The organism is Megasphaera micronuciformis F0359 (genome assembly GCF_000165735.1).
GTDB classification, from domain to species: Bacteria; Bacillota; Negativicutes; order Veillonellales; family Megasphaeraceae; genus Megasphaera; species Megasphaera micronuciformis.
Genome location: NZ_GL538208.1, coordinates 70,835 through 172,671, shown reverse-complemented (window position 1 = coordinate 172,671; position 101,837 = coordinate 70,835). Strand labels below are relative to the sequence as shown.

Here is a 101,837-nt window from a genome sequence, read left to right as displayed (position 1 = left end):
AGAAAGACGAAAACGGATAAAGTCGATGCCCGCTCCATTGCTGAAATGCTTGTGACTGATAAGACACTCAAGCCCTATACAGGTACATCCTACCACAGCGAGGAGCTGAAGTCATTAACTCGTTATCGTTTTGAGCTTGTTAAAGAACGTGCGAAACTGAAAACTTCAGTATCTAGGCTTGTAAACATCCTGTTCCCGGAACTTGAGTCTCTTGTTCCGACTCTGCACATGAACTCGGTATACCGTCTTCTTCAGGAACTGCCGGGAGCATATTTTATCGCAAGTTCCAATCTCACCCACCTGAAAGCTCTACTTGCTGATGCTTCAAAAGGGCACTATGGTCGTGAAAAGGCCATCGAAATCAGAGAGACTGCAAAATCTTCTATCGGATCACTTATGCCGGCTAAATCAATGGAACTCAGGCAGACAATCCGCCGAATTGACACACTGACTTCCGATATTAAAGAAGTCGAGCAGTCCATTCAGAAAATCATGGATGAGTGTGGTTCTCCAATTACAACTATTCCCGGCATCAAGTATCGTATGGGTGCAATGATTCTAGCAGAGATTGGAGACTTTGCACGCTTTAGCAATGCAGATCAAGTTCTTGCTTATGCAGGACTATCTCCGTCTACGTACCAGTCCGGACAGCTAATATCTTCTTATGTTCGCATGGAAAAACGTGGCTCTAAGTATCTGCGTTACGCACTTTTCAATGCTGCTATATATGCTTCTGTGTGGGACGAGCGATTCAGGCTCTATCTGTCAAAAAAGCGGGCAGAGGGCAAGCACTACTATGTCGCAATAAGCCATGTGGTTAAAAAGCTTGTCAGAACCATCTTTCGGATGGAAATAACCCATACGTCATATCAGCCTTTATAAGTTAAATTAGCTCATAATCTTTTCTGAGAGCATCATCGCTGATGCTCTATTCGTCATACAGTTTTCAATGTACTAATCTATCTAAAATACGTTTCCGTATTTTATTCTGAAAATCTAAATTTTATGCTTGACCATTAATAGTTAGTCTAAGATATTCGCTATCAATTGATAGCGTATATCCTTTTAAATTGCATGTCAAGAAGACTATCCCTATTGCAACGGGCGGTGATAACAGGGGCGCTGTTTTCAAGAGCATTTATGGCTCTTTGAATGTTCTCCGTTACTGTGATAACACGAAGCACTCCCATCTCTTTAGTTGTGATGTAAGATATGTATTGTAATCCTACAATGTCCATGAAAAAAACCGGCAAACCTCTTAAAAAATTTGCCGGCTCGTATATTCATTATATAAAGTTACAAAGCAGTAAGAAAGGTTAATCCCCCTAAAATCACTCCCGCTGAATTAGGAATAATGAGAATCCAGTCCTTTTTCGGTTCTTTAGTCCATCCATAAATAACCCAAATCAGGCAGGAAATTGCAGCAAATAATGGTTGAAACGGTTGCGCTTTGCTTCCTTGTAAATTGGCGTAAATTTGAGGGATATAGGCAATAAAGACAAAAATTCCAATAAATGCTCCAATAGACCCTACCAAAAGATTAAGTTTTTGTTTGGTCATCTGCTTCTCCTTTCCATTGATACGATTTCTATAAATCATTAAATAATATCGTAAATATCTATTTTTAAGAAAGTTACAATAATAATTATAATATTTTTTTTATTTTCGTCAAATAATTTTTTATGATTTTTCTTCATAAAATGTAAGTTCAGATGCAAAAATGGAAATCGAATTTAACAAATCTAAGATTAAGTAAAATTGACAGTATTAAATGCCAATCCGGCTATCAAAGCTTCCTCATATGCCGGTAGAAAGTCTTATGAAGATATAGCATTTCCTGCTCCGCATAATGTGCATGAGGATAAATATAGATTTCTCCAATCTTTGAACAAAACAATTTTGTAAGAGCGAAAGTACAAATCGAGTCCGGAAGATAAGATAAGCACTTTAACTTTTGCGGGATGATTCTCACTCCCTTTTTCTGTAAAAGGTATAGATTTCTTTTTATTCGACGTGTAGTTTTTTTCATCAACTGCTGATTCCCTGCCGCATCCAAATGATTTCCTTTACCTTCTCGTATGGCATCCCCCAAAGGCACCACCAAAGCAAGATGGCAGAGTTGCCACTCTTCCATGGAAGGACATATTTCATAGGGAACTTTCGCTTTCCGAAACAAGCTCTCCAATTGTTTTACTCTCTTCGTCCTCTTTCCGGAAATTTCCCCAAAGCTTGTCTTTTGAATCAGCGCCGGTGTCAACGATGCCTTTACCACTTTTCCCTTCATTTCTCCCCCCGCTCCCGGAAATGCAGGAATCAAACGTCCTTTTCCCAGTATTTTTTCCCACTTTTCGTAGCTTTCCGCTGTATTTACCATGGTGACAATATTCTTACAGGGACAATCCTTTAAGGTCTGTAATGCCTCCTCTACCTGTTCTCTTCTGACCGTAACAAAAATGAAGTCGTAATTTTTCTTTAAATTGTTAACAACAGGCAATGTAAACTGACATATTTTATTCTTCCTCGTATTATATAGTCATACCCATTCTTTACCTGTTCTAAGGTATAGGGTATGCTGTTGAAGATGCTGTGGATTGGTCTTTGCCTCCTACCGCATAGACGGTTACAGAAAGGCTCCAACCACAGCCTCTTTGTCAAAGTGTTAATCAGTTAGATACCGCATGACGGTTTATGTAGAACGAGGTTACATCGGCAGAGAGCCCTGTGGATCCAATACAGCGTCAAATACTTTTAAGGAGGATCATGTGGATGATCTATGTTGGTATCGATGTTGCAAAGGATAAACACGATTGCTGCATCTTGGGATCAGAAGCCGATAAGCTCTTTCCGGTATTTACTATTCCGAATAACAAGGCGGGCTTTGATGAGCTGTATGAGAAGATGTTCTCTGTGACTGATGATAAGACCAAAATAAAAGTAGGTCTTGAAGCTACCGGTCACTACTCACTCAATCTTCTCGGATCGCTCATTGATAAAGGTCTACCCACCTGTGTTATCAACCCGTTACATACCAATCTTTACAGAAAAGGTCTAAGCCTTAGAAAGACGAAAACGGATAAAGTCGATGCCCGTTCGATTGCTATGATGTTAATGACTAATAAGACTCTCAAGCCCTACTCAGACATATCATATCATAACGAAGAACTTAAGTCATTAACTCGTTATCGTTTCGACAAGGTTCAGGAGCGGGCAAAACTCAAATCTTCCGTAGCTCGTCTTGTAAACATCCTTTTTCCGGAGCTGGAAAAACTCGTCCCCAGCCTTCATATGGCTTCGGTGTATTCCTTGCTGTCCAAACTTCCCGGAGCCTCTTACATTACCGAATGTCATCTTACCCATCTCAAAAATCTCCTAGAAACAGCCTCTAAAGGCCATTACGGACGAGATATGGCGATTACTTTAAGAAACACCGCCAGGGACTCTATCGGCTCTGTGATACCGGCAAAATCAATGGAACTAAAGCACACCATCCATTTGATTAAGGTGATGACGGAAGAGATTGATGAAATTGAAGATTCCATCAAATCCATCATGGACACTTGTAACTCTCCGATTATGACAATCCCTGGGATTAGCTATCGTATGGGAGCTATGATCCTTGCAGAGATTGGTGACTTCACTCGATTCAACTATGCTGATCAGATACTGGCATTTGCAGGGTTGTCACCTTCTACCTACCAATCAGGTCAACTGGATTCTAGCTATTCTCATATGGAGAAACGAGGTTCTCGTTATCTAAGATATGCTTTGTTCAATGCCGCGAAATTTGTCTGCAAGTGGGATGAGAATTTCGGAGCTTACCTCTCAAAGAAGATAGGCGAAGGCAAGCACTATAATGTTGCTATCGGTCATGCAACGAAAAAACTGGTACGCACCATATACCGAATGGAACTTACAGGCGAAGCCTACCGAAGATAATTCATTAACTTCACATCCTTTTCTGAGAGCACCTGTTTAGATGTTCTATTTGTCATGCGATTTTCAAGGTACTGATTGAGGCTTAAGCCTGCCTCCGGGCTATCTAAAACATCTGGTGATGTCTTATTCAAAAAATCTTATTTTCCAATTGACTTTTAATAGTTAGTCTAATTATACCGGTTTTAAGGCTCTATCACTTTGCCGGGATTCATAATCCAGTTGGGGTCCACGGCCTGCTTTATAGTTTTCATAAATTCCAGTTCTACCGGGTCCGTGTATTTTTCCATATACTTCAAGCGTTTCAGCCCGATGCCGTGTTCTCCCGATAGCCTGCCGCCTAAAGAGTATACATACGGATAGGCAACAGCGCGAAATTGTTCCAACTGTTTTTCCCAATCCTCATCGCTCATGTCACATTTCAGGATTTGAAAGTGAATATTTCCGTCTCCGGCATGAGCCAGACAAAAAGGCCGAAAATCATATTTCCTGCTTTCTTCCATCAGTGTTTTTATGCAATCTGCAATTTTCGTAACAGGAACGACCAGGTCTTCCGATGTGCCCACTTTCGAATAGGTTCGCGTACTTTCCAGGCAGTTACGGCGTACGCTCCAAACGCGATCGTCAGCCTCTACAACGTCTGTAGCATGACATTCTTCGCAAATCTTCATCAATTTTTCCGTTTTTTCATCCAGCTCCGCTTCGTTAAAAGCTTCTATAGTAATGATGTCATAATAGCCGTCTTCCTTGTGCGGCAAATCCAGTTTGCAGTACTCACAAGCACTGCGCACGAAGGATACGTCCATAAATTCAACGGACGTCGGATTAATACCGGCTTTAACGATTTTGGGTACCGCTTCGGCAGCGTCGCTTAATTTTGTAAAAACTGCGAGAACGTCTACATGAAAAGGGCTTAAAGGCACGAGTTTCAACGTGGCCTTTGTAATAATCCCCAGTGTCCCCTCACTCCCTATAATCAGTTGATCTAAACAAAATCCGGTAGAGCATTTTTTCAAAGTGCTGCCGAAAGTCGCGATTTTTCCGTTAGGCAATACGACTTCAACGGAATATACCTGATTTCTCGTCGTGCCATAACGAACCGCTTTGTTACCGCCCGCATTGGTTGCCAAGTTTCCGCCTATAAGACAGCTGTCGGCACTACACGGGTCGCCGGCATACATAAGTCCCTTCGACTTGGCCAAAGCCTGAATATCCGCTGTTCTTACGCCGGCTTCGACGACCATATACATTCCCTCTTCACTGCATTCAAGAATGCGGTTCATCCGCTCCGTAAGAACTACGATACCGCCTTGTGCCGGTACGGCTCCGCAACTGACACTTGTTCCGGCACCGCGAGGCGTTAAGGGCACTTTATACCGATTGGCAAGTTTTACAATTTCCGCCGTTTCCCGTGCATCCGCCGGCAACACCACCACTTCGGGCATAACCCAATAAGACGGAGCCAAGCTTTCATCGGCCTTATATATATCCAAGACGGACGGATCCGTCTTTACGTATTTTTCTCCCACAACCTGTCGCAATTCTTGCAACAATTCTTCAGTAACCGCATTATATTTCATCTATACCACCCTTTAACGAGAAATAAAAAGAGAAGCGTTTCGTTTTTGTACATACATACAAAAACGACCTTCGCTTCCCTTTCGCATGACAGCCTCTTGTACTCTTATTATAAGATTATAAGGTACCCATAGCCCAGGCAATAATCAGTCGGCCGAACATGAGTACGAAGGCTCCCTTAGCCAAGTATCCTAAGAATGCTTCAAATGAATCTTCATGCTCGTGGTATTTATCTACCTTCATATTTGCTTCCATGTATTACTCCTTTTCTTAGTGCGGAAATAATTCTTGTACCAATCGGGCTGAATCCTTATCCCGCTTAATACCCATTATAAGGGTTTTTTCCGAATTTTCCATATGTTTTTTTGCTATTTTTCGAGCTTGAACACTGTTATGGTTAGCAATGCTTTCCACCAACTGTCTGTGTTCTTCCCACGTTGCGGCTAAACGACCGGGATAATGCATCGATATGGAACGAAAACGAAGCATTTGTTCCCGTAAATTATGTAAAATATCGACCAGTCTGTTATTACGACTGGCACGATAGAGAACGCCGTGAAAACGAATATCCGTATCGACGATTTTATCAAATTCGTCACGGTCTATATATTCGTTAATCTCTACTAAAATACGTTCCAGTTCTTCCAATTCGTCGGGGGTGATGCGTTCTGCCGCAAGGCCGGCGGCCAACTCTTCCAAAGCACTGCGAATTTCAAATACCTGAACTACATCTTTTAAAGAAATATCGGCTACATACGTCCCGCGACGCGGTATCATGACGACAAAGCCTTCCAATTCAAGCTTGCGAATAGCTTCCCGAATAGGCGTACGGCTTACGCCCAACTCATCGGCCAGTTGAATTTCCATCAAGCGTTCTCCGGGTTTTAATATGCCCTCTTTAATAGCTTGTCTTAGAGCTTCACTGACAACGTCACGCAGGGGCTTATACGTGTCCAAGCGTATGGGTTCCAATTTATGTTCTTTGTTCACTTTAATCCCTTCCTATATTAAGGACGTTAACATTACATCCGTATTTTTCATTTCTTCTTCCAACCGTTTCGCAAAAAAAGCGCCGTCTCCCTCAGGCGGTACAAGGGCAAAAACGGTAGGCCCGCTTCCCGACATAAGAGGATTGAGCCCGAAACGACTTAAAGCCGCTTTACACTCACTGACTTCGGGAACGAGCGGCACTATGAAGGACTCAAAGGTATTTCCCATGGCCCTGCAAATACCTTCAAAAGACGCACTACGCACGGAGTCAACCATTTCACCTACATCGACAAAAGATACCGACTCGGCCTTATCAAAGAGATCATAAGCCTTACGCGTCTCGACGCATACATGGGGATGCAGTATAAGAACTTCCCATGCCGGCAATGACGGCAAAGGGGTGAGAATATCACCGATACCGCTACCGCGGACCGTGCCGCCGGTCACACAAAAGGGAACATCCGCCCCCAAGGCCGCCCCGATGCGTTCCAAATCGGAAGCTTTCAGATTAAGGTCCCAAAAGCGATTCAAGCCGCGCAAAACAGCGGCACAGTCGGCACTGCCACCGGCCAGCCCCGCTGCCACGGGAAGCCGTTTTTCCAGACGGATATGCACAGGGCGCAGCACTTCACAAAAAGGCGCCAAAGCCTTATAGGCCTTATAGGCAAGGTTGGTCTCATCGCATACTAAATCGCTCCGATCCGCCGTCAGTCTAAAGACGGAGCTTTCTTCTATTGTGACCGTGTCATGCAAAGCTACAGATTGATAGACCGTATCCACTTCGTGATATCCGTCGGGCCGGCGACCGACAATTCGCATAGCTAAATTAATTTTACCGTAGGCAGACTCTGAAATCATGCCGTCTCTCCCCAGATTTATATAGTTATAAAATCTTTTTATGGTTTCTATTTAACTTCCCAATCCCAACATGCTATAATACGCATGTAATATATACGCAAAATACATGGTAAGATAAGGCTCTTGTAATCTGTTTATTACGTTGTATTATAACGGTTTCTCCCTGCTTTTACAATTCTGATTAAAGGACGGTGCATGCGGACATGCGTCAACAAGAAAAGCTGACGACCAGGCAGATGCTTATTCCGTATATAGCGAACTTCATCGGCAGCGTCATTGCGGCTATAGGTATTAACGGATTTTTCATTCCTCAACACTTATTGAGTAGCGGCATCGGCGGTGTTGCCATCATGGTTTATTACGCTACGGGTCTTCCCGTCGGTACGGGCAACTTTATTATGAACATTCCTGTTCTTATTGCCTGTTACAGGTTTATGGGACGGCGCTATACCATCCTTGCCATTATCGGTACCATTATGTATTCCGCACTCATTGACGCCACGTCTTTCTTTGCCGACTTCAACCTCATCCACGATCCCATGACGGCTGCCATCATGGGCGGTATCTTAAACGGTATCGGCATGGGTATTATTTATCGTTACAACGGCAACACGGGAGGCCTCGATGTTATCGGTGCCATTGCCAAGAAGTTCTACAACCTGGAGATGGGTAATGTCGTCATGGGGCTTAACACCTTCGTCCTTATGGGGGCCGCTTATATGTTTAACCTCGAATTGGCCGTACTGACCTTTATTTCTTCATACGTAAGTGCCTTCGTAACAAATAAGGTCGTCGTCGGTCTCAATCAGCGCAAAGCCATTACCATCGTAACGGTTCGTCCCGAGCAGATGGCCGGAGTCATTATGCGCTACATAGGACACGGTGTTACCTTCCTAAACGGTAAGGGTGCCTATACGCTTCAAGACAAGCAGATTATTTACACCGTCATTAAATTAACGGAAGTATCTAAAATAAAAGAAATCGTCAACAAGGTCGATCCTTATGCCTTCATGACCATCAATGACGTTTCCGACGTCTTGGGTTCGGGGTTCAGTAAGCCGTCTCCTAAACTTTATGTGCCGCCCGGCGGGGCTCCGAACATGCCGAGAACAAAAAGAACAATTCCCCCCGATTATTAAAAATATTCCCCTCAAAGCTTTTACTGTGAATAACACGGTAAAAGCTTTTTATTTTATCGCTAACTATCCGCTCATATGAATCGTCACAAAAACAAATGATAATGACTATTTTTTCCTGTTGACAGTCTTCTTTTACTTCTATATACTGATGGAATGAAATGAATGCTATTATCATATGATATAGGTTATCGTTTTTTCATGTGATTTTATCATTTAATCGATTTCAGGAGGTGTAGTGTTTTGAGTATCAAAAAGTTGGCAGACATGGAAGTGGGGACTTCCGGCACTGTCGAATCGTTGGAAGGACACGGTAATGTCCAACATCGCCTGGTTGATATGGGCGTCGTTAAAGGCTCTCATATTACAGTCGTCAAAACAGCTCCCTTAGGGGATCCTGTAGAAGTAAAAGTAAAAGGATGCGCTTTGGCGCTTCGTAAAAGTGAAGCGGCCATGATTAGCGTAATCGTCGACTAGGGGGATATGACTATGAGTTCTGACAATACGATTCGCATTGCCTTGGCCGGTAATCCGAACTGCGGTAAGACCACGATTTTCAATAACATTACCGGAGCCAAGCAACACGTAGGTAACTATCCGGGTGTTACGGTTGAAAAAAAGGAAGGCCACTGTATCTATGACGGTAAAGACCTTCTCTTTATCGATTTGCCCGGCACGTACAGTTTGACGGCTCGGTCTTTGGATGAAGTCGTCGCACGTAACGTTATTATCAATGAAAAACCGGACCTTATCGTCAATATTCTTGACGGGTCCAACTTGGAACGTAATTTATACTTGGCATCGCAGCTCGCCGAATTGGAACGGCCTATGGTTGTGGGGCTGAACATGATGGATATTGCCGACCGTATGAACGTTAAAATCGATTTGGATAAGTTAGGTGAACGCCTCGGAGCCGTTGTCGTTCCCCTCGTAGGCAGTAAGGGCGTCGGCATAGATAAACTTTTGGAAACCGTTTCGGATACGGAAAAGCTGAAAAACTTGAAGAACCCGAAGGTAGATTACGGTCCCGTGGTCGAACCGGCTATTGAAGAGTTGCAGAAACTTATTGAAGCGGCTTCTTCCATTACCTATCCGTACCGTTGGGTTGCCGTTAAGCTTTTGGAAAACGACATCGACGTAGTTAAGAAAATAAAAGCTCTCCCCGATACGGAAAATATTTTATCCAAGGCTACGGTTTTGCGCGATTCACTGAAGGACAAGGTGGATCTTGACTTCCACTTTGCACAGCTTCGTCACGAATTCGCTGTCCAAGCCTATAATGCTTCCGTTGTCTCGGCAGGTACGAGCGATACTCTCTCCGATAAGATTGACCGCGTTCTTACACATAAAATCTTAGGACTTCCTATCTTCCTCTTTTTTATGTGGCTCATGTTTACAGTGGTTATCGATATCGGTGCTTATCCGCAGGATTGGCTGGAAAAAGGGTTCGGTATGTTGGGCGACTGGCTTAATAACGTCATTGTCGACGAACAGCTTCGCTCTCTTGTCGTAGACGGTGCTATCGGCGGTGTAGGGGCGGTCTTGAGTTTCGTTCCCCTTATCGTCCTCTTATATCTCTTTATCAGTATTATTGAAGACTCGGGCTATATGGCACGTGCAGCCTTTCTTATTGACCGTCTCATGCGTTCTTTCGGCCTTCACGGGAAGTCCTTTATTCCCCTGATTTTAGGCTTCGGCTGTAATGTTCCGGGGGTTATGGCGGCACGTACACTCGATAACGAACGGGATAGAATGGTTACTATCTTGGCACTTCCTTTCATGACTTGCGGGGCTCGTCTTCCCGTCTATACCTTGCTGATTGCGGCCTTCTTCGGTGCAAGCGGCTATGGCGGTACGGTTCTTTTCGGTATCTACCTCCTCGGTATTATTGTATCTATCGTTCTTGCGCTTACCTTGCGTCGCACGAAATTTAAGGGGGACCAGGAACCGTTTGTTATGGAACTGCCTCCCTATCACATTCCGACCTTAAAAGGCGTGCTCATGCACATGTGGGAACGTACGATACTTTATTTGAAGAAAGCCGGCACGATTATTCTCGGTGCGTCCATTCTCGTTTGGTTCTTGACGGCATATCCGATGGATGTCGATTATTCCCAGGATTATGACGCTGCCAAGGATGCGGTAACAGCTACGGCTGAACAGCAACAATCTCAGATTCTCGCCTCTTACGGCTTGAGCAGCATGGAAGACAACGAAGAACTGAACAACATGTATAACGACATGATTCAGGCTCAAAAAGATGCTGACGATGCGGCTGCCGCCGAAGATCAGGATGTCAGTGACGTTCAACAGGCTGCAGAAGCCCAAGCCAAACCGGAATACCCCGATGCATTTGCAGACTTACAGCAAGAAAATCCGACGGTATACGCTCAAGCTTTACCGCTCTTCGATGTACAAAAAGCAGCTGACGATGCAACGGCAGATCTCGACTCTCAACAAAATGCCGAAAAAATCGGCCAGAGCTATGCTGCTCGTCTCGGTCGCGTAGTTGAACCGGCTATTCGTCCGCTCGGTTTCGACTGGAAAATCGGCGTAGGTATTGTTGCCTGCACGGCGGCTAAAGAAGTTATGGTTTCCACCTTGGCTACTATTTACAGCGTTCAAGCCGATGACAAGCACGAAGCGGGCCTTGTTACTTACTTGGCTAACGACCCCGACTTCAATCAGGCCGTAGCACTCTCGCTTATGGTCTTCACCCTCTTGTACATGCCTTGTGTTGCTACCTTGGCAGTTATTAAAAGAGAAACAAACTCTTGGAAATGTATGGGCTTTTCGGCAGGACTCGGTCTTGTCTTAGCTTATGTATTTGCTTTTGCAACATATCATTTAGCATTGCTCGCCGGATTGGGTGCGTAAGCATTACTTTTTCGGACGATGTCGTGCCTCTTAGAAAGAAGGCGATTTTATGAGTCCGGCAACTATTATTGTAGGAATTGTAATCCTTATTGCCGTCATCTACATGGTAAGACATGTACGCGGCATGTTTAACGGGTCTTCCGGTTGCTCCTGCTGTGACGGCGGCGGCAGCTGCTGCTCGACCAGAAAATCAAAATCTGATTCGACAAAAAAATAAAGAAAAGAGGGTTCCTTTACGGGAATCCTCTTTTCTTATAAAATCCGCTCCTTATGAAGGAGCGGATTTTATTAACTCTTATTTATCTGCTAAAGTCTGATAAATATCGTATTTTTCTTTAGCAAAGTTTTCTGCCTGTGTAAACAGTTCATCGGCAATATCCGGGAAAGTTCTTGTCAAAGCGGCATAGCGCGTTTCTCCCATAAGATAATCGCGGAACGATGCTTGCGGTTCCTTAGAATCGAGAATGAAGGGGTTCTTTCCTTCCTTCTTCAAATCCGGATTATACCGATACAAGTGCCAGTACCCGCAGTCAACGGCACGTTTCATTTCTTCCTGAGCCCGTCCCATACCGCAGCTTAGACCGTGGTTGATACACGGCGAGTAGGCGATAATAATAGACGGTCCGTCATAGGCTTCTGCTTCTTTAATAGCCTTCATTAATTGATTGGAATCGGCCCCTAAAGCAACCTGTGCAATATAAATGTGACCGTATGTCATGAGGAGTCGTCCCAGGTCCTTCTTATTCGAACGACGGCCGGCTGAAGCGAATTGTGCTACAGCACCTACCGGCGTAGCCTTGGAGGACTGGCCACCCGTGTTGGAGTATACTTCCGTGTCGACGAGCATAATGTTGACATTGTAGTTCATGGACAGAACGTGATCAAGGCCGCCATATCCGATGTCATAAGCCCAACCGTCACCACCGTACATCCAGATAGTTTTCTTAACAATGTGTTCTTTATGAGCCAACAGATACGTCCGCAATTCAGCAGCACGACCGTTCACTTGAGCCTTAGCCAAGGCTGCAATATAGGCCTTACTCGTTGCTTCCGTCACTTCGCCTTCATTACTGCACCCAAAGGATTCAAGCCACTTATTGGCTGCATCGCGAAGCTCACCGTCTACTAAAGTAACGAGTTCTTCCGTTTTGAGGCGAATGTCGTCACGTTGTTGTTCCATAGATAAGGACATACCGAGAGCAAATTCGGCATTGTCTTCAAATACGGAGTTGGACCAAGCCGGGCCGAAGCCGTCTTTATTTACCGTATAGGATAAGCTGGGCATTGCCGAGCCCCAGGCCTGAGTACAACCGGTTGCATTGGCAACCAACATACGCTGTCCGAAAAGCTGTGTTAATACTTTCATATAAGCCGTTTCGGCACAACCTGCACAAGCGCCGGAGAATTCAAGTAAGGGTTGGTTGAACTGACTGCCCTTAACGGTGTATTTATCCAGGCCCGTTTCCTTTTGAGTAAGGCTTACGGCATATTCCCAGTTTTCATGTTCTTTAACCTGTGTATCTAAAGGTTCCATAACCAGAGCCTTTTCCTTAGCCGGGCATACATTGACACAGGTGTAACAGCTGTAGCAGTCAAGGGGAGATACTTGAATACGGAAACCGTATTTATCCATATCTTTGCCTACGGCCTTTTTGGTTACAAAACCTTCGGGAGCCTTCGCCTGCTCTTCTTCAGATGCCAGGAAGGGACGAATAGCCGCATGGGGGCAAACAAAGGAGCAACGATTACATTGAATACAATTGTCGGCAATCCAACGAGGCACAACAGACGCAATGCCGCGTTTTTCATACTGAGTAGAACCCATGGGATAAGAGCCGTCGGCATAAGGAACAAATTCGCTGACGGGAATGTCATCACCCTTTTGCAAGTTCGAAGGTTCAACAATCTTTTTAATGAATTCCGGAAGATTTCTCGTATCTTCCTGCGCTTTTTCTTCCGGTAACTCAGCCCATGCTGCCGGCACCTGTACTTCTACGACATCGCTGATACCGCGATCGACAGCCGCCTGATTCATGGCAACTACCTTGTCACCCTTGGCCATGTAAGTTTTTTGAATAGCTTTTTTCATATATTCTACGGCATCTTCAATAGGCAGTATATTGGCCAGTTTAAAGAAGGCTGCCTGCAATACCGTATTGGTACGGTTCGTCCCCAGACCGAGTTCACCGGCAATCTTAGCAGCATCAATGATATAGAAGCGGAGCTTCTTACGAGCGATATCCCGCTTAACCTTAGCGGAAAGATGTGTTTCCAATTCTTCTTGTGACCAGCCGCAGTTCAAGAGGAATACACCGCCGTCTTTAACTTCGCCGACAATGTCATAAGTACTCATATAAACGGGTTTATGGCAAGCCAGGAAATCAGCCGATTTGATGTAATAAGTAGAGCGAATAGGGTTCTTACCGAAGCGCAAGTGAGACTTCGTAACGCCGCCCGATTTTTTCGTATCATATTCAAAATAAGCCTGTACGAACATGTCCGTATTATCACCGATAATTTTTACGGAGTTCTTATTAGCCCCTACCGTTCCGTCGGAACCGAAACCCCAGAACTTGCAGTTAACGATACCGTCATGATCGACGACTAAAGGTACGTCGGGAATGGAAAGGTTCGTTACATCATCATTTATACCGACTGTAAAGTGAACTTTCGGCTTTGCCGCTTCCATGTTACAGAATACGGCATGGATGGATGCAGGAGATACGTCTTTCGAAGAAAGACCATACCGACAGGCAAAAATTTCAGGTGACAAGTCCGTGTGGCGAATAGCTGCGCACACATCTTCATACAAGGGTTCGCCTAAGGCACCCGGTTCCTTCGTGCGGTCCAATACGGTAATGCGTTTAACTGTCTTCGGCAAGGCCTGTGTAAAGTGCGGTAAGGAGAAGGGACGGTATAAATGAACCTGAATATAACCGGTCTTCTTGCCTTGTTTATTCAATGTATCTACCGTTTCCTGAACGGCACCCGTAACGGAACCCATGCCGATTAAGATATCTTCGGCATCTTCTGCACCGTAGTAGTTAAAGAGTTTATAGTTGCGACCTGTGAGCGTATTGATTTGTTGCATGTATTCATCTACGATCTGAGGCAAACGGTCGTACCAGATATTGCTGGCTTCCTTCGATTGGAAGTACATGTCCGGATTCGTTACGGTACTGCGCATAACCGGATGTTCTGGATTCAGTCCTTTATGTTTAAATTCATACAAAGCGTCTTCATCAATGAGTTTTTTCAGCTCTTCTTCAGGCACCGTATGAATCTTCTGGATTTCGTGAGACGTACGGAACCCGTCAAAGAAATGCATAAACGGTACATGCCCTTTGATGGTCGACAAATGAGCTACTGCCGCTAAGTCGGCACATTCCTGTACACCGGCACTGCAAAGCATAGCAAAGCCCGTATTACGACAGCCCATAACGTCTGAATGGTCGCCGAATATGGACATGGTATGTGTACCTACCGTACGTGCCGCAATGTGAAGTACTACCGGCTTTAACTGACCGGACAAACGATGTAATACGGGAATCATAAGCATCAAGCCTTGTGACGCCGTAAAGGTGGAACAGAGACTGCCTGCTTCGGAGGCACCGTGAACAGCCCCGATAGCTCCGGCTTCAGACTGCATTTCAACCAGCTTAACAGGTTGTCCGAAAAGATTTTTCCGCCCGTGTGCCGACCAAGCATCGACATGTTCAGCCATGGGCGATGACGGCGTAATAGGATAAATCGTAGCCACTTCCGTAAATGCATAAGCTACGTCTGCTGCCGCTTGGTTACCGTCCATAGTTTTTGTAATCAATTTTACCATGAAATTCACTCCTTATCGCAGTTTAGTATAACGTTTAACTATATGTTTATTATATATATACTTATCTATGCGTGTCAAGAATAATTATATTGCCGTTTTAGCATTATGAATCAAATAGCTATGGTGTGCTTGCATTAGAGTTATTTTTTCTCAAAAAAAAGAGTCTTGCCCCAAGACAAGACTCTTTTACATTTCTTATTATGTAATTATTCTACCGTGACGGATTTAGCCAGGTTTCTCGGCTTATCTACATCGGCACCGCGAGTAATAGCGGCATAATAAGCCAAAAGCTGCAAAGGAATAACAGCCAATATGGGCGTCAAAAGTTCATCCGTTTCGGGAACCTTAATGACATGATCCGCATACTTTTCAAGTTCCGTATCATTTTCCGTAGCGATCCCGATAACGACGGCATCACGAGCTTTTACTTCTTTAATATTACTGAGAGTTTTTTCATACACATGCTTCTGCGTTGCCAAGGCAATGACAGGCACCCCTTCTACAATAAGTGCCAGTGTGCCGTGCTTTAATTCACCGGCGGCATAGGCTTCCGCATGGATGTAAGAAATTTCTTTAAGCTTCAACGAGCCTTCCATCGCCACATTATAGTCCAAAGAACGGCCGATAAAGAAGGCGTCCTCATTGAACCCGTATTGACGAGCAAAGGTCTTAACAGGCTCTACATCTTCAAAGGTGCGTCCCACATTATCGGGCAATTTACGCAGGGCCTCAATTAATTCGCTCACCCGTTCATGCGACTGAGTCCCCTTAATTTCCGCCATGTACAGAGCTAACATGAAAAAGGCTACAAGTTGCGTCGTATAAGCCTTGGTCGAAGCTACTGCAATTTCCGGACCGGCCCAGGTATAGATGACCTGGTCTGCTTCACGGGCAATGGATGAACCCACTACGTTGGTAACGGCCAAGGTCTTGGCACCGAGTCGTTTCGATTCTTTCAAGGCCGCCAAGGTATCGCTCGTTTCCCCGGACTGACTGACGACGATGACCAAAGTCTTGTCGTCAATAATCGGCTCTTTATAACGAAATTCGGAGGCTACATCGATTTCCACAGACAGTCGGACAAGTTTTTCAATGTAGGACTTGCCTACCAAACCCGCATGATAAGCCGTACCGCAGGCAACAATGGCGATTTTGTTAATGGAATCAAGAAAATCTTTATCCCACTTCAATTCGTCAAAGACGACAGATTTTCCATCTTTTGAAATACGTTGAGACATGGTATCGCGAATAGCCTTGGGCTGTTCATGAATTTCCTTCAACATGAAATGTTCGTAGCCGCCCTTTTCAGCTGCTTCGGCATTCCAGTTGACTTCAAAAATCTTCTTATCAATCCGTTCGCCTGCCAAATTCATGACTTCTACATTATCGGCACGAACGACAGCCATTTCACCGTCATTCAAAATATAGGTCTTTCTCGTCTTGTTAATAATGGCCGGAATGTCGGAGGCAATAAAGTTTTCCCCCTGCCCAAGACCGATAACCAAAGGGTTATCCTTCTTAGCGCAAATCAGACAATCAGGATGAGCCTTGGACAAAAACACGAGGGAGTACGATCCTTCGACCGTATTCAGCACCGTACGAACAGCGGCAACGAAATCACCGTCATATACGTCTGCTAAAAGATGTGCTACCACTTCCGTATCCGTTTCCGACTTGAATTCATGCCCTTTTTTCAAAAGAGCCTCTTTCAAGGGCAGATAATTTTCAATAATCCCGTTGTGAACAATAGCAAATTGCCCCTTCCCGTCTGTATGAGGATGGGCATTATTATCTGCCGGACGACCGTGTGTCGCCCAACGCGTATGGCCGATACCGATATGACCTTGGGGAATATGACCGGCAATCTTTTCTTCTAAAGCTGCCAGCCTACCTACGCATTTTTCTACGACAAGCTTTGTACCGTCAAAGGTAGCGATTCCTGACGAATCGTACCCTCTATACTCCAACTTGGATAAGCCGTCCAATAAAAAGGGAGCTGCCTGCTCCTTACCTACATAACCTACTATACCGCACATATAGTCAGAACCTCCTTGCAATTACGCGCGCAGTTCTGTCGATAGCCTTATATACCGCTTTGTCCCCGTCGTCACCGTCGGGTTTTTACGACCTTTATCGACCGGCTGAGCCGAGAGGCATCCGCTGAATGCTCGACAACCTCTTCCTCGTCCTCTCCGTTATGAGAGCCAGCGCTAAGAATATATCTTTTTCGTAAATATCGACAAACCGGGGCAACTGCCCAAAATAAAATAAAACAGCAAGGCACAATACCCCACCATTTCACTTATCATAATAGATTGCCGACCGTTAGTCAAGGCGGTTATCAAATTCGTTGATAAATACTTTCAAAAAAAATCTGCACGAAATACTTCGTGCAGATTTTTTCTTTATTCGTCAATACTCGTATGCAAAACATCACCGTTTACAGCATTAATAACAAATTTATACTCTACATTTCCAACTTGGCATTTTACTTTATATACGGGAATAAAGTCGGCAACATGAGGTTGCGCCGGAAGGACCGCCGGATTCGTGTCGGTTTGCTGCGGCTGCGGCATCGGCTGTACGGACGCCTGCGGATTCATGTTGGGTTGTTGCGGTTCCTGCATCGGTTGCGCAAACGACTGCGGGTTCATTTCTCCCCTCCCCATACCTTCTCGAGGCATATCTTGCCGGTCATCTCCATTTCTCTTCTTTTCCTTATGATTCTTATTTTGCTTATCTTTCTTGTCCTTCTTATCTTTATGAGCTTCTCCTTCACCCGTTTTTTTATGCTTTGTCCCATCTTTAAGTGCAATCTTATTAAAGGTAATACTGTTTACATCCGTACCGATACGAGCTGCCGCAATCTCTTTGACCTTATCTTCACCGATAAGATTTATGCCCCTTTCTTGTGCCTCTTGGGCAACCATCTGCGATTTAGCGGCTTCCACCTCAACTTTTACCGCGGCCTTTTGTTGATGCTGATACCAAGCACCGCCGCTTAAAGGGATGACACAAACGACGAGAGCCGCCGCTAATCGCTTTGCATTTTTAACCGTAATTATTTTTTGTACGTTTTCCTTTACAGATTGTATGTTTTTTTCAGTGTTCATAGTAAAACCTCCTCTGACCTTCGGTCATAATATCTTTGTCCATGGTCAAAGTATATCGAGAACTTCTAAACAAACTATAAATAGCTTATAAAAGAATTCATAACCTTTCAGCTTTACCCTGTTCGACTCCGTATAAACATAGTATTATAGAAAAAACATAAACCGATATTACCGTGAAAGGACACTTATGTTAAGATTTCGTGATTTATCCTTAAGAAAAAGACTATTATTAGCTAATTTCATGATGGTTGCCGTACCCGTATTGCTTCTTAGTCTTGTCGGAGGCATTTTGTTATCGGCCTTCCGCTACTCGGGAACCACTCAAAAAGATATTCTTACGGCCCTATGGCCCGAAAAAGGGTCGGCACTTACCGTGCAATACGCAGTAAGTTCCCTGCGAGTCCGTGCTGAACGCAAAGGCAAGCCAAGAGTAAAGGACTACCTGGAGCCGGCACATTTATTAGAAGCTCAGGGCATTGCCGTCATCGTGTCAGATCGCAACGGTTCCGTGTACTATACTTCACCCGGAGCAGACAGACAGGCTATTGCAGCCCGTATTCTTTCAAAATACGGCCCCAACCCTTCCGTCATGAATTGGGATCATGACGGCTTTGATTTTTCCTATGTATCACCGCGTAGCGGTACTATCGTCATGGCCGCCGGCGACACTCCCTTCCTGGCAAAAAATACAATTCCCGGAAATGATTGGAAGGATCGAGCCGAAGAATTCCTGTACATATCATTGATTATGGCGGTTACCTTAATTGCTTTTTTCGGCTTATACCTGTCTCGACTCTTGTCCCGACAAATCTTGACTCCCTTGGACCAATTACGAAAAGCCGCTGCCGATATTCGTGCCGGCAACTTGGATACACCGGTCTCCATAGACGGTGTCGATGAATTCGGCAGTGCCTGTCGTGATTTTGAACTGATGAGACAAGAACTGCGCCGTGTTCGCTTGGAACGAGAACGCTACGAAGAAAATCGCAAGGAGCTTATTGCCGGAATTTCTCACGATTTATCAACACCGCTCACATCAATCAAAGGCTATGCAGGCGGTATCTTAGACGGGATTGCCGATACGGACGAAAAAAAATTACACTATATCAAACAAATTCAAAAAAGCACGGATACCTTGGAATCTCTGGTGGACAATCTCTTTCTCCTTTCTAAGCTCGACTTGGGTCGTCTTCCTTTTCATTTTGAAAAAGTCGACCTAATCGCTTATTTTAAAGATTTTACGACAGAGCAATCACCCTTGTATAAAGACCGCGGTTTAGATCTTTCCATTGACTATACGGATAAGGAACCGGCCTTCACTTTCATTGATCGCATGCACTTTGAACGAGTCGTCCGCAACATTTTGAATAATGCCCTGAAATACAATGATAAGGACCGCTGCGAAGTCATGATACAAATCAAGGTACAAAAAAACTCGGTATGTGTTACCTTTACAGACAACGGACCGGGCGTATCTTCCGGTGAATTAACTAAACTTTTTAACACTTTCTACCGTACAGATAAAGCACGTACGGATGTTACTAAAGGTAGCGGCCTGGGCCTTGCCATAACGGCTCAAATCATAAAGACACTGGGCGGTACCGTCAGAGCTGCCCAAGCCTCGCAAAGCGGCGGCCTGATGATAGTCATTACCCTACCTGTTGCCAAAGGAGATACTTATGAAACATATCCTACTTATTGAAGATGATTTGGCCATTGCCGAATTAGAACGAGATTATTTAGAAGCCGACGGCTTTGAAATCACAATAGAAACAGATGGACAAAAGGGATTGGAAAGTGCCCTGACAGAAAATTACGACTTACTTCTCGTCGATGTCATGCTGCCCGGTAAAGACGGCTTTCAAATTGTTCGTGAAGTCCGTAAGAAAAAGGATATTCCTATTCTCATGATTTCAGCCAAACGTGAAGACATAGACAAGATTAGAGGGCTCGGCTTAGGAGCTGACGACTATATCAGCAAGCCTTTCAGCCCGAGTGAACTGGTTGCCAGAGTCAAGGCTCATTCGGCCCGCTATGAAAGACTGATCGCCAAGGCGGATAAGTCGCTTGCATCTTTCATCGAAGTCGGCAGTTTGGAAATTCAGCCCGAAGGACATCGTGTATTTATAAGGGGAAAAGAGATTTCCCTGACACATAAAGAATTTGAGCTACTTCTCTTTTTAGCACGAAATCGCGGTATCGTTTTCAGTAAGGACGCTCTTTTTGAGCGAGTTTGGGGACTGGATGCTGTCGGCGATACGGCTACGGTCATGGTTCATGTCAATCGCTTACGGGAAAAATTGGAAAAGGATCCGTCAAAGCCTGAATTCATTGAGACCGTCTGGGGTGTCGGCTATCGCTTGAAATAACTCATATTGCAAAAAGGCCCTGCACTTTAAAAGTGCAGGGCCTTTTTTATTCTTCAATTAGAATTCAGCCTTCCACAAGCCGTGGAGGTTGCAGTATTCATAAACCGTACCGGATGCGGCATCGCAGAAGTCGGCAACCGGTTTGTCACCGGGCTTTAAGTATTTAAATACGAGGCGACCTTCCGATTCAAGAGCAATCCATTCAATATGATGTTCTTCCAACATGGGATGTTCAACCGAACCGATTTGAACATGAACCTTGCCGTTTTCTCTCGTTACGGCAGGAACGTGTTTTTCCTGAGCTGCATCTGTCGTATTGGCTACGAGTTCTTTCATTCCCGGACAGGCTTCTCCGTGCAAAGCCACTACAACAGCCTTAGTTTCTTCGTTACGATAAAACTTAATCATGTAAATCCCCTCCTGTAAGTAATCAATAATTGTTATTTGTTATATCTTTATTATACCTTTTTTCTCCCGTTTTTCAAGAGGAATATAAAAAATTCCCTTCTGATTAAGTATGGATTCGTTTAAAGAAGGTAAATCTTCCTTGCCTTCCTACTTCTTTCCATTTTCCCGGTAGCTCACCGGACTTTACGGCATCACCCGTCTCATCGGAAATAATCAATATATCCCTATTATCGGGAATGTCTTCAATAGCTCTAAAAGGCATAACATTCGTATCCTTCCAGGTCATTTCCTGAGGTCTTTCAGTTTCTACAGTTTCTCTTGTTTCCAATCGCTCAACCCTATGTCCTGAATAATAGACAATAGAGGCGGGATATCTCATACCGTACGAAAGAATCAGGGTATCTTCCGTAGTCAGCGACTGCAACAAGGGAACTTGGTCTTCTGCCGAATAACGATGTGTCAGAGGGGCAATACAGATGAATAGTCCCGTTATGAAGAGAAGGGATATGAGAATTACCGTATTACGCACAACTCTTTCCCGCTTTATCGCGTAAGGGGCCAACAGAAGAGCCGACGGCATGAGCATGGGAAATGTATAGGTCAGATACTTAGAGGCCATGCCTTGATAGAAAACAAAAACTACTGCCAGCCATACCCACAAAAACCGCTCTCTGCTTTGACGAGGTAAATGTAACCCCTTATGCTTTACCGACTTTATCATTTCATAAAGAGCCCATAATGACCAAGGGAAAAATCCGCCGATCCAGACAACAGCATAGTAATAGATAACATTATTTTGCGGATGTTCCGGAACCGTAGCCCGCAAGAGATTATGAGTGCCCAAGAAAGTTTCCGTAAAGGCCGTTCCGTGCAAGTTATACATAGGTACATACCATAACAGCACTAAGATAATACACAAAAGCAGCCCGCTCCACAGGTGCCATCGAATAAAATACGACGGCTTTCTTTCCCATAAAAGGAAAATCAGGATAATAAGCCCCGGTAATACGAATCCGACAGGTCCCTTTGTCAGAACTCCTATGGCAGCCGACACAAAAGCCCCATACAGGTATAAAGGTTTATCTTCCTCATAATAGATGTAAAAGAAGAACAGGCACACGGACGTACTTACGAATAAGGTCATATCCGTTACTATGGCATGCCCTAAATACCAGTATTCAAGAGATGTGGCCAATATGAATGCCCCGACGAGACCGGTTTTGATATCATGTAAGTAGCAGCCGAACTTATAGGCTACAAAAACACCTGTCAGGGCCGTCAGAGCCGGGAAAATCCGAGCACTAAAATCATGTATCCCAAAAAGTTTAAAAGCCGCCAATAACTGCCAGTAAAAGAAGGCCGGCTTATCATACCAATAGTTCCCGTATATACGAGGAGAAACCCAATCTCCCGACAAAAGCATTTCCTTAGCCGTTTCGGCATAATTTACTTCAACAGGATCCGTAACGGCCAGCAGCCAAATCCCTGTAAAATACAAAAGAAAACACCATATTCCCGAAACAAGAAGAATATGGTGTTGGAATATCCTATGAATCTGTTGCTTCATATTATTCATTTAGAGCCCCTCACAATACTCTGACGTTTTTTCACCTCTGCAGTATGACAAAAAGTCGTAAAAGGGGCTTAAACAAAATATAAATAGATTCTAAACTTTCCCGCTCTCTCAGAATTATTCACGAATACCGTAAGCCGTGTTTTCCAATATCATCGTCGATACGAGGGCTCCGATGCCGCCGGGAACAGGAGTATAGGCAGCAGCCTTAGTCGTCGCTTCCGTACAAATATCGCCGACAGTCTTGCCGTCTACACGGTTAATTCCTACGTCGATGAGAACGGCTCCGTCTTTAACCATATCAGCACTGACAAAACCGGCCTTTCCTACGGCAGCGACGAGTATGTCCGCCTGCCGCGTAATCCCGGAAAGGTCTGTCGTCTTACTGTGGCAAACCGTAACGGTTGCATTTTTTTGAAGAAATAAATGAATAAGAGGCTTACCTACTACATCGCTGCGTCCTACAATGACAACGTGCTTACCTTGAACGGGAATATCGTAATCGACCAGCATTGTCACGACAGCCTGAGCCGTGCAGGGAGCAAAGGAAGGTTCGCCTGCAAAGAGGCGGCCCTTACTGACCGTTGTCTGCCCGTCTACATCCTTACAAGGTGACAAAGCATTGATGATTTCAGCCGTATTATAAGCCTCGGGCAGAGGCAGTAGGGGTAAGATTCCGGTTATATCGACTCTTCTATTCAAATCACCTACAGCCGCCACTATTTCAGCCTGAGGCGTACCGTCGGCAAAGCGGCACAGTAGCGCTTCCATACCGATTGATGCGGCCACTCTCTGTACTGACTGTGCATATAACTCGGAAGGGGCGGAGTCACCTACAAGAAGAATGGCCAGTTTCTTCTCTCGCCCCGCTTCTTTTTCCGATTGTATATATGCCGTTAATCGTGCTTTCCTCAGGGTTGCCATCTGTTTTCCGTCTAAAATCATGTTCATTTGTTCCTCTTTCTTCCTATCATCGTGAGAATGAAACAGTTACATTACTGCCTGCATCCACATACGTACCTGCTGCGGGAACCTGGTATGTAGCAAGCCCCGTCCCGTTGGGAATAAAACCCAATCCGGCAGCATTAAGCCATTCATTTACTTCTCTCGAGTCATAGCCGATAAACGACGGCAACAACACGGTATCTCCTGTCACATCAACAGGTGGCAAAGGGGCTCTTGACGCCGCTGCGGGAAGACTTTTCAAAACTGTCGCATTGGCAGCTGCTGCCGATGCGGGACGAATGCCCTTAATGCGAACGATATCGGTCATCATCATCTTAAATATAGGCGCCGCTACTTGGGCCCCGTAATATACACCCGACGGGTTATCGACAACAATGAGGACGACATATTCCGGATCTTCCAAAGGACCGAAGCCTACGAAAGAACCGATGTATTGACCTTCGGCATAGCCCGTTCCTTCCGAGTTCAGCCGTTGGGCCGTACCTGTCTTACCACAAAAATTATAGCCGTCAATCTTAGCATTTAAGCCGCCGCCGGAGTTTATTTCATCAGCCATAATAGTGCTGATAATCCTGCTTACTTCCGCACTGATGGGCTGCCCCACTTCTTGAGGTTCCGTCTTTTTAAAAACAGAACCGTCGGGATTATCTATTTCCTTAATAACAAAAGGTTTCATCATCGTTCCGTGATTGGCAACGGCACCGAAGGCCTGTACCATTTGTAGCGGTGTCACGGCTATACCCTGGCCGATAGCCATAGTCGCCGTGTTGATATTCGACATCTCATCAGGATTAAAGAGGATCCCTTCTCCTTCTCCGGGTAGTTCAATACCCGTCTGCTTACCGAATCCGTATTTTTCGGCATAAGAGGTCAGAATTTTTCCGCCCGTATTCAATCCGATGGCTACCATACCCGTGTTAATGGAAAATTTCAGAATCTCTTTCAGCGTAACGGTCCCCATACCGCTGTCATCCCAGTTGGAAATCACACGATCATCAACTTGGACATAACCAACGTCCTTATAAGTCTTACTTTCCGTCCAGGTCCCCGCATCAAGAGCAGCCGAAGCCATTAAGGGCTTAAAGGTAGACCCTGGCTCATATAAGTTGACAACAGCTCGATTCTTATAGGCTTCTTTATTAGCCTTTCCATAATCGTTAGGGTCAAAATTCGGCCGACTCGCCATGGCCAGGATTTCTCCCGTCTTGGGATTCATAATGATAATAGCGGCCCCTTCGGGCTTGTTGTTTTTCATTATGTCATCCAAGCCTTTTTCGGCTATATACTGAATCGTACTGTCAATGGTAAGGCGAACGGATTTTTCCTTATCAGGCAATACCTTTTCCAAGGCCGAGTCAAAAATAGGCACGTTGTTACTATCCGTCGTAAGACGCAACTTTTGCGTGTCACCGCGAATATCGTCATCCAAAACCATTTCGATTCCGTCCAGGCCGTGGTCGTTGTCGCCGACAAAACCGATAAGTTGTGCCGCTAAGGTACCGTTAGGATAATAACGACGATTTTCATCAACAAATCGTAGGCCTTTAATATGTTTATCCGCAATAACGCTCTTCAAAGCTTGATATTTATCGTCATCCATAGTGCGATCCAGCCATACAAAGGACGTATCCCGACTGAGCCGCTCTTCTATCTCATCTTGTTTAATACGCAAATAAGGGGCCAAGAGTTCGGCCGCTTCAGCCGGCGTTTTACCCTTTCCGTCCGTATCGGACTGCATCATCGTCGGGTCGGCATATAAGGACTTGGCCACTTCACTGATAGCCAATACCTTTCCGTCTCTGTCAAGGATCATGCCGCGCGGCGATTGAATCTTCCGATCCGCTTCACTTTGTGCATCGGCCCGTTCCGTCAAGTCTGCGCTTTGTACGGTTTGCAAACACACAAGCCTAACCGTAAGAACCAGACCGAAAATAAGAAGCCCTGTAAAACACTTCAAAATGCGTTTGCGCATTTTCATGTCTTTTTTTTGTTCCTTCTTTTGTTGTAACTGTTCCTTATCCATGCTCTTCTTCCCTTATTTGCAATTGCCGCTTTAACCATCGTCGTGACGCCTCATAGAGTACGGCTGAATCGTTTTCCAAAGCACCGTCCTGAACCCGTTTGAGCAAAACTCGAAGACAGTCTCCTGTATAAGATCCGCACAGTTTCGGCAATTCAGGCGGATAGTTCAGATCTTTCGTTGTAATAGGCAAGGTTTGTACTAATAGCTGTACATACTCTCCGAATGATTCTATTCCTGTCGTATCGCTGTCGGGACGACACCCCTTTGCGTCGGCGACCGACAAGACAGTGGCTTGCCGTACGGCTTCCGCCAAGTCGGTATTTCGTGAAAAATCTCCCCTCGTGCCTTCACGTCGCAACCAACGGCGAACATTGGCCTCAGGAGATGCTGACAGTGCATGATATTGCATATGAGTTTTGACGAGCCACACAACTCGATTTATAAGCTTTTCATTACACTGCCACCGTCGTAAAACGGCAGCTGTCATATCCGCTCCGACACGCTCATGTCCGTAATCCGTATAACGTCCGTCCTTAGTGCCTCGCACACCTTCCAAGCCCTTAGCCACATCATGAAAAAGGGCGGCATATCTCAGTGTAAGATCGGGGGGTGTGTGAGCAATGACGGCCAAAGTATGAACCCACGCATCAAAGACATGATAGGGATAGGACTGTGGTGTGTATTGAAGATGCGTACATTCAGGCAAAATCGGCACATCCGTATACCTGCCGTTTTCTCGTCGACGGCAAGTCATATTGCCCAAACCGGAACGCACAAGAATATCCAGTCCCTTATAAGCCGCCGGCGTGACCAGAAGTCGTTCGATTTCCGCTACAACTCGTTCCGCCGACAAGCCCTTTACCCGTTCAAAAGCAGTCGGCATAGCTCTTTGCGTCTCTTTGTGGACCGTAAAATCCAATTTCCCCGCAAAGCGGCACAACCGAAAAAGACGTAGAGCGTCCTCTTGAAAACGCACACTCGCATCTCCTACAGCACGAAGTGTTTTCTTGCTTATGTCTTTAACACCGCCGACGTAGTCGTAAATACGCCCTTCTTTATCCTGTGCCAACGCATTGACCGTAAAGTCTCGACGTTTTACATCCTCTTGTAAGGTTTGTGCATACCAAATTTTCTCCGGTCGGTGACTGTCTTCACCGTACGATTCATCACGAAAAGTAGCCACTTCATATGTCTGCCCGCCTATAAGAATAAGGCTTACCCCGAAAGACCGGCCGACCGATTCGATACATTGCCAACCTTCTTTACGGGCCGTAGCAACAATCTCTTCGGGCCTTGCAGACGTCGTAATATCATAATCGTGCGGCTCCTTATGCATGAGCTTGTCCCGCACGGCTCCGCCGACTATATAAGCCTCATATCCGGCACGATTTAACCCGGACAAGATAGTGTATACCGCCTCTGTCATAGGGCCTCCTCCCCGCCGTTGCAACTTTTCGATTATTATATCATCTGCATTCGAATGTGACTATTTACAAGCCTAAAAAAGAGATCCGCCAGGACCTCTTTTACAGGACGGCTACTCCGTCACTTCACCCATTTCGTGTTCGATAACGGCTGCTATATCATCAACAATGCGTTCCAATTCAACTTCATCCGGTCCTTCGGCCATGACTCGAATGAGCGGTTCCGTACCGGAAGGCCGAACTAAAATGCGTCCGTCGTCGCCTAATTCCGATTCACCTGCCGAAATGGCCGCGGCAATGAGGGTGTTTTCTTCCCACCCGGACTTGGTCTCAACACGAACATTTTTCAAAATTTGAGGGTATTTCGTCATAATACCGGCTAATTCGGATAATTTCTTTCCCTGTTTCTTCATAACACGCATGAGCTGTACAGCCGTAAGCAAGCCGTCTCCCGTCGTATTGTAATCAAGAAAGATAATATGTCCCGACTGCTCTCCACCGAGAGAATATCCCTTATTACGCATGCACTCCAACACATAGCGGTCTCCTACTGCCGTAACTTCCGTCTTGCAACCCATTTCCTTCGCCGCTTTATGAAAGCCTATATTACTCATAACCGTGCCGACGACAGTATCTTCTTGTAAGCGTTTTTCTTCCTTCATCTGCAAAGCACAAATGAGCATAATTCTGTCGCCGTCAAGTTCTTCGCCGTTTTCATCAATAACAAGACAGCGATCGGCATCCCCGTCGTTGGCAATGCCCAAATCCGCATGATGTGCCAACACGGCTTCTTTGATGCTTTCTAAGTGGGTGGAACCGCACTTATCATTAATATTAATTCCGTTCGGTTGGGCATGAATGGAAATCAATTCCGCACCGAGACGACGTAAGATTTCAGGACCCACCTTATAAGCCGCTCCGTTAGCCGCATCATGTACCACCTTTAACCCGCTCAAGTCAACGTCCGTACTGTTGACGATATAGTCGATATATTCTTCCTGAAGGTCCGGAAGCTCCGTAATCGTACCGATTTCCGCTCCCGTGGGGCGGCCTTCCTGTCCTGCTCTTTCATCTTTCAGCATAAATTCTTCAATCAGATCTTCCGTTTCATCGGGAAGCTTATAGCCATATTGGTCAAAGAACTTAATCCCGTTATATTCAAAAGGATTGTGAGATGCCGAAATAACGACACCGGCATCCATATGATGAAGTTTTGTTAAATATGCGATAGCCGGCGTGGGAATCACGTCCGCCATAAAGCAGTTGCCACCGGCAGAGGCAATACCCGCTGCCAGAATATCGGCCAACATGGTACCTGAAAGGCGCGTGTCGCGACCGATTAAAAAGGTCGGGTGTTCCTTATCCTTACCGAGAATGAAAGCCGCTGCCCGACCTAAATGATATGCCAATTCAGGTGTTAACGACGCATTAGCCACGCCACGTACACCGTCTGTTCCGAATAATCTAGCCATTTTTTACCTCCACGGGGTGATATTTTTTCATGAATACGATTGCCGTCTCCATTCCGTCTAAAAAGGCACTCATAATGCCGCCGGCATATCCCGCCCCTTCACCGACGGGATATAAACCTTGCGTCTGTACGGCCATACGAGTCTTTTCATTCCGACAAATACGTATGGGTGCACTGGTACGCGTTTCTACACCGGTCATAACGACGCTATTATCATCGAAGCCGCGAATCTTTCTGCCAAAATACGGCAGGGCCTCCGCCAACGTATCTGTCACAAAAGGCGGCAAAAGCTGATGTAAGTCACAGAATGTCACGCCCGGTTTATACGTATGTACCGCACTCGGCACCGCTTCTTTCGTGCGACCGAGAAAATTGCCTACCGTTTGTACCGGAGCCTTATAGTTACTACCGGCCGCCAAAAAAGCAGCCATTTCGTAACGCCGTTGGAACTCCACTCCTGCCAAGGGCGAATCACCGCCCGTATCTTCAGGCGTTACGTTAACAACGAGAGCACTGTTGGCCACGCCGCTGTCGCGCCGGTATTTACTCATACCGTTTGTTACAACACCTTTTTCTTCCGATGCGGCGGCAACAACCGTACCGCCGGGACACATGCAAAAGGAGTAACAGGCTCTCCCGTCCGTACCGTGATAAACCAGATTATAGTCGGCTGCATCAAGCCCCAGATCAGCGGCATCACAGCCGTACTGAGCCCGATCGATTACTTTCTGATCATGTTCAATACGCACACCGACAGCAAAGGCTTTTTTCTCAAGATAAACCTTTCTGTCATACAGCATTCTATACGTATCACGAGCGCTATGGCCGATTCCTAATATGAGCCCCTCAGTTTCAATTCTTTCATTACCGTTGACGACAACAGCCTTTAGACTTCCGTTTTCATCGGTTATCAAATCGGTCAAGCAGGATTCAAAGCGAACCTCGCCGCCCAATCGTTCAATTTTGCGACGAAGGTTTTTGACAACCGCACGCAATACGTCCGTACCGATATGCGGATTGTACGCGTAAAGAATCTCTTTCGGAGCCCCGGCCTCAACCAACTTTTGTGTAATCTGCCGCAACAAGGGATGGTTAACACGCGTCGTCAGTTTTCCGTCCGAGAAAGTACCGGCACCGCCTTCTCCGAATTGTACATTCGAACGACTGTCAAACTCGCCGTCTTCCCAAAAGCGGCGTACCGCTTCACTGCGCCGATCTACATCATATCCTCGCTCTAAGACAAGAGGGCAATAACCGTGCTCCGCCAACGTCAAGGCCGCTCCCAGTCCTGCCGGCCCGGTGCCGACTACAATCGGTCTGTGAGTCAGTCGTTCAGACCCGTAAACAATCGGATCCGCCTTCATTTCTTCTATTTTTCGAACCGATTCATCAAGTTTAAACTTCCGCAACACGGTCTTTTCATTTTTTACACTTACTTGCAGAGTAAAGACGAAAAATATACGAGGTTTGCGTCTGGCATCAACAGAGCGACGCACAACCGTTACTTCTTGTATATCCGCAGGAGAACACCGCAGTTTACGAGCTGCAATGTCCACCGGCTTTTCACGCATAGGCAGAGCCACGCGTATATTGTTCAATCGTAACAAAACTGTCTCTCCTTTATTCGGCCTCTTCCGTTTCCACCTTAACCGTTACAACGTCAGGTTCAATCGTACCGTCACCGATAGACCAGGGAATACCGACTCGGAAATCTTTATCTGAACCCAGTCCGTTTAAATTAATCGGTTCGAGGGTTATCGAGCCGATAGAGGCTAACTTATCCTTATCGCCGTGAATCTCTACCATATCGGGAACTACGCTGATTTTCTTCACCTTCACAGACGCATCCGCACTTCCGTACGTCGGCACAATAACAGGGACCTTCTTGGACGCAGCATTTTGAATAAGTGTCAAGGCTACGCTGCTCTGATGAGGTGTCAAATCAAGACCTTCAACAGGAGTGCCGTCAGCGCGAACAAGATGAATAGGAGACATTGTCGTAAAGTCTGAAGACTTTCCGGCTATGGGGATTTCGACAATAGCCCGATCCACTTCCTGAATAAGTCGTTTTGCCCCCGACACAACTACACGCTCAGGCAGAAGTTTGATACCCGTAACGGCAATACCGTCGGCAAGTTTCCCCATTAAATGCGGTACAAGCGGAAATTCCTGAACGGCATACACATCGACCAGCACATTAGCTTCCATGATGCTTTGCGTCTTCAATTCCGTACCGCTCGGAATCTTAACATGAACGGGTACGTTCATCGTCCCTTCCTGAGCCTCACTCATGTCTATATATGCCTTAATATCGGCAGGGTTAACATTAATAATTGTATTGCGCGGTCCCGATAAGTGGACGTATACACTTTTAGGCACCTGTGATACGACGTATTGCGAATCCAGATTTTCCACTACAACGGGTACCGTATAAGTACCTTCACTGATCGGATTTTGTTCACTGATAATGGCAAACCAAAGTCCGATGGCCACGATAATACAAATAATTTGAATTTTCCATTTTTCCTGCGGTGCCTTTATCATTTATCGGATCTCCTCTTCAAAAAGTTCACCCAGCCTTGAGGCCGTTTGGAGAAAAATCCTTCCAAAGTCTTACGTAGGCCTTCGTCTGTCAAATGTCGGTAAATATGACCGCCGTATGTGTAAGAAACGGCACCCGTTTCTTCGCTGACTACGACGACAACGGCATCCGATTTTTCACTGATACCGATGGCCGCTCTGTGCCTTGTTCCCAATTCCGTAGACAAAGAGCGATCCGTCGTCAAGGGTAATAGACAACCTGCCGCCATAATACGGCCTTCACGGATTACTACGGCTCCATCGTGTAAGGGTGTATTGGGAATGAAGATATTGCCCAAAAGCTCCTTAGATACGAGGCCGTCTATCTGTATGCCCGTATCGATAATTTCATTAAGCCCGACCTCTCTTTCAAAGACCAACAGAGCTCCCGTTTTCGTCTTTGAAAGGCCGGCCGTAAGAGGAATGATTTCATCCAACATATGTGCCAGCTCTTCTTCGCTGATCATACGATTGGAGTGGAAGAGTCGGCCTCGACCTATATGTTCCAAAGCTCGACGTAACTCCGGCTGGAAAACGACAGGTAAGGCAACTAAAATAACCGTCATGCCTTGCTGCAAAATCCAGTTCACAACATGCAAATTCAAGGCACGGCTGATAACCGTAATAATTCCCAGGAAAACAAGTCCTTTTATAAGGGATACGGCCCGCGTATTACGCAAAAGCAAAAATAATTTATACAAGAAAAAAGCAACTAAGGCAATGTCGAGAATATCTAAAAGCCTAAAGCTGCTGATAAATCCTTGAATCGGTATATAAGACATAGCCGTTCTCCCGTCTGCAAATAAGTAACAATAGTTAGAAATATTTTACAATATTTTCGACCTAATTTCCAGATAAACCGGCATTCCTACATGCAAAAAGGACAACCTTTGTAAAAGAAAGGTTGTCCTCAGAATTATGAATTTCCGTGCTTTCTGCGCCACCACAAAATACCGTAAACAAGAGCTACAATAGCTGATACTGCCAAGAGCCGCTGCCAATGTTCGCGTATTAACAATAAGTCATGTCCCAACCATACTTCTACAACTACGGCCGGAAACTTACCGATTACATTGGCAATAAAATGATCGCGATAGCTGATATGACTGAGAGCTCCCAAAGCCGTTACAACTACATTAGGTGCATACGGAATGGCCCGTCCGGCCATAATCGTTCGAATACAGCTGTATGAATCCAATTTACCGAACATGTCACTTCCACCGATAAATCGCTGTGCCTGACCGCGAAACAGCGTTCGCGTCAAATGAAAGCTGATTTCTATACCGATGACTTCACCGGCCCAGGAAATAAGAATGCCCGGAATCAGTCCGAATATGACACCGTTAACCGTCAAAAACAAAACCGACGGTATCCCGATAGCGTTGACAAAAGCCACCATAATAACGCTGATAAATATAGCCTTATATCCGAAGGAGGCCATATACGCCGTCATCCCGTTTATATCGCCTTCTACGGTAAGCGACAACATAGTCGTATAGAAATCGGGGCGTACTACTTGTATGGCCCAAAGAACGACAAGAACGACAAGTACACCCGCACCTCTCGTAAGTCGTCGAAGAGTTTTATCATTCATAAATTGCCCGCCTCTTACCGTTTTCACATAAACATACTGTCTTTAAAAACCGTCCGAGTCGTACCATGAAAATATACATAGTAAACCGAGTATGTATATTATATCACAGGCATGCAAGGCCGCAGATTCATTATACCGTATCCAATCCCGCTTCCAAGGCAACCAAGGCCTGATTCAAGCGCTCGGAACTATAATAAACTTCTTCCAAACACAGCCCTTGAGCCGGAGCCGTAGCTCCTAACTTACGCCTGTCCCCGCCTTTAAGGATTTCTTTAATTCGTTGCGAAGATTTTCGTCCCATACCGACATCGACAAGTGCTCCGGCCATATTTCTCACCATATGATATAAAAAGCCGCTCCCCACGACATCTATGATAATTCTGTTTTTCTTTGATACAACAAAAATACCGTACATGGTTTTTACGGGATTCATAGGTGTCGTATTGGCTCCTTCAAAAGCCGAAAAATCGTGTGTTCCCTTTAAGTATGAAGCCGCCTCTTTCATGCTTTCACAATTTAAGGGTTTCCGAATATACCAGGCATAACGCAACATAAACGGATCGGGTACGCCGTCATTTACCAAAGTGTAGCGATAATGTTTTCCCTTATTATCATGACGTACACTGAAGTTTTCTCTTTCCAACGTTGCCGAAAGTACTACAATAGCCGGCGGTAAGCTCCCCTTTAGGGCGTAAGGAAGTCTTTCTACGGGAATCGTATCATCGCCGTAAAAATTGACTACCTGACCACGGGCATGAACACCCGAATCGGTACGAGCCGCTCCGTATATACGGATATTTCTACCGTAGATACCCGATAAGGCCGCTTCTACATGTTGCTGTACCGACGGCAGAGACGACTGTCGTTGAAAGCCGTAAAACTCCGTGCCGTCGTAAGCCAGTCTCAGAGATATATTCTTTATTACACCCATCTGAGCACCGCCAGTATAAGAGTCAAAACGACAATTCCGAAAAAGGCTACGCCGTCTCGACGGCTATATGCCAACTCATGTAACCGGGTACGACCTTCTCCGCCACGGTAACAACGTGCTTCCATAGCTGTCGCCAAGTCATCGGCACGACGAAAGGCACTGATAAACAAGGGCACTAGCAGAGGAACCATATTCTTTCCTCTCTGCCAAAGGTTACCGCTTGTAAAGTTGGCTCCTCGTGCCGTTTGCGCCTTCATAATTCGACCGGTTTCTTCCAACAAGGTAGGAATAAACCGCATAGCAATTGTCATCATCATGGCCAGTTCATGTGCCGGCACTCCGAAACGTTTAAACGGAGACAAAAGATGCTCAATTCCGTCAGTCAGAACAATGGGAGAGGTTGTATAGGTCAGAAGTGATGAAAAGACAATTAAATACACAAGTCTTAAGGTCATGAAAAAGCCCCTATAAATACCGTCTTCCGTAATATGAATCCAACCGTAAGTCCACAACTCTTTTCCCGGAGTCGTAAAAACATGAACGGCAAAGGTGAAAATAATAATTCCCCAAAGGGGCTTCAGCGACTTCACCATAGTCTGCACGGACAACCGGGATAAAGCATACGTAAAAGCGATAAAAGCTGCCAGAACAGCATATGAGAAAGGTTCATTTGCTAAAAAGACGGAAAAAATAAAAATCATGGTCCCCATGATTTTCATACGCGGATCCAAGCGATGGAGATAGGAGTTTCCGGGAAAGTATTGCCCTAATGTAATATCAGTCAGCATGACCGTTCCTCCTCAACGCTCGATAAATGGTATCCGTACCGTCCGACACGGTCTTGACTCTCGTCTCCACATCAAGTCCCCGCCCTTTCAAATACTGCAATACATGCGTAACAGGAGGTACATCAACCCCGGCCGCCCGTAAAATATCCCGCTCCGTTGCAAAAATGTCCGTCGGTACACCGTCAGCCGCAATTTCACCGTGATTAAGTATAATCAGGCGATTGGCCAGAGCCGCAACATCCTCCATATTATGAGACACTAAGACTACCGTAATCCCCGTTTCTTTATAACGTCGTTCAATCTGTCCGAAAATCTCCCGTCGTCCTACCGGGTCCAACCCTGCTGAAGGTTCATCAAGAATCAGGTAGCGGGGACGCATGGCAATAATTCCCGCAATGGCCACTCGTCTCATTTGCCCGCCGCTCAAGCGAAAAGGAGAGCGTTTTCCGTACGTTTCATAATCCAAACCGACAAAATCCATAGCCTCTTTTACGCGCTCTGTAACTTCCGCTTCCGAAAGACCGTAGTTTTTTGGCCCGAAAGCGATGTCGTCAGCTACCGTTTCTTCAAATAATTGATATTCCGGATACTGAAAAACCATACCTACACGTCGGCGAGCCGCAACGGCTTCCTTAGACTTACAGGACAAATCCGTGCCGTCTACATAAACTGTTCCGTCCGTAGGCTGCAATAACCCGTTTAAAAGTTGTACGAGAGTCGATTTTCCCGAACCGGTATGCCCGATAATACCGACGAACTCGCCTTCTTTTATTTCCAAGTTAATATTTTTTAATGCAAGATGCTCATTCGGCGTTTTGCGACCGTATACATGAGACACATTTTCCAGTCTTATAGACATAAAGCATCTCCCAATTCTTTCTCCGTAATGATTTGCTGCGGCAAGTCCATGCCTTTTTTGCGTAAGCCTGCGGCTATTTCCGCAGCAACGGGTACATCCAAACCGGCATTCAACAGTTCGGGAACATGCGAGAATATTTCATGCGGTTCGCCCTGGCGTTCAATAACTCCGTCATGCATGACAACAACCCGATCGGCCTGAATGGCTTCTTCCATAAAATGAGTAATCAGAACAATCGTAATACCCTGTTTATGTAACTTTAACAACGTTTCCATGACTTCCGCCCGTCCCGTAGGATCCAGCATGGCCGTCGGTTCGTCCAAGATAATACACGTCGAGTGCATGGCCAAAATACCGGCAATGGCAATTCGTTGTTTTTGTCCGCCCGACAAGAGATGAGGGGCATGCTTGACAAAGGCCGTCATGCCGACGGTCGCCAATGCTTTATCAACACGTTCTCGAATCTCCGCTGACGGCACACCCAGGTTTTCCGGACCGAAGGCCGCATCTTCTTCTACCACAGCCGCTACGATTTGATTATCAGGGTTTTGAAAAACCATGCCGACACGACGCCGAATATCCCAAATTAAATCGGCATTATCCGTACGCATCCCGTCAATTTCACAGACACCACTTGTAGGCAACAATAACGCATTGAAATGTTTTGCCAACGTCGATTTCCCCGATCCGTTTGTACCGATAACAGCTACAAATTCCCCTTCTTCTACTGTCAGAGATACATCTTTAACAGCGTAAACAAGGTCTCCGTTTTCATCTTCGTACGTATGACTTAATTTTTCGGTTTTTATCATAGGAATGGACATATTTCCAGCCTCACTTGTGTATAGCTATACTCCCCATGGAGTCACTACCGTATTATCGTCCGTCCGGTGCACTCTTCATAAGTGCCAGAACGACATATAAGATGAATGCCGTAACCCATGCCATGGTAGTCGCTCCGTGAAAACCCAAAATAGGGAACACAAAACCGCCGCAATAACAAATATACGGAAAGATAAAATAGGCACCGCTTCGCCCCGTATCATGACACCGTCTGATACCGAGAGATATTTGCGACATGACTGTAGGCACGGTAAAAAGGATCAATAAAATACCGAAGAGTGCACAAATCCATAGCTGACCCAAAATAATTCCTTCTACAATACGATTGTACAAAATAAAGGTAAACATAAATTGGGCTACAAAAAGAACGAACATACGCAAAGCAAAAGGCATTCTGCCCAAACGTCCGGTACGCACAAAATATTTTTCTTTCAAGTCCTGTGCGTTTTGAAAACCTATATACCCGCTGTTCCCCGCTCCTTCAGGTAAGGACAGTCCTTCTCTTGTACGTGTAAGCGGTGTTGAACGTTTTTGTAATTTTATTTTTTTCCCCGTAGCCATACTCTCCTCCGTATAGGACCCTACAACATGCATTTCCTTTCAATGGTATCATATTATAGAGCGGTACTCAAATTTTTGTTTTATGTGATACACTAGAGAAAAACATTGTAGGAGGTTATATTATGTCAGAATCATACATATACGAAAATCCGACAGGTTCGGAAGGCCTGTTTACTTTTAACTTCTTTTGTGAATCCGTCACGGGAGCTTTGCACACACTCATTCATGTTATGGAAGACCATGAATTAGAGGCTCCGGACAGTTTGAGTGAAATCCCCGAACGTCTGGCTCAAATAGGCATCGCCTTTTCTGAAGATTATGCTTCTCACAAATTGGACTTAGGCCGGTTTAAAGAAGATATCCTCTCTTTTTACGACCTTGCCTTTACCAGTAACGACCAACTGGCACCGCTTATTATCGGGGCTCCTGAAGAGGTCACGTATTATTATCTGGTCTATTCTCAAGGTATTAACTTGATGTTTACCAACTTACTGCAAAGTATCGTTCGCGACTTGCCTGATTCAGCCAATCCCCAGTCATTTATACAAAATATCATGCATGATTTTTATTCCCTCTCAGGTGGCCATGCCTAAGCAACACAAAAGCGGTTACATGTTAAACATGTAACCGCTTCTTTTTATATTTACAAAATAAAATGGATAAAGGCAACGACTGCTACTACAAAGCGATAGTATGCAAAGGAAGCCAAAGTAGATTTATTGAGAAATTTTAAGAACCAAAGGACGGAAATATAAGCGACGACGAAGGCCGTTACAAAACCGATGGCGATCATGGCCAAGTCACTACCGCCTAAATAAGACAGACTTTTTAATAAATCATAAAAGCAAGCGACAATCATAACGGGAACGGCAATAATAAAGGAATAATCGGCCGCAGCTTTCCGACTGATACCCAACAGGAGGCCTCCCCCCAATGTTGAGCCGGAGCGAGAAAATCCCGGCCAAAGAGCCAACATTTGAAAAGCACCTACTAAAAAGGCCTGTACAATTGTCAGTTTTTCCACATCATCACAAACTACGGGTATCCTTGCTCGTTCAGCAGCCAACATAAAGAGACCACCGACAATAAGGCCTATAATAACCGTAAAGGGAGAAAAGAGGTAGGTCTTGATAGCATGGTGTGCAAAAAATCCGACAAGCATGACCGGTACAATGCCGACGGCAACATGTGCCAACGTCAATCCCGTATCACGTCGAAACCAATTTTCTCTCTTCAAAAGATGCACGCATTTATACTGCTGCAACATGTAAATGAACTTTTCTTTATAAATGAAAAGAACCGATAAAATCGCACCTAATTGGATAAAAACTTCAAAAACGCTCGCTCTGGGACCGTCAAAACCAAGCCAATCACCGACGAGTATCATGTGCCCCGTAGAAGAAACGGGCAGGAATTCCGTAAACCCTTCGACAATGCCGAGTATGACGGCTATCATATAATCGCTCATAATCTACTCCTTACTGTCTGACATAATTAACACGTCGCTCATTATATCACAGGGGCGGATAAAAAAAAAGCAACGCCCGAGGGCATTGCTTTTATATGTCAGTCAAGTGAAATAACATGATTAGGATTTTCTACAATAAATTTTGCATATTTAGGATCGCCGTTGTGTTCAAAGTAGAGTGTATTGCCTTCGAGCTTACCTCTCCAACTTACAATAATCGGGCATTCGCGGCTCAGTTCTTTGAGCATTGCAACGGGATTTAAATTCAGAATAGGTGCAAAGAGGAAGCCGACATTATCAATCATGACAACGCGAGCATTTAACCGCCTGATAGCGTTGGCAATAAGGTCAATGGCCTTTTCCGGACGATCAGCACGGGGAATTTCCAAGAATTCGTCATCAAACAACTCTCGGGCTTCGCAGACCTTCCATCCTTCCTGATAAGTTAAATCTCGAATAATCCGGCTTTTACCGGAACCGGGGCCGCCGATGAGAATCAGCAACTTTTCATCTTCCTGTGCAATGTACTTCCACCGCTTTAAGACTTCTGCATCTGTAACCATGAAAATCACCTTCGTTTGCTAGTATTTGATTGGTTTCATTATACTTGATTGTATCTCTTCAAGTAAAGACCTTAGGTATATTCTTTTGCGATAGCCTTTCTTTCTTTCAATCCGTATCTTCCCAGCGAATCCTGAATGTCCTTAATAGGCTTATTCGTAAGAATTATATCATTTATATAATGCTTCTCATGCTGCACCGTAAATACCAGAGATGTCTCTCTGTCATAGGGACTGTCATAGTAGTATGCATCTACAGAATCCTCGCCGTCAGGACCGGCAATAATGCGATTCGGTACTCCATAGGCAGCCAATAAGGTCGATACATGATAGCCTAAGGTAATGCCTCTGCTCGTATACGCCGAGTTGGAAAGAAGAAATACTTGCTGCACCTTACCGATTCCGTCCGATTCCACTCCGTAATCACCATAGAGCCAAAATTCGGTCTTCCCTCTTTTAATAACGGTCTGCCACATATTATATTTATCTCGCGAAAAATTACTTCCCGGCTGAAAGCCCATGAGCGTAAAATCTTCTTTAGTTAAGCCCGTACCGACGTTTACACCTTTTTGCCGCACCGTATACGGAGGCCTTGCAGGCATCATGGCAACACGACGAATCTTCCTGTCACCGACGGCAAAAACTAAATCTTCCCATTCGGACAGAGAAGAGTACACAAAATAATATACATTGGCATCCGTGTCTCGCAACAACCGGTCGGGACGACCGAAGCGGCGAATCAGAATTTCCACAGGTGTTCCGATTGTCAAATCATCACCTATAATAACGGAGTCGCCCTTCGTTAAATATACAGACTCTACACCTGTTTGTATACGATTTTTATCAATATTGTTTTCTTTTAAAGCCGGTGCCACAGGCTTTCTCAAGATAACGCGCATAGCCAAGTCTTCTTTTTCATAAGTCAGCTTCAATAAATGCGTCGTTTCCGTTCTCTTTTGCGGATAACCGTATATTTTCAATACTTCTTCAAGACCGGTTCCCTTATGCAGCTTGCCGACAGCAAACGCGCCGTCTTTCAAAGGACTCAGCGGAACCGCTTCTATTCCTTCCGGCAAAGTGGCCTTCTCATACGGTCTTGTTTCATATACCGGTAAATCTCCGTTTTTTAAAGCGTCTTCCAAGGCCTTTACTTTGTAATTTGTTTCCTTTTCCTGCTCTGCCTTTGTAGTTTTTGACTCTTTCACATCTACATCACTTAAAAGGCGAACAGGTATTTTTTCCGACTTTACATTATCTGCATCTGCCGCTGAAGCTGCAACCGGCAGGGACATAAGCATGCACAAAGCGGCAAGTAAGGAGTAAAATCTTTTCATAATATCTCCTTTTCGTATGTAAAAAGCACCTCCTGAGACAATTCAGAAGGTGCCGGGCATATTATTTCTGTTCGGGACGACTCAAGGGGAACAAGAGCACGTCGCGAATCGACGGACTGTTTGTAAGGAACATGACCAATCTGTCGATGCCGATACCTAAACCGCCGGCAGGCGGCATACCGTATTCAAGTGCACGGCAGTAATCTTCGTCCATTTGGTGGGCTTCGTCATCGCCGTGAGCTCGTTCTTCCATTTGTTTAATAAAGCGATCCCGCTGATCGAGAGGATCATTCAATTCGGAGAACCCGTTAGCCAATTCACGGCCATAAATAAAGGCTTCGAATCGATGGGTCAACAAAGGATTGGACGCATCTTGTTTCGTAAGGGGCGAAATTTCCAAAGGATGCCCCGTAATCACGGTCGGTTGAATAAGGTTTTCTTCAACATAGTCTTCAAAGCAAGCATTAATAATCTTGCCGATTCCGTCGTATTCTCCGTATTCAACATGGAGTTCATCGGCAATTTTACGAGCTTCTTCGACGGTCTCAACCTTAGAGAAGTCTTTGCCTGTGTATTTTTCCACAGCTTCAATCATGGTCATGCGATTCCACGGAGCCGCCAATTCTATTTCTTTATCAATGTACGTAATTTTCGTTGTGCCGTACAATTTCAGAGCTAATTCAGATACGAGTTCTTCCGTAATGCGAATAACATCTTCCAAATCACCGAAGGCCTGGTACAGTTCAACAGTAGTAAATTCCGGATTATGCCGTGTGTCAATCCCTTCATTGCGGAAGCAGCGGTTCATTTCATAAACACGTTCTAAGCCGCCTACAAGCAATCTCTTTAAATGCAACTCCGGAGCAATACGCAGGAAAATGTCCATATCCAAAGCGTTGTGGTGTGTCACAAAGGGACGAGCCGCCGCACCGCCGGCAATATTATGCAACATGGGCGTTTCCACTTCCAAGAAGTTACGTGCATCCAGATACTCGCGAATGCCTTTAATAATACGGGATCGCATAATAAAGGTGTTTTTGACTTCCGGATTGACAATAAGATCCAGATAACGTTGACGATATCTCGTTTCCTTATCTGTCAGGCCGTGAAACTTTTCCGGCAAAGGACGCAGAGACTTGGACAAGAGCGTCCAAGTAACTACGCGCACCGTTGTTTCCCCCGTATGCGTTGTAAAAACATCCCCTTCAACACCGACAATATCCCCGATATCGAGAAGTTTAAAAAGCTCGTATGAAGCTTCACCGACTACGTCTTTACGAAAGTATAACTGTACTTCCCCGCTTATATCGCGCAAGACACAAAAAGCAGTTTTGCCGTGGCGGCGCAAAGCCATGAGTCGCCCTGCCAGACTGACCGTCGTGCCGTCCTTTTCTAACGCTTCCGCACGGTCTTTAATGTCTTGTGCATGATGGGTCCAATTATATTTTTGACCGAAAGGATATACGCCGGCATCTGCAAACTGTTGCATCTTTTCGCGGCGAATCACCATTTGGTCATTTAATTTTTCTTCTTCAATATGCGGTACTGCTTTTTTTTCCTGGTCAGACATACTTATCCTCCTCGACTCTAGCCTTCAAAGGGCAAAATCTTATATTGTACTTCACCGGCCGGAGCCTTTACAGATACGATAACGGGATTTTCTTTATCCACATTTTGACCCAAAATTGCAGCTCCCACAGGGCTTTCATTAGAGATTCGGTTGTTGAACGGATCCGCTTCAGCTGTACCCACGACGGTATATTCAAAGCGTTCTTTCGTTTCCACATCTTCCAAAATCACCTTGGAGCCCAGACGAACTTTGGCTACATCATCAGTTGATTCTTCAATAATTTTGGCTGTTCTGATTTTATTTTCCAATTCAACAATGCGGCCTTCAATAAACGCCTGTTCATTTTTGGCATCATCGTATTCGGAGTTTTCGCTCAAGTCACCTAAAGCGATTGCTTCTTTAATTCGTTGAGAAACGGCAATACGACGAACCGATTTAAGTTCGTTCAATTCTTCTTTTAGTTTTTCGAGCCCGTCGGCTGTAATCAGTGTTTCGTTAGACATGAATATGAATGCTCCTTTTGCCCATAGATTGCAAACAGGAATAGCAGTCCTGTCGGACTCTATTCCTGAGTAAATTAACAAGTACGCAAGTACATTTAATTATATTCTTCCCTATCGTCAATGTCAAACAAAGGCATGTAAAAGCTCACCTTTACACCGTGCATTTTGCCACCTCGGAGATGACCTGTCTAAACTCTTCAACTGTTGAGGTTCGGTTAATTCGCTCACGCAATGCCGCTGAGCCGAAAAGCCCCTTGGTATACCAGGAGGCATGAGAACGCATTTCTCTAAGAGCAATATGAGCCCCTTTAAAGCGAATAAGACTTTCAAAGTGTTCTAAAAGCACTGCATAACGGTCTGCCGCCGACGGCTTTTGTACAGTTCTTCCGGACAGATAATCACGAACTTCCTCAAAAATCCACGGATTTCCTTGAGCGCCACGTCCGATCATGACGGCAGTACAACCCGTTTCCTCAAACATGCGCGCACACGAAGGACCATCCGTAATATCACCGTTACCTATAACAGGAATAGACACGGCTTTGACGACAGCGGCAATTTTTTCCAAGTCCGCACGACCGCTGTAAAATTGCTCTCGCGTTCGTCCGTGAACAGCAAGAGCCGCTGCCCCTGCCGCTTCACATCGACGGGCCAACTCGGGTGCAACGAATTCGATGTCATCCCAACCGGTACGCATTTTTACGGTAACGGGGACCGACACGGCCTTAACAACGGCACTCACTACTTTTTCCGCCAGAGGAAGATTCTTCATCAGAGCCGATCCTTCGCCGTTCTGAACAACCTTTCGTACAGGGCAGCCCATATTGATATCTATGATATCGGCGCCGTACTCTTGTGCAACCTTAGCCGCTCGGGCCATAATTTCCGGCTCCGCCCCGAAAAGCTGCATTGACAAAGGATGTTCGTTTTTATGGACAGTCAACATTTCACGTGTATGCTTATTACCATATACCAAGCCTTTAGCACTGACCATTTCCGCACAAACCAGAGCCGCACCGTGTTTTCGAGCAATCATCCGATACGGCAGGTCGCAGACACCGGCCATAGGAGCCAGTATTAAGGGCGACTCTATTTCTACCGAGCCGAAACGTACAGGCCTATCGATTGCGTTCATAAATAATCCTGAGACCTTCTAATGTCAACATAGGTTCAACTACATCAATAGCCTTTGTAGCCGGTGCAATGACGACTGCCAGTCCGCCGGTTGCTACGACACGAGCAGACATGTCCAACTCTCGACGCATACGGGAAACAATGCCTTCTACCTGTCCCACAAAGCCGTAAAAAACACCGGCTTGCATGCTTTCAATCGTATTTCTGCAAATAACCGAATCGGTGCGTTTTAATTCAATACGCGGTAATTTAGCCGTTCTTTGTACAAGCGCCTCCGTGGATATGCCGATACCCGGACAGATGGAGCCGCCCAAATACACCCCTTTGGCATCGACGGCACAAAAAGTCGTGGCCGTACCGAAATCTACAATAATAACGGGGCCGCCATACTTTTCATAAGCAGCCACGGCATTGACAATACGATCGGCTCCGACTTCACGGGGATTATCGTATCGGATATCCATACCCGTCTTTACACCCGGCCCGATAAGCAGAGGTGAAAGGCCGAAATAACGTTGACACATTCTTTCCAACGTAGGCACGACAGGCGGCACGACAGATGAAATAATGATTGCGTTAATATCGTCAGCTCGCAAATCGTTTAAATAAAAAAGTTCACGAATCAGCACGCCGTATTCGTCCGTCGTTCTTTGACGATCCGTCGATATACGCCAATGGTCCAGAAGTTCCGTGTCCTTATACACTCCGAGGACTATATTCGTATTGCCCACATCAATAACCAATAACATCGTTATCATACTCCTATATGAATCTGTATTTTCCCTTTATGATAACAAAGTTAAGACCCCTTGAACAGCCTTTAGTACAAATTGATCCCCGCTTTTTTCAAGATGCGGACAGCTCTTCTCCCCGCCGTTACGGCTAAAACCAGTTTAATAATGTCAAAGACAATAAAAGGAGCTGCACAGGCTGCAAAAGCCTTGCTGACGGGAATGGCTTTACCCAAAAGGAAATTATACTCTGCCCAGAAGCCTGTAACGCCGAGAAAATATACAACTGCCAAGGATAGGATATTACACAAAATGGCCGGTATAAGCCGCATATTGTTAGTCAGCCCGCATACATATGCATGAATAAAAAAGCCAATAAAAAAACCGACAAGCGGTCCGAGCAAAGAGGTAAGTCCTCCATGTGCCATGGCAAAAACCGGTAGTCCGAAGGCTCCCAATAACTCCCAAACTACAATAGATAAGACTCCTCTCTTCGGCCCTAAGACGACTCCGGCCAGCGTGACGGCAAAAATCTGCATCGTGTGCGGTACCGGGCCGATAAGTAAAGACATTTGTGAAAATACGGTGACGAGTGCCGCAAAAACAGCGACACCCGTCATCTTTTGAATAGACATAAAAAAAACCTCCTGACTGATATATATGCTTATCTTATCAGTTGGAGGTCTTATGGTCAACTTTATTTTTATTCAATATGGTTGACGATTATTTTTTGGGGCGGATCCGAACGTCACCGGCTACAATCCGTACGGGGCCGTCAGGCCCGACGACGATTAAATTACCGTCATCATCTATATCTACCGCCTTACCGTAAGTTACTCCTTGTGTTTTTACTATTTCCACGTCTTGATTCAATGTAACGGACAGGCTGCGCCATTCATCAAGAATACAGGAAAATCCTTCATGCTTGGCCATTTCATAATAGCGTTCCAGTTCTTCCATAACAGCTTGCCACAATTCGTTACGCCCTACCGTCACGCCTTCGATGAGGAAACTGGTTGCTTTATCCTGAAGGTCCGCCGGCAACTCGTCACGGGTAAAAGACGTATTAATCCCCATACCCGTAACAACATAATTAACCTTCTCCATCGTAGCACTGAGCTCTGTCAAAATGCCGACAAGTTTTTTACCGTCTACTAATATATCGTTCGGCCATTTTATGACACACTTCTCAAGACCGAAGGATCTGAATACACGTGTCAGGGCAACGGCTGTAAGCAGTGTCATTTTTGATACTTCCACAGGCGGGAAATCAGGGCGTAAAATAACGGAAAACCAGATTCCCTTGGCATAAGGGGAAAAGAAAGAACGGTCCAACCGACCTTTACCGCCGGTTTGTTCCTCTGAAATAACAACGGTTCCCTCCACAGCCCCCTTGTGAGCCAAGTCCTTAGCCACCGTATTAGTCGATGCTGTCCGTTCTTCATAGACGACATTCTTACCTATATACGCGGTGTGTACCTTTTTCGATACCGCTTCCGGGTCAAGCAGGTCGGGTACGCCTGTAAGGCAATAACCCTTTTTCGTATACGAATCAATAGTATACCCTTTTTCACGGAGCATACAAATATGCTTCCAAACAGCTGTCCTCGTTATTCCCAACTCTTCAGATAAACGTTGTCCCGAAATGAATTCACCACGATGGGCCAACAAATATGACAGTATACTCTGACGCATATGTAAACTCCTTTCATTTACACAGATATTTCAGACTTTTCTTGTAAAAACACGCCCTACCGTATGCAGGGCGTGTTCTCTTTTATTCTTTATCCGGCTTTTCTTCCGTAGCCGTAGTTTCTTCCGTAGAAGACACTGACAAGTCATTACCCCACGGGCTGATATGCGTTTCTTCCTTGTCGGTAACAACCGTTTCAGCAACCGTTTCCGTTGTTTCTACTTGTTCAGCCTTTTGAGCTTCATTTTTTTTCTTTTCGGCACGTTCTTCAGGACTTTCCAAAGCCCCGTACTTAATCAGGTTTTCAACCTGTTTATGGTTAATCGTTTCCACTTCCATAAGAGCTGCCGCCATATGATTCAATGCATCCCGATGTTCTTCCAACATGCGAATAACATCGTCATAAGCCGTAGTAACAAGGTCATGCATTTCCTTGTCAATCAACTCTGCAACGCCTTCACCATAGTTACGTTCATGGCCGAGGCTCTTGCCGAGGAATACCTGGTCCTGCTGTTCGCCGAATACCATAGGGCCGAGCTTGGGACTCATGCCGAGCCGAGTAATCATTTGACGAACAATATGCGTTACATTCTGTAGATCTCCGGAAGCGCCGCTACTGATTTCGTTGAAAACAATCTGTTCAGCCGCACGCCCGCCTAAAGCGACACGAATCTGAGCCAAGTAGTAAGATTTGGTTTCATACGAACGATCTTCATCGGGAAGCATCATCGTATAACCGCCAGCCCGACCGCGCGGAATAATGGTTACTTTATGAACCGGGTCCGCTTCGGGCAACAAGTAAGCCACCAATGCATGGCCCGATTCATGAACGGCCGTAAGCCTCTTTTCCTTTTCGCTGATAACATGACTGCGCCGTTCGGGACCGAAGGCCACCTTTTCACTGGCTTCTTCAAGTTCCGCCATAGTGATAATCTTTTTATCCGCACGAGCCGCCAATAAGGCCGCTTCATTCAAAAGATTGCTCAAGTCGGCACCGGTAAACCCGGGAGTTTTCTTGGCAATGGTCTTTAAATCCACATCCTTGCTCAAGGGCTTACCCTTGGCATGAACATTCAATATAGCCACGCGACCGCGCAAATCGGGACGATCCACCGTAATCTGACGGTCAAAACGGCCGGGACGAAGCAGGGCCGGATCGAGAATATCCGGTCGGTTTGTTGCCGCAATCGTAATAATGCCTTCATTAGCCCCGAAGCCGTCCATTTCAACCAGTAACTGATTCAACGTCTGTTCCCGTTCATCATGACCGCCGCCGAGACCGGCACCGCGCTGACGACCGACAGCATCGATTTCGTCAATAAAGATAATACAAGGTGCATTCTTTTTCGCCTGTGCAAAGAGGTCACGTACACGTGATGCACCGACGCCGACAAACATTTCCACAAAATCGGACCCGCTGATGCTGAAAAAGGGTACGCCCGCTTCCCCGGCAACAGCTCTGGCCAGTAAGGTTTTACCTGTACCGGGAGGGCCGAAAAGAAGTACGCCCTTGGGAATTTTGGCTCCAATGGCATTGTATTTAGCAGGGTTACGTAAAAACTCTACGATTTCCGATAACTCTTCTTTAGCTTCATCTGCTCCCGCCACATCTTTAAACGACACCTTTACCTTACCTTCACCATGCATTTTGGCATGACTCTTTCCGAAGTTCATCACTCGGCTTCCGCCACCTTGCGTCTGCTGCATGAAGAAGAAAAATACGACGACAAGAATCAAAACAGGCACAATAGATGCCAGAGCACTCATCCACCACGACGGTTGTTCGGGCGGTTTAGCCACTACATTGACATCCGAATCTTTCAGAGCCGGCATCAATGCCGCATCCGTAGGTGCGTATGTAGTAAACGAAGAGCCGTCTTTCAGCTGCCCCGTAATCGAATGATCTGCTGTAATTTGTACTGAATCAACCTTTTTCTGCTGTACTTGCGTCAAAAAATTTGTATATGTAATTTCGGACTTATCCGTTTTATTGCCAATAAACGAGTCGACAACCGTAACTGCTACGATAATCACCAGTAAATATAAGGCGACATTTCGAACAAATTTACTCAAAATATTGCTCCTTTCTTCTTTCTTTTCTTTTGTATAGCAAAACTGTATACATTTTTATATTACCATAATTATGCCTATATCACAATATCTAAGCCTTATAAACCGATTCCTTTAAAATCCCTACATAAGGAATGTTCCGATACCGGCCTGCATAGTCAAGACCGTAACCGACTACAAAAGCATCGGGAATTTCAAAACCGTTATAATCGACGTGTACATCCGCCCGACGACGGGACGGCTTGTTGAGGATGGTTGCAATCCTGACAGACGCTGCACCGCGATCTTCCAAGATAGGTTTAAGTCGGCTTAATGTTGTCCCCGTATCAATAATATCCTCAATAATTAGAATATCCTTGCCCTTGGCATCCGTATCCAAATCTTTACGAATTTTTACAAATCCGCTCGAATCGGTAGAATCACCGTAACTGGAGCAAACCATAAAATCGTATTCGACAGGAAGCTTGATTTCTCTGGCCAAGTCGGCAAAAAAAAGTCACGGCTCCTTTTAAAATACATACGAGAAGCAAGCTTTTACCTTCATAGTCTTTCGTAATCTGTTCTCCCAATTCCCGTACGCGGGCTGCGAGTTCTTCTTGTGTAAACAACACTTTCTCCAAATCCTTATGCATGTATATCTCCTTCCGTAACGGCGCCTACGGCCACTCCCTTTCTCAGTCTCAGCGGGGCGGCCCAATCAGCATCACCGAATATCCACAATACCTCGTTGTCCTTGCACAATAACGGCAACTTCCCGCGGCAATCGACAGGTATTTTTTTTTCAATGAAATACTTTTTTAATGATTTATGATACCGTTCTCTTATAAAAACCACGTCACCGCCGCGACGGCATCTCCAGATCAGCGGTTGCGACTCACTCGGGCGGGGAATGAAAAACTCATTTTCCTTAAGTTCGTCGTCACTTTCTTTTACAAGTCTTACTGTAAGAATTAGATTGTTTCGTACATACGTACCGGGGCCTTTAATGAAAACCTCTTCTCTATCGGTTGTAAATAAGGTTGCCTTTCTTGCAACACCCCGGGTAAAGCACAATCCCCGTCCCCGCCGGTAAACGATCAAATCCTTGAATCGCACTTGCTTACCCGATGTTGCCCGGCACAGGCCTAATATCCGTTCGACAGCCGCAAAGTCAGGTGCGTATATATCTTTCGTCATCTCTTGTACCGCCAGTCTTACCACGCGGCGCTGCAAGGCCTCATGCAAGTCTGTCAAAATAGGAATATCCAGGTAAAATCCCCGCTCGTTTCGACGTTCTGCAAGTTTCAACTGTTTTACAGCTTCGTTTTCCATGTACATATTTTCCTGTCGGCTGATAGATGCAAAACGGTTTAAAGCTGCCGTTACTTGAGGATTGATATTCTTTAACAAAGGCATGATATCATGACGAATACGATTCCGTAAGTATTCTCTCGACTCGTTGCTTTCATCAACACGCCAGGGCAAATTCACCTCATTTAGGGCAGTCAATATGTCTTGACGCGGCACGCACAACAGGGGACGAATAATCAGGCCGTTTTTGGCTTTCATAGCCCCGGCTCCGCTCACGCCGCCGCCCCGCAGCAAGTGCATCAATACCGTTTCGGCCTGGTCGTCCTCATGATGGCCTACGGCAATTCTCACTGCCCCCGTTTTCTCGGCCAACTCGGAAAAGAAAGCATAGCGTTCGTTACGTCCCGCCGTTTCAATTGACAGCCCTTGCTTTTCGGCAATAGCCGCCGCATCGATACGACGACAATAAAATTCAGCCCCCACAGCCCGAGCTTGCGACTCGACAAAAACTTCCTCTTCAAAGGCCGCCGCACGCAATCCGTGGTTTACGTAAGCCGCAACAAGGTGCAAAGACCATCGGTCTTGCAAAGCGGCTAATATATGTAAAAGGGCTATGGAGTCAGGTCCTCCCGATACGGCAACGATAACCGTATCTTGCCGGTCAAGTAAGTTTTCTTTTTTACAAAAGGATTCTACCTTACGGATCAAATCGTCCATCATTGCGGTTTATAAATACGGCATGAATCATAAAAGGCCTGTTTATAGAAAACACCCTCCAATAAATCTCTTTCACTTACCGTAATTTCGTCTATATCATAATAAGTCATATACGACTCGGCAATAGTCAGGCCTGCCAAAATAATGGTACTCCGCTGTGATGCCAGGCCGGGCACACACTTTCGTTCTTCATCGCTCATATTGGCCAGACGCCGCAACCATTCACTCACCTTGTCACGGCTAAGAACATATCCGTCCGTAACAGCCGGGTCGTATATTTCCAGGCGGGCATCCATAGCAGCCAAGGAGGTCAAGGTTCCGCCTACGCCAATCAGAGTTTCAGGCTTAACAGGTTGCCTTAACCAGGCAGAATCACATTTATGTCGGATCTCCTGCAAGCCTTCAGCGGTGCTCCCGCCCGTCTCTATCAAGCGTACAGCCCCTAAAGGATAGCTGTGAGACCATGAAACTTCACAGTCTTTCCCCAAGACCGTTTCCGTACTGCCGCCACCGATGTCCAATACGGCAACGGTCGTATTATCGGATACGTGGGAGGTAGCCCCGACAAAACTCAAAGCTCCTTCTTCCTGTCCCGACACAATACGACAATGCCAACCGAAGCGCCAGCGTACTTCTGCCAAAAAAGCCTGCCCGTCTTTAGCTTCCCTCACAGCCGACGTGGCGACGGCACAAACGGGAATTCCCTGTAAGTTATGATTCCACTCCTCCATAACAGCCAAAGAGTTCGCAATTCCGTCAGACCATAAATGCCCCGTTTCAGCCAAACCTATGGCCAATCGCGTCGTAGCCATTCGTTTCGGATAAAATCGCCATTGTCCGTCGGATAAGAGTCCCTGCATAAGCCGCAAAGAGTTGGACCCGATGTCAACAACAGCATACTCCGTCTCAGTCATAATGCATAAGTCTCCTGTCTCTTAAGAAAACAAAAAGAGCATTCCTTAAAGGAACACTCCCGTTGTCCGACATTCCACCGGTCTCAGTCGGCACGGCGTGCACCGCGTCCGCCCCGTTTGGAATCGGTATTCCGTTTTAAATCCATCAGCCGTTCATCACTTTCCTTTAAGAATCGGCTTAACCGATCTTCAAAGGAGGACGGTCCTCCGGTGCGGCGTTGTGTATCGAATTTCCGCTCACGAAACTCGGGCTTGGGTCGAAACTCTTTGCGTTCCGATTGAGCGTTTTTTTCGCCACCCGCCTGAGCTTGTTTAATAGACAGTCCGATTTTTCCTCTGTCGTCAACGTTCAATACTTTTACAGTCGTCTTATCGCCGACCTTTAAAAAATCATGTACGTTTTTTACATATTCATTCGCTACTTCCGATATATGCACAAGACCCACTTTTTTATCGGGCAGCTCAACGAAGGCGCCGAATGCGGTGATTCCCGTAACAATACCTTCCAGCACATTTCCTGCTTCAATTGCCATGCTGTAACTTGTCCTCCTTAGGCATATAAATGCCGAGCATTTATTGTCATTATACCTATTGGACGAAAAAAATTCAATTAATAATTTATATATACCCTTACAATATCTATTGTTTATACGGTATTTCACCGGGCTTAACAAGACCGAATTGTTTTCTCGCCCTATTAATTAATTCATCCGGGTCTATAAGCTTGGACTTTTTGTCCGTCAGCTCATGATTTTCTTCAGTCAGTTCCTGTTCCTGTTGAATTGTCACCTGCATATCCCTATGTATTTCCCACAACAAATAAAGGCGGTTCAGGATAAATATGCCGCCAAAGATTAAAATAGCTATAATAATCTTTTTATATAAGGATGTCCCCGTTTTTTTGCGTCGCCGCACTTTCCTGCGCCTTCTTTGTTCTTGTGCCATAGTCAGGCTCCTTTTACCGCTTATACCGTACAATATTTTCAGTATATCACGTATATAAGGTAAGATAAAGAATCCGGACCGTCATTTAAGCCGCTTTTTCTCAGTCTCCACTTCTCACTCGCGACAACACGGTCTATAATAGACATAAACAGATACTGGCAGTGTAGAATGATTGCCGTATACCGAATTACGGAATTCATGCCTGCGGGAAAGGACTTTCATTATGACTTATTCACCCATTACGCCTGAAGTCAAAGACAAGCTGATATCTCTTTTGGGGCGGGAAAATGTCATTACGGACACAGAAAAGATGCAACCTTATGCACACGACGAGGTAACGGACCCGGCTTATCATCATCTGCCGGAGGTCGTCGTTACTCCCGAGACGACTGAGCAGACAGCTGCCGTCGTACGTTTGGCCAACCAATACCGTTTTCCTGTCGTTCCCCGTGGAGCCGGTACCGGTCTTGCTTGCGGAGCCGTCCCCATTTACGGCGGCCTGGTCTTATCGTTGGAAAAGATGAATCATATTCTGGAAATCAATGATACTGCCATGTACGCCGTTGTAGAGGCCGGGGTCCGTACGGCTGATTTACAAGAAGCGGCTATGAAGCATAACCTTTTTTATGCCGGCGATCCGTGTAGCGGCGACTCGTGCCAAATAGGCGGCAATATAGCTACCAATGCGGGCGGAAACAAGGCTGTAAAATACGGTACGACACGTCATCAAATTTATGACATTACAGTTGTGAATCCCCTCGGCGAAATCGTCCGTTTAGGCACTCGACTCAAAAAACAGTCTACCGGTTATATGTTGGACGGTCTCATCATCGGCTCTGAAGGTACACTGGGTATCATTACAAACGCAACAGTCAAACTGCTCCCCCTTTTACCGTATAAAGTCGATATTCTGGCTGTCTTCGAAACGGCGGAAACCGCTATCAATGCCGTCTCGGATATACTGCGCAACAACTTGACACCTACATGTATAGAGTTTATGGATACCGCTACGCTGCATTCTGTCGAAAAATTTTTGAACATGTCTTTACCCGGCAGCAACGGCAATCATTTAATCATAGAAATAGAAGGAGAAACGGAAGATGACGTAGACGATAAAACAGTCCGTTTAGACGAACTGTGCACAAAGCATGGTGCCGTAGACGTCCTGGTAGCCGACTCCAAACGTATATGGAAAGCCCGTAAAGCTTTTGCCGAGGCCGTCCGAGCCGAAACGCTTATTGTCTGCAAAGAGGATATTGTCGTTCCCGTCCACAAGGAACCGGAATTGTTGACTTTTATAGCCGCTCAATCTGCCAAATACTCCTTGATAACACGAATTGCCGCCCATGCAGGCGACGGTAATATTCATTTGAATATTTTAAAAAATGACAACTTATCCTACGAGGAATGGAAATCACGGACGGACAGAAACCAACAAGAGCTCTATTCCTTCGTTTACAGTGTCGGCGGCCGATTATCGGGTGAACACGGCATCGGCTACAAACGTCGAGACTTAATGGAAGAATTCACAGCCCCTGTCGAACTATCCATGATGCGAGCCGTCAAGAAGGCCTTGGACCCGAATAACATTCTGAATCCGGGCAAAATCTTTACCTTCCCGACACCTTAGATATTGATTTTTCTAACGGCTGAACGTATAATATAGACATAAATGAATATATAACCTATCTTCAGGGCAGGGTGAAATTCCCGATCGGCGGTACAGTCCGCAAGCGCAAGCAGATTCGGTGTGATTCCGAAACCGACAGTATAGTCTGGATGAGAGAAGATATGTACTTTACGCACATAATTCGCCCTGATTCCGTTTGGAATCAGGGCTTTTTAATAGGAGGTTTTCTATAATGACACAGCAAAAATACGAGTACAATACTATAGAAGAGGCTTTGGAAGAACTTCGCGCAGGACATATGATTATCGTCTCTGACGATCCGGACCGGGAAAATGAAGGCGATCTCATCTGTGCCGCACAATTTTGTACAACGGAAAACATGAATTTCATGGCCAGCCGCGGCAAAGGACTTATCTGTATGCCCGTCAGCCGTGAATATGCCCGCAAGTTAAACCTTCCGCCTATGGTAGCACAAAACACGGATAATCATGAAACAGCTTTCACCGTCTCTATCGACCATATCGACACGACAACGGGCATTTCCGCAGTCGAACGTGCTTACACGGCTCGTAAACTGGTAGACGAAAACACGCGTCCCGAAGATTTCCGCCGTCCCGGTCACATGTTCCCCCTCATTGCCAAAAAAGGCGGAGTCTTGACACGTAACGGCCATACAGAGGCAACCGTCGATTTAATGCGTCTGGCAGGGTTGGAGCAAGCCGGCCTGTGCTGTGAAATTATGGCCGATGACGGTACTATGTTGCGGACTCCCGGTTTATGGGAAATGGCTAAAGAATACGGTCTCAAGTTTATTACTATTAAAGATTTGCAAAACTATTGCCGTCGTCATGATAAGCATGTCGTTCGTGAAGCGGAAGCCAAGATGCCCACAAAATACGGCGATTTTCGTATTTACGGTTATATCAACGATTTAACGGGCGAACATCATGTAGCCCTGGTCAAAGGAGATATCGGTGACGGCAAGAACCTCCTTGTTCGTGTCCACTCCGAATGTCTGACCGGCGATGTTTTCGGCTCTTGTCGTTGTGACTGCGGTGAACAATTGGCTACAGCCATGACACAAATCAACAAAGAAGGGCGCGGGATACTCCTGTACATGCGACAGGAAGGTCGCGGTATCGGATTAATTAATAAATTAAAAGCCTATGCTCTCCAGGAACAGGGGTACGATACGGTAGAAGCCAACGAAAAATTGGGCTTTGCTCCCGACTTACGCGAATATTGGACAGGCGCTCAGATTTTACAGGATTTAGGTGTTAAAGAACTCCGCCTGTTGACCAATAACCCCGACAAGATTTACGGTCTTGAAGAATTCGGTTTGGCTATTACGGAACGCGTTCCTATTGAAATGGCACCGCACGAACACGACGAATTCTATTTAGAAACGAAAAAGCACAAGCTGGGTCACATTCTCCCCCACCTTCAATAGCATAATTGAAAAGGCCCTGCCACGGCAGGACCTTTTTTTATTGCAGCAAGGTAAACGCATCCTTATGATATTCAATTAATCCGTCTTTTTGCATCCTACTGAGCTCTGCCGACATGGCACTGCGATCTACGGATAAAAAGTCAGCCAGCTGTTGGCGATTAAATTCAATAGTAAAGGAAGAGCTACCTAGGCGTCGGGCCTCATCAGACAGATATGCCATCAGCTTTTGACGAGTCGACCGTTGCGAAATATAACGAATTTTTTTCGTTAAAAGAATATTCTTTCCCGCCAATAAGCCCATTACATTTCGCAATACACGCCGAGCCTCTGCAGGTAAAGATGTATCAGATCTCATCAATGAATCGATACTCAAAAAAAGAATGTCACCTTCTTCAACGACAACCACATCCACAATAGCTTGTGCCGACGGTAAGGCCGCAAAGGCTTCGCCGAAGAGTTGTCCCTTTTGAACGAGCGTCAAAATATTACGATTTCCCCAGTAATCTTCTTGAACGATATGACAACTTCCGGATAAGACAATACTGATAGTATTTATGTCATCGCCTGCATAAAAAACGAAATTGCCTTTGTCAAAATGTCGTTTACGAGCACCCATAGACTGCAATAAAGATCCTATGGATGTTTCTTCAACGCCCTTAAAGAGATCCGTATTTTTTAAAAGCGAAATGTATTCTTCCATGTTGTCACCTCAGTTATATTTCCAACAGACTCGGTACGTTTATTCTACTATACTATGTCCAGAAATAAAACAGATCTTTAAGGAGGCACGTCATGGAAACACAAATATTTATGAATCCGGCAGGTGGCCGAATGATGAGATCTCTTCAAGATAACGAAAATATCTCGCATCTTTCATACTGGCCCATTCAGTTGAAATTGGTACCTGAAGAATCACCGGCTTTCAACGGGGCGGACTTACTCATTGCTGCTGATTGCACAGCTTATGCCTATGCCGATTTCGGTAAAGATTTTATAAAGGACAAGACTCTTATCATTACCTGTCCTAAACTGAATGATGATAACGCTATGGAAAAACTGACGAATATTTTAAAAAATAATGACATTCACTCGGTAAACGTCATCCGTATGAGTGTTCCCTGCTGTCAACGTTTAGAAAAAACAGTTGAACAAGCCGTCGCAACCTCTCAAAAAATGTTTTCAGTTAAGACATGTGTCATTACTCCGAACGGATCCGTTCAATAACCATATACCAAAAGGAGCTTCGCATTAGCGAAGCTCCTTTTTTTCAGATATTCCATTCTTCTTTCAAGGTAGAAAGACACAAGAAGGTTTGAGTCATTGTTACCGTCGGAATTTCGTTCAACTCTCTCATAATGAACTGTTCCAACTCATCAGGTGTCTTAACCAGAACTTTCAATATGTAATCGAAAGCTCCTACAATGTGGTGACATTCCAAAACCTCGTCAAAGGTTAAAATACGCTTTCTGAACTCGTCATCTGTCGAAGTACGCTCTACAGTAACCATAATAAACGCAGTTACATTATACCCCGTCTTGCGACGACTTAATTTAACACCGTATCCTTCAATTATTCCGTTGTGTTCCATCTTACGTATTCTTTCGGCCACAGCCGGAATTGACAATCCTACGACCTTACTGATATCCGTCGCCGAAACCTTACCGTTTTTTTTCAGCAACTCCAAAATATTCTCATCAATATGATCCATATGCCTACCGCCCTTTGTGAAATATTTCGTATACTTTATTCCATTATCTTATAAAATGAAAAAAAAGTAAATACAAAATGCAAAAATCTTATGTTTTCACCCGATTTCCATAACCGAAAAAAGGTTAGGGCATTAGCTTAAAATCACTGTTTAAGTCGGAAAAATGAGACTTAAATCCGTCTGTCATGTATATCTTTCCATCAGTTGTCGTAATCATGGCTTCCACACCGTTTACGGAATGAGCAAATTCCATTCCCCGTTCAGGCCCAAGGACAAACAAAATGGTCGTCAGCATATCCCCCAACATCCCGCCATGTTCAATGGACGAATCTACCAGAACGGAATCACTCATCACACCGCTACGAGCCGGTCGACCTGTTTTAGGATCGAAAATATGATGGTACCGCACACCGTTTTCTTCAAAAAATCGTTCATAGTCTCCCGACGTGGAAATATTTTCATTACTTACGGCTACAATACCCAAGTATGTGTCTTTATCATCATTACGCGGATGCTTAATGCCGATGCGCCAGGGGCCGCCTTTAGCGTTGGAACCTAAGGCATACATGGAACTGGCACCGAGATTAATCAAACCGTTTTCAATATGATGTTTGGCAAAAATAGCCCGTACTTCATCAACGGCATAGCCTTTGGCAATGCCGCCCAAATCAATACTCATACCCGCTTTGGCAAGTTTCACACTGTGATCTTCAGGCCGCAGCAGTATATCCTTATAGTTAACAAGGCTTTCGGCAGCTGCAATTTCCTCATCCGAAGGAATCCGCTGATTATCCGTCCCGATTCCCCACAAGTCCGTTATGACTCCTGTGGTAATATCCCAAGCACCTTGTGATTTTTCAGAGTAAGTTTTTGCAAAATCAATCATTTCATACACGGCAGGATCCACTTGTACATAGTCCTTTCCCGCCGCCGCTTTCAATTTCCCCAAATCGCTATCCGGACGCTGTGCACTGGCCAGCCGGTCCAATTCCTGGATTCGGGCAAAACTTTCCTCAACCGCTTCCTTTGCTTCCGGTCCCGTCGCCTTTAAGGATATCGTCGTATCCATGGCTACTCCGTTCTTATCGTAAGACTGCTCCGAACGCGAAAGGCATCCGGAGCAGACCAACGACAGAACGAGAAGGGAGACTACGGCTATTATGGTCGTATATCTTCTTCCGTTCATAACACTATTATCCTATCTTTGCTTCTTCAACTTCAGCTTTTGCCGCTTTTACATATGCTGCAATAGCCTTGGTCGGGCACTTAGTTACACAAGTGGGATCTTCACAAGCATGGCAAATTTCGGGATTTACCACTGCCAAGTGATCGATTACCTGTACGCCGCCTTCATGCGAGCAATTACGTACACAAAGTCCGCAACCGATACATGCAGCCGAGCAAGATTTTTTAGCAACTGCCCCGGCTTCTTTGGAGCTGCAACTTACGCTGACTTTTGCACTTACAGGTAACAATTCGATAACGTGATTCGGGCAAACGCTTGCGCATTTACCGCAACCGGTGCAAAGCACCTTATTTACTTGAGGTAATCCGTTCGTACCCATAGTCATTGCATTGAAGGGGCAATTGCGAACACAGTTACCGAAACCCAAGCAACCGAACTTACAGGATTTAGGCCCCTGCTGAATCTGCTTAGCAGCTGCACAGTCCATAACGCCCTTGTATTCGTATGCCATCTTGGCAATACCGATACCGCCACGGCATTTAACATGTGCAAACTTAGCTTCCGCAGCTTCTGCTACCTTACCGGTAAGCATAGCCACTTCTTCAGCAACTGCCGCTTTACCGGGAACGCAGAGATTGGGCGGAACATCAGGATCGTTTACAACCGCTTCGGCATATTTGGCACAACCTGCATAACCGCAAGCACCGCACTGACCTTGAGGCAGAGCTTCTTTAACTTCACCAATCAAAGGATTTTCGTCCATAGCAAACTTCTTATCCGCCGTTGCCAAGACGAAACCGAATACGGTACCTACGCAGACCATAATAACTACGGCCATGATAGATATAAATAAGGTTTCATTCATAATCTTATGTCACCTCTTATCCTATAACATACCGGAGAATCCGAGGAAGGCCAAGGATAACATACCGGCTACAACGAATGCGATCGGAGTGCCCTTCATAGCTGCAGGCACATCGGCAAAGTCGAGTTTTTCACGAGCGCTGGCCATGAGGATCAACGCCAAAGCAAAACCGATACCGGAACCGACGGCAAAGACAATGTTTTCAATAAAGTTGTAATTGTTCGTTACACTCAATACGGGGACGGACAAAACGATACAGTTCGTAGCGATAAGCATGAGGTAAATCCCCCACATGTTATACAACGTAGGCGATTCCTTCTTGATGATAATTTCCAACAACTGTACGAAGCTGGCTATCAAGACAACGAATGTAATAGTCCGCAAGAACGTAAGGTCGAGCGGTACGAGGACAAAGTTATATACCAACCAAGCCAAAATGGTGCTCAGCGTAATAACGGAAGTTACAGCGAAACCCATGCCGATAGAAGCATTAAGGTTCTTAGAAACGCCGAAGAAAATACACAAGCCCAAGAACTTGGTCAATACGAAGTTGTTAATTAAAACAGCACCGATGAACAGCGTAAAGTATTCACCCATTATGCTTCACTCCCTTCAAGTTCTTTCAGCAAGCGTGCTTTTTCTCGTTTCTGGTTCCAAACTTTGAAACCGGCCATAATAAAACCGATCAACATGAAGGCTCCGGGCGGTAAAGCCATAATCAGAGCCGGTTGATACCAATCTCCGAAAACAGGAATGCCGAAGAGCGAACCGTTGCCGAGAATTTCACGAACGAAGGAAATGAGGAACATTGCTACTGTAAAGCCGAATCCCATGCCCATACCGTCGAGGAAAGATACGACAATGCCGTTTTTAGAAGCAACCGATTCGGCACGAGCCAAGATGATTGCGAATACGACAACCAAGTCAAGATATACACCCAACGCCTTATACAAATCGGGAGCAAAGGCTTGGAGGAACAGCTGTACACAAGTAACGATTGTTGCGATACAAGTGATGTATACAGGTACACGAACCTTTTTATTAATCGTCTTACGAATAATAGAAACGACTACGTTGTTACAAGTAATAACGAACCAAACCGTAAGACCCATGGTCAAACCGTTAATAACGCTCGTCGTTACGGCAAGACCGGGGCACAAGCTCAGAGCTAATACGAAGTACGGGTTTTCTTCGATAATGCCTCTACTGAATATTTTCCATAAACTCATGATTAGTGACCCCCTAACTGTGCGGCCTTTTCAACAGCTTCTTTTACGCCGCGAGTAACTGCACGGGAAGAAATGGTTGCACCGGTCATAGCTTGGATGAGGTCCGTCTTGCTCGGGTCTTTAGTAACTTCCAAGTGGTCCAGTTTCTTACCCTTGAACTGGCCGCGGAATTTGGGTTTTGAAGCATTATCGCCCAAGCCCGGAGTTTCGTTATGTTCAAGCATTGTATAGTCCATAACGGAGCCGTCCAACGAAACAGCCGTCAACAATTTAATGGGTCCGCCGTAACCCTTAGGTTCCGTCGGAATAACATAAGCAATCGTTTTGCCGTCTTTTTGGGCAAAATACGTATCTTTTTCGCCGGGTACTTCGGCAAACTTTTCCGCATCGGGAACGAGGGCTTTCATGGAGTCCTGTTTCATTTGTTCCGCTTTAACTTTAGCAATCGGGCCGGTTATATAATATACACAGCCGATGATGAGACCGGATACCAAGCAAGTGAGGATAAGATTGAGAGCAATTTTAAAAATGTTATTTTCCGTTGATTCCGACATCTTATTCAGCCTCCTTTGCCTTGACCTTTACAGAGCCGAAAATTCTCGGTTTTACTGTAAGGTCGATTAAGGGAGTTACGGCATTCATTAAGAGGATGGAGTAACAAACCCCTTCAGGATAACCGCCGAGGAGACGAATCAATACGGTAAGTACGCCTGCACCGACAGCAAAAATCAATTGACCTTTCAAGGTAATCGGGGCCGTTACCATATCAGTGGACATGAAGAAAGCACCGATAATCAAACCGCCGGCCATCATGTGGAAAATAGGATCGCCCGTAAAAAGGCCGCCTGTTGCATGAGCGCCTACGGCACCACCGAAGACCCACATCAAAATTCCGACAGTTGCAATCATAGCAACCGTTGCCTGCCACTTGACATAGCCCTTATACATGAGGAATAACCCGCCGAGAATCAAAAGCACCGTCGACGTTTCACCCATAGAACCGTTACGGAACCCGAGGAACATGTTTTGATACATGGTCATGGGGTCATTGTTAAAGAGTTGAAGTAAAGCATCATAGCCACTCTGTTTCAACACATTCAAAGGAGTAGCACCGGCTACGCCGTCAATAACACTGCCGTTTACCTGCGTCCATGTCGTCATAGCTACAGGCCAGGAAACCATGAGCCCTGCGCGGCCTACATGTGCGGGGTTAAACAGATTGTATCCCAAACCGCCCATAGCTTGCTTACAAACTACGATGGCAATAAAGGACCCGACGATGCACATCCACCACGGTAAGATCGGTGAACAGCACATTGCCAACAAAAGACCGGTAATAACGGCACTGCCGTCATTAATCGTAATTTTCTTATGCATGAACTTTTCCCAAGCCCATTCGAAGAAAACGGCCGATACGATAGATACTATAATATTAAGTAGTGCATTAAATCCGAAGTAATATACACCGAAAGCTGCGGCCGGTACAAGCGTTGCCACAACAGTCCACATAATTTTGGGGATGGATTCGTTACAACGGACATGCGGTGAGGAGGACACAGTAAGAACTACTTCTTGTGCACTCTTTTCCATAATTTATCCCTTCTTCCATTAAAGACTTAGCCTATTTGGCTTCCGCTTTCGCTTTAGCAGCTTGTTGCTGTGCTTTTACCTGAGCTTTGGCATTTCTGATGTACTGAACAATATTGCGTTTAGCAGGACATACATATACGCAACTGCCGCATTCAACGCAGTTCATAACACCGTATTCCATGCATTTATCCCATGCTTCGCAATGAGACAAAATACTGAGCTGACTGGGAATCAAACCCATAGGACAAGCATCTACACAACGACCGCAACGAATGCAGGGATCTTCGACACCTACCTGACACTTTTCAGGAGACAGTGCCAAAATTCCGGATACGCCCTTAGCAACAGATACGTCAAGTTGGAATTGTGCAAGACCCATCATAGGACCGCCTGCAATTACACGATCGGGCTGAGCTGAAAAGCCGCCGCAATAATCGACTGCATATTGGAAAGATGTACCGATACGCAAGCGCAGGTTCTTCGGTTCTTTAATGCAATCACCCGTAACCGTTGTTACGCGTTCAATAAACGGAATACCGTGACATACGGCATCGGTAATAGCTATAACCGTACCGACATTGGAAACGACGCAACCTACATCCATAGGCAATCCGCCGGGCTGCACTTCGCGGTCCGTAACAGCTTTAATAAGCATCTTTTCAGCACCTTGAGGGTACTTGGTCGGCAACGCTTCGACAGATACTTCCGGAACGTTCTTGAACGCTTCTTTCAGCTTGCTGACAGCTTCGGGTTTGTTATCTTCAATGCCGATGTAGCCTTTGGAAACCCCCAAAGCCTTCATACAGATTTGAACACCCGTTACCAACTTATCCGCTTCTTCAAGCATTAAACGATAGTCACAAGTCAAATACGGTTCGCATTCTGCCGCATTGACAATAAACGTATCTACCGGCTTGTTGGGAGCCAACTTGACATGAGCCGGGAAGGTAGCACCGCCGCAACCGACGACGCCGGCTTGTTTAATACGTTCAACGATTTGTGCCTTGTCAAGTTCTTTCCAATCTTTTTCATCAGGCAACCCGTCCGCCCATTCATCAAGGCCGTCAGCCTTGATTACGACAGCCATGCACGTAACCATCATGTTATGCGGCATGGGAGCTACCTTAACGACTTCGCCGGATGTGGATGCATGAATGTCGGCATGCAAAAATGCATCACTCGTCCCTATTAATTGACCTTTTTTTACATGGTCCCCTACTTTAACAGTAGGCGTACAAGGAGCACCGAAGTGCTGACTCATAGGGATGACTACTTGTTCCGGCAGTGCCGGGGTCTCGATGGCTTTGTCCTTGGCATAGGCCTTGCCGTCATCAGGATGACCCCCGCCGATAAAGCTTTTCATCATCTGAAATCACCTCATTATAAATAAGTTATGTAATAGAAAAATAATGAAGACTGAAGAAAATTTCAGGAACGAATTGTTTCGTTTCAAACCGATAACGCCGTTTTATAAGGCCATAGCCTTATAAACACACAAACAGACGGACTTTCGTCCGCTATTATCCGTATATCGCATGTATGAAGAATTCAAAACGCTGCCGACTTGTATATTCATGCGTTTTATATTCTCCACTTTGCATGATTAAAGAATGCTCAAAAATCCGGTCAGCCTTCAACTCGGCAACCTTATACTTCTTTTTCGCATACCTATTCTCACGCATTTGTTTGAAGAGGTAATTCGCCCTTTCAATCGTTTACATTATAGCATTATAAAATCCGTTATTCAACGGCTAATTACCAATCTTTCCCGCTTCTTGAGTGTAGAAAAATACATTATGATACACGCTATCAATACGTATTAAAATGTACTCTCAAAGTATATTTTATTTATTAAAAGAATACTTTTTCACTCCACAAATGTCGGCATAAGTTTTTATCCCGTTTTACACATACATCATTCTTAAAGTATACTTTTTTCGACACGACAAAAAGACTCGCCGGAAAGAATCACTCTTCCTAACGAGTCTTTTATTTTCTTTTATTTTATTTTTCTTTTAATTCCAATGCCGTTTTAATTAAGCCTTTAAATAACGGATGAGCCTTCGTCGGCCTTGACTTAAACTCAGGATGGAACTGGCAACCAACAAACCAGGGGTGGTCGGGAGCTTCAACGATTTCCACCAGCCGATCGTCCGGCGAGGTTCCGGAAATGACCAGGCCCGCATCAGTCAATTCTTTCCGGTATTTATTATTGAATTCCCAACGATGACGATGGCGTTCATAAATTAAATCTTCGCCATATACTTCTTTAGCCTTTGTCCCTTCACGCAACTTGCAAGGATACAGGCCGAGACGCATAGTACCGCCTTTTTCAGATACATCCACCTGATCAGCCATCAAGTCGATAACCGGATATTCAGCCGTTTCATTAAATTCTGAAGAAGTGGCCCCCTGCATGCCGCACACATAGCGAGCATATTCCATGACGGAACATTGCATACCCAGGCACAACCCCAGGAAGGGTATCTTATGTTCTCGGGCATAATGAATAGTTCTTACCTTGCCTTCTACACCGCGTCCACCGAAACCGCCGGGAACGACAATGCCGTCAATGTCTTTAAATACGGCACCAAAATCGACATCATCACCTTCCAACGTTTCCGAGTCGATCCAGTGAATATTAACCTTGGATTTATAAGCAATGCCCGCATGGCTCAAGGCTTCAGCAACGCTCAAATAGGCATCGTGCAAGGCTACATATTTACCGACCAAGGCAATTTCCAATTCTTTTTCCGTATGATAAATATCATAGACCATCTTTTTCCAGTCTTCCATATCACACGGCTTATCTTCTAAGGCCAATTTATCGAGAACAATTCGATCCAAGCCTTCTTCCGCCAACAACAAAGGTACTTCGTAAATACTGTCGAGCGTACGATTTTGAATAACCGCGTCTTTGTCTATATCGCAGAAGAGAGCCAGCTTGTCCTTCATATCTTCTGACAAGGGTTTTTCCGAACGGCAAACGATAATATCAGGCTGAATACCGATGCTGCGCAGTTCTTTAACACTGTGTTGTGTCGGTTTTGTTTTTAATTCACCGGCTGCTCCGATATAAGGAACTAAGGTGACGTGAATGTATAAGACATCATTACGACCGACTTCTTTCTTAATCTGTCTGATAGCCTCCAAGAAGGGTAAGCTTTCTATATCGCCTACTGTGCCGCCGATTTCAGTGATGACGATATCCGCATTATCGTCATCGCCTACACGATGTACATTTTTCTTAATTTCATTGGTAATGTGAGGAATGACCTGAACCGTCGAGCCGAGATAGTCGCCGTGACGTTCTTTTTGCAGAACGGACCAGTAAATTTTACCGGTTGTAACATTCGAATTTTTACCGAGGTTAATATCGATAAACCGTTCATAATGCCCCAAGTCAAGGTCCGTTTCCGTACCGTCATCTGTAACGAAGACTTCACCGTGTTGGTACGGGCTCATCGTGCCGGGATCGATATTGATATACGGATCGAATTTCTGAATTGTTACTTTATAACCGCGGTTTTTCAATAATCGTCCTAACGATGCGGCAGTAATACCCTTACCCAACGAAGATACGACACCGCCTGTTACAAATATGTATTTTGCCATAATTCCTCCCTGCCGGGCTCGTGCCCGTTACCATCAAAGACTATCAACCGTTTATGTCAACTGCTTACATTGTTTCAGGTGCTGAAATTCCCAACACGGCTAAACAGTTAGCAATCGTAATCTGTACAGCCGTAACCAGTGCCAACCGAGCTTCTTCCAACTCCTTATCCGATTGGATAATGTGACAGTTGTTATAAAAAGCATGGAAAAGACCGGCCATTTCATAGACGAAATGAGCGATGCGATGAGGTGCCCGTTCGGCAGCCGCTTTACGTATTTCTTCCGGATAGGCCGCCATTTTTTTGATTAAAGCCAACTCCCGTTCTTCTTTCAACTTGTCCCACTTTATGTTTTTCCAAGTCATGTCGAAGACATCGCCGTTTTCGGCAATTTGCTTATATATACTGAAAATCCGTGCATTGGCATATTGAATGTAATATACGGGGTTTTCATTACTGTGCGATTTAGCCAAATCGAGATCGAAATCAAGCTGTGTATCCAAGGACCGCATAATGAAAAAATATCTGGCCGCATCGGTACCGACTTCCTCAATTAATTCGTTAAGCGTAATAGCCTGCCCTGTCCGTTTCGACATCTTAACCAGCTCGCCGTTTCTAAAGAGGCTGACCATTTGCAACAGCAAGATTTCCAATTGATTCGGGTCAAGCCCCAAAGCCGCCATAGCCGCTTTAACACGAGCCACATAACCATGATGGTCGGCTCCCCAAATATTGATAAGCTTTTTAAACTGCCGTTCATATTTGTTCTTATGATACGCAATATCAGCGGCCAAATAGGTGGGCACCCCGTTATCACGAATAACAACGCGATCTTTATCATCTCCGTATGCCGTTGATTTTAACCAAAGAGCCCCGTCTTTTTCATACATATTGCCGTTGCCCTTCAGCGTTTCACACGCTTTTTTAATGGCTTCGGGATGCAACGTCCGTTCACTGAACCATTTATCAAAGGTAACGTTGAAACTTTCCAAATCTCGCTTAAGAGCCTTCAATTTTTCTTCATAAGCTCGATTTTTGAAAATTTCCAATCGATCCTTTTCATCCATTTGTAAATATTTATCCCCGTCTTGCTCTATAATAGCACGAGCCGTATCGATAATATCGGCTCCGTGATAGCCGTTTTCGGGAATTTCCGCTTTTTTGCCGAGCAATTCCAGATAACGGGCATTGACGGACGCCGCCAAGTTATTCATTTGATTGCCTGCGTCGTTAATATAATATTCGGACTGAACATTATATCCCGCTGCACGCAACAAATTAACCAGAGCACTTCCGTATGCGGCTCCACGCCCGTGCCCTACATGTAAAGGGCCTGTCGGATTGGCACTTACATATTCCACCTGCACCGTATCTTCCGCCCGTAAGGGAGCTTGCCCGTACTGCTTTCCTTGTTCCAGAATATGGCACAACGTATCGTAAATGATATCGTGCTTTAAGAAAAAGTTAATGAACCCCGCTCCGGCAACTTCAGCTTTTTCCAACCACGGAGCGTCCAAGTGTTTCAAAAGTACGTCAGCAATCATACGCGGTGACTTATGAGCTATTCGAGCCGATTGCATGGCAATATTGGTCGCAAAATCGCCGAACTCTTTTTGCGGCGGCACTTCCAGGAGGACATCGGGATATTCGCCGTCCGGCAAATCTCCTGCCGACACGGCTGCTGCCAATGCCGCTTTAATTCCTTGTATTACCGTTTCCTTCATATCCATTACGCCCGATCCTCCCGAATCTCCATAAATAATTGGTTATATGTAGACGTCAATTCGCCTAATAAAACATCGTATGCTAAATATATCCTGCCGATACCGTCAACCATATCGACTTTGATTTCATAGGTTTTCATACTTACTTCAATATCCCCGAAAGGCGTCTCATACAAGGATTTTTTTATCTTGCCGACAGCATATTCCTGTTTTTGCCGAATCTTTCCGAGACGCAATAAGATGAGCGTCCCGTCGGTTTGCAACTTAATCACCGTCGTAACGCCCTCCATGCCGGTAATTTCGCTTTCTTTATAGACGAAATATCGGGCTCCATGTTTTTCGTAGTATTTACCCGCCGAAACGAGTTCCGACTTAACTTCCTTGCCGTCCATATCCCGCTGGATACTGACAACGCTGACCAACACTCGCTTCAATCGGACTCAACTCTCCCTATGATAATCTAATGTTACTATTATATACTACTTAACTCGAAAAATAAACTTTCTTTTACGGGTTTTCCACCAACCACGGCCAATACCGTTTCGGCATATTTTGTTTACGCAACTCTTCGTTACGTCTTGAATCGATGGCTACAGTCTTATAAAAAGTTTTCCACAAAGATGAAAAAGCTCTTTCTTTTTCCGATAAGTCGGCTGATGAATATATTCGCCCGTCAATATGAACGAGAAGGGCCTTGCCGTTTTCATAAAAAACACCCTCATGCCTATTTACATCGTGAATAACCCAACGTTCCTTCGGTAGTCGTGCAGCAAAATGCGATGCCAGCAGAGGTACTACATTACACACCGGATTAGCAGGTGCATACAACATTCCGTCGGAAAATTCGCGAAAGCGCAAGAGCCCTGATAAGGCGTGACGTTCATTAGCTGTCTTTCGCGCCATATTACGAACACGCCATAAGGCCGCCTCTTGAAGTCGTCTATAAAAGTCATGTTTCAATATAAAGGCACGGCGAATATACGTTGTCAATGACGCTTCCTTTCCCTTTATATCGGATAAAAATCCATAATATAAATAATATACCGCTTTTTCACCACATTGATTTTTCAGACCTGTTAAAACACGACCTGCTTTATCCGCCTCTGTCGGTATGTATTTACAATCTCCGAAAAGAGAGGTCTCCACACTCTCCCCAATAGTACCGACACTGGTAATGCCGTCCGCATATGCCGCAAAAAGTGCGGACATAAACCCGAAAAAGGTCCCGTCATATGTATAGTTCATCTGCCACCTCTAAAAAAGGGATGTAGGCTCATAAGACGCCTGTCTTTCCTGAAGACGCAAGGTACGATCGATATTTTGTAAGTTATACGATCCGCCGAAATACTTTCCTTTGCAAGTGATAAAGTACTTTGCCCGCTTCATGACAATCCCCAACCGTTTTACCGTATCAAAAGATAAGTATGCACTACGACGAGCCGCACAAATGCGCCGTGCCGAAAGGACGCCTATGCCCGGCACGCGCAGAAGCATTTCATATGATGCCTTATTGATTTCTACGGGAAAGACTTCGGGATGGCGCAGAGCCCAACATGCCTTCGGATCCAGATACAAATCAAAATCGGGATTGTCTTCCGAAAGAATTTCATCGGCTTTAAACCCGTAAAAGCGTAGCAACCAATCAGCCTGATACAACCGATGCTCTCGTTCAAGAGGCGGTTCCGTCACTACCGGCAGACGCGTATCCGTAACGACAGGCACGTAAGCCGAATAATAGACACGTTTTAAATGTATGCGTTTATATAAGGACTCCGCAAGTCGCAAAATATGCCGATCCCGATCGGTCGTTGCACCGACAATCATCTGTGTCGTCTGTCCTGCAGGCAAAAATATACCTGCCTTACGGCTCTTCTTTCTCTCATAACGGTTGATTGCAATCCCGCCGGCTAAAGAGTTCATGGGCTTCAAAATACCGGTTTTTGTCTTATGAGGAGCCAGTAACTTTAGGCCCGTTTCGGACGGCAACTCAATGTTCACGCTCATCCGATCCGCATAAAAAGCTAAGCGTTGAACAAGGGCTTCATCCGTCCCGGGTATTCCCTTCATATGAATATAGCCGTTAAACTTATATTCTTCTCGCAACAATCTTGCCGTTTCAATAAGAAGTTCCGTCGTATAGTCGGGGGATTTGTAAATACCGGAGCTCAAAAACAACCCTTCAACATAATTACGCCTGTAAAACTCAATCGTTAAATCTGCAATTTCACGCGGCGTCATAAGGGCTCGTCGTATATCATTCCCTACACGATTGACACAGTACGCACAATCATATATGCACCGATTAGTCATCAATATTTTTAAAAGAGAAATGCAACGACCGTCAGCCGACCATGAATGGCAAATACCGCATGACTCGGCAGCACCGATACCGCTCGCTGTATTCTTGCGCGAGCTTCCGGACGACGAACAGGATGCATCATACTTAGCCGCATCTGTAAGTATTTTCAACTTTTCGGACATTGCTTCTCCCAACATACAATCTCCTCCCCTCATCAGAATATCACAGCCTTGCCTATTTATCAAACATTTGTTCGCCATTTGTGACGAAAATAATCCCCCGCATTTCTACGAGGGATTTATTGTCCTATACCGCTGTTTTATTTTCTTCTATAATCGTACCGGTCTTTAAATCGACTCTTTCCAACCACTTTAAGTCATACGGCTCATATACAACTTTCTCGTAAGCCGTCACATCGAGAAGAGTCCCGTCCCAATCGCTGTGAATTTCACCGGTTTGCTTAATTAAGATATCATATAAAATATTATACGTAACGCCGTCCTTCTCGTCTTTTTCAACGATAGTACTGTATGGCAACGTTTTATGATAAGTCAAAGGCAACCCTTTGTAATCAAAATGGAAGCCGCAACGCATGCGACAACCGTCCAACCCTCGATAGTCGGCAATTTTTTTCAAATCGCCCAAAATCTTGTCATGTTCAGTTTCATATAAGTTTTCCGGAGTCGTTTCCGTATAGTCGAAGCGAAACTGTATAGACGCTCCCGAAATAAGGCGGAATCGTTCCAGGTAAGGAATCATATCCTGCTTCGGATAGTCTTTATATAAAACACAATTGATGCGGAAAGGTACTGCTAAGCGTTTCAGTAAGCCGTCATTGGACTCGACTACATAGTGTTGCATATGTCTGGACACGTTAATGCACGTAATCTTATCCTTATTTTTTTCCGTAAATCTCACAATGTCATCTTCCGTCTGAAACTCCGATACAGGTAAGGTCGTATTTATATATACCTTATGAGTTTTCGGAATTTCATCCAACATTTGTTGCAATACGTTCAAATCCGCAAAGGGTTCTCCCCCCGTAAAGACAAAGTCACAATAAGGGGTAATGGCATCCATACGACGGATGCTCTCACAAATTTTATCTGCCGAAAATCCTTCAGGATTTTCATATTCCGCTTTATTTATACAAAACGGGCAGTTATTCAAGCAATTATACGGGACGAATACGGTTACGGTCGCACCGCCTTCACGCGTCTTATACGGATGTATTTCCGTCCGTTTCCCCGCTAAATAGTTCGACTGTGCTGTCATAAATCTCTCCTCACGGCAATCGTCGCATTAATTTTAAATTTTAAATTTTAATCAATATCCGGCTATTTATCCATTATGCCGATTAATCAGACAATTGCGTTATACTACAGTATACCCATTCTAGCATATATTTTCTCTGTCGCAAAGAGACGTATCTTACAAATTTAATTACTTCTTACTTGCAAAGTGAATAATAAAAAAGCGACCTTCGTCAGGTCGCCTTTATACAGTCAAAATTCATTTATTTCTATTATTTAAACAGCTTCATACAATGAATGACTCATACCTACCAACAAGTCAAAACATTCCAGAGTATTAAGCCATCCTTCAGGAATGGCTCCGGCACCGTAAATTGTCCCTGCCAAACTGCCGCAAACAGTCCCGCATGAATTGCTGTCATCGTCATGATTACACGACATGATAACGGCATGACGCAACGAATCGGTCTTTAAAATACAGTAAACGGCAACCGCTAAAATACCGGCAGCGTGCTTACTATCGGTCAACCTTTTGATACTGTCAACAGGAACCCTGTCCGACTCTGCCTCCGTCACGGCCATGCACAACCGTTCTGCAGTCAATTCTCCGCCCGCTTCATTTTCAGCTTTCGTAATTACTTGAGGCAAAGCTTCACGCAAAGACATTCCCTTACTAAGTAAGGCAATGAGCAGGCAATAGGATCCCGTCGTCACGACGGCTTCCGACCCGCCGTGTGTTAAAAAAGCCGTTTCACAACCGACATGAAAGGCTTCTTCCGGACGTTCACTGTAAAACAAGCCTACCGGAGCCGCCCGCTTCACGGCTCCTCCGCTTTTACTGCTATTGGGTACTTCGTGAGCGGCAAAAGATATCCCCATGGCTAAAGACTGCAGGCAGGTTTTTCCCGGCGCCCGTCGAACATATAATGACGCTGTATCCATAAGATCATATCCCCACTTATCCTCATGGGGTTGCCGTAACATCCACGCCTTTTGTTCAGGCTTAACGATACGTTCCGTCTGCGTATAATACCAGCGCATATAGGAGCGAAAAACTCTGTCTACCGAATCAACCCCGTCTTCAGCCGCCCATAACAAGCCGTCAGCCGTAAACAAAGTCAGTTGTGTATCATCGGAAATAACCGCCTTATTGCCGTCTTTCTTTGATTTCAAAATCGTACGAAGTCCGTGCGGCCCGTATTTACGTCGGATAGCATTCAAACTGTCGAATTCAATGACATATCCCAGTGCATCGCCGGTCGCACCGCCAAGCATACATCCCTTAAACCGTTCCAATTTGTCCATACGCTTCCCTCCGTCCGCAACAGCAACAAAAAAGATGTACCGCCAAGATAAGGCGGCACCAGCTAGGGAATACTTCTCTTGTTTTATCTGATTCGATTATATCAAAGGCTCTTTTCCATTTGCAATAAACTTGCCAACTCCGTATATTACCACAAAAAAAGGAGCGTATCATGACAATTTTCAATGATACGCTCAGCACATATTACAAATAATTATTCACTTATATGCTTTTTCCATGCTTCTCGAACAGAGGTATAAAAATAAAGTATATAAGAAAATACAACGCCGATCATGGCCTGTAATATTTCGAAGGGCAATTTAATAAGTGAGTATTCAGGCGTGCTGTAGACGTAAGCCCTTCCCAAAGAATAGCCTATAACCATAATCACCGCGCCTACAAGCAAAGCCCCTATGACGCGCCCTTTAGAACGCTTTTCTTCTCCGCCGGCAATAAGCACGGCAATCATACCGGCCTGAAGGCCATGTGTAACTAACGACACGAACATGGGCGCCGGATAAAAGAAAAAGTCGCCCAGAAAAGCACCGATACCGCCGACAAAGAAAGCCTCTTTCGGTGTGAATAACAGGGCAGCCAAACAGATAACAATATCGTTAATATACAGGTGTCCTCCCGGGACGGGAATACCGAACGAGCTTAGAGCAATATTCATAGCCATAAAAAGAGCGGCCATAGTTAACCTTCTTGTAGCTGTATGGGTCATTGTTCCCGCTGTTCCTTGTTTCTGCATCATTACATCACCTCATAAGTATATTTGACATTATTATACAGCGATTCTGACTATATGAATATATACAGAAAGATACAATATACAACAGGACAGTTTGTATAATGCAAATAAAAGCAACCTTATAAATCGCTTCCGATTTATAAGGTTGCTTTATGTAAAATCTTATCTTAACTTACCTTTTCCCGGTCCGAGAATTCGGGCACTGTTCAAGACCACTGCCAAGGTCGCCGTATTATGAATAACGGCAGCCCAGAGAGGACTGATTTTCCCCAAAGCTCCGAGAAGCATAGCTGTCGAGTTAACGAGAATGGTAGCCGTAAAGTTTTGATTAATTACTTCCATTGTCCGCTGCCCGATTTGTAAGGCGTTAAACAACCTGCCCGGGTCTTCCGAACGAATCGTAATAGCTGCCGATTCAGCGGCAATATCTGTCTTTTGACCGCCCAAGCTGACACCGATATCAGCAAAAGCCAACGCCGGTGCATCATTTATACCGTCGCCTACCATCATGACATTGCCTCGTTTTTGCAATTCCATAACATAGTTGGCTTTATCTTCCGGCAAAATTTCAGCATGATACCCGTCAATATCCATAGCATGAGCTACGTCTGCAGCCACTTCCTTAGAATCGCCCGTTAACATAACGACTTCGTCAACGCCGATACGTCGCATACGATTCAAAGTCTTTTTCATACCCGGACGAACGGGATCCTGAATGGTTAAAAAGCCCATGTATTCCCCGTCTTTAGCTACGAAGAGAATGTTCTTACCCCACGTTTTGTCAACAACTGTCGGTACGCCTGTTACCCCTTCTTCATCCATAAAGCGGCGCGAACCTACGAGAATATCACCGCCGGAAAATTCTTCAAAGGGAGGAACGGTGGCCTTCATACCGCGTGCCACAACCGTTTCAGATGAGTCATGCGGCGGCGTCTGCCAATCGTTATCCTTTACATACTTCTGAATAGCTACCGCCAAAGGATGGACAGAGTGCATCTCTGCAGATGCAGCAGACAAGATGATTTCCTTTTTCGAAACACCTTCACGTGTTTCAATATGAGAAATTTGAGGTACACCGATAGTAATGGTACCCGTCTTATCAAGGACTACCGTATCGACATTGGAAAGGTTTTCAATATAATTACCGCCTTTAATGAGGATCCCTTGCTTAGCCGCTACCCCGATAGCTGCGGAAATAGCCGTTGCCGTCGATAGCTTCAGGCCGCAAGAGAAATCGATAAAGAGCAGGTTCAGGACACGCTGCCAATCTTTCGTAGCCCCGTAAATAATAGCGGCACCGATAAAGGAAACGGGTACGAGCATGTTTGCCATCTTGTCGGCAAAGTTTTGTACGGGTGCACGACGAGTTTGCGCTTCTTCAACCAAGTGAATAATCTGTGCCAAGGACGTATCCTTACCGACTTTTTCAACGGTCATGATCAGGTCACCCGCTTCAATAACCGACCCTGCATAAACGGAAGATCCTTCCTGCTTAATAGCCGGAGCCGATTCACCGGTAATGGAGGCTTGGTTAACAGCCGCATTGCCGCCGATAACCTTACCGTCGACGCAAATCTTTTCACCTAAGTGAACAGCTATACAGTCGCCGGGTTTCAACGAGTCTACAGGAACCTTGCGTTCCCGTCCGTCTTCAACGAGCCAAACATCACGCTGATCCAATTTAAGTAAGCTGGAGATCTGACTACGAGCCTTTTCAGCCGCATATTCAGTCAACATTTCAGCCCCGTTGGAAAGAGCCAGTAAGGTCAAGCTCGATTCAGGCTTACCGGACAAGACGGAAGCAATAACCGCCGTAGCCGTCAATGTGTCCGCATTGGCCTGTTTATCCTCAATAATGCCGGCAATGCCGTTTTTAATAAAGCGGCGGGCTATGAAAAGGGTAAAGAGACGACGAACAAGCAACATTGAAGCATAGAATTCAGGATTCGTCTTGTTCAAAATGTTCATGGCAATAAAGCCGCCGACGGATAAAATAGCTTCGCGACGATACGCCGATGCATCCAAATCACTTTTTTCTTCTTTCTTTACTCCCCGTTTATCTTCAAACTGACGGATAAATCGGGTAATGGCCCGCATATCAAGTAAGCCCTTGTAATACAGAACAACTTCTTTATCATCAGCCGAGGCTGCCACAACACCGCGAATGCGTCGTAACTGCGCAGCAAGAATCGGACGCATAAGCGTCGGCAAAAATGCGCGCAACGGTACTTTATATGAATTATACATACTTATCCCTACTTTCCGCGTAAAAGTGCTACAGCCCACCACAACATTTGCGGACCCGAAGGCATTTCATCGAGGGTTACCATACGGCGAATACCGCGAACGATGAGAATGAATGAAACAAGGGAGCGCAAATCGAAAAGGCGGTGTGTGCGTTCGTAAATATAATCACTCATAGTTCCCATTACTTCCTGCAACGTATGCTTATATTCCGAGGCAGGCTGTCTGTGCGGCATTTGCGTCCGCATTATCGGCTCTCTTACACAGGGCGACAGAAAAAAGCGTCCTTCCAGGAAGACTTCCACGCGTTTAAAAACAGAGTCGTCTTCAGCACAGATAAGAATACCGCCCGTTGTAACATTTACCTGTACAGACGTAATGCCCTTCACTTTTTCCAAACCTTCCTGTAATAAATCGGCAAGACTTGCATTTCCCACAAGAGCCGCTGCACGATACCGTCTCCGACCGGGCAATGCGGATACACAGGCAAAGGCCGGTATTACACAGTTTGTCGAGGGTGCGGTCCGTACATTCTGCGGGGTACTTACACCCCCCCGACCGGGAGTAGTCGCTGACTGAGGCGAGCCGTGTAAAAACGAGTGAACGGCCTTACCGATAGAGGCGCCCAGCATAAATCCGGATACATAGGACACAATTAGGTCCTCCTTTCAACATGGTTCATTATATATTGTTCGACTTCAGCCAATTCCCTATTGGCACGCAGTACATCCGGCTTATAGGTCAACAATACGGATCCTGTAAGCGGATTCACTTCGACCGTTTCGATTTCCTTATACGCCGAAATGTGCTCATACACCTGCCGAACCAAAGACTGGTTATTGATAAGTCGTTTACTTTGTAAACGTATTCTTCCGGGTATATAGGAGCGAACCGATACGGTGCGAATAATAAAATCCCACTTTGAAAAGTGAAACATAGTTGTTCGAACTCCTTTATTATATCATTTTTTCATAAGAAAAAGTATCATTTTTAAAAGAAACTGCCGCCACAAGTGGCGGCAGTTTCTTTAGCCCTATGCCTTAAGCCTGTTCAGCTTCCTGAGCGGCAATAAGATCTTCCAATTCTTCCTTCTGGCGTTGTAATTCAGCCAAAGGTACGTTCGTAGCCACGCTGCCAACTGCCGGTTGCTGAAGTGCGAGAAGCTGCTGTTCTCTTTCAGCCATCAATTTATAACCGAAAACGCCGGCAATAACACCTACGCCCAAGCCAATCCAAAAATCGCTGTTTTGAAACATGTTCGACATCTCCTTTTCCATAACTTATAGCAATTGTTTTTGCCTGTTCTCAATTCTACATTCAGTTTTGAGAATTGTCAAGACACAAACATTACTTTTATTTTTCCGTATTCACTTTATGGGTAACGATATCTCTTAAATACTCGTAAAAATCGCCACCCAACTCTTCGTCACGCAAGGCATATTCTACGGTAGCTTGTAAAAAGCCTAACTTATTACCTACATCATATCGCTTGCCTTTAAAGCAATAGGCATATACGGGTTCACGATGAGCCATTTCTTTCAACGCATCGGTCAACTGAATCTCTCCGCCTTTTCCGGGCTGTGTATGCTGCAATGTTTCAAAAATACGGGGAGTAATAATATACCTGCCCAAGACGGCTGTACGGCCGGGGGCCTCATGAAGAGATGGTTTTTCAATCATATCCGTTACACGCAAAAGATTTTCGCTCACTTGAGTGCCTGCCACGATACCGTAAGACGATACTCTTTCAGGGGCCACTTCCTGGCAACCGAGAACCGTAGCGTTTACATCGTTGAATACATCAATCATTTGCTGCAGTGCCGGTTTTTCCCGGTTATAGACGACATCATCTCCGAGCAATACGGCAAAAGGCTCGTTATCAATAAAGGAGCGGGCACACAAAACGGCATCACCGAGACCGCGCATATGTTTTTGTCGAATATAATGGATATTGATTTCCGAAATATCCCGAACCAGCTTTAACAAGTCTTCTTTACCGCTTTGCTCTAAATGCTGCTCCAATCCGGGCGTCGTATCAAAATGATCCTCAATGGCTCTTTTGGCATGTCCGCTGATAATCAAAATTTCTTCAATACCGCTTGCCAAGGCTTCTTCTACGATATACTGAATAGTCGGCTTATCGACAATGGGTAACATTTCTTTCGGCGTCGCCTTGGTAGCCGGCAAAAATCGTGTGCCGAACCCGGCAGCGGGAATAACGGCCTTACGTATTTTTTTCACAATAGCTCCTTTTATTCAAACCAACGACTTAAATCGAATTCTTCTCCGATAATTTCCTTGATATATCCCTGCCCGAGGTACAAACCGAGAAGCGACAAGGTCGAAACGCGTAGCATCGTGCTGTCCCAAATATCACTGATATCCGCCAAAACAGGTGAAATGCCTTCCATGACATCCAAAGCTTCTTCGCCGCTGAAATTCGCCGGGCGCTTGCGTGCCAAACGCAACAATCGATCCTGTGTACCTCGATTTTCTATACCGGCCATACGGAAAAAGCGCGAAGACATGGTTTCGTCGATGAGAGCCAATTTATATAAGGGCGAATTAAAAGACTGTACGACAAATTCTCCGGGCAGGAATTCATCCTGCAAGGCCTTACGTAATTCTTCTTCCGTAAAGCCTCTATAGCGGAATAAGAGCGGATACGAATCTCCCAAAAGAGCCGCAAAGGTCGTACCCTTGGCTTCGACAGCCGTACAATGAAGATAGTCCAATTGCTGATAATAAGGCCGTTCCGTCGGAAAGCGATCAACAATGGGCAGCACATATTTTTCCATATACTGCCCGAACGTTTCCTTATCAACATTATGCGTGTTTCTCGAATAAAGAAACAGCAATAAAAGAGCCAAAATCCGATAGTGGGGCCGCGACAAAGAGGGCATAACCTTCAGCGCGTCCGTAGCCACAAGGTGACGCGTCGATGTTTCGGGACAACGAACCACATCGGCAAAGGCACGGGTTACAACGGCTTCCACAAAAGACTCGGGGTGAGCCGTATAATTTTTTTGTACCTGCCGTAATGCATCCTGAACCGCAAAAGAAGAAATCACCTGTTCGCGTTCGTCATCAAGAGTAGCACCTACGGAGCGAAAAGCGGCATCCGTAATATATTGAACTTGCTTCTTCAAATCCGTACGAACAATAGTATATTGCTTTAAGAAATGTTCCGTACACCGGGAAATGACAGGGGACTCTGCCAAATCACCTCGACGCCACGGCTGTTCTTCCGCTTTATCGTTTTCCTGCACCTTTACTGACGGTACAACCCTTTCCTCAGTCGTTTCCTGCCGGACCGGTGCTTCAGGTGTTTCACCTTTCCTTAACACTTCCGACAAAACGGGAACGGGTTGAGTCGCATCTAATACAACTGTATCTTCCGCCTCTTCCCGAGGTTTTACTTTATCGGCTTCTTTAGCCGCTAAATCGGCAGCCACGACAGCGGCAATATCAGCTAATGATTGACGCCCCGTTTTTTCCTCTTTTTCGGATCCCGAGTCTTGAGCTGCCCGAGCTTTTTGTATAGCCGCTTTTACTTCTTCACGTTTAAGAACTCGAGTGTTTTCGGCATTATCCGCTTCCTGTCGATGTTTCTCACTGTACAGTACTTCTCCGTCGACCCCGACGATACGACCGTCTTTCGTTAAATAACCGGGCGTAGTCTTTGTTTCCTTACGATGTACCTGTACAGATTTAGACTCACTCCGAACAGTTCCAGGCTCTTGCCCAGCAGGCGTATACTGTCCTTTCTTTCCTTCTCCTGCAGAGTGATGAGACGGCGCATGGTGCCGTTCTTTTAAGACAGGGGGCTCTTCACAATGTTCCTTCTTTTTATCATCCCCTGAATAGACAAGGTAACATACGGCAAAAAACACAATAATCGTGCCGACTACCAAAATATACGGCAGAAATTGACTCATACATCTCCACTCCTCTTTCCGAAATACTGAATACATTCCGTATAATTGTATCACACAGACGCACTCGTTTGTATCTTTTTTTACCGTTAGACAAGGCAAAAAGCATATTCTATAATAAAAAATAAGTTTTCGTAATTGGCAGGAGGCAAAAAATGAAATTTTATAAAGCCGTTCTTTTCGATATGGACGGAACGGTTCTGGATACACTCACCGATTTAACCGATAGCTTGTCCGCAGTCTTTAAGAGTCGCGGTCTTTCCGTCTTGACTCGTGAAAAAGTTCGTGCAAACTTAGGCTACGGCTACTCGGGGCTCATGAAAAGTTCGGCTCCCGACGCTTCTGAAGAGGAGCGCGCCCGTATGGCAGAAGACTTTAAGCAAGATTATGCTATACGCTGCCGTCGTCATACCTGTCCTTATGACGGCATTCCCGAAGCCTTACAATACCTGAAGGAAAAAGGCTATCGTCTGGCCGTTGTTTCCAATAAGGGGCAAGAAGCCGTAACAACCTTGCATAATAAATTCTTTCGTAACTATGCGGAGTTCTCCCTGGGAGAAACGTCAGCCATACTGAAAAAACCGGCTCCGCAAATGATCCTTGAAGCTCTCCGCCGTTTCAATCTCACGCCGGCCGAAGCCGTCTATGTCGGCGACTCGGAAGTGGATTTTCAAACGGCCCAAAACGCAGGTACCGACATTATCCTTGTTACCTGGGGGTTTCGTGACAAAGATTTCTTAGCTCGCCTGAAGCCGACTTTTCTCATTAACCATCCTTCTGAATTAACTTCCATTTTATAAAGTCAAACACCGACACACACGAAAAACGACACCGACCGATATACGGTCAGTGTCGTTTTTACTATTATGTCTATAAATACCTTACAGTTCCGAATACATTTCCCCATCCCAAGCTTCCTGATAGGTCGAATCAATGACTAATTCGCTTCGCCGCACCTTATCGAGCATCTTGGCACGAGCCACAGTAACAACATCATCACTGTGTTTACCGCCACGCCAAGCAAAGCGTGACTTACCAAGCGTATACCTGAGCATTACATAAACGCCGTTCAAGCTGTCATGCCCTGTTTGACGAAAGTCGAAACCGCCTCCGCCGTTATCTGCAAAAACCCCCTTCGGGTCGCCGGATCCGGTTTGGAAACCTATATCCATAGTAAGATGCGGCGTCAGGTTCATTTCGGCCCCTACTTTAAAACCGCGGGTTGCACGCTTTCCCGAAATAGTCCCGCCCAATCCGGGTCGCACTGCCGGGTGAGAGCTCCGCCAATAATACCCGTCTATATAGGCTCGCAACCAACGAGCATTTTTAAATGTACGGGCATACTCAAAATCGATACCGCCGAGAGCTCTGTCATAAGTCCTCGAATCATAACGGATAACACCGCCCGAGATTCCTCCGAGACTGCCGTCAGGATTCCTTAGCCGCAGATAATCTGCATAGTAATTGCCGCTAAAATTTCCCAGATATCCGTTCACCTTAATATCATTTTTCTTGCCGCCCAGACCCTGGTATACATTGATACGAAACTCATTATACCCTGTCACGTACTCCGCACCGGCACTCACACGATTATAGCCGCCCGAAAAGGCATGGTCATAGAAAGCATTGGCACCCCAGAAAGCGTTTTCATCCTTACTGAGATGACGATAGCCGACGCCTATATTGGCCGTCGTTCCGACAGACTCGACACGACCCGAAAAAACGGGATGTAAATACCCGTAACCGGTCCGAGGGTTCATAACCCAGCGACCTCCCGTTAAAGACACGGTTTTTATCTTTTCGCCGTTACGTCCCGCCCCGCCTTGTACAAAGACGACACTTTTCGAATTTTCATCATAGTGCGTCACCGGATGGAGAGTTTCCACATAAAACTTAGCGTTCACATCCGTCCCCGATGCATTATTCACGTGTGAGGAAAGATACGCAGGATGAGAGTTCTCTACATTAGGGGACCCTTCACCATAACCGGCCTGAGATTTATAGCTTTGTGCGCCTATGACGATATCCGTACGGTCCTGCCACGTAGAGCGAACGGCTTCTCGCCGTACTTCTTCTTGTGACATACTCTGTGCTGCCTGAACCTCCGCATCGGCGGCCAGAGCCGTAACAGTAGTTGCCCCGATCAAGCCGCCCAAGAGTAGATACTTTAGTGCAAAATGTTTTCTCAATTATTTACCTCATATTCTATAAATGATCTATAGGTGACAAATAGAAATATTCTATATCATACATAGACTCAACAACCATATCTTGACGCCGTACCTTGTCAAGCATCTTGGCCCGAGCCGTCGTGATAATATCATCACTGTGTTTCCCGCCCCAATAAGCAAAGCGTGAAGCTCCCAGGGTATATTTAACAACTCCATACATGCCCTTAGAAGCGTGATTGCCGCTATTATACCCTATATCCAGAGAAATATGAGGTGTCAGTTGTAATTCCGCACCGACTTTAAGTCCCTTATAGTGAGTATTTTTTCTCGATAAAAACAAGGGAACGGTCCAATGTCCGGGACGCCCGTAACGATATTCCTGTTCATGATTAAAACTACCGCCGCGCCAATAATACCCGTTAACATAAGCTCGTGCCCAGCGTGCATTTTTAAAGTCCCGTACATAGGCAATATCATAGCCGCCGAGAGCCTTATCCAAAGTATAGGTAGTATAGTTTTCTCCAGGAATTATGCCGTAATAGTTGCCGTCCGCCGCCCTCGGCGGAAGTCCTTCGGGATATAACCGCGCCGGAGGTGCCGTACCGCCGCGACCTTTAACGAGGCCTCCTTGCGACAGCCCTTTATAGGCATTGGCATATACGGTATTAAATCCGTTTACATATTCCCCCCCGGCACTGATACGATGATCCCCGCCGCTGAAAGCATGGTCATAAAAAGCATTTACACCTATATAGGCATGTTCATGTGCACTAAGTCTACGATACCCCACGCCGATCGAGGCCGTGTTCCCCAACGTTTTCGACGAGTCCTCATCGACGTTTATGGCTTTAAAGGACAGTCCGACAGGTGTGGTTACCTTTTCGGGAAGAAAATAGCCTCGCAGACCGTAAGATCTGATTTTTTCACCGCTACGACCGATGCGCCCCTGTACAAATACAACACTTTTGGCATTTTCATCATAGTGAGTGATCGGTTGCAAGGTTTCTACATAGGCCTTCGTCAAATTCCCGTAATCCTTTTTTTGACGATAGAACTGATTGTGGTCATCTGTAGGAAAAAGGCTTTCATGTCCTTCAGATGAGCTTCCCGTCTGGACCCCTACCGCTATATCCGTACGATCCCGCCACGTAGAATGAACGGCTTGTGCTCGAGTTTCACGCGGAGCCGCAGCTGCTATACCTGATTGTACATCGGCATCAACAGCCCTCGCCGTAATGGTTCCCGTACAAAGCAAGGTACCCAGGATCAAGCCATTTAATAGTAACGATCTATTCATTAATAATAACTCCCGTCTTTTTGAAATTTATGCGAATAACAGCTTTTATTATCAATTCCATTATAGAATTACGTCAAAATATAGTCAATATAGATACAAATTACCGGTTGCCGATATATATTAAGAACTGCATTGTATGTATAGGAATATACTTCATAAGCTAAACAGGGGACTGTAAGAGGTACACATAACGAATGTACAGCTCTTACAATCCCTTTTATCCATAAAAATACCGAGACGGTACGTTAGAGAACGTTTCCTTCTCGGTATAAAGGTGCACATAAGTCCACCCCGTAAAGTCTTATTCCGCTGCCGTATTATTTACGACTTGCTTGCCCTTATAGAAACCGCAAGTAGGGCATACGTGATGAGGCATAACTGCTTCATGACACTGCGGGCATTCTACAAATCCCGGAGCCGTCAATTTCCAGTTAGCGCGACGACGTTTCTGGCGTGTTTGGGACAATCTGTTCTTCGGTACTGCCATTATCTGCACCTCCTTAAAATCTTGATACGAATGTCAGTACTTACGACTTTAACCAATCGCTAAGCACTGCTAATCTCGGGTCTATCCTGTCGGTAGGACAACTGCAAGCACCTTCATTGAGGTTTGCCCCGCATTGAGGGCAAAGGCCTGCACAATCAGGCCGACACAAGACCTTCATAGGCTCGCTCAGGATCAAGAGCTCTCTAATCGTCTCCGTCAAATCGATGTACTCTCCGTTATACGGATTGACATCTTCGGGAAGCTGTGCTTCCGTACCATAGACTTCAGACAGTGCTGCATCGCGTTCCGCTTCAACAGGCGCCAGGCAAGACGCACACTCGTATATACCGCGAGTATGAATGACACCTTCAACAATCAGATGACTCCCGTCGAACCAATATTCTCCTTCTACAGAGATATCGTTATCTTTCCACGGCATGTCATCTATATCGCCCAGTTTTGAAGCAGGTTGTACAAAAGAAAAGGAAGAATGCTTCCCTTCCTCTTTACGTGCATTTTCGACTTGAATCCTCATCTTCTCTACCTCGACTATATTATTATAGCGACGGCCCTATTCTTTGTCAAATAGATTCACAGGCCGTCCCTTCTTCACCTATAAATTCACGCAATATCGATTTTTTCGGCACGACTTCAACAGAAAGCGGCAGGAAGTGTGTCAACACCTCGCAAAGTCGTCGTGCTTCCAAATAGTACGAGCTGTCTCGGCCTACGGTAGCCAGTAATGCCTCGGCCTGAGGCTTCATAACAGCCCACTCATAAAGTAAGGACGTATCGAAGAGAGCATCCGCATCTTGTCTATACGGATAAATATTTATGTCTTCTCCTCGTCGTACCCCGTCCCATGCTTCCAATGTCACTTCCGGATTTCTCCCGCGTGTACGGTTATCTCGAATCAGCCTTCTAATGATACGTGTATCCGATGTTGATATGCGGTTCAGCTCATCTACAGGTAACTGCGTCCAAACCCCTACGGAAACTTTGTATTGCCTTTCTCTCGACACATATCGAACGAGTTTATCATTCAAAGCGTGCAGACCTTCGACGATCAATATACCGTCTCGAGAAAGGGTTGTCTTTTTCGTGTCGTAATAACGTTTACCCGTAATGAAGTCAAAATGCGGCAGACATACGCTCTCACCTTGCAATAAACGTTCCGCTTGACTGTTGAATAAATCGACATCTACGGCTTGTAAGGATTCAAAATCATACGAACCGTCCTCATTTTTCGGCGTATCTTCCCTATTTACAAAGTAATCATCCAGCGACAGGGACAATAAGTTCACATCTTTTTCATAGAGGCATGCGGCCAGCCTTTTTCCGAAGGTCGTCTTTCCGGACGATGTCGGTCCGGCAATCAAAACCGTGCGGACGATAGGCAGCCTGTTTCTTATACTATTCGCCAAGCTTTCAAAGCGCACGGATACATTCGCCTCGCACTTGTCAATTAATGTTTGAACGGAGCCGTCACGTATATGGCGATTCAAGTCGGATACAAACCGGCAATCCAGCTTACGATAAAATTTTCTTACATCCGTAAAAAGAGAAACCATGCCCGGCACGTCTTCAACCGGGGCAAGCTCCGTAGGACAGTATATCTGAGGTATTTCCAAAACAAACCCTTTTCCCCGGGCTCGCACCTTAACGGCACGTATATATCCGGCATGGGGTACTAATGGTCCGTCAAAGAACTTAGAGATGCTTCCGCACTTATATAAGGTTCCCGAGTCCCTCACCTGCACGACAAGCATCGGTTCTTTTCGTTCCACAAATTCATTCATCTTTTTCTGAATGCGCTCGATAAGCTCTTCCGTCATCTCGGGAGTACCGTGAATAATCCCGTATAATCCCTTACTTAAAGGATAGAACACGTCAACTTCTCCGCCCTTACAAACTTCATCTGTAGCAGCCGCTAAAAGCATCAAACACGAACGAACCAAAATTTTATTGCCCGTCGGCGTTGCGGCATATACGGGCAAGGCATCCGGCTCCTTGCCCGTCGCTTCACGCAGGCTGATAAAGCGACTGCCGCAATAAAGGCCGACAATTTCATTTTCTTCACTTCGAACCATTTTTCTCCTCCAGTCTCCTGTTAAACGCTTACTTTTATTTCGTGATATAATAAGATATTATTCTATTGATATGAGTATATGCGAAAGAAGGACTCCTATGAAACCACGCGATGCCGTTTTATTTGACATACGTACAATCGCGGCCTTATTGGCACTGATTTTTTCTCTTGCCGCCCTTATCTCTTCTTATCATTATATTTATAAAAACACTCCTGATTATGCGTTTAATCGAATTATAACATCAGCCGATGCGAAAGATAAGTCCGCTTTTTTCAAAGCCGTCAACGATAAGGCCTTGGCCTTTTCCATATATGATAATGCGGCTCAAAGACGGGACGGAAACACTGTCTCTGCCATTTTAAAAGTTACGGGGCTGTCGAGCCGCGAGTCTTTTGCCGAAGACCTTCATACCTTACTGTCTGACGGCATTGACGGAAATGTACCGGCAAACTCGGACAGCCTAAAGTCTGATGATTTGAAGGATACATTGCGTAACTTCGGCTTCATAATTCCCGTTACCGGCTGGCACTATGACTCACATGATTTCAGCAATGCCGTCGACGATTCAACAGCCTTGTTAACCGTATACTGGTATAACGATACGTTACAGGCCTCCATCCCCTGTACCCTTATCATGAAACGAATAAACGGGACTTGGACGGTTGCGGATTTAGATGACAGCACAGCTTTTTTATCATGCATCCACGACGCTTCCACGAACGCCTTGGCCCTCTCCAACGATGATGTGAGCAAACGCATGGAAAGGTACGTGCATATTGAAAACATACAGTCATCTCTGGTAACAGATGACAATGACAATACTTTTTTACGTCTCGATTACACCCCCGTATACCCGCAGGGAACCTCCGACATAGAATCGATTGTCTGTGACTTCACATTAAAACGTACACAAGATGACGCCGTTTTATATACGACCCGCCTGCACGTACCGCTTTATAAAGGCGGCACGTCTCTCACAGCCCGTTTCCCTTTAAACGGTTTAATCCCGTCTCAAAAAACACTAAGAGATCTCCCGTCTTTAGATAATACATCCACTGTCCTTCAACCTGTATCCATTCAATTGAAAAACGGGACGGTTCTTTCTTTAAAAGATACCCTTTAAATTTCAGGAGTGTTTTTGATGACTGCTTTTCTTACAGCCTTTCTCATGGTTTTTCTCGCCGAACTGGGTGATAAAACACAGCTTCTCGTCATGGCCTTTGCCGCCAAGTATCGTTGGCAAACGGTTATGTTGGCGGTCCTCATCGCTACTGTCGCCAATCATCTCGTCGCCATTATCATCGGTATTTATGTCAATACGGTAATCAACATGGATTACATTCATTTAGCAGCAGCGGCAACCTTCTTTATTTTCGGTATAGGCACGCTCATCAGTAATGACAGGGAAGAAAAATTGAAAGATAAAAGGATGCTTATCAATCCCTTTTGGACTGTCGCTGTTGCCTTCTTTCTAGCTGAAACGGGAGACAAAACTCAATTAGCAACCATTGCCATGGCTGCTCGCTTCGGCGAATGGCTTCCGCTATTAATCGGTACGACAGCAGGCATGATTGCCGCCGACGGACTGGGCGTACTGGCCGGCACGGTCATTAACCGCTATGTGTCACAAAAACGAATTCAGATGTTCTCGGCCATTTTCTTCCTTATTTGCGGATTCACGGAACTGATTGTCGTTTTTCACGTCTTCGACAATTTCTAAGCCTGGTCTTTAACGGAAAATTTCTGAAAAAATCCGGCTGCTATTTGGGGAACATTAAATAAAAAACGTAACTGAAAGAATTCCCTTTCAGTTACGTTTTTTATTTATATCAGGCAGAACCGATTTTCTGCAAAACTACTTCTCATTCATCTTTTTAACAAGCATAGCGACAGTTTCCTGAAGTTGCTTATTTTGTGCTTCCAATATATCTACCCGTTGTTCAAGTGCATTATATGATGCGGGCGAAATTTTTTGTGATGTATTTTCTTCTCCCAATTTATAGGATACGCCGATATTGGCCATAATATGTTCACTAAAGGTAGCTCCGGCTGTAAAAAGCAGGTTTTCTCTCTTATAATACCCTATTCCCAATGCCAGTGCATTGGCATTTTTGTAATGTCCATAGCCGCCCATCACCTGAAGTCTATTGTCCGGGTCGAACTGTAAGGGATGCAATGCAGCCAACGCCGCAGCTCTCGCGGATCCTTTATCGGCTTCTTTCCCGAGACCGGCAATATGGCTATACAAATTATCTATTTGCCGATTAGCCCCGTAGAGTTGAGACCCGTTGACAGCATCCGTAGAATTTTCACTGACACGACCTGCCGCTACATGCGTAATCGTGCGCTCTTGTCCCGAAGCCCCTACGGAAACAGTGGAAACAGGCACTTTACCGGCATAGCTGACCGTAGTCCCGTCACTGTAGGTATAGTCGGGAGTGCCGACTACATCACTACTTTCAGCTGTCGAATTGTTGCCCAAGACGACCCCGTTTTCCAGAGATGTCGTTACGTTATTCCCTACGACAAAGGTATTATTCGCACTGACACGATTATTATTACCTACACTGTATGAATCGTCTCCCGCAACGGTAGACACATTATAAGTACCTACCCCGAAGGCGCCTGAACGATTTCCCTCTATCTTATTATAAGCACCGACAGCGGCATTATCATCCCCGTTCAGTATAATTCCATGGCCCATACCGTAGTTAAAGTTACCGGTTACATTAGAATTCGATCCGATTAATACCGTATTATTTCCCGTACTCCCGCCGGCCTGACCGGCACCGAGCCATACATTTTTATTCCCGGTAGCATTAGCTCCCGCAAAAGAACCGATAGCAATCGTATCGGACAGGGTAGACTTAAACCCTGCGGCGAAATTTCCCAAAAAATTATAATCGCCCTTACCTTCTACAAAGGCCTTAGCACCCAGAGCTACGTTACCGCCACCATTCGACCCGTTTAACGACAATCGCCCTACGGCAATATTATTTCCCCTTGCATTTGGGTCCCCCGTATGTGCGTAAGGATTGCTGTTTGCAGCACCGGTCTGACCGCCCAGGTATACATTATCCGAGTTCGTAAAAGAGGCGCCTTGTAAGCCGATATTATAAGCTGCACCACCGCTCGATACGATGGGTGTATCTGCCCCTTGTGCCGGACAGGATGCTGCTACGGCAAAGACGGCCAATACTGCCGATAATTGCATTTTTGTCATATGATTCATAGTTATTCATCTCCAGTTATATAAAGTAGGTGTTTGATACCTCTTCCTCTATGATTATACATTCTTTTTAAGAATTTGTTAATATTCTGTATATAAATGTAATCAAAATATATGTTTTTTATATATTCCGTTCTCCATATGTCTAACCTGCATATAAAAAAACGGTGAACAAGCATGCAATTATAGCATTCTTGTTCACCGAGCAAGCTACAATATCGATTTCTTCTTACCCTTCAATAATTTCAATAACCTTCGGCTTAGACTTTTCGCTTTTTGACAGAGAGCGATCAAAATACTTGACACCACCCAACCCGATGCAAAAGGCTACAATAGCGCCGACAACTTCCGAACGTACAGCATCTGTTCCGAAAGAACCGCTGACAAAATAACCGATAATCGCACCGGCAGCTGCTAATAATAAGGGCATAACAAAACAAATAAAAGCACCGACTACAATATTCGTGTCGTGAAACTCGAATTTTACATGCTGCCCTTCTTTGGCGTTAACCTTATTAACCGCCGTTACTACAATATCTTTAGCACCTTCACAAGCACCGCAGGCGATGCAATCTGAATGACGCCCTACTTTTACTTCTGCCGATCCGTCCGCAAATACGGATACGACCGTACCTTCTTCAACCTTCATATCAATCACTCCTTTAAGAGATTCTCTCTTGTTTGCAGTATACCACTGAGAGGCTTATTAATCAACACCTTTTAGGTGGCGATTAGCTTGCCATAAAACCCGTGGGACTTTAACTCAGCACCACGGGTTAACATATCAGTCAAAATCTTTAGCTGTAACCTTGACTTCCCACTTCTTTTTAACTTGTTTATACGTAACCGTTCCCACAAAGGAATGTAAATCCCGAACCCAAGTAAAATCACGTTCATTAATATGTCCGTCATCCAAATCCTTGGCAATAGAGAAAATAAACGTATCTCTCGGTGTCAGCACGTACCCTACAGACAGTCCCTTTTGATCGGGATTTTCGATACTGTCGAAACGATAGGGGGTAGTCCCGCTAATATTGTGCCGCTTATACCAAAACGTCGTCCATAAACGATCCGTTACGTTTTGTTTAAGGATAATTCCCCAATAGGGATCCTTGCGGACATTATCGCCGATTTCATACCAGTCCTTGCGATAACCTGCATAGCCTCGGATTTCCGCTCCCTTCCACAAATCAATAGGGTCATGTGTAATTTCCGCGCGCATCCCCTTGTGGGTTCCCTTACCTACATCACTTTCCTGCCACTTACCGTATTCAGCACTGCCGAAAGCATATATACCTGAATTCCCGAAGTAGAGTCGCGGCGTATAATAGTGAAACTCCGGCCACTTGGTAACCCAAATATGGTCGTCATTATCGTTGTCATTGGAGCTCACTTCTTTTGAATAACCGAATGTAAAGGTGCCTGCCTTCGTATTTTTCTCCAAGGTCAGAGAGGGTTTAAATCCGCTCTTCACGGACACGGCATACCGTGCCTTAACGGCTAAGCTGCCGTCTTTACTAAGCGGGAATTCGGCTTTCCCTTTTAAACCCAGACCGTCATCACTATTATATGACGGTTTGGGAAGAAGCGAGAATATCCACTGTCGACTGCCAGACTCTTTGGCAAGAGACGATTCGTAATGTCCATACGTTAAGACGAGGACATGTTTAAACCACAACTTCGTATTTTCAGCTGTCACACGCTTACCCGGATAAATACGAATATCATCGGCTGTCAAATAATAGTCCGGAGTCTTAGCTACGGCGTGAGGAGTCGTAATTAAACCGTGTTTGATATAAACGGACCCGTCCGCCATTTTTGCGCTTTGCCCGCGGAAATAAAGGGCCGATGAATCGCTCGATGTATATCCGGCTACAGTCGCCACCGTGGCCGAATTATCCTTCGTATTATAAACGCCTCCGTCTGCCGTAATAACCTGGTCATCATTAATATAGATGGTCGGTCCTTTTGTTTCATATGTACCGGTCTTCATGTTCCCTTCCATATAGGAAGTATGCAGTTCACTCGTACCGCGTTGTACATCCACATTGCCGCGACTTTGTACGTATCCGTCCGAATTCCGCACATACACGGAATCGGAGGACACCTTAGCCGGCATAGGCAACGTATCAAATTTGGCCATTGCCGCATCTAAGTCGACAGCAGACGCGGTCTGAACCGGGGTATGTAATTTTTCCGTTACAGCCGTTTCCCCTGCGGCATATGATGCAATTCCCACAGGAAGTACAAAGGCCAATACCGTTGCGGTCAGTCGTTTATTCATTCGTGTCACCTTTATATAACCTACTGTTCTGTAGGCGTAATGGTAATAATCGTTTCATCGTTCGCATCGTCAAGGTCTACGGGGCGAACATCTGAATTGGCTGCCGTTGTCGTAACTTCCGGTTCAGCCGCTTTTGCAGGTGCCGGCGTTTCCGTTTTTTCGGGCACTGCCGCTTGTTCCGGCTTTTGTACAGCACTCGGCTTTTCAACCTGGGGCGATGCCGGTGATTCCGTTACGGTTGTCGCCGGTTCATTAGTGCCGGAAACGACAACACCGCTAGCCGCCATGTCTGCCGTTTCCATCGTATTCGGACCGCCTTCGGATTTAAAACCTACAACATCCGCATCATGCTTCGTTTCAGCATACATTGTCGAGCCGGCGGGAATGTCTACATTATTGCCCTTAACGAACAAGCCGCCGACCAAGCCGACAGGTCCGAGAATAATGGCTCCGGCGGCGGAAGCCCCGACAGCACCGGCGGTACGCTTGTATTGTTCCTTAGTTTTTTCACCGACAACAAGCTGTACGGGCGAACCGTCAGAAGCATGGACGGAATCATATTCAATTTCTATCTTGCCGTCTCTACCGAAGCGTCCGGCTTTACGTGCTTTGCTCACCGTCCCTTCGGCTTCCATGCCGCGAGGAATGGCGATGACATCACCGACTTTAATATCTTCGGCAACGGAGAAACGAAGGCGATCACCTTCGGTCAAGTCCTTGGAGTTAATAGGATCTTCATTAGTCATTTCCACAACTGTCCCGGCAGGAATCGTTACCACCTGAGACACGAATTTTCTCTTGCCCAACATGGCGGAACGAAGAGCCGCCACGCGGCTACGTAGGGACCCTGTGCCGACCTTACCGCTGATACCTTCTTCCAACTCTCCTACGCGAGTCGTCAAGGCATCGTTTGTAACCGTACCGGAATATTGGCGCTGCATCATGTTGACTGCTGCCACCATGGACAGATCCGAGCCCGTATTTCCGTACACCTCTTTATATAATTCATCTGTTTTCGAATCAACACTGCCCGAAACGGAGTCAGAACCGTTGAGAACTTTATCGAGAGCGGCAATACGAGTATTCAGTGCACCTGTCTGAGTCGTACCGTATACGGTCGTTTCCACCTTTTCCGCTTTTTCAAGAATCGTATAGTCTGCAGCTCCGACAGTTGCAACTCCGCATAATGCGACAACCGCCAACAGTGCCGATATTTTCTTATTCCACACCATAGTCATTCCTCCTGATTCTATTGCCGTAGGCAATGACATACCATTTCGATAATCAGTTAATATTATAGTAAATAGGTCGGTAAAAATCAACAAGAACGGCTTATTTGCGTCATTACGGATATGAATCTATAATGTAATCAAAACTTAACAGCGAGGTGTTTTTTATGCTGACAGAAGCAATGATTCGCAAGCAAGTTTCAGAAGCTGCCAAAAAGGCTCGACAGACAACGCCCTTGGCAGGTTCCATCACCAATTTCGTAACAGTCGACTTTGTCGCCAATGCGCAATTAGCCGTAGGCGGTTCGGCAGCTATGGTTTACTTACCTGACGAAGCACGCTCGTTAGTACGGCTCGGTTCTTCTTTCTACATCAACGTAGGAACCCTCTTGCCCGTTTATGCCGAATCGGTACCGGCTGCTATGGATGAAGCGGCGGCTACCGACAAGCCCTGGGTTCTCGACCCTGTGGCCCTCGGCATCGGAACCCTGCGTACCGAATTGTTACAACACGCACGCAGTTGCCACCCTGCAGTCATTCGCGGTAACGCCTCGGAAATCATTGCTCTCGCCGACCTTTGGAAATTGTCTCACGGCGGTGGTGCAGGGGTCCGCGGTGTCGATGCTACGGATACGGTCGAAGCGGCCGAAACAGCGGCTATAGCTTTGGCCCGATATACCAAAGGTGCCGTCGCCGTTTCAGGCAAAAAAGACTTGATTACGGACGGCACTCACGTTCTCACGGCAGAAGGAGGTTCTCCTTTAATGGAAAAAGTCACCGGTTGCGGTTGTTCTTTAGGCGGAGTCATTGCCGTATACGCAGCCGTCACAGATCCTTTTACAGCCGCTTGTTGCGGCACCTTTGCTTATAATCTGGCCGGTGAATCAGCTTCTTCCGTAGCCGACGGCCCGGCCTCTTTTAAATCGGCCTTTATCGATAATTTATACACTTTAACAGATAAACTTGATACAGCGAAATTTTCACTGACGGAGGTATAACGATGAATACATTAATAGCTCTTTGTATTGCTCCTTGCGGCACGGGGGATGAATATGCGGCCGATGTGGCGGAAATCGTTGACATCATTCGTCGCTCAGGTTTAAAAAGCCGTACGAACTCCATGTTTACGGAGATTGAAGGCGAATGGGACGAAGTCATGTCCGTTGTTAAAAAAGCTACCTTTCATTTCGCCGAAAGGGGAATTCGCACAGAAGTTATTATGAAAGCCGACATTCGTCCCGGCCACACAAACATGATGACACGAAAGGTCGCTGCCGTAGAAGATATTTTAAAGAAATAACCTCGGTACTCAGCTTGACAGAGAAACCGCTCCCAGTGTATACTAAATCAGTCAGCGTATGTGGAGTGGTACTCAAGAGGCTGAAGAGGACGGTTTGCTAAATCGTTAGGGGTCGTAAGGCTTGCGAGAGTTCGAATCTCTCCCACTCCGCCACATGAAATAAGGGATATTGCCGAGGCAATATCCCTTATTTGTTTCAGAACGAGTCGTTTATTTTGTCGTAAACGGCTCGGTCTTTTGTCTATATGTATACACTTTCTCCGACTTCTACATCATGGTCAGCTTCCATAAGTACCTGTCCAACTCTTACAATAAATAAAAGAAGCACCTCTAACGAGGCACTTCTTCACATAACACGACTTGATTTTTTTCATCCGTTTCTTCAAGTTGAACGGACACGGCTTCTCGCAAAGCCGTAGGAACATTTTTCCCTACATAGTCGGCCCTAATAGGAAGTTCTCTATGTCCGCGATCTATCAAAACGGCCAGTTCTATAAACTTCGGACGGCCCGCCTCCATGACGGCATTTAAAGCCGAGCGCACAGTTCTGCCGGTAAATAAAACGTCATCGACTAAGACTATCGTCTTGTCGTCGGCATTAAAAGCAGTCTTACCCTTGTCGACGCGACGAATATCCGTTCGTTTTCGATCGTCACGATAAGCGGATATATCCAAGTCGTAAACGGGAACGACGACTTCCTCTATGGATTCCAATTCACGAGCCAATCTTTGCGCCAAGGGAACACCGCGGGTATGAATCCCGACGAGAATCATCTGTTCCAACCCTTTGTTACGCTCGATAATTTCGTGGGCAATACGCCGTATGGCTCGTTCTATAGCTTTTTCATCCAATAACAAGGTCTTGTATCGCAACATTACACACCTCCGCCGTCAACAGCTTGTACGACAGCCTTAAAATCATTGGGCCAAGGGGCTTCGAAATGCATGGCTTGCTTCGTAATAGGATGCACTAAATCAAGAGCACAGGAATGAAGCGCCTGCCCTTCAATGGGAAAGGCGTCTCTTTTATACCCGTACAGAGGATCATTTACTACGGGATGCCCGATATAAGCCATATGCACGCGAATCTGATGAGTCCGTCCTGTCTCCAAACGACACTGTACCAACGTATAGTTACCGAACCGCTCCAATACAGTAAAATGTGTAATCGCATCTTTGCCGTCCTTCATATTGACGGCCATTTTAACGCGGTCCTTAGGATGTCGTCCCAAGGGTGCATCAATACGCCCCTTTGCTTCCACAATATTGCCGTGAACGAGAGCCACATAGGTGCGTCGTGCCGTATGGCTCTTAATCTGTTCCGCCAGGCTTTTATGTGCCGCATCGGTTTTAGCCGCTACCATAAGCCCCGATGTATCTTTGTCCAGTCGATGAACAATGCCGGGACGAATAACCCCGTTAATCCCCGACAACTCGCCGCCGCAATGCCATAAAAGTGCATTTACAAGGGTCCCGTTCGGATTTCCCGCCGCCGGATGGACAACCATACCTCGTGCCTTATTAACAATAATAATATCCTTATCTTCATATACAATATCTAAAGGGATATTTTCAGCCTCAACCGTAAGGTCTTCAGCCTCATCCTTTTCAATGACGATTTCGTCGCCTTCCGCCACGCGGTAGTTGGCTTTCAGGATGCGGTTACGCATGGAAACCTTCCCGTTCTTTATGAGATTCCCCGCATACGAACGAGATATATCCAAAGCCCTTGCTACATATATATCAACCCGTATTCCCGTATCTTTATCAGTTACGACAGAGGTTATAACTTCCATTTCAACCGCCTTACTCCGAACCGTGGGTCCAGCAATAAATGAGTAATAAAAAGACACCTGCTACAATGGCCATATCGGCAATATTAAATACGGGCCATACCCGAAAATCGAAAAAATCCGTTACGGCTCCGAATAAACATCTATCAACTGCATTACCGAAGGCACCGCCTAACAATAGCCCCGTACCGACAGTGACAACCGGCACTTTCGGCAAGTATTTACGAAATACAAAATACAGAAGGAAGAGCCCTATGGCAACGGCAATAAACAGCCATTGTTTGTGTTCCAGAAAGCCAAAGGCCGCTCCCTTATTCAAAATATAAGTTATATGAAAAAATCCCGGTATAACCGGAACAGATTGATTCAATATCATGGAATGGGATATTGCATATTTTCCGATTTGGTCTGCCGCTACGACAAGGCAGGCAATGATAAAAACAGACACAGTTATCTCCTTCCTCGACTTACCGGCACAGTCGACCGGAATGCCTTTATCCTATCACAGACACCGTTAAAAAACAACGAAGACACACAAAAAACCGCTATGCATGACACATAGCGGTTTATATGTATATAGCCTATTATTCAGCAGCGATAGCGCCTGTAGGACAAACGGATTCGCAAGCACCGCAATCGATGCAAGCATCGCCTACAACATACTTCGTTTCGCCTTCAGTAATAGCGCCGGTCGGGCAAGTTGCTTCACAAGCACCGCATTTTACGCATTCATCGGAAACTACATGCATGGTATTCACCTCCGCAAAAAATATCACTCGAGGGTTCTCATGTCCCTTTCGCTGACATAATTATTACACGTTTCTCCCTCCTTGTCAATTATCAAAATAGCCAAAATACCGCATGGTTAACCCGTTTTATTCTTGATAATCTATGTCAGTAACCATAAAAAAAGAGTATATTTCTCGTCTGTTTTTTTTTATTTCATGCGTTCATAGTTGTCCAAAAAATAAGTTTTTATGCTGTTCATAAAATTTTCCACCCTTTTTGTGTTCTTTTTAAAACTATTTGTCAACAATTCTCAGTATTTTCCTCTTTAAACCGCTTGTGTCTTTTCGGCATAAAAAAAAATTTATATTTCGTTCTTATTGAAAGGGGTAGAAAGGATGTTAAAATAGTATATACCTGATTTAAAGGAGGGTTATATTTTGCAAACCTATTCACCTGTAACAGCCGAATTTATTGAAGAGCTGAAACAAATAACCGGCCCGTCATATGTTAAGACTGACGCCGACTTACTCATCGCCTATCAAACGGACTATGAATCGGATCCTAAGCTGTTTCATATGCCCGAAGCAGCCGTTGCTCCCGCATCGGCTGAAGAAATTTCACAAATTCTCAAATTGGCCAACCGCTACAAAGTTCCCGTCACGGTCCGTTCGGGAGGTACCAGTCTTGCAGACGGTGCTATTCCTGTCTGCGGCGGCCTCGTCCTTTTAATGGAACGGCTGAATAAAATTTTGGAACTTAATGAAGAAGGCATGTACATGACTGTCGAGGCGGGTGTGCGTACCATTGATTTACAAAATCGTGCCAAATCAGCCGGTTTTCTGTATGCCGGCGATCCGTCCAGTTCGGAAAGCAGTCTTATCGGCGGCAATCTGGCAACGAATGCCGGCGGTCTAAAAGCCGTTCGTTACGGCGTTACACGCCATCAAGTCTACGCCCTTGAAGTCGTTACACCGACAGGCGAAATCGTCGAAGTAGGCGGCATCTTGAAAAAATGCTCTACAGGCTACTGTCTGGAACAATTAATTATCGGCAGCGAAGGAACTCTCGGTGTTATTACGAAAGTTACAGTGAAGCTCACGCCTTTGCCGCCGTATCGTTTTGACGTCTTGGCCGTCTATGACTCGCCTACTCCGGCTCTGCACATGGTACCGCAGTTGATTAAAGCCGGCATTGAGCCTACGAGTATTGAATATATGGATAACTCATATGTTCGCGGCTGTGCCGATTATTGCGGATATGAAAATATGCCCGGTTATGAAAAAGGCGTATATGTCATCATAACGGTTGAAACGTATGACGCAGACGATGCGGATAAAAAGATGGAACAAGTAGCCGACATTTGCGAACAATCGGGTGCCGTTGATGTTCTTGAAGCGGACGATCGCATTTGGAACATGCGACGTAATTGCCAGACTTCTGTCGAGTTGATCAGCAAAGTCTTTTTGACGGATGACGTAGTTGTCCCTGTTCACCGCATTGCCGATACAATTGAAAAAATCATGGACATCGGGAATGCATATCCTTTTGAAGTAAAGATCAATGCTCATATCGGTGACGGGAATCTTCATATAGTCTTATGCAAGACGGACATGTCTGATGAAGTGTGGGAAAAATCGGTCGAAGCCTTCCACAACGAAGTCTATGCCTATGCATATTCCGTCGGAGGCCGCCTGGCCGGTGAACACGGCATCGGTGCCAAAAAATTACGCTATATGGAAAAGTTTACGCCTGAAGGAGAAAAACACCTGATGCGAACGATAAAAAACGCACTGGATCCTAATAATATTCTTAACCCGGGAAAGATTTTAAACTTTCATGAATAAGAGATTTAATCCCCATTTTTATACTGTACTTTTTTAGTGGAAATAAATCGTTGACAGATTTATTTCCACGATGTTATAATACGGAACATCAATTATATATGTGATTTCATCAAGAGCAATTGAGGGATACGGCCCGATGACATTGCGGCAACCCCCGTTAGGGAAGGTGCCAAGTCCGACGGCTTATGCCGGCAGATGAACGGAAAAAGATAAGAAAAGCCGTCATCTGAATGACGGCTTTTTTGTATGAACTTCCACATCATAAGCTTTTAATGAAAGGATGTTATATTATGAAAATTTCCCTGAAAAAAGGCCTCACTTTGGCCCTCATCGTAGCAACTGCCGCGTTTATTACCGGTTGCGGCGGCAATAATTCTGCCGGCGGCGATAACAAAGAAATTAAAATTGGCGTAACTGCCGGTCCGCATGCGGAAGTTATGGATGAAGTCGCTAAAGAAGCGGCTAAGCAGGGCATTACGGTTAAAGTCGTCGAATTTAACGACTATGTACAACCCAATACGGCATTGGCTCAAAAAGATTTGGATATGAACTCCTTCCAACATCAGCCCTACTTGGACAATGTCGTCAAAAAACAAGGTCTCGATTTAAAGTCCATCGGCAAAACGATTATTCTTCCCATGGGTGTTTTCTCGCACAAGTATAAATCACTTGATCAGGTAGCCGACGGTTCTACGGTAGCCATCCCTAATGACCCTACGAACGGAGCCAGAGCCCTGTTACTGTTGCAACAAGCTAAGTTAATTACGTTAAAAGACGGCAAGACCGTCGATGCAACAGTTGCAGACATTGTCAGCAATCCGAAAAATCTGAAGATTACGGAACTCGATGCGGCTCAAATCGCTCGTTCTCTCGATGATATGGACTTAGCTTGCGTAAACACGAACTACGCTATTCCGGCCGGCTTGAATCCGCAAAAGGATGCTCTTGTTGTTGAAGATAAGAGTTCGCCTTACGCTAATGTCATTGCCGTTCGTGCCGACGACGTAAATAATGAAACATATAAAAAGTTGGTAGAAATTTATCAATCCGAACCGATTCGCAAGTTTATTGAAGAGCACTTCCAAGGCTCCATCCTACCGGCATTTTAAATATCGACAAAAAAATCCCTGCCTAAAGGCAGGGATTTTTTTGTCTGTAAAAGGGCCTTTATTTTACCAAAGCATCAACTTTACTCTGTGCCGTTTCATGCTCGTAATTCCACGGATCTTTTCTGATAAATCCGTCCGAAAAAGGAACAAAAATGGACACAATAGCGGAAATAGCCAAAAGATAGAGAAACCAAGTGTACGGCAAGACTTCAAGAGGCGATACGGCACCGGCTGTAAAGCCCGTAACAATGAGCATCTGTGCCCCGTACGGAATGAGTCCCTGAAAAATAGACGAAAACGTACTGAGCAAGGCCGCCGAACGACGCGGATCTACTTTAAAGCGATAGCAAAGTTTCTTTGCCATTTCCCCGTTAATAATAATCGAAACCGTATTATTAGCCAAGGCAATGTCCGTAACGGAAACAAGCCCGGAAATACCGATTTGCGCTGACTTACTGCCCGTAATAAATTTTTCCACTGAATGAAGCAGGAAAGCAATGCCTCCCGCCCTACTCACCATAGCGGCCAAGCCGCCGGTCAGAAGCGACAAGAGGAAGATATCGAACATTCCCGAAAAACCCTTATAAATAGCCTGCATAAAGGACAGGAAGGTTAAATCACCGTAAGACATACCGATGATGCCTGCCAAAACCGTACCGCCGACTAAGACAAGAAATACGTCTACGCCTGCAACGGCCGTAACAAGCACGACTATGTACGGCAAAATTTTGATCAGGCTGTACGGATGTTCTCCCGAGCTTACAGCCCCGTCAGATCCGCCGAAGATAACAAGAAGTACAAAGGTAATCACGGCCGGCACAATGGTCAACCAAAGATTTAACTTAAATTTATCCTTCATTTCACAGCCTTGCGTACGCGTAGACGCAATGGTCGTATCCGAAATGATAGACAAGTTATCTCCGAGCATAGCCCCGCCGATAAGACAACCGAGAACCAGTCCCAAAGGGGTGCCGGACTTTTCGGCAATAGCTACGGCAATAGGACCTACAGCCGCACAACAGCCTACAGATGTACCGGTTGCCGTAGAAATGAAAGCCGAAATAAGAAATACACCGGCCGCCAAATACTGAGGAGGAATATACGTCAGCCCCAAGTTAACCGTAGAATCTATACCGCCCATAGCCTTGCATACTACGGCAAAACCTCCGGCTAACAGGAAAATCATACACATAATTAAAATATCGGGATTTCCGCAACCTTCTATGAAAGTATTAAACTTATCACTAAATTTTCCTTTCAATAAGGCAAATGCTACGATAATACCGATGATAGAGGCCAACGGTGCAGGAAATTGATAAAAGGGCATTTCCACACCTTGCATTTGTAAAATGATCCCGGCCCCCAAGTACACGCCTACAAATACAATAAAAGGGAATAACGCTGTCCCGTTCGGCTTTATCTCGGCATCTTTTTGTTCGGTCTGAACAGCCGCTTCTTTTCTTACTTCATCCTGATTTCCGTCCACCGACCAACACTCTCCTTTGCAATAAGTAAGGTAATATACAACACACTTTAATCTTTGTACATCCTATCACATACATATATTTGAGTGTAATATTAAAAAGTTTGGTATATTCATAGATATTTAATATATATAGTTTCCGCACGTTTTTATAAAAGGCGATAACCTCCCGGTCATCGCCTTTTATATTTTACTACCTTCTTATTTCACTTTATCCAATGCCTGTTTTAAATCGTTAATAATATCTTGAGCATCTTCCAAGCCTACGGACAGTCGAACCAAGCCTTCACTGATACCGGCAGCTTTCAACTCTTCCGCCGTATACGGAGAATGAGTCATCGTAGCCGCGTGTTCAATTAACGTTTCCGCATCGCCTAAAGATACGGCCAATTTGCAAAGTCTGACACTGTCCATAACCGTACCGCCCGCTTTTTTACCGCCTTTAAGTTCGAAAGAAATCATACCGCCGGGCAGACTCATTTGTTTCTTTGCCAAATCAAATTGAGGGAAACTCTTAAGCCCCGGATAAGCAACGGACTCTACAGCCGGATGAGTTTCCAGGAATGCCGCTACCTCCATGGCATTTGAGCAATGTTTTTCCATACGCAATGCCAGGGTCTTCATGCCGCGAGCAATCAAAAAAGCATCAAAAGGACTCAAAACGGCTCCTGTCATATCCTTAATACCAAAGAGACGAACCTGGGCTATGAATTCGGCAGAACCGCAAACAAAGCCGGCAATAACGTCACCGTGACCGTTCAGATACTTTGTCGCCGAGTGAACAACTACATCCGCTCCCAATGTAAGCGGTTTCGTAATGTAAGGTGTGCAGAAGGTATTATCTACAACGACCAGGCAACCGTCCACTTCATGTGCAATGTCGGATACGGCCTTAATATCTACGATTTTTAAGGTCGGATTGGCAGGAGTCTCAATATAAACCATTTTTGTGTTCGGTTTCATTGCCTTTTTAACAGCCTCTAAATCGTTCATATCTACAAAAGTTACGTCCACGTCCGCCCGGGGCATACCGTGATTTAAGAGTGCAAAGGTACACCCGTATAAAGTATCGCTGGCTACTACATGATCGCCATGTTGCAAAATAGTCCAGAAGGTAGCTGAAATAGCCCCCATTCCCGATGCCGTGGACATGCAGGCTTCCGCTTCTTCGAGAAGTGCGACTTTTTCTTCTACAACCGTGTTCGTCGGATTTCCGAGACGACTGTAAATATACCCTTCTTCTTCAAGAGCAAATCGCTTTCCGCCCTGTTCCGCCGAGTCGAAAATAAACGTTGATGTTTGATAAATAGGTGCCGTTAATGCTCCAAACGTATTTTTCGAAGAACCTCCATGAATAGATTGTGTAGCAAACCCCATTTTTTGTAACTCTGTTCTGTCCATAATCTTCCTCCTTATTTATAGAAAAATAATATATTATAATAGGCTTTTTATGATTTTTTCTTATATTTTTTGCTATTCTCAGTATATCAACATATAATTTAAACGAATAATATTGTTGCGTAAAACGATTGCATAGAAAAAAACTATGACGGAGGGCGGCATGACCTTACAACAATTGCGGTATATAGTTGAAATTTCAAAAAGCGGTTCCATTACCGCCGCAGCCAAAAAACTCTTTATCGCTCAACCCAGCCTGAGCAAGGTTGTTAAAGATTTGGAAGAAGAGTTTCACATTACCATTTTAAAACGCAGTCGCCATGGCATTTCTTTTACCACCGAAGGGCTTGAGTTTCTTCAGTTTGCTCACCATATTTTAGAGGCATCGGATGCCATGGAAGACTATTTCCGCAAAGAGAGACTTGACGAAGAGTTGCGACTATCCGTATCTTCTCACCATTATCTTTTTGCCGTCGACGGCCTGATTAACTTACTTACAAATATTCCTGAAGAAATCCCCTATACCATTCGTCTCCGTGAAGGTCGCACGTCTGAAATCATTCGTGATGTCCTTGTTTCACGCAGCCAAATCGGCATTATCTACATTACCAAAAGAACGGAACAATTTATGTCCCGTCTCCTTACGAAAAATAACCTCGAATTTATCCCCCTGCACGAATTTACGCCCCATGTTTATGTCAGTAGCGATCATCCTCTTGCAGGTTTTTCCGAAGTGACTACGATACAACTTACGGACTACCCTCATGTATGCTATGATCAGGGCAGTGAACCGAAGCAACTGTCGGAAGAGTTCGTCATTCCGAACAGTATATCGAAGCAAACAGTTTATGTATCCGATCGTTCATCCATGCTCAGCATCATTGCCAATACAGAAGCCTATAACATCGGCACAGGCTGTCTCTTGCCGTCTGTTGTCGGCTCTGAAGTCGTATCCGTTCCCATTGCGGATATTTCCG

The 101,837-nt window shown here is 45.4% G+C and carries 96 protein-coding genes, 1 tRNA gene, 1 pseudogene and 2 riboswitches (1 of these 100 cut by a window edge); of the genes and pseudogenes, 21 read left to right on the top strand and 77 right to left on the bottom strand.

Annotated elements, in window-relative coordinates:
- Positions 1-882 (top strand): IS110 family RNA-guided transposase (locus tag HMPREF9429_RS04560; RefSeq protein ID WP_006942005.1); only part of this gene is annotated, 882 nt, incomplete at its 5' end.
- A 414-nt stretch (positions 883-1,296) separates the two neighbouring features.
- Here the strand turns inward: HMPREF9429_RS04560 and HMPREF9429_RS04550 are convergent.
- Entirely contained in the window at positions 1,297-1,560 is a 264-nt protein-coding gene (locus HMPREF9429_RS04550) for a SemiSWEET family transporter (RefSeq protein WP_040773816.1), read from the bottom strand.
- A gap of 226 nt (positions 1,561-1,786) precedes the next feature.
- Complete coding sequence (locus HMPREF9429_RS04545; protein WP_006941997.1) at positions 1,787-2,494, bottom strand: hypothetical protein; 708 nt, start codon at positions 2,492-2,494, stop codon at positions 1,787-1,789.
- 272 nt (positions 2,495-2,766) lie between these two features.
- On the opposite strand from HMPREF9429_RS04545, the gene HMPREF9429_RS04540 reads away from it, so the two are divergent.
- Complete coding sequence (locus HMPREF9429_RS04540; protein WP_040773813.1) at positions 2,767-3,936, top strand: IS110 family RNA-guided transposase; 1,170 nt, start codon at positions 2,767-2,769, stop codon at positions 3,934-3,936.
- A 182-nt stretch (positions 3,937-4,118) separates the two neighbouring features.
- On the opposite strand, the gene HMPREF9429_RS04535 is transcribed toward HMPREF9429_RS04540, so the two are convergent.
- From HMPREF9429_RS04535 to ispE, 4 genes are all read right to left on the bottom strand, one after another.
- Positions 4,119-5,513 carry an FAD-binding oxidoreductase gene (locus HMPREF9429_RS04535; protein WP_006941994.1) on the bottom strand — a complete coding sequence of 465 codons (1,395 nt, stop codon included), beginning with the start codon at positions 5,511-5,513 and terminating at the stop codon, positions 4,119-4,121.
- Positions 5,514-5,628: 115 nt separating this feature from the next.
- Complete coding sequence (locus tag HMPREF9429_RS09165; RefSeq protein WP_006941991.1) at positions 5,629-5,766, bottom strand: hypothetical protein; 138 nt, start codon at positions 5,764-5,766, stop codon at positions 5,629-5,631.
- A 15-nt stretch (positions 5,767-5,781) separates the two neighbouring features.
- Positions 5,782-6,501: a GntR family transcriptional regulator gene (locus HMPREF9429_RS04530; RefSeq protein WP_006941990.1), complete on the bottom strand. Its 720-nt coding sequence runs from the start codon at positions 6,499-6,501 to the stop codon at positions 5,782-5,784.
- Positions 6,502-6,513: 12 nt separating this feature from the next.
- The gene (ispE, locus tag HMPREF9429_RS04525) at positions 6,514-7,359 is read right to left on the bottom strand and encodes a 4-(cytidine 5'-diphospho)-2-C-methyl-D-erythritol kinase (protein ID WP_006941989.1); all 846 of its coding nucleotides are present in this window, start codon (positions 7,357-7,359) and stop codon (positions 6,514-6,516) included.
- Between the two features lie 203 nt (positions 7,360-7,562).
- Here ispE and HMPREF9429_RS04520 point away from each other — a divergent pair, with 203 nt between their 5' ends.
- The 4 genes from HMPREF9429_RS04520 (at position 7,563) to HMPREF9429_RS09020 (ending at position 11,589) form a co-directional block, all read left to right on the top strand.
- Positions 7,563-8,498: a YitT family protein gene (locus tag HMPREF9429_RS04520; RefSeq protein ID WP_006941988.1), complete on the top strand. Its 936-nt coding sequence runs from the start codon at positions 7,563-7,565 to the stop codon at positions 8,496-8,498.
- 240 nt (positions 8,499-8,738) lie between these two features.
- The gene (locus HMPREF9429_RS04515) at positions 8,739-8,972 is read left to right on the top strand and encodes a FeoA family protein (protein WP_040773809.1); all 234 of its coding nucleotides are present in this window, start codon (positions 8,739-8,741) and stop codon (positions 8,970-8,972) included.
- Between the two features lie 12 nt (positions 8,973-8,984).
- Positions 8,985-11,372: a ferrous iron transport protein B gene (gene feoB, locus HMPREF9429_RS04510; RefSeq protein ID WP_040773806.1), complete on the top strand. Its 2,388-nt coding sequence runs from the start codon at positions 8,985-8,987 to the stop codon at positions 11,370-11,372.
- Positions 11,373-11,421: 49 nt separating this feature from the next.
- Entirely contained in the window at positions 11,422-11,589 is a 168-nt protein-coding gene (locus tag HMPREF9429_RS09020) for a FeoB-associated Cys-rich membrane protein (RefSeq protein WP_071585511.1), read from the top strand.
- A gap of 78 nt (positions 11,590-11,667) precedes the next feature.
- Here HMPREF9429_RS09020 and nifJ read toward each other — a convergent pair whose 3' ends face one another.
- The 3 genes from nifJ to HMPREF9429_RS04495 form a co-directional block, all read right to left on the bottom strand.
- Positions 11,668-15,204 carry a pyruvate:ferredoxin (flavodoxin) oxidoreductase gene (nifJ, locus tag HMPREF9429_RS04505; RefSeq protein ID WP_006941982.1) on the bottom strand — a complete coding sequence of 1,179 codons (3,537 nt, stop codon included), beginning with the start codon at positions 15,202-15,204 and terminating at the stop codon, positions 11,668-11,670.
- Between the two features lie 206 nt (positions 15,205-15,410).
- Complete coding sequence (glmS, locus tag HMPREF9429_RS04500) at positions 15,411-17,240, bottom strand: glutamine--fructose-6-phosphate transaminase (isomerizing) (protein WP_006941979.1); 1,830 nt, start codon at positions 17,238-17,240, stop codon at positions 15,411-15,413.
- 369 nt (positions 17,241-17,609) lie between these two features.
- Complete coding sequence (locus tag HMPREF9429_RS04495) at positions 17,610-18,317, bottom strand: hypothetical protein (RefSeq protein WP_006941973.1); 708 nt, start codon at positions 18,315-18,317, stop codon at positions 17,610-17,612.
- A 187-nt stretch (positions 18,318-18,504) separates the two neighbouring features.
- On the opposite strand from HMPREF9429_RS04495, the gene HMPREF9429_RS04490 reads away from it, so the two are divergent.
- On the top strand, positions 18,505-20,019 hold the full coding sequence (locus HMPREF9429_RS04490; protein ID WP_040773803.1) for a sensor histidine kinase: 1,515 nt from the start codon (positions 18,505-18,507) through the stop codon (positions 20,017-20,019).
- The gene (locus HMPREF9429_RS04485; RefSeq protein ID WP_006941971.1) at positions 19,997-20,686 is read left to right on the top strand and encodes a response regulator transcription factor; all 690 of its coding nucleotides are present in this window, start codon (positions 19,997-19,999) and stop codon (positions 20,684-20,686) included. The genes HMPREF9429_RS04490 and HMPREF9429_RS04485 overlap by 23 nt, the downstream gene beginning before the upstream one ends.
- Positions 20,687-20,743: 57 nt before the next feature.
- Here the strand turns inward: HMPREF9429_RS04485 and HMPREF9429_RS04480 are convergent, their stop codons facing one another.
- The 15 genes from HMPREF9429_RS04480 to HMPREF9429_RS04410 form a co-directional block, all read right to left on the bottom strand.
- Positions 20,744-21,094 (bottom strand): desulfoferrodoxin family protein, encoded by a 351-nt coding sequence (locus HMPREF9429_RS04480; RefSeq protein WP_006941970.1) that lies wholly within the window; start codon positions 21,092-21,094, stop codon positions 20,744-20,746.
- Positions 21,095-21,197: 103 nt separating this feature from the next.
- Positions 21,198-22,670, bottom strand: coding sequence for an ArnT family glycosyltransferase (locus HMPREF9429_RS04475; protein WP_006941969.1), 1,473 nt, complete (start codon positions 22,668-22,670; stop codon positions 21,198-21,200).
- A gap of 114 nt (positions 22,671-22,784) precedes the next feature.
- Positions 22,785-23,618 carry a bifunctional 5,10-methylenetetrahydrofolate dehydrogenase/5,10-methenyltetrahydrofolate cyclohydrolase gene (locus HMPREF9429_RS04470; protein WP_006941968.1) on the bottom strand — a complete coding sequence of 278 codons (834 nt, stop codon included), beginning with the start codon at positions 23,616-23,618 and terminating at the stop codon, positions 22,785-22,787.
- A gap of 19 nt (positions 23,619-23,637) precedes the next feature.
- Positions 23,638-25,656, bottom strand: coding sequence for a penicillin-binding transpeptidase domain-containing protein (locus tag HMPREF9429_RS04465; RefSeq protein ID WP_006941966.1), 2,019 nt, complete (start codon positions 25,654-25,656; stop codon positions 23,638-23,640).
- Positions 25,649-27,082, bottom strand: a complete 1,434-nt coding sequence (locus HMPREF9429_RS04460) for a CCA tRNA nucleotidyltransferase (RefSeq protein WP_006941962.1) — start codon at positions 27,080-27,082, stop codon at positions 25,649-25,651. Before HMPREF9429_RS04460 ends, HMPREF9429_RS04465 begins: the two co-directional genes overlap by 8 nt.
- A 111-nt stretch (positions 27,083-27,193) precedes the next feature.
- Positions 27,194-28,552 (bottom strand): phosphoglucosamine mutase, encoded by a 1,359-nt coding sequence (glmM, locus tag HMPREF9429_RS04455; RefSeq protein WP_006941961.1) that lies wholly within the window; start codon positions 28,550-28,552, stop codon positions 27,194-27,196.
- A complete protein-coding gene (locus tag HMPREF9429_RS04450) occupies positions 28,545-30,158 on the bottom strand; it encodes an NAD(P)/FAD-dependent oxidoreductase (protein WP_040773801.1) in 1,614 nt (537 codons plus the stop codon). Before HMPREF9429_RS04450 ends, glmM begins: the two co-directional genes overlap by 8 nt.
- A gap of 13 nt (positions 30,159-30,171) precedes the next feature.
- A complete protein-coding gene (locus tag HMPREF9429_RS04445) occupies positions 30,172-31,095 on the bottom strand; it encodes a CdaR family protein (protein ID WP_006941959.1) in 924 nt (307 codons plus the stop codon).
- Positions 31,092-31,913 (bottom strand): diadenylate cyclase CdaA, encoded by an 822-nt coding sequence (gene cdaA / locus HMPREF9429_RS04440; protein WP_006941957.1) that lies wholly within the window; start codon positions 31,911-31,913, stop codon positions 31,092-31,094. The genes HMPREF9429_RS04445 and cdaA overlap by 4 nt, the downstream gene beginning before the upstream one ends.
- Before the next feature lie 134 nt (positions 31,914-32,047).
- A complete protein-coding gene (locus HMPREF9429_RS04435; RefSeq protein WP_006941956.1) occupies positions 32,048-32,725 on the bottom strand; it encodes a TVP38/TMEM64 family protein in 678 nt (225 codons plus the stop codon).
- Between the two features lie 130 nt (positions 32,726-32,855).
- Positions 32,856-33,656, bottom strand: coding sequence for a tRNA pseudouridine(38-40) synthase TruA (gene truA / locus HMPREF9429_RS04430; protein WP_006941955.1), 801 nt, complete (start codon positions 33,654-33,656; stop codon positions 32,856-32,858).
- A complete protein-coding gene (locus tag HMPREF9429_RS04425; RefSeq protein ID WP_006941954.1) occupies positions 33,647-34,444 on the bottom strand; it encodes an energy-coupling factor transporter transmembrane component T family protein in 798 nt (265 codons plus the stop codon). The genes truA and HMPREF9429_RS04425 overlap by 10 nt, the downstream gene beginning before the upstream one ends.
- Positions 34,434-35,303: an energy-coupling factor transporter ATPase gene (locus HMPREF9429_RS04420; RefSeq protein WP_006941953.1), complete on the bottom strand. Its 870-nt coding sequence runs from the start codon at positions 35,301-35,303 to the stop codon at positions 34,434-34,436. The genes HMPREF9429_RS04425 and HMPREF9429_RS04420 overlap by 11 nt, the downstream gene beginning before the upstream one ends.
- Positions 35,294-36,127 (bottom strand): energy-coupling factor transporter ATPase, encoded by an 834-nt coding sequence (locus HMPREF9429_RS04415; protein ID WP_006941952.1) that lies wholly within the window; start codon positions 36,125-36,127, stop codon positions 35,294-35,296. The genes HMPREF9429_RS04420 and HMPREF9429_RS04415 overlap by 10 nt, the downstream gene beginning before the upstream one ends.
- Positions 36,128-36,179: 52 nt before the next feature.
- The gene (locus HMPREF9429_RS04410; RefSeq protein WP_040773798.1) at positions 36,180-36,707 is read right to left on the bottom strand and encodes a DUF805 domain-containing protein; all 528 of its coding nucleotides are present in this window, start codon (positions 36,705-36,707) and stop codon (positions 36,180-36,182) included.
- Between the two features lie 122 nt (positions 36,708-36,829).
- Between HMPREF9429_RS04410 and HMPREF9429_RS04405 the strand changes: the two genes are divergently transcribed.
- Positions 36,830-37,300, top strand: a complete 471-nt coding sequence (locus HMPREF9429_RS04405; protein WP_006941950.1) for a hypothetical protein — start codon at positions 36,830-36,832, stop codon at positions 37,298-37,300.
- Positions 37,301-37,350: 50 nt separating this feature from the next.
- Here HMPREF9429_RS04405 and HMPREF9429_RS04400 read toward each other — a convergent pair whose 3' ends face one another.
- The 15 genes and pseudogenes from HMPREF9429_RS04400 to HMPREF9429_RS04330 form a co-directional block, all read right to left on the bottom strand.
- On the bottom strand, positions 37,351-38,175 hold the full coding sequence (locus HMPREF9429_RS04400) for an undecaprenyl-diphosphate phosphatase (RefSeq protein WP_006941949.1): 825 nt from the start codon (positions 38,173-38,175) through the stop codon (positions 37,351-37,353).
- Between the two features lie 98 nt (positions 38,176-38,273).
- A complete protein-coding gene (gene brxF, locus HMPREF9429_RS04395; RefSeq protein WP_006941948.1) occupies positions 38,274-38,738 on the bottom strand; it encodes a BREX-3 system P-loop-containing protein BrxF in 465 nt (154 codons plus the stop codon).
- A 71-nt stretch (positions 38,739-38,809) separates the two neighbouring features.
- Entirely contained in the window at positions 38,810-40,069 is a 1,260-nt protein-coding gene (locus HMPREF9429_RS04390) for a hypothetical protein (protein WP_040773795.1), read from the bottom strand.
- A 61-nt stretch (positions 40,070-40,130) separates the two neighbouring features.
- A complete protein-coding gene (lysS, locus tag HMPREF9429_RS04385; RefSeq protein ID WP_006941946.1) occupies positions 40,131-41,639 on the bottom strand; it encodes a lysine--tRNA ligase in 1,509 nt (502 codons plus the stop codon).
- A gap of 17 nt (positions 41,640-41,656) precedes the next feature.
- Positions 41,657-42,142, bottom strand: a complete 486-nt coding sequence (gene greA, locus HMPREF9429_RS04380) for a transcription elongation factor GreA (protein WP_006941945.1) — start codon at positions 42,140-42,142, stop codon at positions 41,657-41,659.
- Between the two features lie 151 nt (positions 42,143-42,293).
- The gene (gene dusB / locus HMPREF9429_RS04375) at positions 42,294-43,277 is read right to left on the bottom strand and encodes a tRNA dihydrouridine synthase DusB (RefSeq protein WP_006941944.1); all 984 of its coding nucleotides are present in this window, start codon (positions 43,275-43,277) and stop codon (positions 42,294-42,296) included.
- Positions 43,261-44,025 (bottom strand): type III pantothenate kinase, encoded by a 765-nt coding sequence (locus HMPREF9429_RS04370; RefSeq protein ID WP_040773792.1) that lies wholly within the window; start codon positions 44,023-44,025, stop codon positions 43,261-43,263. Before HMPREF9429_RS04370 ends, dusB begins: the two co-directional genes overlap by 17 nt.
- A 71-nt stretch (positions 44,026-44,096) precedes the next feature.
- Positions 44,097-44,642, bottom strand: a complete 546-nt coding sequence (locus HMPREF9429_RS04365) for a biotin transporter BioY (protein WP_006941942.1) — start codon at positions 44,640-44,642, stop codon at positions 44,097-44,099.
- A gap of 88 nt (positions 44,643-44,730) precedes the next feature.
- The gene (locus tag HMPREF9429_RS04360; protein WP_006941941.1) at positions 44,731-45,702 is read right to left on the bottom strand and encodes a biotin--[acetyl-CoA-carboxylase] ligase; all 972 of its coding nucleotides are present in this window, start codon (positions 45,700-45,702) and stop codon (positions 44,731-44,733) included.
- An 82-nt stretch (positions 45,703-45,784) separates the two neighbouring features.
- On the bottom strand, positions 45,785-47,773 hold the full coding sequence (gene ftsH, locus HMPREF9429_RS04355) for an ATP-dependent zinc metalloprotease FtsH (protein WP_040773789.1): 1,989 nt from the start codon (positions 47,771-47,773) through the stop codon (positions 45,785-45,787).
- Positions 47,774-47,861: 88 nt separating this feature from the next.
- Positions 47,862-48,402, bottom strand: a pseudogene (hpt, locus tag HMPREF9429_RS04350) (hypoxanthine phosphoribosyltransferase).
- Positions 48,395-49,780 (bottom strand): tRNA lysidine(34) synthetase TilS, encoded by a 1,386-nt coding sequence (gene tilS / locus HMPREF9429_RS04345; protein ID WP_006941937.1) that lies wholly within the window; start codon positions 49,778-49,780, stop codon positions 48,395-48,397. Before tilS ends, hpt begins: the two are co-directional and overlap by 8 nt.
- Entirely contained in the window at positions 49,777-50,691 is a 915-nt protein-coding gene (locus tag HMPREF9429_RS04340) for a Ppx/GppA phosphatase family protein (protein WP_006941936.1), read from the bottom strand. Before HMPREF9429_RS04340 ends, tilS begins: the two co-directional genes overlap by 4 nt.
- An 83-nt stretch (positions 50,692-50,774) precedes the next feature.
- Entirely contained in the window at positions 50,775-51,224 is a 450-nt protein-coding gene (locus HMPREF9429_RS04335; RefSeq protein ID WP_006941935.1) for a S1 domain-containing RNA-binding protein, read from the bottom strand.
- 106 nt (positions 51,225-51,330) lie between these two features.
- A complete protein-coding gene (locus HMPREF9429_RS04330) occupies positions 51,331-51,636 on the bottom strand; it encodes an FtsB family cell division protein (protein ID WP_006941934.1) in 306 nt (101 codons plus the stop codon).
- 223 nt (positions 51,637-51,859) lie between these two features.
- On the opposite strand from HMPREF9429_RS04330, the gene HMPREF9429_RS04325 reads away from it, so the two are divergent.
- Together HMPREF9429_RS04325 and HMPREF9429_RS04320 are read left to right on the top strand one after the other, a co-directional pair.
- Positions 51,860-53,266 (top strand): FAD-binding oxidoreductase, encoded by a 1,407-nt coding sequence (locus HMPREF9429_RS04325; protein ID WP_006941933.1) that lies wholly within the window; start codon positions 51,860-51,862, stop codon positions 53,264-53,266.
- Between the two features lie 53 nt (positions 53,267-53,319).
- A riboswitch (FMN riboswitch) is annotated at positions 53,320-53,431 on the top strand.
- 67 nt (positions 53,432-53,498) lie between these two features.
- Positions 53,499-54,716 (top strand): bifunctional 3,4-dihydroxy-2-butanone-4-phosphate synthase/GTP cyclohydrolase II, encoded by a 1,218-nt coding sequence (locus tag HMPREF9429_RS04320; RefSeq protein ID WP_006941928.1) that lies wholly within the window; start codon positions 53,499-53,501, stop codon positions 54,714-54,716.
- A gap of 37 nt (positions 54,717-54,753) precedes the next feature.
- Here HMPREF9429_RS04320 and HMPREF9429_RS04315 read toward each other — a convergent pair whose 3' ends face one another.
- Positions 54,754-55,416 carry a Crp/Fnr family transcriptional regulator gene (locus HMPREF9429_RS04315; RefSeq protein ID WP_006941926.1) on the bottom strand — a complete coding sequence of 221 codons (663 nt, stop codon included), beginning with the start codon at positions 55,414-55,416 and terminating at the stop codon, positions 54,754-54,756.
- A gap of 92 nt (positions 55,417-55,508) precedes the next feature.
- Between HMPREF9429_RS04315 and HMPREF9429_RS04310 the strand changes: the two genes are divergently transcribed.
- A complete protein-coding gene (locus HMPREF9429_RS04310; RefSeq protein WP_006941925.1) occupies positions 55,509-55,940 on the top strand; it encodes a hypothetical protein in 432 nt (143 codons plus the stop codon).
- A 43-nt stretch (positions 55,941-55,983) separates the two neighbouring features.
- Here the strand turns inward: HMPREF9429_RS04310 and HMPREF9429_RS04305 are convergent, their stop codons facing one another.
- From HMPREF9429_RS04305 to HMPREF9429_RS04200, 22 genes are all read right to left on the bottom strand, one after another.
- Positions 55,984-56,424, bottom strand: coding sequence for an Lrp/AsnC family transcriptional regulator (locus tag HMPREF9429_RS04305; RefSeq protein WP_006941924.1), 441 nt, complete (start codon positions 56,422-56,424; stop codon positions 55,984-55,986).
- A 124-nt stretch (positions 56,425-56,548) separates the two neighbouring features.
- Complete coding sequence (locus HMPREF9429_RS04300; protein ID WP_040773786.1) at positions 56,549-57,610, bottom strand: FAD:protein FMN transferase; 1,062 nt, start codon at positions 57,608-57,610, stop codon at positions 56,549-56,551.
- A 7-nt stretch (positions 57,611-57,617) separates the two neighbouring features.
- The gene (gene rnfB, locus HMPREF9429_RS04295) at positions 57,618-58,475 is read right to left on the bottom strand and encodes an RnfABCDGE type electron transport complex subunit B (RefSeq protein ID WP_006941922.1); all 858 of its coding nucleotides are present in this window, start codon (positions 58,473-58,475) and stop codon (positions 57,618-57,620) included.
- A 21-nt stretch (positions 58,476-58,496) separates the two neighbouring features.
- Positions 58,497-59,072: an electron transport complex protein RnfA gene (locus tag HMPREF9429_RS04290; RefSeq protein WP_006941921.1), complete on the bottom strand. Its 576-nt coding sequence runs from the start codon at positions 59,070-59,072 to the stop codon at positions 58,497-58,499.
- The gene (rsxE, locus tag HMPREF9429_RS04285) at positions 59,072-59,704 is read right to left on the bottom strand and encodes an electron transport complex subunit RsxE (RefSeq protein ID WP_006941920.1); all 633 of its coding nucleotides are present in this window, start codon (positions 59,702-59,704) and stop codon (positions 59,072-59,074) included. The genes HMPREF9429_RS04290 and rsxE overlap by 1 nt, the downstream gene beginning before the upstream one ends.
- A 2-nt stretch (positions 59,705-59,706) precedes the next feature.
- Positions 59,707-60,258, bottom strand: a complete 552-nt coding sequence (locus tag HMPREF9429_RS04280; protein ID WP_006941919.1) for an RnfABCDGE type electron transport complex subunit G — start codon at positions 60,256-60,258, stop codon at positions 59,707-59,709.
- A 1-nt stretch (position 60,259) separates the two neighbouring features.
- Positions 60,260-61,294, bottom strand: coding sequence for an RnfABCDGE type electron transport complex subunit D (locus tag HMPREF9429_RS04275; protein WP_006941918.1), 1,035 nt, complete (start codon positions 61,292-61,294; stop codon positions 60,260-60,262).
- 31 nt (positions 61,295-61,325) lie between these two features.
- Positions 61,326-62,660 (bottom strand): electron transport complex subunit RsxC, encoded by a 1,335-nt coding sequence (gene rsxC, locus HMPREF9429_RS04270; protein WP_006941917.1) that lies wholly within the window; start codon positions 62,658-62,660, stop codon positions 61,326-61,328.
- A gap of 638 nt (positions 62,661-63,298) precedes the next feature.
- Positions 63,299-64,909, bottom strand: coding sequence for a CTP synthase (locus tag HMPREF9429_RS04265; RefSeq protein ID WP_006941915.1), 1,611 nt, complete (start codon positions 64,907-64,909; stop codon positions 63,299-63,301).
- A 64-nt stretch (positions 64,910-64,973) separates the two neighbouring features.
- Positions 64,974-66,638, bottom strand: a complete 1,665-nt coding sequence (gene argS / locus HMPREF9429_RS04260) for an arginine--tRNA ligase (protein WP_006941914.1) — start codon at positions 66,636-66,638, stop codon at positions 64,974-64,976.
- On the bottom strand, positions 66,638-67,057 hold the full coding sequence (locus HMPREF9429_RS04255) for a DUF1934 domain-containing protein (RefSeq protein WP_232216660.1): 420 nt from the start codon (positions 67,055-67,057) through the stop codon (positions 66,638-66,640). Before HMPREF9429_RS04255 ends, argS begins: the two co-directional genes overlap by 1 nt.
- 82 nt (positions 67,058-67,139) lie before the next feature.
- On the bottom strand, positions 67,140-67,877 hold the full coding sequence (locus tag HMPREF9429_RS04250; RefSeq protein WP_006941912.1) for a TIGR03915 family putative DNA repair protein: 738 nt from the start codon (positions 67,875-67,877) through the stop codon (positions 67,140-67,142).
- A 9-nt stretch (positions 67,878-67,886) separates the two neighbouring features.
- A complete protein-coding gene (locus HMPREF9429_RS04245; protein ID WP_156780713.1) occupies positions 67,887-69,128 on the bottom strand; it encodes a putative DNA modification/repair radical SAM protein in 1,242 nt (413 codons plus the stop codon).
- Positions 69,129-69,237: 109 nt separating this feature from the next.
- Positions 69,238-70,206, bottom strand: coding sequence for a 4Fe-4S cluster-binding domain-containing protein (locus HMPREF9429_RS04240; protein WP_006941910.1), 969 nt, complete (start codon positions 70,204-70,206; stop codon positions 69,238-69,240).
- Between the two features lie 254 nt (positions 70,207-70,460).
- Complete coding sequence (locus tag HMPREF9429_RS04235) at positions 70,461-71,489, bottom strand: ADP-ribosylglycohydrolase family protein (RefSeq protein ID WP_006941909.1); 1,029 nt, start codon at positions 71,487-71,489, stop codon at positions 70,461-70,463.
- 212 nt (positions 71,490-71,701) lie between these two features.
- Positions 71,702-72,241 carry an ECF transporter S component gene (locus HMPREF9429_RS04230; RefSeq protein ID WP_006941908.1) on the bottom strand — a complete coding sequence of 180 codons (540 nt, stop codon included), beginning with the start codon at positions 72,239-72,241 and terminating at the stop codon, positions 71,702-71,704.
- 159 nt (positions 72,242-72,400) lie between these two features.
- Entirely contained in the window at positions 72,401-74,485 is a 2,085-nt protein-coding gene (locus tag HMPREF9429_RS04225; protein WP_050777766.1) for a heavy metal translocating P-type ATPase, read from the bottom strand.
- 8 nt (positions 74,486-74,493) lie between these two features.
- Positions 74,494-75,135 (bottom strand): HMA2 domain-containing protein, encoded by a 642-nt coding sequence (locus HMPREF9429_RS04220; protein ID WP_040773781.1) that lies wholly within the window; start codon positions 75,133-75,135, stop codon positions 74,494-74,496.
- A gap of 2 nt (positions 75,136-75,137) precedes the next feature.
- Positions 75,138-75,419 (bottom strand): HMA2 domain-containing protein, encoded by a 282-nt coding sequence (locus tag HMPREF9429_RS04215; protein ID WP_006941905.1) that lies wholly within the window; start codon positions 75,417-75,419, stop codon positions 75,138-75,140.
- Positions 75,420-75,522: 103 nt separating this feature from the next.
- Positions 75,523-75,738: a hypothetical protein gene (locus HMPREF9429_RS04210; RefSeq protein ID WP_040773777.1), complete on the bottom strand. Its 216-nt coding sequence runs from the start codon at positions 75,736-75,738 to the stop codon at positions 75,523-75,525.
- A 97-nt stretch (positions 75,739-75,835) separates the two neighbouring features.
- Positions 75,836-76,723, bottom strand: a complete 888-nt coding sequence (gene galU, locus HMPREF9429_RS04205; RefSeq protein WP_006941903.1) for a UTP--glucose-1-phosphate uridylyltransferase GalU — start codon at positions 76,721-76,723, stop codon at positions 75,836-75,838.
- Positions 76,724-76,734: 11 nt separating this feature from the next.
- Positions 76,735-78,420 (bottom strand): LPO_1073/Vpar_1526 family protein, encoded by a 1,686-nt coding sequence (locus HMPREF9429_RS04200; RefSeq protein ID WP_006941902.1) that lies wholly within the window; start codon positions 78,418-78,420, stop codon positions 76,735-76,737.
- A 152-nt stretch (positions 78,421-78,572) separates the two neighbouring features.
- On the opposite strand from HMPREF9429_RS04200, the gene HMPREF9429_RS04195 reads away from it, so the two are divergent.
- Positions 78,573-79,217: an HAD family hydrolase gene (locus tag HMPREF9429_RS04195; RefSeq protein ID WP_006941901.1), complete on the top strand. Its 645-nt coding sequence runs from the start codon at positions 78,573-78,575 to the stop codon at positions 79,215-79,217.
- Between the two features lie 81 nt (positions 79,218-79,298).
- On the opposite strand, the gene HMPREF9429_RS04190 is transcribed toward HMPREF9429_RS04195, so the two are convergent.
- The 5 genes from HMPREF9429_RS04190 to HMPREF9429_RS04170 form a co-directional block, all read right to left on the bottom strand.
- A complete protein-coding gene (locus HMPREF9429_RS04190; RefSeq protein ID WP_006941900.1) occupies positions 79,299-80,606 on the bottom strand; it encodes an inverse autotransporter beta domain-containing protein in 1,308 nt (435 codons plus the stop codon).
- 16 nt (positions 80,607-80,622) lie between these two features.
- Complete coding sequence (locus HMPREF9429_RS04185) at positions 80,623-81,885, bottom strand: inverse autotransporter beta domain-containing protein (protein WP_006941899.1); 1,263 nt, start codon at positions 81,883-81,885, stop codon at positions 80,623-80,625.
- 301 nt (positions 81,886-82,186) lie between these two features.
- On the bottom strand, positions 82,187-82,372 hold the full coding sequence (gene rpmF, locus HMPREF9429_RS04180) for a 50S ribosomal protein L32 (RefSeq protein ID WP_006941898.1): 186 nt from the start codon (positions 82,370-82,372) through the stop codon (positions 82,187-82,189).
- A gap of 40 nt (positions 82,373-82,412) precedes the next feature.
- A complete protein-coding gene (locus HMPREF9429_RS04175) occupies positions 82,413-82,907 on the bottom strand; it encodes a YceD family protein (RefSeq protein ID WP_006941897.1) in 495 nt (164 codons plus the stop codon).
- Positions 82,908-82,953: 46 nt separating this feature from the next.
- Entirely contained in the window at positions 82,954-84,462 is a 1,509-nt protein-coding gene (locus tag HMPREF9429_RS04170) for a uridine kinase family protein (protein WP_006941896.1), read from the bottom strand.
- A gap of 97 nt (positions 84,463-84,559) precedes the next feature.
- Here HMPREF9429_RS04170 and HMPREF9429_RS04165 point away from each other — a divergent pair, with 97 nt between their 5' ends.
- Both HMPREF9429_RS04165 and HMPREF9429_RS04160 read left to right on the top strand, forming a co-directional pair.
- Positions 84,560-85,585 (top strand): hypothetical protein, encoded by a 1,026-nt coding sequence (locus tag HMPREF9429_RS04165; RefSeq protein WP_006941895.1) that lies wholly within the window; start codon positions 84,560-84,562, stop codon positions 85,583-85,585.
- Positions 85,586-85,603: 18 nt separating this feature from the next.
- Entirely contained in the window at positions 85,604-86,182 is a 579-nt protein-coding gene (locus HMPREF9429_RS04160; RefSeq protein WP_006941894.1) for a TMEM165/GDT1 family protein, read from the top strand.
- A gap of 135 nt (positions 86,183-86,317) precedes the next feature.
- Here HMPREF9429_RS04160 and HMPREF9429_RS04155 read toward each other — a convergent pair whose 3' ends face one another.
- The 4 genes from HMPREF9429_RS04155 to HMPREF9429_RS04140 all read right to left on the bottom strand — a co-directional run bounded on the left by HMPREF9429_RS04155 (position 86,318) and on the right by HMPREF9429_RS04140 (position 91,207).
- The gene (locus HMPREF9429_RS04155) at positions 86,318-87,676 is read right to left on the bottom strand and encodes a YadA-like family protein (protein WP_407080988.1); all 1,359 of its coding nucleotides are present in this window, start codon (positions 87,674-87,676) and stop codon (positions 86,318-86,320) included.
- A 244-nt stretch (positions 87,677-87,920) separates the two neighbouring features.
- A complete protein-coding gene (locus HMPREF9429_RS04150; protein ID WP_006941892.1) occupies positions 87,921-88,340 on the bottom strand; it encodes a SoxR reducing system RseC family protein in 420 nt (139 codons plus the stop codon).
- Between the two features lie 135 nt (positions 88,341-88,475).
- Entirely contained in the window at positions 88,476-89,975 is a 1,500-nt protein-coding gene (locus HMPREF9429_RS04145) for an LPS-assembly protein LptD (RefSeq protein WP_006941891.1), read from the bottom strand.
- A gap of 20 nt (positions 89,976-89,995) precedes the next feature.
- On the bottom strand, positions 89,996-91,207 hold the full coding sequence (locus tag HMPREF9429_RS04140) for a hypothetical protein (protein ID WP_232216645.1): 1,212 nt from the start codon (positions 91,205-91,207) through the stop codon (positions 89,996-89,998).
- A 164-nt stretch (positions 91,208-91,371) separates the two neighbouring features.
- Between HMPREF9429_RS04140 and thiM the strand changes: the two genes are divergently transcribed.
- The 3 genes from thiM to HMPREF9429_RS04125 all read left to right on the top strand — a co-directional run bounded on the left by thiM (position 91,372) and on the right by HMPREF9429_RS04125 (position 92,657).
- Positions 91,372-92,202 (top strand): hydroxyethylthiazole kinase, encoded by an 831-nt coding sequence (gene thiM, locus HMPREF9429_RS04135; protein ID WP_006941889.1) that lies wholly within the window; start codon positions 91,372-91,374, stop codon positions 92,200-92,202.
- Positions 92,203-92,204: 2 nt separating this feature from the next.
- Positions 92,205-92,504 (top strand): MTH1187 family thiamine-binding protein, encoded by a 300-nt coding sequence (locus HMPREF9429_RS04130; RefSeq protein ID WP_006941888.1) that lies wholly within the window; start codon positions 92,205-92,207, stop codon positions 92,502-92,504.
- Between the two features lie 62 nt (positions 92,505-92,566).
- Positions 92,567-92,657, top strand: a tRNA-Ser gene (locus HMPREF9429_RS04125).
- A gap of 177 nt (positions 92,658-92,834) precedes the next feature.
- Here the strand turns inward: HMPREF9429_RS04125 and pyrR are convergent.
- From pyrR to HMPREF9429_RS04105, 4 genes are all read right to left on the bottom strand, one after another.
- Positions 92,835-93,380, bottom strand: a complete 546-nt coding sequence (gene pyrR, locus HMPREF9429_RS04120; protein WP_006941887.1) for a bifunctional pyr operon transcriptional regulator/uracil phosphoribosyltransferase PyrR — start codon at positions 93,378-93,380, stop codon at positions 92,835-92,837.
- Complete coding sequence (locus HMPREF9429_RS04115; RefSeq protein WP_006941886.1) at positions 93,380-94,300, bottom strand: RluA family pseudouridine synthase; 921 nt, start codon at positions 94,298-94,300, stop codon at positions 93,380-93,382. Before HMPREF9429_RS04115 ends, pyrR begins: the two co-directional genes overlap by 1 nt.
- 10 nt (positions 94,301-94,310) lie before the next feature.
- Positions 94,311-94,745, bottom strand: a complete 435-nt coding sequence (gene lspA / locus HMPREF9429_RS04110) for a signal peptidase II (RefSeq protein ID WP_006941885.1) — start codon at positions 94,743-94,745, stop codon at positions 94,311-94,313.
- Positions 94,746-94,881: 136 nt separating this feature from the next.
- Positions 94,882-95,046 (bottom strand): DUF362 domain-containing protein, encoded by a 165-nt coding sequence (locus HMPREF9429_RS04105; RefSeq protein WP_006941884.1) that lies wholly within the window; start codon positions 95,044-95,046, stop codon positions 94,882-94,884.
- Between the two features lie 417 nt (positions 95,047-95,463).
- On the opposite strand from HMPREF9429_RS04105, the gene HMPREF9429_RS04100 reads away from it, so the two are divergent.
- Together HMPREF9429_RS04100 and HMPREF9429_RS04095 are read left to right on the top strand one after the other, a co-directional pair.
- The gene (locus HMPREF9429_RS04100; RefSeq protein WP_006941883.1) at positions 95,464-96,870 is read left to right on the top strand and encodes an FAD-binding oxidoreductase; all 1,407 of its coding nucleotides are present in this window, start codon (positions 95,464-95,466) and stop codon (positions 96,868-96,870) included.
- A gap of 103 nt (positions 96,871-96,973) precedes the next feature.
- Positions 96,974-97,072: riboswitch (SAM riboswitch) on the top strand.
- A gap of 88 nt (positions 97,073-97,160) precedes the next feature.
- Entirely contained in the window at positions 97,161-97,979 is an 819-nt protein-coding gene (locus HMPREF9429_RS04095; protein ID WP_040773772.1) for a MetQ/NlpA family ABC transporter substrate-binding protein, read from the top strand.
- Positions 97,980-98,037: 58 nt separating this feature from the next.
- Here HMPREF9429_RS04095 and HMPREF9429_RS04090 read toward each other — a convergent pair whose 3' ends face one another.
- Both HMPREF9429_RS04090 and megL read right to left on the bottom strand, forming a co-directional pair.
- Positions 98,038-99,465 (bottom strand): Na+/H+ antiporter NhaC family protein, encoded by a 1,428-nt coding sequence (locus HMPREF9429_RS04090; RefSeq protein ID WP_006941881.1) that lies wholly within the window; start codon positions 99,463-99,465, stop codon positions 98,038-98,040.
- A gap of 198 nt (positions 99,466-99,663) precedes the next feature.
- A complete protein-coding gene (gene megL, locus HMPREF9429_RS04085; RefSeq protein WP_006941880.1) occupies positions 99,664-100,863 on the bottom strand; it encodes a methionine gamma-lyase in 1,200 nt (399 codons plus the stop codon).
- A gap of 160 nt (positions 100,864-101,023) precedes the next feature.
- On the opposite strand from megL, the gene HMPREF9429_RS04080 reads away from it, so the two are divergent.
- Positions 101,024-101,837, top strand: the 5' portion of a protein-coding gene (locus HMPREF9429_RS04080) for a LysR family transcriptional regulator (RefSeq protein WP_040773769.1). Its footprint extends 155 nt past the window's final position; 814 of the gene's 969 nt are visible here — the first part of the coding sequence; it begins with the start codon at positions 101,024-101,026; the stop codon falls past the right edge of the window.

Bases quoted from the DNA above. Each gene is read 5' to 3' on its own strand.
- HMPREF9429_RS04175 (WP_006941897.1), bottom strand. From the start codon at position 82,907: ATGAGGATTCAAGTCGAAAATGCACGTAAAGAGGAAGGGAAGCATTCT.
- HMPREF9429_RS04410 (WP_040773798.1), bottom strand. From the start codon at position 36,707: ATGGCTACGGGGAAAAAAATAAAATTACAAAAACGTTCAACACCGCTT.
- HMPREF9429_RS04420 (WP_006941953.1), bottom strand. From the start codon at position 35,303: ATGTCTATAAGACTGGAAAATGTGTCTCATGTATACGGTCGCAAAACG.
- HMPREF9429_RS04310 (WP_006941925.1), top strand. From the start codon at position 55,509: ATGGAAACACAAATATTTATGAATCCGGCAGGTGGCCGAATGATGAGA.
- HMPREF9429_RS04330 (WP_006941934.1), bottom strand. From the start codon at position 51,636: ATGGCACAAGAACAAAGAAGGCGCAGGAAAGTGCGGCGACGCAAAAAA.
- HMPREF9429_RS04130 (WP_006941888.1), top strand. From the start codon at position 92,205: ATGAATACATTAATAGCTCTTTGTATTGCTCCTTGCGGCACGGGGGAT.
- HMPREF9429_RS04185 (WP_006941899.1), bottom strand. From the start codon at position 81,885: ATGAATAGATCGTTACTATTAAATGGCTTGATCCTGGGTACCTTGCTT.
- HMPREF9429_RS04200 (WP_006941902.1), bottom strand. From the start codon at position 78,420: ATGAGTCAATTTCTGCCGTATATTTTGGTAGTCGGCACGATTATTGTG.
- cdaA (WP_006941957.1), bottom strand. From the start codon at position 31,913: ATGTCTTATATACCGATTCAAGGATTTATCAGCAGCTTTAGGCTTTTA.
- HMPREF9429_RS04225 (WP_050777766.1), bottom strand. From the start codon at position 74,485: ATGTATAATTCATATAAAGTACCGTTGCGCGCATTTTTGCCGACGCTT.
- HMPREF9429_RS04275 (WP_006941918.1), bottom strand. From the start codon at position 61,294: ATGGAAAAGAGTGCACAAGAAGTAGTTCTTACTGTGTCCTCCTCACCG.
- megL (WP_006941880.1), bottom strand. From the start codon at position 100,863: ATGGACAGAACAGAGTTACAAAAAATGGGGTTTGCTACACAATCTATT.
- HMPREF9429_RS04315 (WP_006941926.1), bottom strand. From the start codon at position 55,416: ATGGAAGAATACATTTCGCTTTTAAAAAATACGGATCTCTTTAAGGGC.
- nifJ (WP_006941982.1), bottom strand. From the start codon at position 15,204: ATGGTAAAATTGATTACAAAAACTATGGACGGTAACCAAGCGGCAGCA.
- HMPREF9429_RS04150 (WP_006941892.1), bottom strand. From the start codon at position 88,340: ATGAAGGTTGAAGAAGGTACGGTCGTATCCGTATTTGCGGACGGATCG.
- HMPREF9429_RS04465 (WP_006941966.1), bottom strand. From the start codon at position 25,656: ATGGATAAGGAACAGTTACAACAAAAGAAGGAACAAAAAAAAGACATG.
- glmS (WP_006941979.1), bottom strand. From the start codon at position 17,240: ATGTGCGGTATAGTAGGTTATGTAGGTAAGGAGCAGGCAGCTCCCTTT.
- greA (WP_006941945.1), bottom strand. From the start codon at position 42,142: ATGTCTAACGAAACACTGATTACAGCCGACGGGCTCGAAAAACTAAAA.
- HMPREF9429_RS04390 (WP_040773795.1), bottom strand. From the start codon at position 40,069: ATGAAAAGATTTTACTCCTTACTTGCCGCTTTGTGCATGCTTATGTCC.
- HMPREF9429_RS04320 (WP_006941928.1), top strand. From the start codon at position 53,499: ATGACACAGCAAAAATACGAGTACAATACTATAGAAGAGGCTTTGGAA.
- HMPREF9429_RS04140 (WP_232216645.1), bottom strand. From the start codon at position 91,207: ATGGTGTGGAATAAGAAAATATCGGCACTGTTGGCGGTTGTCGCATTA.
- argS (WP_006941914.1), bottom strand. From the start codon at position 66,638: ATGGATATGAAGGAAACGGTAATACAAGGAATTAAAGCGGCATTGGCA.
- HMPREF9429_RS04325 (WP_006941933.1), top strand. From the start codon at position 51,860: ATGACTTATTCACCCATTACGCCTGAAGTCAAAGACAAGCTGATATCT.
- rnfB (WP_006941922.1), bottom strand. From the start codon at position 58,475: ATGAATGAAACCTTATTTATATCTATCATGGCCGTAGTTATTATGGTC.
- HMPREF9429_RS04480 (WP_006941970.1), bottom strand. From the start codon at position 21,094: ATGATTAAGTTTTATCGTAACGAAGAAACTAAGGCTGTTGTAGTGGCT.
- HMPREF9429_RS04245 (WP_156780713.1), bottom strand. From the start codon at position 69,128: ATGTTGGGAGAAGCAATGTCCGAAAAGTTGAAAATACTTACAGATGCG.
- HMPREF9429_RS04290 (WP_006941921.1), bottom strand. From the start codon at position 59,072: ATGGGTGAATACTTTACGCTGTTCATCGGTGCTGTTTTAATTAACAAC.
- tilS (WP_006941937.1), bottom strand. From the start codon at position 49,780: ATGATGGACGATTTGATCCGTAAGGTAGAATCCTTTTGTAAAAAAGAA.
- rpmF (WP_006941898.1), bottom strand. From the start codon at position 82,372: ATGGCAGTACCGAAGAACAGATTGTCCCAAACACGCCAGAAACGTCGT.
- HMPREF9429_RS04095 (WP_040773772.1), top strand. From the start codon at position 97,161: ATGAAAATTTCCCTGAAAAAAGGCCTCACTTTGGCCCTCATCGTAGCA.
- HMPREF9429_RS04495 (WP_006941973.1), bottom strand. From the start codon at position 18,317: ATGAACACTGAAAAAAACATACAATCTGTAAAGGAAAACGTACAAAAA.
- HMPREF9429_RS04360 (WP_006941941.1), bottom strand. From the start codon at position 45,702: ATGCGTCAGAGTATACTGTCATATTTGTTGGCCCATCGTGGTGAATTC.
- HMPREF9429_RS04540 (WP_040773813.1), top strand. From the start codon at position 2,767: ATGATCTATGTTGGTATCGATGTTGCAAAGGATAAACACGATTGCTGC.
- HMPREF9429_RS09020 (WP_071585511.1), top strand. From the start codon at position 11,422: ATGAGTCCGGCAACTATTATTGTAGGAATTGTAATCCTTATTGCCGTC.
- HMPREF9429_RS04485 (WP_006941971.1), top strand. From the start codon at position 19,997: ATGAAACATATCCTACTTATTGAAGATGATTTGGCCATTGCCGAATTA.
- HMPREF9429_RS04435 (WP_006941956.1), bottom strand. From the start codon at position 32,725: ATGAATGATAAAACTCTTCGACGACTTACGAGAGGTGCGGGTGTACTT.
- HMPREF9429_RS04230 (WP_006941908.1), bottom strand. From the start codon at position 72,241: ATGATGCAGAAACAAGGAACAGCGGGAACAATGACCCATACAGCTACA.
- HMPREF9429_RS04170 (WP_006941896.1), bottom strand. From the start codon at position 84,462: ATGGTTCGAAGTGAAGAAAATGAAATTGTCGGCCTTTATTGCGGCAGT.
- HMPREF9429_RS04195 (WP_006941901.1), top strand. From the start codon at position 78,573: ATGAAATTTTATAAAGCCGTTCTTTTCGATATGGACGGAACGGTTCTG.
- HMPREF9429_RS04300 (WP_040773786.1), bottom strand. From the start codon at position 57,610: ATGAACGGAAGAAGATATACGACCATAATAGCCGTAGTCTCCCTTCTC.
- rsxE (WP_006941920.1), bottom strand. From the start codon at position 59,704: ATGAGTTTATGGAAAATATTCAGTAGAGGCATTATCGAAGAAAACCCG.
- pyrR (WP_006941887.1), bottom strand. From the start codon at position 93,380: ATGTTGCGATACAAGACCTTGTTATTGGATGAAAAAGCTATAGAACGA.
- HMPREF9429_RS04425 (WP_006941954.1), bottom strand. From the start codon at position 34,444: ATGCTGACTGATATTACATTAGGGCAATACTTTCCCGGAAACTCCTAT.
- HMPREF9429_RS04365 (WP_006941942.1), bottom strand. From the start codon at position 44,642: ATGTCTATTCAAAAGATGACGGGTGTCGCTGTTTTTGCGGCACTCGTC.
- HMPREF9429_RS04215 (WP_006941905.1), bottom strand. From the start codon at position 75,419: ATGTTTCACTTTTCAAAGTGGGATTTTATTATTCGCACCGTATCGGTT.
- HMPREF9429_RS04335 (WP_006941935.1), bottom strand. From the start codon at position 51,224: ATGGCAATTGAAGCAGGAAATGTGCTGGAAGGTATTGTTACGGGAATC.
- dusB (WP_006941944.1), bottom strand. From the start codon at position 43,277: ATGAACGCAATCGATAGGCCTGTACGTTTCGGCTCGGTAGAAATAGAG.
- HMPREF9429_RS04520 (WP_006941988.1), top strand. From the start codon at position 7,563: ATGCGTCAACAAGAAAAGCTGACGACCAGGCAGATGCTTATTCCGTAT.
- glmM (WP_006941961.1), bottom strand. From the start codon at position 28,552: ATGGCTAGATTATTCGGAACAGACGGTGTACGTGGCGTGGCTAATGCG.
- HMPREF9429_RS04240 (WP_006941910.1), bottom strand. From the start codon at position 70,206: ATGACAGCACAGTCGAACTATTTAGCGGGGAAACGGACGGAAATACAT.
- HMPREF9429_RS04405 (WP_006941950.1), top strand. From the start codon at position 36,830: ATGTCAGAATCATACATATACGAAAATCCGACAGGTTCGGAAGGCCTG.
- HMPREF9429_RS04235 (WP_006941909.1), bottom strand. From the start codon at position 71,489: ATGGACAAATTGGAACGGTTTAAGGGATGTATGCTTGGCGGTGCGACC.
- HMPREF9429_RS04305 (WP_006941924.1), bottom strand. From the start codon at position 56,424: ATGGATCATATTGATGAGAATATTTTGGAGTTGCTGAAAAAAAACGGT.
- HMPREF9429_RS04460 (WP_006941962.1), bottom strand. From the start codon at position 27,082: ATGACAGAGGCGGTATACACTATCTTGTCCGGGTTAAATCGTGCCGGA.
- HMPREF9429_RS04250 (WP_006941912.1), bottom strand. From the start codon at position 67,877: ATGAACTATACATATGACGGGACCTTTTTCGGGTTTATGTCCGCACTT.
- HMPREF9429_RS04535 (WP_006941994.1), bottom strand. From the start codon at position 5,513: ATGAAATATAATGCGGTTACTGAAGAATTGTTGCAAGAATTGCGACAG.
- HMPREF9429_RS04470 (WP_006941968.1), bottom strand. From the start codon at position 23,618: ATGAACATGATTTTAGACGGAAAACAGATGGCAACCCTGAGGAAAGCA.
- HMPREF9429_RS04280 (WP_006941919.1), bottom strand. From the start codon at position 60,258: ATGTCGGAATCAACGGAAAATAACATTTTTAAAATTGCTCTCAATCTT.
- HMPREF9429_RS04445 (WP_006941959.1), bottom strand. From the start codon at position 31,095: ATGATAAAGGCACCGCAGGAAAAATGGAAAATTCAAATTATTTGTATT.
- thiM (WP_006941889.1), top strand. From the start codon at position 91,372: ATGCTGACAGAAGCAATGATTCGCAAGCAAGTTTCAGAAGCTGCCAAA.
- rsxC (WP_006941917.1), bottom strand. From the start codon at position 62,660: ATGATGAAAAGCTTTATCGGCGGGGGTCATCCTGATGACGGCAAGGCC.
- HMPREF9429_RS04165 (WP_006941895.1), top strand. From the start codon at position 84,560: ATGAAACCACGCGATGCCGTTTTATTTGACATACGTACAATCGCGGCC.
- HMPREF9429_RS04155 (WP_407080988.1), bottom strand. From the start codon at position 87,676: ATGCAATTATCGGCAGTATTGGCCGTCTTTGCCGTAGCAGCATCCTGT.
- HMPREF9429_RS04145 (WP_006941891.1), bottom strand. From the start codon at position 89,975: ATGAATAAACGACTGACCGCAACGGTATTGGCCTTTGTACTTCCTGTG.
- HMPREF9429_RS04550 (WP_040773816.1), bottom strand. From the start codon at position 1,560: ATGACCAAACAAAAACTTAATCTTTTGGTAGGGTCTATTGGAGCATTT.
- HMPREF9429_RS04475 (WP_006941969.1), bottom strand. From the start codon at position 22,670: ATGAATAATATGAAGCAACAGATTCATAGGATATTCCAACACCATATT.
- HMPREF9429_RS04160 (WP_006941894.1), top strand. From the start codon at position 85,604: ATGACTGCTTTTCTTACAGCCTTTCTCATGGTTTTTCTCGCCGAACTG.
- HMPREF9429_RS04490 (WP_040773803.1), top strand. From the start codon at position 18,505: ATGTTAAGATTTCGTGATTTATCCTTAAGAAAAAGACTATTATTAGCT.
- HMPREF9429_RS04340 (WP_006941936.1), bottom strand. From the start codon at position 50,691: ATGACTGAGACGGAGTATGCTGTTGTTGACATCGGGTCCAACTCTTTG.
- lysS (WP_006941946.1), bottom strand. From the start codon at position 41,639: ATGTCTGACCAGGAAAAAAAAGCAGTACCGCATATTGAAGAAGAAAAA.
- HMPREF9429_RS04370 (WP_040773792.1), bottom strand. From the start codon at position 44,025: ATGTTATTGGTTATTGATGTGGGCAATACGAATATAGTCCTCGGAGTG.
- truA (WP_006941955.1), bottom strand. From the start codon at position 33,656: ATGGGTGTAATAAAGAATATATCTCTGAGACTGGCTTACGACGGCACG.
- HMPREF9429_RS04105 (WP_006941884.1), bottom strand. From the start codon at position 95,046: ATGCATGTAGTTTCCGATGAATGCGTAAAATGCGGTGCTTGTGAAGCA.
- feoB (WP_040773806.1), top strand. From the start codon at position 8,985: ATGAGTTCTGACAATACGATTCGCATTGCCTTGGCCGGTAATCCGAAC.
- HMPREF9429_RS04415 (WP_006941952.1), bottom strand. From the start codon at position 36,127: ATGTCCATTCCTATGATAAAAACCGAAAAATTAAGTCATACGTACGAA.
- brxF (WP_006941948.1), bottom strand. From the start codon at position 38,738: ATGGTTACAGATGCAGAAGTCTTAAAGCGGTGGAAGTACATTGCACAG.
- HMPREF9429_RS04400 (WP_006941949.1), bottom strand. From the start codon at position 38,175: ATGAGCGATTATATGATAGCCGTCATACTCGGCATTGTCGAAGGGTTT.
- HMPREF9429_RS04210 (WP_040773777.1), bottom strand. From the start codon at position 75,738: ATGTTTCAAAACAGCGATTTTTGGATTGGCTTGGGCGTAGGTGTTATT.
- ispE (WP_006941989.1), bottom strand. From the start codon at position 7,359: ATGATTTCAGAGTCTGCCTACGGTAAAATTAATTTAGCTATGCGAATT.
- HMPREF9429_RS09165 (WP_006941991.1), bottom strand. From the start codon at position 5,766: ATGGAAGCAAATATGAAGGTAGATAAATACCACGAGCATGAAGATTCA.
- HMPREF9429_RS04265 (WP_006941915.1), bottom strand. From the start codon at position 64,909: ATGGCAAAATACATATTTGTAACAGGCGGTGTCGTATCTTCGTTGGGT.
- HMPREF9429_RS04115 (WP_006941886.1), bottom strand. From the start codon at position 94,300: ATGGAAGTTATAACCTCTGTCGTAACTGATAAAGATACGGGAATACGG.